Source organism: Rhizobium sp. TRM96647 (genome assembly GCF_025780115.1).
Classification (GTDB): Bacteria; Pseudomonadota; Alphaproteobacteria; order Rhizobiales; family Rhizobiaceae; genus Mycoplana.
Map to the genome: position 1 here is coordinate 337,535 of NZ_JAOXHF010000001.1, position 115,343 is coordinate 452,877.

At 67.5% G+C, this 115,343-nt stretch carries 88 protein-coding genes and 1 riboswitch (2 of these 89 running past the window's edge); of the genes, 44 read left to right on the forward strand and 44 right to left on the reverse strand.

The window, feature by feature from the left end:
* Window positions 1–473 carry the start of an NAD(P)/FAD-dependent oxidoreductase gene (locus tag OCK02_RS01560; RefSeq protein WP_263811504.1) on the reverse strand. It extends 811 nt beyond the left edge of the window, so 473 of the gene's 1,284 nt are visible here — the first part of the coding sequence; it begins with the start codon at window positions 471–473; the stop codon falls past the left edge of the window.
* 132 nt (window positions 474–605) lie between these two features.
* Window positions 606–1,499, reverse strand: a complete 894-nt coding sequence (locus OCK02_RS01565; RefSeq protein ID WP_230806204.1) for a LysR family transcriptional regulator — start codon at window positions 1,497–1,499, stop codon at window positions 606–608.
* 171 nt (window positions 1,500–1,670) lie between these two features.
* Here OCK02_RS01565 and OCK02_RS01570 point away from each other — a divergent pair, with 171 nt between their 5' ends.
* From OCK02_RS01570 to OCK02_RS01585, 4 genes are read left to right on the forward strand one after another with little or no spacing between them, the layout of a single operon-like run.
* Entirely contained in the window at window positions 1,671–3,080 is a 1,410-nt protein-coding gene (locus OCK02_RS01570; protein WP_263811505.1) for a VOC family protein, read from the forward strand.
* Window positions 3,081–3,090: 10 nt separating this feature from the next.
* Window positions 3,091–4,509 carry an FAD-binding oxidoreductase gene (locus tag OCK02_RS01575; RefSeq protein ID WP_263811506.1) on the forward strand — a complete coding sequence of 473 codons (1,419 nt, stop codon included), beginning with the start codon at window positions 3,091–3,093 and terminating at the stop codon, window positions 4,507–4,509.
* Between the two features lie 53 nt (window positions 4,510–4,562).
* Window positions 4,563–6,086, forward strand: a complete 1,524-nt coding sequence (locus OCK02_RS01580; protein ID WP_263811507.1) for an aldehyde dehydrogenase family protein — start codon at window positions 4,563–4,565, stop codon at window positions 6,084–6,086.
* 18 nt (window positions 6,087–6,104) lie between these two features.
* Window positions 6,105–7,337, forward strand: coding sequence for a pyridoxal phosphate-dependent aminotransferase (locus OCK02_RS01585; protein WP_263811508.1), 1,233 nt, complete (start codon window positions 6,105–6,107; stop codon window positions 7,335–7,337).
* A 249-nt stretch (window positions 7,338–7,586) separates the two neighbouring features.
* Here the strand turns inward: OCK02_RS01585 and OCK02_RS01590 are convergent, their stop codons facing one another.
* Window positions 7,587–8,690, reverse strand: a complete 1,104-nt coding sequence (locus tag OCK02_RS01590; protein ID WP_263811509.1) for a saccharopine dehydrogenase family protein — start codon at window positions 8,688–8,690, stop codon at window positions 7,587–7,589.
* Between the two features lie 113 nt (window positions 8,691–8,803).
* On the opposite strand from OCK02_RS01590, the gene OCK02_RS01595 reads away from it, so the two are divergent.
* Entirely contained in the window at window positions 8,804–9,244 is a 441-nt protein-coding gene (locus OCK02_RS01595) for an Lrp/AsnC family transcriptional regulator (protein WP_263811510.1), read from the forward strand.
* 18 nt (window positions 9,245–9,262) lie between these two features.
* Here OCK02_RS01595 and OCK02_RS01600 read toward each other — a convergent pair whose 3' ends face one another.
* From OCK02_RS01600 to OCK02_RS01610, 3 genes are all read right to left on the reverse strand, one after another.
* Window positions 9,263–10,516, reverse strand: coding sequence for an NAD(P)/FAD-dependent oxidoreductase (locus OCK02_RS01600; protein WP_263811511.1), 1,254 nt, complete (start codon window positions 10,514–10,516; stop codon window positions 9,263–9,265).
* An 82-nt stretch (window positions 10,517–10,598) separates the two neighbouring features.
* Window positions 10,599–11,366, reverse strand: a complete 768-nt coding sequence (locus OCK02_RS01605; protein WP_263811512.1) for an SDR family oxidoreductase — start codon at window positions 11,364–11,366, stop codon at window positions 10,599–10,601.
* A 43-nt stretch (window positions 11,367–11,409) separates the two neighbouring features.
* Complete coding sequence (locus tag OCK02_RS01610; protein ID WP_263811734.1) at window positions 11,410–12,063, reverse strand: GntR family transcriptional regulator; 654 nt, start codon at window positions 12,061–12,063, stop codon at window positions 11,410–11,412.
* Window positions 12,064–12,270: 207 nt separating this feature from the next.
* Between OCK02_RS01610 and OCK02_RS01615 the strand changes: the two genes are divergently transcribed.
* Window positions 12,271–13,620 carry a glutamine synthetase family protein gene (locus OCK02_RS01615; protein ID WP_263811513.1) on the forward strand — a complete coding sequence of 450 codons (1,350 nt, stop codon included), beginning with the start codon at window positions 12,271–12,273 and terminating at the stop codon, window positions 13,618–13,620.
* On the forward strand, window positions 13,620–14,942 hold the full coding sequence (locus OCK02_RS01620) for an NAD(P)/FAD-dependent oxidoreductase (RefSeq protein WP_263811514.1): 1,323 nt from the start codon (window positions 13,620–13,622) through the stop codon (window positions 14,940–14,942). The genes OCK02_RS01615 and OCK02_RS01620 overlap by 1 nt, the downstream gene beginning before the upstream one ends.
* Before the next feature lie 139 nt (window positions 14,943–15,081).
* Here the strand turns inward: OCK02_RS01620 and purU are convergent, their stop codons facing one another.
* Window positions 15,082–15,966: a formyltetrahydrofolate deformylase gene (purU, locus tag OCK02_RS01625; RefSeq protein WP_263811515.1), complete on the reverse strand. Its 885-nt coding sequence runs from the start codon at window positions 15,964–15,966 to the stop codon at window positions 15,082–15,084.
* A gap of 271 nt (window positions 15,967–16,237) precedes the next feature.
* Between purU and OCK02_RS01630 the strand changes: the two genes are divergently transcribed.
* Window positions 16,238–16,825, forward strand: coding sequence for an IMPACT family protein (locus OCK02_RS01630; protein WP_263811516.1), 588 nt, complete (start codon window positions 16,238–16,240; stop codon window positions 16,823–16,825).
* Window positions 16,826–16,848: 23 nt separating this feature from the next.
* On the opposite strand, the gene OCK02_RS01635 is transcribed toward OCK02_RS01630, so the two are convergent.
* Entirely contained in the window at window positions 16,849–17,856 is a 1,008-nt protein-coding gene (locus tag OCK02_RS01635) for an AraC family transcriptional regulator (RefSeq protein WP_263811735.1), read from the reverse strand.
* A gap of 190 nt (window positions 17,857–18,046) precedes the next feature.
* Here OCK02_RS01635 and OCK02_RS01640 point away from each other — a divergent pair, with 190 nt between their 5' ends.
* From OCK02_RS01640 to OCK02_RS01685, 10 genes are all read left to right on the forward strand, one after another.
* The gene (locus tag OCK02_RS01640; RefSeq protein WP_263811517.1) at window positions 18,047–18,814 is read left to right on the forward strand and encodes a 3-hydroxyacyl-CoA dehydrogenase; all 768 of its coding nucleotides are present in this window, start codon (window positions 18,047–18,049) and stop codon (window positions 18,812–18,814) included.
* Between the two features lie 36 nt (window positions 18,815–18,850).
* The gene (locus OCK02_RS01645) at window positions 18,851–20,038 is read left to right on the forward strand and encodes an acetyl-CoA C-acyltransferase (RefSeq protein WP_263811518.1); all 1,188 of its coding nucleotides are present in this window, start codon (window positions 18,851–18,853) and stop codon (window positions 20,036–20,038) included.
* 34 nt (window positions 20,039–20,072) lie between these two features.
* Window positions 20,073–21,200 (forward strand): acyl-CoA dehydrogenase family protein, encoded by a 1,128-nt coding sequence (locus OCK02_RS01650; RefSeq protein WP_263811519.1) that lies wholly within the window; start codon window positions 20,073–20,075, stop codon window positions 21,198–21,200.
* Window positions 21,201–21,446: 246 nt separating this feature from the next.
* Window positions 21,447–22,679, forward strand: a complete 1,233-nt coding sequence (locus tag OCK02_RS01655) for a 3-methyl-2-oxobutanoate dehydrogenase (2-methylpropanoyl-transferring) subunit alpha (protein ID WP_263811520.1) — start codon at window positions 21,447–21,449, stop codon at window positions 22,677–22,679.
* Window position 22,680: 1 nt separating this feature from the next.
* Window positions 22,681–23,694, forward strand: a complete 1,014-nt coding sequence (locus tag OCK02_RS01660) for an alpha-ketoacid dehydrogenase subunit beta (protein ID WP_263811521.1) — start codon at window positions 22,681–22,683, stop codon at window positions 23,692–23,694.
* A gap of 3 nt (window positions 23,695–23,697) precedes the next feature.
* Entirely contained in the window at window positions 23,698–25,008 is a 1,311-nt protein-coding gene (locus OCK02_RS01665; RefSeq protein ID WP_263811522.1) for a dihydrolipoamide acetyltransferase family protein, read from the forward strand.
* A 4-nt stretch (window positions 25,009–25,012) separates the two neighbouring features.
* On the forward strand, window positions 25,013–26,410 hold the full coding sequence (gene lpdA, locus OCK02_RS01670) for a dihydrolipoyl dehydrogenase (protein WP_263811523.1): 1,398 nt from the start codon (window positions 25,013–25,015) through the stop codon (window positions 26,408–26,410).
* Entirely contained in the window at window positions 26,394–27,512 is a 1,119-nt protein-coding gene (locus OCK02_RS01675) for an enoyl-CoA hydratase/isomerase family protein (protein ID WP_263811524.1), read from the forward strand. The genes lpdA and OCK02_RS01675 overlap by 17 nt, the downstream gene beginning before the upstream one ends.
* On the forward strand, window positions 27,509–28,402 hold the full coding sequence (gene mmsB / locus OCK02_RS01680) for a 3-hydroxyisobutyrate dehydrogenase (RefSeq protein WP_263811525.1): 894 nt from the start codon (window positions 27,509–27,511) through the stop codon (window positions 28,400–28,402). Before OCK02_RS01675 ends, mmsB begins: the two co-directional genes overlap by 4 nt.
* A gap of 30 nt (window positions 28,403–28,432) precedes the next feature.
* The gene (locus tag OCK02_RS01685; RefSeq protein WP_263811526.1) at window positions 28,433–29,203 is read left to right on the forward strand and encodes an enoyl-CoA hydratase; all 771 of its coding nucleotides are present in this window, start codon (window positions 28,433–28,435) and stop codon (window positions 29,201–29,203) included.
* A 54-nt stretch (window positions 29,204–29,257) separates the two neighbouring features.
* On the opposite strand, the gene OCK02_RS01690 is transcribed toward OCK02_RS01685, so the two are convergent.
* The 5 genes from OCK02_RS01690 to OCK02_RS01710 all read right to left on the reverse strand — a co-directional run bounded on the left by OCK02_RS01690 (window position 29,258) and on the right by OCK02_RS01710 (window position 34,757).
* Window positions 29,258–29,422: a hypothetical protein gene (locus OCK02_RS01690; protein WP_263811527.1), complete on the reverse strand. Its 165-nt coding sequence runs from the start codon at window positions 29,420–29,422 to the stop codon at window positions 29,258–29,260.
* A 252-nt stretch (window positions 29,423–29,674) separates the two neighbouring features.
* The gene (locus tag OCK02_RS01695; RefSeq protein WP_263811528.1) at window positions 29,675–31,888 is read right to left on the reverse strand and encodes a xanthine dehydrogenase family protein molybdopterin-binding subunit; all 2,214 of its coding nucleotides are present in this window, start codon (window positions 31,886–31,888) and stop codon (window positions 29,675–29,677) included.
* Window positions 31,889–31,891: 3 nt separating this feature from the next.
* Complete coding sequence (locus tag OCK02_RS01700) at window positions 31,892–32,350, reverse strand: (2Fe-2S)-binding protein (protein WP_230806253.1); 459 nt, start codon at window positions 32,348–32,350, stop codon at window positions 31,892–31,894.
* A gap of 222 nt (window positions 32,351–32,572) precedes the next feature.
* On the reverse strand, window positions 32,573–33,523 hold the full coding sequence (locus OCK02_RS01705; protein ID WP_230806255.1) for an AraC family transcriptional regulator: 951 nt from the start codon (window positions 33,521–33,523) through the stop codon (window positions 32,573–32,575).
* A 193-nt stretch (window positions 33,524–33,716) separates the two neighbouring features.
* A complete protein-coding gene (locus tag OCK02_RS01710) occupies window positions 33,717–34,757 on the reverse strand; it encodes a calcium-binding protein (RefSeq protein ID WP_318530106.1) in 1,041 nt (346 codons plus the stop codon).
* Window positions 34,758–34,904: 147 nt separating this feature from the next.
* Between OCK02_RS01710 and OCK02_RS01720 the strand changes: the two genes are divergently transcribed.
* The 4 genes from OCK02_RS01720 (at window position 34,905) to OCK02_RS01735 (ending at window position 38,296) form a co-directional block, all read left to right on the forward strand.
* Window positions 34,905–35,264 carry a PepSY domain-containing protein gene (locus OCK02_RS01720; protein ID WP_230806258.1) on the forward strand — a complete coding sequence of 120 codons (360 nt, stop codon included), beginning with the start codon at window positions 34,905–34,907 and terminating at the stop codon, window positions 35,262–35,264.
* On the forward strand, window positions 35,261–35,923 hold the full coding sequence (locus OCK02_RS01725) for a response regulator transcription factor (protein ID WP_230806261.1): 663 nt from the start codon (window positions 35,261–35,263) through the stop codon (window positions 35,921–35,923). The genes OCK02_RS01720 and OCK02_RS01725 overlap by 4 nt, the downstream gene beginning before the upstream one ends.
* Entirely contained in the window at window positions 35,920–37,266 is a 1,347-nt protein-coding gene (locus OCK02_RS01730) for a sensor histidine kinase (protein WP_263811529.1), read from the forward strand. Before OCK02_RS01725 ends, OCK02_RS01730 begins: the two co-directional genes overlap by 4 nt.
* A gap of 202 nt (window positions 37,267–37,468) precedes the next feature.
* On the forward strand, window positions 37,469–38,296 hold the full coding sequence (locus OCK02_RS01735; RefSeq protein WP_263811530.1) for an alpha/beta hydrolase: 828 nt from the start codon (window positions 37,469–37,471) through the stop codon (window positions 38,294–38,296).
* Between the two features lie 43 nt (window positions 38,297–38,339).
* Here OCK02_RS01735 and OCK02_RS01740 read toward each other — a convergent pair whose 3' ends face one another.
* From OCK02_RS01740 to OCK02_RS01790, 11 genes are all read right to left on the reverse strand, one after another.
* Window positions 38,340–47,570 (reverse strand): non-ribosomal peptide synthetase/type I polyketide synthase, encoded by a 9,231-nt coding sequence (locus OCK02_RS01740; protein ID WP_263811531.1) that lies wholly within the window; start codon window positions 47,568–47,570, stop codon window positions 38,340–38,342.
* 61 nt (window positions 47,571–47,631) lie between these two features.
* A complete protein-coding gene (locus tag OCK02_RS01745) occupies window positions 47,632–52,107 on the reverse strand; it encodes a MupA/Atu3671 family FMN-dependent luciferase-like monooxygenase (protein ID WP_263811532.1) in 4,476 nt (1,491 codons plus the stop codon).
* 584 nt (window positions 52,108–52,691) lie between these two features.
* Window positions 52,692–53,687, reverse strand: coding sequence for a TRAP transporter substrate-binding protein (locus OCK02_RS01750; RefSeq protein WP_263811533.1), 996 nt, complete (start codon window positions 53,685–53,687; stop codon window positions 52,692–52,694).
* An 11-nt stretch (window positions 53,688–53,698) separates the two neighbouring features.
* Complete coding sequence (locus OCK02_RS01755; RefSeq protein ID WP_318530108.1) at window positions 53,699–55,444, reverse strand: TRAP transporter large permease subunit; 1,746 nt, start codon at window positions 55,442–55,444, stop codon at window positions 53,699–53,701.
* A gap of 20 nt (window positions 55,445–55,464) precedes the next feature.
* Window positions 55,465–56,265 carry a bifunctional hydroxymethylpyrimidine kinase/phosphomethylpyrimidine kinase gene (gene thiD / locus OCK02_RS01760; RefSeq protein ID WP_263811534.1) on the reverse strand — a complete coding sequence of 267 codons (801 nt, stop codon included), beginning with the start codon at window positions 56,263–56,265 and terminating at the stop codon, window positions 55,465–55,467.
* On the reverse strand, window positions 56,262–56,924 hold the full coding sequence (thiE, locus tag OCK02_RS01765) for a thiamine phosphate synthase (RefSeq protein WP_263811535.1): 663 nt from the start codon (window positions 56,922–56,924) through the stop codon (window positions 56,262–56,264). The genes thiD and thiE overlap by 4 nt, the downstream gene beginning before the upstream one ends.
* On the reverse strand, window positions 56,911–57,648 hold the full coding sequence (locus OCK02_RS01770) for a hydroxyethylthiazole kinase (RefSeq protein ID WP_263811536.1): 738 nt from the start codon (window positions 57,646–57,648) through the stop codon (window positions 56,911–56,913). The genes thiE and OCK02_RS01770 overlap by 14 nt, the downstream gene beginning before the upstream one ends.
* Window positions 57,649–57,653: 5 nt before the next feature.
* A complete protein-coding gene (locus OCK02_RS01775; RefSeq protein WP_263811537.1) occupies window positions 57,654–58,598 on the reverse strand; it encodes an ABC transporter substrate-binding protein in 945 nt (314 codons plus the stop codon).
* Window positions 58,595–59,380, reverse strand: a complete 786-nt coding sequence (locus tag OCK02_RS01780; RefSeq protein WP_263811538.1) for an ABC transporter permease — start codon at window positions 59,378–59,380, stop codon at window positions 58,595–58,597. The genes OCK02_RS01775 and OCK02_RS01780 overlap by 4 nt, the downstream gene beginning before the upstream one ends.
* A 142-nt stretch (window positions 59,381–59,522) precedes the next feature.
* Window positions 59,523–59,626, reverse strand: a riboswitch (TPP riboswitch).
* Window positions 59,627–59,654: 28 nt separating this feature from the next.
* Window positions 59,655–61,073 (reverse strand): MFS transporter, encoded by a 1,419-nt coding sequence (locus tag OCK02_RS01785; protein ID WP_263811539.1) that lies wholly within the window; start codon window positions 61,071–61,073, stop codon window positions 59,655–59,657.
* 192 nt (window positions 61,074–61,265) lie between these two features.
* Window positions 61,266–66,056: an NAD-glutamate dehydrogenase gene (locus tag OCK02_RS01790; protein ID WP_263811540.1), complete on the reverse strand. Its 4,791-nt coding sequence runs from the start codon at window positions 66,054–66,056 to the stop codon at window positions 61,266–61,268.
* A 324-nt stretch (window positions 66,057–66,380) separates the two neighbouring features.
* Between OCK02_RS01790 and pdxY the strand changes: the two genes are divergently transcribed.
* Window positions 66,381–67,259: a pyridoxal kinase PdxY gene (gene pdxY / locus OCK02_RS01795; RefSeq protein ID WP_263811541.1), complete on the forward strand. Its 879-nt coding sequence runs from the start codon at window positions 66,381–66,383 to the stop codon at window positions 67,257–67,259.
* Between the two features lie 144 nt (window positions 67,260–67,403).
* The gene (locus OCK02_RS01800; protein WP_230806287.1) at window positions 67,404–68,045 is read left to right on the forward strand and encodes a carbonic anhydrase; all 642 of its coding nucleotides are present in this window, start codon (window positions 67,404–67,406) and stop codon (window positions 68,043–68,045) included.
* A 66-nt stretch (window positions 68,046–68,111) separates the two neighbouring features.
* Here OCK02_RS01800 and OCK02_RS01805 read toward each other — a convergent pair whose 3' ends face one another.
* On the reverse strand, window positions 68,112–68,924 hold the full coding sequence (locus OCK02_RS01805; protein ID WP_230806538.1) for a lytic transglycosylase domain-containing protein: 813 nt from the start codon (window positions 68,922–68,924) through the stop codon (window positions 68,112–68,114).
* A gap of 196 nt (window positions 68,925–69,120) precedes the next feature.
* A complete protein-coding gene (locus OCK02_RS01810) occupies window positions 69,121–70,155 on the reverse strand; it encodes an aspartate-semialdehyde dehydrogenase (RefSeq protein WP_230806289.1) in 1,035 nt (344 codons plus the stop codon).
* 537 nt (window positions 70,156–70,692) lie between these two features.
* Here OCK02_RS01810 and OCK02_RS01815 point away from each other — a divergent pair.
* The gene (locus tag OCK02_RS01815) at window positions 70,693–72,582 is read left to right on the forward strand and encodes an MFS transporter (protein ID WP_263811542.1); all 1,890 of its coding nucleotides are present in this window, start codon (window positions 70,693–70,695) and stop codon (window positions 72,580–72,582) included.
* A 60-nt stretch (window positions 72,583–72,642) separates the two neighbouring features.
* On the opposite strand, the gene OCK02_RS01820 is transcribed toward OCK02_RS01815, so the two are convergent.
* Both OCK02_RS01820 and leuB read right to left on the reverse strand, forming a co-directional pair.
* The gene (locus OCK02_RS01820) at window positions 72,643–73,398 is read right to left on the reverse strand and encodes a phosphatase PAP2 family protein (RefSeq protein WP_263811543.1); all 756 of its coding nucleotides are present in this window, start codon (window positions 73,396–73,398) and stop codon (window positions 72,643–72,645) included.
* Window positions 73,399–73,591: 193 nt separating this feature from the next.
* Window positions 73,592–74,704, reverse strand: coding sequence for a 3-isopropylmalate dehydrogenase (leuB, locus tag OCK02_RS01825; RefSeq protein WP_263811544.1), 1,113 nt, complete (start codon window positions 74,702–74,704; stop codon window positions 73,592–73,594).
* 424 nt (window positions 74,705–75,128) lie between these two features.
* Between leuB and OCK02_RS01830 the strand changes: the two genes are divergently transcribed.
* Complete coding sequence (locus tag OCK02_RS01830; RefSeq protein WP_263811545.1) at window positions 75,129–75,527, forward strand: cupin domain-containing protein; 399 nt, start codon at window positions 75,129–75,131, stop codon at window positions 75,525–75,527.
* Window positions 75,528–75,568: 41 nt separating this feature from the next.
* On the opposite strand, the gene OCK02_RS01835 is transcribed toward OCK02_RS01830, so the two are convergent.
* From OCK02_RS01835 to OCK02_RS01860, 6 genes are read right to left on the reverse strand one after another with little or no spacing between them, the layout of a single operon-like run.
* A complete protein-coding gene (locus OCK02_RS01835; RefSeq protein WP_263811546.1) occupies window positions 75,569–76,867 on the reverse strand; it encodes an amidohydrolase family protein in 1,299 nt (432 codons plus the stop codon).
* Window positions 76,868–76,899: 32 nt separating this feature from the next.
* A complete protein-coding gene (locus tag OCK02_RS01840) occupies window positions 76,900–77,841 on the reverse strand; it encodes an ABC transporter permease (protein WP_263811547.1) in 942 nt (313 codons plus the stop codon).
* The gene (locus tag OCK02_RS01845; RefSeq protein ID WP_263811548.1) at window positions 77,838–78,887 is read right to left on the reverse strand and encodes an ABC transporter permease; all 1,050 of its coding nucleotides are present in this window, start codon (window positions 78,885–78,887) and stop codon (window positions 77,838–77,840) included. Before OCK02_RS01845 ends, OCK02_RS01840 begins: the two co-directional genes overlap by 4 nt.
* Window positions 78,887–80,470: an ABC transporter ATP-binding protein gene (locus tag OCK02_RS01850; protein WP_263811549.1), complete on the reverse strand. Its 1,584-nt coding sequence runs from the start codon at window positions 80,468–80,470 to the stop codon at window positions 78,887–78,889. Before OCK02_RS01850 ends, OCK02_RS01845 begins: the two co-directional genes overlap by 1 nt.
* Window positions 80,467–81,861 (reverse strand): amidase, encoded by a 1,395-nt coding sequence (locus tag OCK02_RS01855; protein ID WP_263811550.1) that lies wholly within the window; start codon window positions 81,859–81,861, stop codon window positions 80,467–80,469. Before OCK02_RS01855 ends, OCK02_RS01850 begins: the two co-directional genes overlap by 4 nt.
* A gap of 59 nt (window positions 81,862–81,920) precedes the next feature.
* Window positions 81,921–82,907: a BMP family protein gene (locus OCK02_RS01860; RefSeq protein ID WP_263811551.1), complete on the reverse strand. Its 987-nt coding sequence runs from the start codon at window positions 82,905–82,907 to the stop codon at window positions 81,921–81,923.
* Window positions 82,908–83,245: 338 nt separating this feature from the next.
* Between OCK02_RS01860 and OCK02_RS01865 the strand changes: the two genes are divergently transcribed.
* From OCK02_RS01865 to OCK02_RS01875, 3 genes are all read left to right on the forward strand, one after another.
* Window positions 83,246–84,889 (forward strand): phosphoethanolamine transferase, encoded by a 1,644-nt coding sequence (locus OCK02_RS01865; protein WP_263811552.1) that lies wholly within the window; start codon window positions 83,246–83,248, stop codon window positions 84,887–84,889.
* 101 nt (window positions 84,890–84,990) lie between these two features.
* Window positions 84,991–85,683 carry a response regulator transcription factor gene (locus OCK02_RS01870; protein WP_230806310.1) on the forward strand — a complete coding sequence of 231 codons (693 nt, stop codon included), beginning with the start codon at window positions 84,991–84,993 and terminating at the stop codon, window positions 85,681–85,683.
* Window positions 85,680–87,023 (forward strand): sensor histidine kinase, encoded by a 1,344-nt coding sequence (locus OCK02_RS01875; protein ID WP_263811553.1) that lies wholly within the window; start codon window positions 85,680–85,682, stop codon window positions 87,021–87,023. The genes OCK02_RS01870 and OCK02_RS01875 overlap by 4 nt, the downstream gene beginning before the upstream one ends.
* Before the next feature lie 26 nt (window positions 87,024–87,049).
* On the opposite strand, the gene OCK02_RS01880 is transcribed toward OCK02_RS01875, so the two are convergent.
* Together OCK02_RS01880 and OCK02_RS01885 are read right to left on the reverse strand one after the other, a co-directional pair.
* Window positions 87,050–87,256 carry a DUF1737 domain-containing protein gene (locus OCK02_RS01880; protein ID WP_263811554.1) on the reverse strand — a complete coding sequence of 69 codons (207 nt, stop codon included), beginning with the start codon at window positions 87,254–87,256 and terminating at the stop codon, window positions 87,050–87,052.
* Window positions 87,253–88,164, reverse strand: a complete 912-nt coding sequence (locus OCK02_RS01885) for an HpcH/HpaI aldolase/citrate lyase family protein (protein WP_263811555.1) — start codon at window positions 88,162–88,164, stop codon at window positions 87,253–87,255. The genes OCK02_RS01880 and OCK02_RS01885 overlap by 4 nt, the downstream gene beginning before the upstream one ends.
* A gap of 170 nt (window positions 88,165–88,334) precedes the next feature.
* Between OCK02_RS01885 and OCK02_RS01890 the strand changes: the two genes are divergently transcribed.
* The 4 genes from OCK02_RS01890 (at window position 88,335) to OCK02_RS01905 (ending at window position 90,840) form a co-directional block, all read left to right on the forward strand.
* Entirely contained in the window at window positions 88,335–88,583 is a 249-nt protein-coding gene (locus tag OCK02_RS01890; protein WP_230806317.1) for a hypothetical protein, read from the forward strand.
* Between the two features lie 147 nt (window positions 88,584–88,730).
* Window positions 88,731–89,336, forward strand: a complete 606-nt coding sequence (leuD, locus tag OCK02_RS01895) for a 3-isopropylmalate dehydratase small subunit (protein WP_263811556.1) — start codon at window positions 88,731–88,733, stop codon at window positions 89,334–89,336.
* A 14-nt stretch (window positions 89,337–89,350) separates the two neighbouring features.
* On the forward strand, window positions 89,351–89,731 hold the full coding sequence (locus OCK02_RS01900) for a RidA family protein (protein ID WP_263811557.1): 381 nt from the start codon (window positions 89,351–89,353) through the stop codon (window positions 89,729–89,731).
* Window positions 89,732–90,405: 674 nt separating this feature from the next.
* Window positions 90,406–90,840 carry a metallopeptidase family protein gene (locus tag OCK02_RS01905; RefSeq protein ID WP_112599404.1) on the forward strand — a complete coding sequence of 145 codons (435 nt, stop codon included), beginning with the start codon at window positions 90,406–90,408 and terminating at the stop codon, window positions 90,838–90,840.
* A 94-nt stretch (window positions 90,841–90,934) separates the two neighbouring features.
* On the opposite strand, the gene putA is transcribed toward OCK02_RS01905, so the two are convergent.
* Window positions 90,935–94,636 (reverse strand): trifunctional transcriptional regulator/proline dehydrogenase/L-glutamate gamma-semialdehyde dehydrogenase, encoded by a 3,702-nt coding sequence (putA, locus tag OCK02_RS01910; protein WP_263811558.1) that lies wholly within the window; start codon window positions 94,634–94,636, stop codon window positions 90,935–90,937.
* Window positions 94,637–94,828: 192 nt separating this feature from the next.
* Here putA and OCK02_RS01915 point away from each other — a divergent pair, with 192 nt between their 5' ends.
* From OCK02_RS01915 to OCK02_RS01965, 11 genes are all read left to right on the forward strand, one after another.
* Window positions 94,829–95,329 (forward strand): Lrp/AsnC family transcriptional regulator, encoded by a 501-nt coding sequence (locus OCK02_RS01915; RefSeq protein WP_263811559.1) that lies wholly within the window; start codon window positions 94,829–94,831, stop codon window positions 95,327–95,329.
* 80 nt (window positions 95,330–95,409) lie between these two features.
* A complete protein-coding gene (locus OCK02_RS01920; RefSeq protein WP_263811560.1) occupies window positions 95,410–95,703 on the forward strand; it encodes a DUF6074 family protein in 294 nt (97 codons plus the stop codon).
* Window positions 95,704–95,951: 248 nt separating this feature from the next.
* On the forward strand, window positions 95,952–96,452 hold the full coding sequence (locus OCK02_RS01925; RefSeq protein WP_263811561.1) for an RrF2 family transcriptional regulator: 501 nt from the start codon (window positions 95,952–95,954) through the stop codon (window positions 96,450–96,452).
* Window positions 96,453–96,570: 118 nt separating this feature from the next.
* A complete protein-coding gene (locus tag OCK02_RS01930) occupies window positions 96,571–96,771 on the forward strand; it encodes a hypothetical protein (RefSeq protein WP_230806331.1) in 201 nt (66 codons plus the stop codon).
* Window positions 96,772–97,164: 393 nt separating this feature from the next.
* Window positions 97,165–98,535, forward strand: coding sequence for an FAD/NAD(P)-binding protein (locus tag OCK02_RS01935; RefSeq protein ID WP_263811562.1), 1,371 nt, complete (start codon window positions 97,165–97,167; stop codon window positions 98,533–98,535).
* Between the two features lie 266 nt (window positions 98,536–98,801).
* Window positions 98,802–99,770, forward strand: a complete 969-nt coding sequence (locus OCK02_RS01940) for an ImuA family protein (protein WP_263811563.1) — start codon at window positions 98,802–98,804, stop codon at window positions 99,768–99,770.
* Window positions 99,721–101,262 carry a Y-family DNA polymerase gene (locus tag OCK02_RS01945; RefSeq protein WP_263811738.1) on the forward strand — a complete coding sequence of 514 codons (1,542 nt, stop codon included), beginning with the start codon at window positions 99,721–99,723 and terminating at the stop codon, window positions 101,260–101,262. Before OCK02_RS01940 ends, OCK02_RS01945 begins: the two co-directional genes overlap by 50 nt.
* Complete coding sequence (locus OCK02_RS01950) at window positions 101,259–104,612, forward strand: error-prone DNA polymerase (RefSeq protein ID WP_263811564.1); 3,354 nt, start codon at window positions 101,259–101,261, stop codon at window positions 104,610–104,612. Before OCK02_RS01945 ends, OCK02_RS01950 begins: the two co-directional genes overlap by 4 nt.
* Before the next feature lie 304 nt (window positions 104,613–104,916).
* Entirely contained in the window at window positions 104,917–105,228 is a 312-nt protein-coding gene (locus tag OCK02_RS01955) for a bacterioferritin-associated ferredoxin (protein WP_230806339.1), read from the forward strand.
* Window positions 105,194–105,679: a bacterioferritin gene (bfr, locus tag OCK02_RS01960; protein ID WP_183803848.1), complete on the forward strand. Its 486-nt coding sequence runs from the start codon at window positions 105,194–105,196 to the stop codon at window positions 105,677–105,679. The genes OCK02_RS01955 and bfr overlap by 35 nt, the downstream gene beginning before the upstream one ends.
* Before the next feature lie 770 nt (window positions 105,680–106,449).
* The gene (locus OCK02_RS01965; protein WP_263811565.1) at window positions 106,450–109,476 is read left to right on the forward strand and encodes a calcium-binding protein; all 3,027 of its coding nucleotides are present in this window, start codon (window positions 106,450–106,452) and stop codon (window positions 109,474–109,476) included.
* A gap of 80 nt (window positions 109,477–109,556) precedes the next feature.
* On the opposite strand, the gene OCK02_RS01970 is transcribed toward OCK02_RS01965, so the two are convergent.
* The 7 genes from OCK02_RS01970 to OCK02_RS02000 all read right to left on the reverse strand — a co-directional run.
* Complete coding sequence (locus OCK02_RS01970) at window positions 109,557–110,084, reverse strand: RNA pyrophosphohydrolase (protein ID WP_263811566.1); 528 nt, start codon at window positions 110,082–110,084, stop codon at window positions 109,557–109,559.
* Window positions 110,085–110,093: 9 nt separating this feature from the next.
* Window positions 110,094–111,308 carry a divergent polysaccharide deacetylase family protein gene (locus OCK02_RS01975; RefSeq protein WP_263811567.1) on the reverse strand — a complete coding sequence of 405 codons (1,215 nt, stop codon included), beginning with the start codon at window positions 111,306–111,308 and terminating at the stop codon, window positions 110,094–110,096.
* Between the two features lie 67 nt (window positions 111,309–111,375).
* Entirely contained in the window at window positions 111,376–112,698 is a 1,323-nt protein-coding gene (locus tag OCK02_RS01980; protein ID WP_263811568.1) for a S41 family peptidase, read from the reverse strand.
* Window positions 112,688–114,109, reverse strand: a complete 1,422-nt coding sequence (locus OCK02_RS01985; protein WP_263811739.1) for a murein hydrolase activator EnvC family protein — start codon at window positions 114,107–114,109, stop codon at window positions 112,688–112,690. Before OCK02_RS01985 ends, OCK02_RS01980 begins: the two co-directional genes overlap by 11 nt.
* 127 nt (window positions 114,110–114,236) lie before the next feature.
* Window positions 114,237–114,719 carry a 23S rRNA (pseudouridine(1915)-N(3))-methyltransferase RlmH gene (gene rlmH, locus OCK02_RS01990; protein ID WP_263811569.1) on the reverse strand — a complete coding sequence of 161 codons (483 nt, stop codon included), beginning with the start codon at window positions 114,717–114,719 and terminating at the stop codon, window positions 114,237–114,239.
* A 98-nt stretch (window positions 114,720–114,817) separates the two neighbouring features.
* Window positions 114,818–115,288, reverse strand: coding sequence for a ribosome silencing factor (rsfS, locus tag OCK02_RS01995; RefSeq protein ID WP_263811570.1), 471 nt, complete (start codon window positions 115,286–115,288; stop codon window positions 114,818–114,820).
* Window positions 115,289–115,334: 46 nt separating this feature from the next.
* Window positions 115,335–115,343: the end of a nicotinate-nucleotide adenylyltransferase gene (locus OCK02_RS02000; RefSeq protein WP_263811740.1), read on the reverse strand. The gene runs 621 nt beyond the window's last position; only the last 9 of its 630 coding nucleotides appear in the window; its start codon lies off the right edge, out of view; the stop codon is at window positions 115,335–115,337.

The following is a 115,343-nucleotide window of genomic DNA, read 5'->3' on the forward strand; positions in this document are numbered from 1 at the left end:
TCGAGCAGCGTCACCGGCGCGCCACGGCGCCCCCATTGCTCGGCACGCGTTTCGAGCTCCTCCAGCCCGGACCGACCGACCGCGCAATGCAGCGTGCCGGCCGGATTGATCTCGCAGTCGATCGCATGCTTTTCGACCAGCTCGAAGACGAGCTTCGGCGCATTGCCGAGCAGGTCGAGCAGGCGGTCGCCATAGAGCTGTCCCAGCACGCCCGGCAACTCGTCCGGCATGGTCCACATGCCGGCATTGACAAGGCCGACATTGCGACCCGACCCGCCGAAGCCGATCTCCTTGCCTTCCAGCAGCACCACGCGGCTTCCGCGCTCGGCCAGATGCAGCGCTGCGGAAAAGCCGGTGAAGCCGCCGCCGACGACCACCACGTCAGCCTCGGCCGGGCCGGCAAGGGCTTGGGTCTCGGGCGCGGGCGGGGCGGTCAGTTCCCAGAGGCCGTGGGAGCGGGGATCGTTCTGCATCGGGTTTCTTCTTCAGTCTGCGTGAAAGCCATGTCCGGATGGCGCCACATTCCGCCATCGCCTGCAAGGAGGAAAGTGCTGTTTCGGCACCGGGTCATTCTCGACGCGAATGAGCCGGCCACGGCCGACGCCTCAATTGACCTGCGTCCCGATCCAGGCCCGGAAGGCCTGGCTCAGCGAGTTTTCCAGCTTCCCTTCCGGCACGACGAGATAATAGCTGTTGTCGGTCTGCATCGGCCGGTCGAAGACGACGGCAAGCCGTCCGCTGGCCAGTTCCTGCTCGATCAGGTAGCGCGGCAGCAGCGCGAAGCCGAGACCTGCGACCGCCGCCTCGATCACCATCGAGAACTGGTCGAAGCGGTGGCCGCGATAGGCCGTCTCGGTTGCCCCGCCATTGATCTCGAACCATTGCGCCCAGAGCTTCGGCCGGGTCGCCAGGTGCATCAGCGGCGCGCGCTCCAGGTCCTTGGGCTCATCGAGTTGCCACTGCCGCAGAAGCTCGGGGCTCGCCGCCGGCAGGATCACCTCGCTGCAGAGATAGGAGCAGCTGGCGCGCGCCCACACCGGCTGGCCGTAGTGGATGGCGAGATCGAAGCTCTCCTCGTCGAAATCGAAGGGTGCGGAGCGCGAGGCGACGTTGATGACCGTGCCCGGATATCGGTCCAGGAAGGCCGGCAGGCGCGGCGTCAGCCAGCGGCTGCCGAAGGTCGGCAGCGTGGCGATCGTCAGGCTGTGGTCGGAGCGCGCCGCCGACATGGCGCGCAGCATGGTCTCTTCCGTCTGGTGCAGGAGCTTGCGCACCTCCGGCAGGAACCGGCGACCGTCCTCCGAAAGCACGACGCGCTGGCGCACGCGCTCGAACAGAAGCACGCCGAGTTGCTCCTCCAGATCCTTGATCTGGCGGCTGACGGCGCTCTGGGTGAGGTTCAGCTCGTTGGCGGCCTGGGTGAAGCTGCCATGGCGCGCAGCGCATTCGAACGCCTGCAGCGTGGTCACGTCGGGGATCAGCCTGCGGCTCAACTTCATTCGGCTCTCGCATCAACCTGTTCAGAACACGCGCAATCAATCGGCATTCCGATCCGTTATGATCCGTTTTGAGAATGATCGGGGCCCTTGCCCCTTGTAGAGCAATTCCGGGAAAAGTGTGAAGCGGTTTTCCGCCGGGGATTGCGCGATATCGAGACGGGACAGGCCGACATGAAAGATCGATCCCACGTATCCGCCGACGCGATCCGCTCGGACTTCTCCGCCGCCATGTCGGCCATGTATCGCGACGAGGTGCCGGCCTACGGCACGCTGATGGCGCTCGTGGCCCGCGTCAACGGCGAGACGCTCGCAGCCGACCCGCAGCTTCGAGGCCGTCTGGAAGCCACCGATTCGCTGGAGCGCATCTCGCAGGAACGCCACGGCGCGATCCGCCTCGGCACGGCGGAAGAGCTCTCGATGATGCGCCGCGTCTTTTCGGTCATGGGCATGTATCCGGTCGGCTACTACGATCTGTCGACCGCAGGCGTGCCGGTCCATTCCACCGCCTTCCGGCCGGTCGGCGACGCGGCCCTGAAGCGCAACCCCTTCCGTGTCTTCACCTCGCTGCTCCGCCTCGACCTGATCGCCGACGCGGCGTTGCGCAACGAAGCCGCAAAGGTGCTGGCTGCCCGGAAGATCTTCACCGATCGCGCCATCGAACTGGTCGGCAAGGCGGAGCGCGACGGCGGCCTCGACGCCGCCGATGCGAAGGCCTTCGTCGGCGAGGTGCTGGAGACCTTCCGCTGGCACGACCGGGCGATCGTCAGCGCCGGCATGTACCAGCGCCTGCACGACGCCCACCGCCTGATTGCCGACGTCGTCTCTTTCAGGGGCCCGCACATCAACCACCTGACGCCGCGCACGCTCGACATCGACCGGGTGCAGGCGCTGATGCCGGAAGAAGGCATCGCGCCCAAGGCCGTCGTCGAGGGACCGCCGACCCGCAAGTGCGCGATCCTCCTGCGCCAGACCTCGTTCAAGGCGCTGGAGGAACCGGTGTCCTTCATCGGCGAGGACGGCGCGTGGAAGACCGGATCGCACACCGCCCGCTTCGGCGAGATCGAGCAGCGCGGCATCGCGCTGACGCCAAAGGGCCGCGCCCTCTACGACAGGCTCCTGGGCGACACCCGCGCCATCGCCCGCCCCGCCGCCGACGGCTCCAACGCCGCCGAATACGAGGCTGCACTCGCAGAAACCTTCGCGGCCTTCCCCGACGGCTGGAACGAGATCCGCAAGGCCGGCCTCGGCTACTTCGCCTATTCGCTGACGGAGAAGGGGCGCACCGCCAAGGCCTCCGGCCGGCACCCCGGCGGGGACATCGAGGCGCTGATCGCTTCCGGCCATGTCCAGTTCGACCCGATCGTCTACGAGGACTTCCTGCCCGTCTCCGCCGCCGGCATCTTCCAGTCCAACCTCGGCGACGACGCCGCGCAGGAATTCGCCGCCAGCCCCAACCAGGTGATGTTCGAGCGCGATCTCGGTGTGGCCGTGCTCGACGAATTCGCCCACTATGCGGGCATCGAAAAGGCCTCTATGGAAGAGTGCCTCGGCATGGCCAGCATGGCGGACGCCGCGGAGTGACGGTCGGCCGATGATCGAAAGCAAGCACATCGAGGCGCTGGGGCGGATGCTCGGCGGGAAGGGCCTTCTCACCGGGCCCGCCGACATGGCCGGTTACGAGACCGGCGCGCGCTACGACAAGGGCAGCGCCGCCTTCGTCGCCCGTCCCGCCTCGACCGCGGAGACCTCCCCCGTCGTTGCCTATTGCGTGAAGAACGGCATCGCGCTGGTGCCGCAGTCCGGCAACACCGGCCTCGTCTCCGGCTCGACCCCCGACGCCACCGGCAACCAGGGCATCCTCAGCCTCGATCGCCTGACCGTTCCCTTCGATCTCGACCGGGTCAACCGGACGGTTTCGGCCGGAGCAGGCCTTCACCTTTCCGAGGTCAACCGGCGCCTGGAAGAGACCGGCCTGTTCTTCCCGATCGACCTCGGCGCCGATCCCCGCCTCGGCGGCATGATCGCAACCAATACCGGCGGCTCGCGCTTCCTGCGCTACGGCGACGTTCGCCGCAACGTGCTGGGGCTGACCGTGGTCCTCGCCGACGCGACCGGCACAGTGCTCGAACTCGGCTCCGGCCTGCGCAAGAACAATACCGGCATCGACTGGAAGCAGCTCTTCATCGGCACCTCCGGCGCTTTCGGCATCGTCACCGAATGCGTGCTGAACCTCGAGCCCCTGCCGCGCCAGACCGCCACCGCCTTCCTCGTGCCATCCGCGCCGGATCGGGTGCCGGATCTGCTGGTGGCCATGGAAGACGCGCTCGGCAGCTACCTCTCCGCCTTCGAGGGCATGTCGAAAAACGCCGTCTCGGCCGCACTCGCCCATGTGCCGGCGCTGCGTAATCCCTTCCAGGGCGGCCTCGTCCCGGACTTCGTCATCCTCGCGGAGATCTCCCGCACCTCGCCGCCGCGCGAGGGCGAGCAGCCGCTCGACGCCGTGCTGGAGGAGGTGCTGGCCGGCATCTGGGAGCGCGAGGACGCGCCGCTCGCCGATGCCTTCGTCGGCCCTCCGCACGAAATGTGGGCGCTGCGCCATGCGCTGTCGGAAGGCGTGAAGCATAGCGGGCGATTGATCGCCTTCGATCTTTCCTTCCGCCGGGGTGATATCATGCGCTTCCTCGCCCATATGAAGGCGGAGATGCCGGCGCGGTTCGGCGGCGTCACGATCTGCGACTTCGGCCATATCGGCGACGGCGGCGTGCACTTCAACCTCGTGGTGCCCGCCGACGACCCGCGCCTTGCCGATCCCGGCTTCGAGGCGGCGTTGCGCGAATGGGTGTTCAAGGTCGCCGTCGAGGATTTTGGCGGAAGCTACAGTGCCGAACATGCGATCGGCCGCAAGAACCAGGTCTTCTACGACCGATATACGCCGGGCGAGATCCGCCGGCTGGCTGCGGGGCTGAAGACGCTCACCTCGCCCGGCCCGCTCGGCAGCGTCACCTTCTGAGAGAAACGGCGGCCCGCCGCCTGCAAGACACAGTTACAACGGAGAACAGGACGATGACCAAGGTCGATGTGAAACAGGAAACCGCGAAGCTTCTCGACAAGCTCGGCGTGCCGGCGTCCGCCTGGCAGAACGGCGACATGGCCTCCTTCAGCCCGGTTTCGGGCGAAGAGATCGCCAGGCTCAAGACCCATTCCGCAGCCGACGCCGCCAAGGCGATCGACGCCGCTCACGAAGCCTTCAAGGCCTGGCGCCTCGTGCCGGCGCCCAAGCGCGGCGAACTCGTCCGCCTGCTCGGCGAGGAACTGCGCGCCGCCAAGGCCGACCTCGGTCGCCTCGTCTCCATCGAGGCCGGCAAAATCACCTCCGAAGGCCTCGGCGAAGTGCAGGAGATGATCGACATCTGCGATTTCGCCGTCGGCCTGTCCCGCCAGCTCTACGGCCTGACGATCGCCACCGAGCGCCCCGGCCACCGCATGATGGAAACCTGGCATCCGCTCGGCGTCGTCGGCATCATCTCGGCCTTCAACTTCCCCGTCGCCGTCTGGTCGTGGAACGCAGCACTTGCGCTCGTCTGCGGCAACCCGGTCGTCTGGAAGCCCTCCGAGAAGACCCCGCTCACCGCCCTTGCCAGCCAGGCGATTCTCGAGCGCGCCATCGCCCGCTTCGGCGATGCGCCGAAGAACCTCTCCCAGGTCCTGATCGGCGACCGCGCCACCGGCGAGGCCCTCGTCGACAATCCGAAAGTCGCGCTCGTCTCGGCCACCGGTTCCACCCGCATGGGCAAGGAAGTCGGCCCGCGCCTTGCAAAGCGCTTCGCTCGCTCGATCCTCGAGCTCGGCGGCAACAATGCCGGCATCGTCTGCCCCACCGCCGACCTCGACATGGCGCTCAGGGCGATCGCCTTCGGCGCCATGGGCACCGCCGGCCAGCGCTGCACCACGCTCCGCCGCCTGTTCGTCCACGACAGCGTCTACGACCAGCTCGTCCCGCGCCTGAGGAAGGCCTATGAGAGCGTCTCCGTCGGCAACCCGCTGGAAACCTCCGCCCTCGTCGGCCCGCTGGTCGACAGGCAGGCCTTCGACAACATGCAGAAGGCGCTGGAGGCCGCAAAAGCCGAAGGCGGCAAGGTTACCGGCGGCCATCGCGTCACCGACGCCGGCAAGGACACCGCCTACTACGTCAAGCCGGCGATCGTCGAAATGCCGAAGCAGGCCGGCCCCGTGCTCGAAGAGACGTTCGCGCCGATCCTCTACGTCATGAAGTACTCCGACTTCGACAAGGCGCTGGACGACCACAACGCCGTCGCAGCCGGCCTCTCCTCGTCGATCTTCACGCTGGACATGCAGGAATCCGAGCGCTTCCTGTCCGCCGACGGCTCCGATTGCGGCATCGCCAATGTCAACATCGGCACCTCGGGTGCGGAGATCGGCGGCGCGTTCGGCGGCGAGAAGGAGACCGGCGGCGGCCGCGAATCCGGCTCGGACGCCTGGAAGGCCTACATGCGCCGCGCCACCAACACGGTGAACTACTCCAAGGCCCTGCCGCTGGCCCAGGGCGTCTCCTTCGACATCGAATAGGCAGCGAAGGAAAGCGTCATGAGCATGGCAACCAAGGTGGAGGAGGCGGGCTTCAGGCCCGCCTCGCGGATCGCCGCGATCGGCGTCTCGAAGATCCTGCAGATCGGCGCCCGCGCCGCTGCGATGAAGCGCGACGGCCATCCGGTCATCATCCTCGGCGCCGGCGAGCCGGATTTCGACACGCCGGACAACGTCAAGCAAGCGGCCAAGGCCGCGATCGACCGCGGCGAGACGAAATACACCGCGCTTGACGGCACGCCGGAACTGAAGAAGGCGATCGCGGAGAAATTCCGCCGCGAGAACGGCGTCGACTATGCGCTGGACGAGATCACCGTCGCCACCGGCGCCAAGCAGATCCTGTTCAACGCCTTCATGGCGAGCATCGATCCGGGCGACGAGGTGATTATCCCGACGCCCTACTGGACCTCCTATTCCGACATCGTCGAGATCTGCGGCGGCGTGCCGGTGCTGATCCCCTGCGACGCGTCCGCCGGCTTCCGGCTGAAGGCGGAGCAGCTGGAAGGCGCAATCACGCCGCGGACGCGCTGGGTGCTGTTGAACTCGCCCTCCAACCCGTCCGGCGCAGCCTATGGCGAGGCCGACTACCGCCCGCTACTGGAGGTGCTGCTGCGCCACCCGAATGTCTGGCTGATGGTCGACGACATGTACGAGCACATCGTCTATGACGGCTTCCGCTTCGTCACCCCCGCCGCGATCGAGCCGCGGCTGAAGGATCGCACGCTGACGATCAACGGCGTGTCGAAGGCCTATGCCATGACCGGCTGGCGGATCGGCTATGCGGGCGGCCCCAGGGCGCTGATCAAGGCGATGGCGGTGATCCAGAGCCAGGCGACCTCCTGCCCCTCCTCCGTCAGCCAGGCCGCCTCCGTCGAGGCGCTGAACGGGCCGCAGGGCTTTCTCAAGGAGCGGCAGGAGAGCTTCCGGCAGCGTCGCGACCTTGTCGTCAAAGCCCTCAACGCCATCCCCGGCATCGACTGCCGCACGCCCGAAGGCGCCTTCTACACCTTCGCCGGCTGCGCCGGCCTGATCGGCCGGAAGACGCCGGCGGGCAAGGCGATCGAGACCGACGCCGATTTTACCGACTACCTTCTGGACGTCGCCCACGTCGCCGTCGTCCCCGGCTCCGCCTTCGGCCTCTCGCCGTTCTTCCGCATTTCCTACGCGACGTCGGAGACTGAGCTGAAGGAAGCGCTGAGGCGGATCGCAGAAGCCTGCGCAAGGCTTGGCTGACGAGCCTGCGCGGCTGCACCCATTGCAGCCGCAGTGTTTCACCCCTCATCCGGCTGCCGCCACCTTCTCCCCGTGAACGGGGAGAAGGACGAACGCCGCGCCGTCTCTATTCCCTCTCCCCGCCTGCGGGGAGAGGGTCAGGGTGAGGGGCAGTCTTTGTTGGCACGTGTCACGACGGTGGGCACGCAAAGAAAAAGCGCCCCAGGGTGTCCCCGGGGCGCCGTGCATCATCCAGACATTGAGGCGACGTTATCCCGCCGCGCGCGTACCGTGATGTTCCTGCGCATAATAGTGGCCGAAGCGGTTGGCCAGGAACGTGTCGAGCGAGATCTCCTCCTGCTTGACGAAACCCTTTGCCCGCAGCGAGCCGTCGGCCAGCATGTCGAGCACGGCGCAGATCGAGCCGGCCGTGGTGATCTGGATCGCCGAATGCATGCGGCCGGCAATGACGGCGCTGTAGATCTTGTTGGCGTAGGTTTCCTGGATCAGGCGCCCGTCCTTGCGGCCGGAGACGGTGACGAAGACGATGACGACGTCCTGGGTCGTCGCCGGCAGGGCGTTTTCGAAGATGTCCTTCAGCACCTCGCGACGGTGGCGCAGGCCGAGGTCGTTGAGCAGCGCCTTCATGATCGCCGCATGCCCGGGATAGCGGATCGTCCGGTAGTTGAGCGTACGCACCTTGCCCTTCAGCGTCTCGCACAGCGTCCCAAGGCCGCCCGAGGTATTGAAAGCCTCGTAGGTGACGCCGTCGAGCGAGAATTCCTCGCGCTCCTCCAGCGCCGGCACCTCGACGAGCGCGCCCTCGACGATCGCCTCGCACGGCTCGATGTACTCGTTGATGACGCCGTCCGTGCTCCAGGTGAGATTGTAGTTCAGCGCGTTGGAGGGATATTGCGGCAAGGCGCCGACGCGCATGCGCACGCTCTCCAGCGTGTCGAAGTGGCTGGCAAGATCGTTGGCGACGATCGAGATGAAGCCGGGCGCCAGTCCGCATTGCGGGATGAAGGCGGTCTTTGCCGTCTCGGCGATGCGCTTGACCTGCCGGGTCGATTCGACGTCTTCGGTCAGGTCGAGATAGTGGACGCCGGCCGCAGCCGCAGCCTCGGCGATCGCGACCGTCAGGTGGTAGGGCGCAGCACTGAGCACCGCGAAGCGGCCTTCCAGCAATGCGACCAGCGCCTTTGCATCGGCGATGTCGACCACGGCGGTGGTGACGGCCTTGTGCTCTTCGATCGACAGGAGCTGCTCGGCGGAACGGTCGGCCACAGTGACCCGGTAGTCACCGCTGTGTGCCAGCAGGCGCGCAATGGTGGAGCCGATCTTTCCCGCGCCGATGACGACGATTTCTTTCATTTTGTTTTCCCCGCAGGCTGTAATTTCTCCTTGATTCTGCTCTCGTTCCCTGTCGATTCACAGCTGCGGATAGCGCATAATGCATCATCGATATCGGCAGAATGATGAGTAAGATGGTCACAACGACGCTCAGCTCCAAGGATCGCGAACTGCTGGCCATCCTCAGCGAGAACGCCCGGGAACAGACCTCGGCGATAGCCCGCCGCCTTGGCCTGTCGCGCACGACGGTGCAGGCCAGGATCGAGCGGCTGGAACGCGACGGCGTGATCACCGGCTACGGCGTGCGGGTGTCGGACGAATACGAGGGCGGCATGGTGAAGGCGCACGTCCTCATCACCATCGCGCCGAAGACGCTCTCGCGCATCACCGGCGAGCTTCACGCGATCGCCGAGGTGCGCGCCCTGCATTCGGTCTCGGGAACGTTCGACCTGATCGCGATCGTTGCCGCAGCCTCGATCGCCGAGCTCGACCACCTGATCGACCGGATCGGGGAAATCGACGGCGTCGAGCGCACCCTCTCGTCCATCATCCTGTCCACGCGCATCAGCCGCTAGCGGAGCAGGAAACGGGCGTTACGCCAGGAACCGGTCCGCGCGGTAAGGAGCGAGGTCGACGATCGTCTTCTCGCCGAGCATGCTTTCCGCCAAGGCCCGCCCCGTCACCGGTCCGAGCGTCATGCCGTGGTGGGCATGGCCGAAGGCGAACCACAATCCGGCATGGCGCGGCGCCTTGCCGATGACTGGCATCATGTCCGGCGTGCAGGGTCGCGCCCCCATCCACGGCTCTTCGTCGCGCCGCTCGGCGAGCGGAAAGAACTCGCGCGCCACCCGCTCCGCCCGGCGAAGCTGCACCGGCGTCTTGCGCGTGTCGCGCTTGGCGAATTCCGCACCCGTCGTCAGGCGGATACCGCGGTTCATCGGCGCCAGGAAGTAGCCGCGTTCGGCGTCGAGCACCCAGTTGTTGAGCCGCGCGCCCTCCGCCGCGCCATAGTGCATGTGGTAGCCGCGCTTGACCGCAAGCGGGAAGTGATAGCCGAACTTGCGCGTCACCGTATCGGCCCAGGGCCCGAGCGCGACGACGACGTCGGTCGCCGCCAGCGGCCCCTCGGGCGTCGCGATCCGCCAGCCCTCGCCTTCCAGCACGTGCTCGATCGTCGCCGCGTCGCCGGCCATCAGCGTCCCGCCCAGCGACTGGAAATACTGCACATAGGCCTTCAGCAGTCCGCCGGGATCGAGGATCGACCAGGGATCTGTCCAGCGCAGGCCGCCCGTCAGCTCGGCGCGGATATGCGGCTCCAGCCGCTTCATCTCTTCGGTGGTGAACTTCTGGTGGTTGACGCCGAACTTCGCCGAAAGCTGCTCGGCCTCGGCATAGGCCGCGTCCCGGGCCTTCTCCGTGCGGAACACCTTCATCCAGCCGTCCTTGCGGATCAGCGCCTCCGCGCCCGAGGCCTTGATCAGGTCGGCGTGCTCGGTGACCGAGTTCTCGATCAGGGGCGCATAGAGATGGGCGATCCGCTGGTGCTGCGTGAACCCCGAATGCCACCAGTAGCGCAGAAGGAACGGAACCAGCCCCGGAAGCGCCGACAGGTGGTAGTGCGCATCGATCGTATTGTTCAGCGCATAGCGGAACAGCGCCCCGAAATCGTGCGGGAAGCCGTAGGGAAAGACGCCTTCGCGCTGGATCAGCCCGGCATTGCCGTAGGACGTCTCCTCGGCCGGACCGCGGCGATCGACGAGAACGACCGACTTCCCCCGCCGCGCCAGATGGATCGCCGTCGAGATGCCGACGACGCCCGCGCCCAGAACGATGACATCCGTTTTCATGGAAAAGGCCCCGAATTCACGATTGCATTGCCGCGATCAATGCATGCCGTGCGCCCCGAGGCAAGGCGCAGCCTTCGCATCGTCAGACGGACGTGCTCATGCCGCCGTCGACATAGAGCGTGTGACCGTTGACGAAGGAGGAGGCATCGCTGGCGAGGAAGACGGCGGCCCCGACGAGTTCGCCGACCTCGCCCCAGCGGCCGGCCGGCGTTCGCTTTTCCAGCCAGGCGGTGAAGTCCGGGTCCTCCACCAGCGCCTTGTTCAGCGGCGTCTTGAAATAGCCGGGCGCGATCGCGTTGATCTGCAGCCCGTATTTCGCCCAGTCGGCGCTCATACCGCGCGTGAGGTTGCGCACCGCCCCCTTCGTCGCCGTGTAGGGCGCGATCCCGGTGCGGGCGAGCTCGCTCTGCACCGAGCCGATGTTGATGATCTTGCCGCGCCCGCGCGCGATCATCGGGCGGGCGACGGCGCGGGAGACATGGAAGACGCTGGAAACGTTGGTCCTCAGGAGTTCGTCCCACTTCTCGGCCGGAAAGTCCTCGAGCGGCGCGCGGAACTGCATGCCGGCATTGTTGACCAGGATGTCGATCGGCCCCGTCTCCGCCTCGATGACGGCGACCATCTGTGCGGCAGCGGCACCGTCGGTGACGTCGAAGGGAGCGGCCTGCGCGCTGTAGCCCTTGTCCCGCAGCACCCGCACGGCACCCGCGAGCTTCTCTGCCGAACGGCCGTTGACGAGCACGCTCGCGCCATGGGCCGCAAGGCCCTCGGCGATCGCAAAGCCGATGCCCTGTCCCGAGCCCGTCACCAGCGCCCGCCGACCCGAAAGATCAAACAATGGAAATGCCATGCCGTTCAGTCCTCCCGATGCGTTCCGGCCGACCCCGTCGGCCCTACTGTCCGGCCAGCCGGAGCAGGTTTTCGATCGCCGCCCGTTCGAAGCCGCCGATCCCTTCACAAATGTCGGCGTTGATCGCCGACGCCACCGCCTCCTCGTCGCGCTTGCGGAGTGCTGCGATCGCCTCCTGGTGCCGGTCGACGAAATAGAGCTGCGCCACATGCGCCATGGCGATGCCGAGGAAGGGGCCGAGCTGCAGCCACACGCTTTCCACCATCGGCATGACGATCTGGTCGGGATTGGCGGTGTAGAGCGTGCGGTGGAATTCCTGGTTCAAAAGCAGCGCGGTCGCGTTGTCGTTCTGCGCGATCGCTTCGTCCTGCGCCTTGTCGATCGCCACCAGCCGGTCGATCTGCTTCTCGGTGATGTGCCCGACGGCCCGGCGCGCGGCATGCTGCTCCAGCGTGGCGCGGAGCGCGATCAGTTCGCCGAACCGCTCGGCGGTCATCTTCGGCACCATGATGCGCCGGTTGTCCAGCACCTTCAGCGCGCCCTCGGAAGAGAGCCGGCGCAACGCCTCGCGCACCGGCGTCGGGCTGCTCTCCATCGCCTCGGCGATGCCGCGGATGGTCAGCGACTCCCCAGGGCGAATGGAGCCCACCATGATCGCCTGCCGCAGCCGGCGGTGCGCGTATTCATGGGTCGTCATGCCTTCGGGCCGGTCGAGCGGCTCCAGTTTCAAAACTGCCAAAGTCCCCTCCTGGCCGGCCAGGACACGCCCGGTGCCGATTCGAGTCCCCGCTCCGTTCCGCTCTTACCAGCTTGACCGGAAACAAGAAAGTGTGCATATTTTCAAAATGTGATCACAAAAATCAATATGTGATATTGTAAAAAGATAGAAGAATGCGAGGGGTTCATGTCTGATTTCGAATCGCAGGACTGGCTTGCAAACGCCGATTCCGTCGAGAGCATCCAGGCCGTCGTCTGCGATCTGAACGGCATCCTTCGTGGCAAGCGCGTGCCGATCGGGCAGGCCAAGAAGGTGCTCGAGGGCGGCATCCGCATGCCGCTGTCCATCGTCGGCGTCGACGTCTGGGGCGAGGACATCGTCGGCTCGTCGCAGGTCTTCGCCAGTGGCGACATGGACGGCATCTGCAGCCCGACCGGGCGCGGCGCCCTGCCGGTCAACTGGACGCTCAAACCCAGCGCAGTCGTGCCGCTGTGGCTGTTCAAGGAGACGGGCGAGCCCTTCCTGGCCGATCCGCGCCAGGCGCTCGCCCACATCGTCCGCCAGTATCACGAACTCGGGCTCAGGCCGGTCGTCGCCTCCGAGATGGAATTCTACCTGATCGATTCCGAGCCGGACCACGCCGAGCCGCCGATCTCGCCCTATACCGGCAAGCGGCTCGATTCCGACGCGATCCTGTCGATCGACGAACTCGACGACTTCGGCCAGTTCTTCTCCGACGTCTATGCGGAGTGCGAGCGCCAGAACGTGCCGGCGGATTCGGCCGTCGCCGAAAACGGCATCGGCCAGTTCGAGATCAACCTGATGCACACCGACGATCCGCTCAAGGCGGCCGACGACGCGCTGTTCTTCAAGCGCATCATCAAGGGCGTGGCGCGCAAGCACGGCTTTGCCGCCACCTTCATGGCCAAGCCCTACGGCCTGCGCTCCGGCAGCGGCATGCACGTCCATTTCAGCCTCGTCGACGAGGACGGGCGCAACGTCTTCGACGACGGCACCGAACTCGGCTCCGACGTCATGCGCCATGCGGTCGCCGGGCTCACCCGCGGCATGGCCGAGACGACGCTGCTCTTCGCCCCCCACTACAATTCCTACCGCCGCCTGCGGCCGGACACACATGCCCCCACCTCCATCACCTGGGGCTACGAGAACCGCACGGCGGCCATCCGCATTCCCGGCGGCAACACCGCCGCGCGCCGCATCGAGCATCGCGTTGCCGGCGCCGACGCCAACCCCTACCTCGTCATGGCGGGCATCCTGGGCGCGGCGCTGACCGGCATCCGCAACAAGTGGGATCCGCCGGCGCCCGTCACCGGCCGCGCCTATCAGGCCAAGGCCACGCGCATCCCCAGCGAATGGGGCTCGGCGGTGACCGCCTTCGAGAACGGCCCGATCGTCTCGGAGATCTTCGATCCCGATTTCCGCTCCATGCTGATCGCCTGCAAGCGACAGGAGATCGCCGGCTTCGCCGAACAGGTGACCGACTTCGAATTCAGCGCCTATCTGGAAATCGTCTGATGCTCGACACTGTCTCCAAGTCCGCACGATCCTACGCCGGCGACGGCAGCTATCCCGGCAGCTACTATGCCGCCTCCCGCAACATCATCCGCACGCCGAAGGTGCTCGAGGGCGATGTGGAGGCGGACGTCGCCGTGCTCGGCGCCGGCTATTCCGGCCTGTCGACGGCCATCCACCTCGCCGAAAAGGGCTACAAGGTCGTCGTCGTCGAGGGGGCCGGGGTCGGCTGGGGGGCTTCCGGGCGCAACGGCGGCCAGGTCGTCAACGGCCTGAACGCCAGCCTCGACACGATCCGGCGCCGCTACGGCGAGGAGGCCGGCGCCTTCGTCGGCTCGCTCGTGCAGGAGGGAGGCCGCATCATCCGCCGCATCGTCAGCCAGTACGGTATCGAGTGCGACCTGAAGGACGGCAATATCTACGCGGCCTATACCAGCGCCCATATGAAGGAACTGGAGCACAAGAAGGCGCTGTGGCAGCGCTACGGCATGGACGACCACGAGCTTCTCGACCGGCAGGCCATCCGCAAGCTCGTGAACACCGACGCCTATGTCGGCGGCATGCTCGACCGCACCGGCGGCCACATGCATCCGCTCAACCTCGTCCTCGGCGAGGCCGCCGCGCTGGAGACGCTCGGCGGCACTGTCTACGAGCAGTCCCCGGTGACGAGGGTCGAGCACGAGGCCGAGCGGCCGGTGATCCACACCGCCAGGGGCCGGGTGACGGCGAATGTCGCCGTCCTCTGCGGCAACGCCTATCTCGGCAATGTGGTGCCGAAGCTCGTCTCCCGCGTCATGCCGGTCTCCACCCAGATGATCGCCACCGAGCCCCTCGGGGCCGAACGCGCCGACGCGCTGATCCCGAGCGACATGTGCGTCGAGGACGTGCGCTACATCCTCGACTATTTCCGCCTGTCGGCGGACAAGCGCATGATCTTCGGCGGCGGCACCGTCTACGGCGGCACCGACCCGGCCGACGTCCGCGCCAAGCTGAAACCCAATCTGGAAAAGGTGTTTCCGTCGCTGAAGGGCGTGAAGATCGACTATGCCTGGAGCGGCAACTTCGCGCTGTCCTTCTCGCGCGTGCCGCAGATGGGCAAGATCGGCAAAAATACCTATTTCGCCCACGGCTACAGCGGCCACGGCGTCACCGGATCGCACCTCTTCGGCAAGATCCTGAGCGAGGCGATCCACGGCGATGTCAGCCGATACAGCCAGTTCGAGAGGCTGCCCTGGATTCCCTTCCCCGGCGGCCGCACCTTCCGCGCCCAATACTCGACCATCGGCTCCTGGTGGTACCAGTTCAAGGATGCCTTCGGCCTCTGAGGGCGGCAGCATTGCCACCCTCGCCTCCTTGATCGTCAGGGATCCGTCCTCTCCGTCATGCCGGCCTCCAGCGCGCGCAAGTCCTTGCGCGCAAAGGGAATGTCGCGCCGCAGCCGCGGCGTTCCTTCCCCTGCCGTCCTCAGCCCATGCGCTCGGACTTGTAGGAGCCCGGGCTCGCCGGAAAGACGATCGTCTTGTTGCCGTTCATGAACGCGCGGTGATGGATATGGGCGTGCACGGCGCGGGCGAGAACCTGGCTCTCCACGTCGCGGCCGATCGAGACGTAGTCGTCGGCCGACTGCGCATGGGTGATGCGCGCGACGTCCTGCTCGATGATCGGACCCTCGTCGAGATCCTCGGTGACGTAATGCGCGGTGGCGCCGATCAGCTTCACGCCACGCTCGAACGCCTGCTTGTAGGGGTTGGCGCCCTTGAACGACGGCAGGAACGAATGGTGGATGTTGATGATCCGGCCGGACATCTTCTTGCACACCGCATCGGAGAGAACCTGCATGTAGCGGGCCAGCACGATCAGGTCGGCATCCGACTGCTCGACGATCTCCATCAGCCGCGCCTCGGCCTGCGGCTTGTTCTCCTTCGTCACCTTGATGTGGTGGAAGGGGATGTCGTGGTTGACGATGACCTTCTGGTAGTCGAAGTGATTGGAGACGACGCCGACGATGTCGATCGGCAGCGCGCCGATCTTCCAGCGGTAGAGCAGGTCGTTCAGGCAGTGGCCGAAGCGCGAGACCATCAAAAGCACCTTCATCCGCGCTTCGCTGTCGTGCATCTGCCATGTCATGCCGAATGTCTTGGCAACCGGCTCGAAGCCCTCCCTGATGTCGGCCTCGGCGGCGCCTTCCTGGCTGATGAAGGTCAGCCGCATGAAGAACATGTCGGTCTCGAGGTCGTCGAACTGCGACGAATCGACGATGTTGCAACCCTTGTCGGCGAGGTAGCCGGTCACGGCGGCCACGATGCCGCGGGTTGAGACGCAAGATACGGTCAGTACATAGCTCTTCATCGGTTCCACTCTCGCTGTCGACACGCTCGCTCCGGCCGGGCCTCCGCCGTTCGGCGGTTGACGATATCTCAATCGCCGGCGGATTTGGCAAGGCCCGTATGGGAGCGCAAGCTAAGTCGGCCCGGCGATGCGGGCGCATCGGTTCGCGACATCCAGTGGCAGGAAAGAGGCAAGGGCTGGCAAGAACGTCCAGCTTCTGCGACAAGTCCGCATGCCGCAGCCTCGCGCACGTCCGGGGACGCAACATTCCGCCCGAGAACGGTCAGGACCCGTGTTCACCCTGCAAGCCACCGCCACCTTTGAACAGGACATCAAGAAGAGCCGGTTCCGCGCCGTGGCCGGCCCGATTGCCGGCGAGCAGGCGGCAAGGGACTTTGTCGCAGCCCATTCCGACCCCGCGGCGAACCACAACTGCTTTGCCTGGCGCATCGGCCACGTCTATCGCTTCAGCGACGACGGCGAGCCCTCCGGCACCGGTGGCAAGCCAATCCTCCAGGCGATCGACGGCCAGGCGCTCGACGGCGTCGCCGTGGTCGTGACGCGCTGGTTCGGCGGCATCCTGCTCGGCAGCGGCGGCCTGGTGCGCGCCTATGGCGGCACCGCGGCAGCATGCCTGCGCACCATGGACAAGATCGAACTCGTCGTCCGCGTCGAGGCACGCGTCACCTGCGTCTTCTCCGATCTCGCGCTCGTCAAGGCCCGCCTCGCCGCCGCACCCGGCGTGCGCATCGACAATGAGAGGTTCATCGACACCGGCGCGGAACTCGCCGTGGCGCTTCCGGAAAAGTCGGCGGACGCGATCGCCCGCATGCTGGTCGATATCACGGCTGGCAGGGCGACCGTCGCGTTCGACGCCTGAACCGGCGGTCACCTTGAAGAGATCTAGGGGCGGCCGGGTGTCGTTTCGCGGCGATAGGCGGCCGGGCTTTTCGAGGTCCACTTGCGGAAGGCGCGGTGGAAGGCGCTGGGCTCGGAAAAGCCGAGTTGCACCGCGATCTCCCCGATCCCGAGCGCGCTCGTCTGCAGCATCTCGATCGCCATCTCCCGGCGGATCTCGTCCTTGATGCCGCCATAGCTCTGCCCCTCCGCCTGCAGCCTGTGCCGCAACGTCGAGGGCGCGATGCGCATCTGCGCGGCAAGCGCGTCGAAACCCGTCCACGATACCGGCGGCACCTGCCGCAGGCGCCGGCGCACGCCCGCGGCAAGCCCGGCGTCGTAGCGATAGCGAACGAGGATGTTGGCCGGCGCGCCGCGCAGGAACTGCTTCAGCGCCTGCTCGCTGCGGGCGACCGGCAGCTTCAGCACGCTGGCGTCGAACGAAAGCCGACTCGCAGGCTGGGAGAAGCGCACCGGTGCGCCGAAGAACAGTCTGTAATCGGCCGCCTGCCGTGGCTCGGGGCAGCGGAAATCGACGGAGCGGATCGGAATGCGGCGCCCCACCAGCCAGCAGGCGATCCCGTGCAGCAGGATCCAGTAGGTCCGGTAGGCGAACGCCGAACGCGGCCCGTCGCGATCCGAAAGCGTGACCTGCGCCAGCCCGTCGGCAACGTCCAGCCGCCCGGCCGGGTCCTCCAGCACCACATCGAGGAAGCGCAGCGCCCGCCGCAGGGCCTGCTCCAGCGTGCCGGCATGCAGCACGCAATGGCAGAGCAGGGTGAAGCTGCCGCGCCGCATCGCCCGCCCGCCCATGCCGAAGAACTCGTCGTCCACCTCGGCTGCGATCGCAAGCCAAAGCGCGCCGTAGCTTTCGGCCGAAACGGGCGCGTCGATCACGGCCGGCAGGCCGATCGCCGCCAGCAACGGCTCCACCGGACGCCCGGCCCGGCGCAGGCAATCGAGCGCCTCCTCCACGAAGGAGGGCGATATCATCCGCCGCCCGGTTTCCGTCATCGTCATGAGCACAAGCATATGGTAAAATCGGCCGAAAAATCGAGATGCTTCGGTCATCGCTTGCAATATTCCGCCGGAATAGAATCCGGAGAACGTCGGGCATGCGCCCGGCGGCAATGCAGCGCTGGGAGGACTGCATGGCATATCGCGATCGCCTCGCGGATCTCGTTGGCCTCGTGGGAGCGAAGCCATGCTGATCGGCGGCAAGTCATTCATCGTCACCGGCGGCGGCTCCGGCCTCGGCGCTGCGGTCGCCGGCATGCTGGCCGGCGAGGGCGCCAACGTCGTCATCGCCGACGTCAACGCAGAGGCCGGCGCACGGACCGCGGCCGAGCTCGGCGATGCCGCAGCCTTTCTCCGCACCGACGTGACGCAGGAACAGGACGCGCAAGCGGCCGTCGACATGGCGATCGCCCGCTTCGGCCACCTGCACGGCCTGGTCAACTGCGCCGGCGTCGCCCCGGGCGAGAAGGTGATCGGCCGCGACGGCCCACATAGGCTGGACAGCTTCGCCCGCACCGTCGCCATCAACCTCATCGGCACCTTCAACATGATCCGGGTCGCCGCCGCGGCGATCGCAAACGAGGCGCCAGACCAGGACGGCGAGCGCGGCGTCATCGTCAGCACGGCCTCCGTCGCAGCCTTCGACGGCCAGATCGGCCAGGCGGCCTATGCGGCATCCAAGGGCGGCGTGGCGGCCATGACCCTGCCGATCGCCCGCGAACTCGCCCGCCATGGCATCCGCGTCGTCACCATCGCACCCGGCATCTTCGAGACGCCGATGATGGCGGGGATGCCGAAGGAGGTGCAGGATGCGCTGGGAAAGAGCGTGCCCTTCCCCCCGCGTCTCGGCCGGCCGCCGGAGTTTGCCGCACTCGTTCGCCACATCTGCGAGAATGTGATGCTCAACGGCGAGGTCATCCGCCTCGACGGTGCGCTGCGCATGCCGCCGCGCTGAACCATGTCGACCGAACCAGGCCCGGGAGGAAATGAAATGACGATGGAAGATCCGGTTGTCGTCGTCGGCATGGCGCGGACCCCCATGGGCGGCTTTCAGGGCGACCTGAAGGGCGCCACGGCGCCGCAACTCGGAGCAACCGCGATCCGCGCAGCGCTCGACCGCAGCGGCGTGAACCCCGAAACGGTCGACGAGGTGCTGTTCGGCTGCGTGCTGCCGGCCGGCCAGGGCCAGGCCCCCGCCCGCCAGGCAGCCCTTGGCGCCGGCCTGCCCTTCGGCACGGGTGCAACGACCGTCAACAAGATGTGCGGCTCCGGCATGAAGGCGGTGATGCTCGCCCATGACCTGATCGCCGCGGGCAGCGCCGCAATCACCGTCGCCGGCGGCATGGAAAGCATGACGAATGCGCCCTATCTGCTGGATCGTGCCCGCAGCGGCTACCGTCTCGGGCACGGCCGGGTCGTCGACCATATGTTCCTCGACGGGCTGGAGGACGCCTATGACAGGGGCCGCCTGATGGGAACGTTTGCCGAAGACTGCGCCGAGGCCTACCAGTTCACCCGCCCCGCGCAGGACGACTACGCCGTCACCTCGCTGACCCGCGCGCAGGCTGCGATCGAAAAGGGCGCCTTCGACGCCGAGATCGCGCCGGTCACAGTGCGGGACGGCAAGAGCGAGCAGGTGGTCGGCCGCGACGAGCAGCCGGGCAAGGCGAGACTGGAGAAGATCCCGACGCTGAAGCCGGCCTTCCGCGAAAACGGAACGGTGACGGCCGCCAATTCCTCGTCCATCTCGGACGGTGCTGCGGCGCTCGTGCTGATGCGGCGCTCGCAGGCCGAGCGGGAAGGCATCGATCCGCTGGCGACCATCATCGGCCACGCCACCCATTCGCAGGCGCCGAACCTTTTCGCCACGGCCCCGATCGGCGCGCTACGCAAGCTTTCGGAGCGGACCGGCTGGAACCTGAAGGATGTCGACCTGTTCGAGGTCAACGAGGCCTTCGCCGTCGTCGCCATGGCGGCGATGCGCGACCTCGATCTGCCGCATGACAAGGTCAACATCCACGGCGGCGCCTGCGCGCTCGGCCACCCGATCGGCGCATCCGGCGCCCGCGTCATCGTCACCCTGCTCTCCGCACTCGAGCGCTACGGCATGAAGCGCGGCATGGCGACGCTGTGCATCGGCGGCGGCGAGGCAACGGCGCTCGCGGTCGAAATGCACTGACCGGTTTCAACGGTTTCGGGGAGGAGACCGGCGCATGATCCTGAACGAAGAACAGATCCAGATCCGCGACATGGCGCGCGACTTCGCCCGCGAGCGGCTCGTGCCGGGGGCGGCCGAACGCGATGCCGAGAGCCGCTTTCCCCGCGAGGAACTGCGCGAGATGGGCGAACTCGGCTTCCTCGGCATGCTGGTGCCGGAGACCTATGGCGGGTCGGAGACCGGAACGGTCGCCTATGCCGTGGCGCTGGAGGAGATCGCCGCCGGCGACGGACCCTGCTCGACCATCATGAGCGTGCACAGTTCGGTCGGCTGCGTGCCGATCCTCAGATACGGCACGGAAGAGCAGAAGCAGCGCTTCCTGCCGAAGCTGGCATCCGGCGAATGGATCGGCGGCTTCGCGCTGACCGAGCCGCAGGCCGGCTCCGACGCCTCGAACCTGAAGACCCGCGCCCGCCGCGATGGCGAGCACTACGTCATCGACGGCGCCAAGCAGTTCATCACCTCGGGCAAGAACGGCAACGTCGTCATCGTCTTCGCCGTCACCGACCCAGACGCCGGCAAGAAGGGCATCACCGCCTTCATCGTCCCCACCGACACGCCCGGCTACGAGGTCGTGCGGGTGGAACAGAAGCTCGGGCTTCATTCCTCCGACACCTGCCAGATCGCCTTCAACGCGATGCGCATCCCCGCCGGTCTGCGCCTCGGCGGCGAGGGCGAAGGATACCGGATCGCACTGTCGAACCTGGAGGGCGGGCGCATCGGCATTGCCGCGCAGGCCGTCGGCATGGCGCGCTCGGCCTTCGAGGCGGCACGCGACTATGCCCGCGAGCGCACGGCCTTCGGCACGCCGATCGTCGAGCACCAGGCCGTCGCCTTCCGCCTCGCCGACATGGCGACCCGGATCGAGGTCGCCCGCCAGATGGTCCTGCATGCGGCGCAACTGAAGGAGGAGGGGCAACCCTGCCTCACCGAGGCCTCGATGGCAAAGCTCTTCGCCTCCGAAATGGCCGAGAAGGTCTGCTCGGACGCGATCCAGATCCACGGCGGCTACGGCTACATGGCCGACTATCCGGTCGAACGCATCTACCGCGACGTCCGGATCTGCCAGATCTACGAGGGAACCAGCGACGTCCAGCGCATCGTCATCGCCCGGAACCTGTGAGGAACATCGCTTGTTGACTGTGTTGAAGCGCCTCGACGCCCCCCTCATCCGCCCTTCGAGCACCTTCTCCCCAATGGGGAGAAGAGGACATTTTCGGCACCTTTCGATCTATCCGGACAAAGAGCCGAAGCTCTGTGACAGTGGCTTGGAAACGCAGTGCCAGCCGCACGCTCCCTCTTCTCCCCCGCGGGGAGAAGGTGCCCGAAGGGCGGATGAGGGGGCTTTCGCCAACCTACGGGAGCACGCATGACTGACCTCCATCCCCTGAGCCTGCATGTGCCCGAACCCGCCGTCCGGCCAGGCGGCCAGCCGGACTTTTCCACCGTCAAGATAGCGAAGGCGGGCTCCGTGCCGCGGCCTCCCGTCGACGTGGCGCCGGAAGAGATCCGCGACCTCGCCTATTCCATCATCCGGGTGCTGAACCGTGACGGCGAGGCGGTCGGGCCCTGGGCCGGGCTGCTCTCCGACGAGGACCTGCTGGCGGGCCTGCGCAACATGATGAAGCTGCGCGCCTTCGACGCCCGCATGCTGATGGCGCAGCGGCAGGGCAAGACCTCGTTCTACATGCAGCATCTGGGCGAGGAGGCCGTCAGTTGCGCCTTCCGCAAGGCGCTCGCCAAGGGCGACATGAACTTTCCGACCTACCGGCAGGCGGGGCTCCTGATCGCCGACGACTATCCGATGGTCGAGATGATGAACCAGATCTACTCGAACGAGGCCGATCCGCTGCGCGGCCGGCAGCTGCCGATCATGTATTCCTCCAAGGAGCACGGCTTCTTCACCATCTCCGGCAACCTCGCCACGCAATATGTGCAGGCCGTCGGATGGGCGATGGCGTCGGCCATCAGGAACGATACGAAGATCGCAGCCGCCTGGATCGGCGACGGCTCGACCGCCGAATCCGATTTCCATTCGGCGCTGGTCTTCGCCTCCACCTACAAGGCGCCTGTCATCCTCAACATCGTCAACAATCAGTGGGCCATCTCCACCTTCCAGGGCATCGCCCGCGGCGGCTCGGGCACGTTCGCCGCCCGCGGCCTCGGCTTCGGCATCCCCGCCTTGAGGGTAGACGGCAACGACTACCTCGCCGTCTACGCGGTGGCCAGATGGGCAGCCGAACGCGCGCGGCAGAACCTCGGCCCGACGCTGATCGAATACGTCACCTATCGCGTCGGCGCGCATTCCACCTCGGACGATCCGAGCGCCTACCGCCCCAAGACCGAATCGGAAGCCTGGCCGCTGGGCGACCCGGTCCTGCGGCTGAAGAAGCACCTGATCGTCCGCGGCGTCTGGTCGGAGGAGCGCCACGCCCAGAGCGAGGCCGAGATCCTCGACGAGGTGATCCAGGCGCAGAAGGAGGCCGAGAGCCACGGCACGCTGCATGCGGGCGGCAAGCCGTCCGTGCGCGACATCTTCGAGGGCGTCTATGCGGAAATGCCCGCCCATATCCGCCGCCAGCGGCAGAAGGCAGGGTACTGACATGGCAAGAATGACGATGATCGAGGCCGTCCGCAGCGCGATGGACGTATCGATGGGGCGCGACGACAACGTCGTCGTCTTCGGCGAGGACGTCGGCTATTTCGGCGGCGTCTTCCGCTGCACCCAGGGCCTGCAGGCGAAATACGGCAAGACCCGCTGCTTCGATGCGCCGATCAATGAATCCGGTATCCTCGGAACGGCGATCGGCATGGCGGCTTACGGCCTGAAGCCCTGCATCGAGATCCAGTTCGCCGACTACATGTACCCGGCCTACGACCAGATCACCCAGGAGGCGGCCCGCATCCGCTATCGCTCCAACGGCGATTTCACCTGCCCGATCGTCGTGCGCATGCCGACCGGCGGCGGCATCTTCGGCGGCCAGACGCACAGCCAGAGCCCCGAGGCACTGTTCACCCATGTCTGCGGCCTGAAGGTGATCGTCCCCTCTAATCCCTACGACGCCAAGGGCCTGCTCATCGCCGCGATCGAGGATCCGGACCCGGTGATGTTCCTGGAACCGAAGCGGCTCTATAACGGCCCCTTCGACGGCCATCACGAAAGGCCCGTCACCCCGTGGTCGAAGCACGACCTCGGCGAGGTTCCCGAGGGCCATTACACCATTCCGATCGGCAAGGCCGAGGTGCGCAGGCCGGGCGAGGCCGTCACCGTGATCGCCTACGGCACCATGGTCCACGTCGCGCTCGCCGCAGCCGAGGAGACCGGGATCGACGCCGAGGTGATCGACCTGCGCAGCCTCCTGCCGCTCGACCTCGATACGATCGTCCAGTCGGTCAAGAAGACCGGCCGCTGCGTCGTCGTCCACGAGGCGACGCTGACCTCCGGCTTCGGCGGCGAGGTGGTGTCGCTGGTCCAGGAGCACTGCTTCTACAATCTCGAGGCACCCGTCGTGCGCGTCACCGGCTGGGACACGCCCTATCCGCATGCGCAGGAATGGGACTATTTCCCCGGCCCCGCCCGCGTCGGTCGCGCGCTGAAAGAAGTGATGGAGGGCTGAGGGATGGGTGAATTCATCATCAAGATGCCGGACGTGGGCGAAGGCGTCGCCGAGGCCGAGCTGGTGGAATGGCACGTCAAGCCGGGCGACCCGGTGCGCGAGGACATGGTGCTCGCCGCCGTCATGACCGACAAGGCCACCGTCGAGATCCCCTCGCCGGTCGAAGGCACCGTGCTCTGGCTCGGCGCCGAAGTCGGCGACACCGTCGCCGTCAAGGCGCCATTGCTGCGGATCGAGATCGCCGGCGAGGGCGAACCGGTGGCAGAGGAAATCCCGGCGGCGGCCGAACCTGCCCCGAAGGCCGAGGCCAAGGAGCCGGCGAGCGGCGAGCCCATCAAGCCACAGCCGGCAGCAGTTACACCGGCCAGTGCGGCCCCCACGGAGACCATGGCGCCGGAAGCGCGCAAGCCCACCGAGCGTCCCGTCCCGCGCGAGCCCGCGGAACGGCCGCTGGCCTCGCCCGCCGTCCGGCTCCGCGCCCAGGAGGCCGGCATCGACCTGCGCCAGGTGACGGGCACCGGGCCCGCAGGCCGCATCGGCCACGACGACCTCGACCAGTTCCTCGCCCGCGGCGCCCAGCCCGCCATAGCCCCGGCCGGCCTTGCCCGGAAGACGGCGACCGAGGAAATCAAGGTCACCGGCATGCGCCGCCGGATCGCCGAGAAGATGCGGCTCTCCGCCTCGCGCATCCCCCACATCACCTATGTCGAGGAGGTGGACGTCACCGACCTGGAAGACCTGCGGGCGACGATGAACGAGGCCCGCAAGCCCGACCAGCCCAAGCTGACGATCCTGCCCTTCCTGATGCGGGCGATGGTCCGGACGCTCGCCGAGCAGCCGGACGTCAACGCCACCTTCGACGACGACGCCGGCATCGTCACCCGCTACGGTGCCGTCCACATCGGCATCGCCACCCAGACGCCGGCAGGCCTCATCGTCCCGGTCGTGCGCCATGCCGAGGCGCGTTCGATCTGGGACAGCGCCACGGAGCTGACGCGGCTCGCCGAGGCGGCCCGCAACGGCACGGCCGCGCGTGAGGAACTGTCCGGCTCGACCATCACCATAACCTCGCTCGGCGCGCTCGGCGGCATCGTCACCACGCCGATCATCAACCATCCGGAAGTGGCGATCGTCGGCGTCAACAAGATCGCCGTCCGACCCGTCTGGGACGGAACGCAATTCGTTCCGCGCAAGATCATGAACCTCTCGTCCAGCTTCGACCACCGGATCGTCGACGGATGGAACGCGGCGATCTTCGTCCAGCGGATCAAGACGCTGCTCGAAACCCCCGCCCTGATCTTCATCGAAAGCTGATCGAATGAAAGAGATCGTCTGCAAGCTTCTTGTCATCGGCGCCGGTCCCGGCGGCTATATCTGCGCCATCCGCGCCGGCCAGCTCGGGGTCGATACCGTCATCGTCGAGGCCGTCAAGGCCGGCGGCACCTGCCTCAATATCGGCTGCATCCCCTCCAAGGCGCTGATCCACGCCGCCGAGGAATTCGACAGGGTTCGCCACATGAGCTCGGCCTCGGACGCACTCGGCATTTCCGTCGAGCAGCCGAGGCTCGACCTGGCGCAGACAGTGCGCTGGAAGGACGGCATCGTCGGCCGGCTCAATGCCGGCGTGCTCGGGCTGCTGCGCAAGGCCAGGGTCAAGATCGTGCACGGCCCCGCGCGCTTCCGCGACGGCAAGACGGTCGAGGTCGAGACGGAAACCGGCACTCAGGTCATCCGCGCCGAGACCGTCGTGATCGCCACCGGCTCCGAACCGGTCGAACTGCCGTTCCTGCCCTTCGGCGGGCCGGTGATCTCGTCCACCGAAGCCCTGTCGCTGACCTCCGTGCCGAAGCGGCTCGTGGTCGTCGGCGGCGGCTATATCGGCCTCGAGCTCGGCACCGCCTTCGCCAAGATGGGCAGCGAAGTGACCGTGGTCGAGGCGACGCCGCAGATCCTGCCGCAATACGACGCCGAACTGGTCAAGCCGGTGGCAAGGCGCCTTGCAGAGCTCGGCGTGCAGGTCCTGACCGACACGAAAGCGAAAGGGCTCTCCGGCCAGGGCGACGGCCTTCTGATCGAGACCGCCGACGGCAAGGAACAGGCGCTGCCCGCCGACCGGATCCTCGTCACCGTCGGCCGCAAGCCGCGCACCGAGGGCTGGGGGCTCGAGGAACTCGACCTTGAACGCTCCGGACGCTTCATCCACGTCGACGACCGCTGCCGCACCTCCATGCGCGGCATCCATGCGATCGGCGACGTCACCGGCGAACCGATGCTCGCCCACCGGGCGATGGCGCAGGGCGAGATGGTCGCCGAGATCGTCGCCGGCCGCAAGCGCTCGTGGGACAAGCGCTCGATCCCCGCCGTCTGCTTCACCGATCCGGAAATCGTCACGGCCGGCCTGTCGCCGGACGAGGCCCGCGCCCAGGGCTACGAGGTCCGCATCGGCCAGTTCCCCTTCAGCGCCAACGGCCGCGCCATGACCACCCAGTCGGAGGACGGTTTCGTGCGCGTCGTCGCCCGCGCCGACACCAACCTGGTGCTCGGCCTGCAGGCGGTCGGCGCCGGCATCTCCGAGCTCTCCAGCGCGTTTTCGCTGGCGCTCGAGATGGGCGCCCGGCTTGAGGATATCGCCGGGACCATCCATGCCCACCCGACCCGCAGCGAAGGCTTGCAGGAAGCCGCATTGAAGGCGCTTGGCCATGCCCTCCACATCTGACCCCGCAACCACGGCCGCGGCGGCGGCGGAGATCCAGACGCTGGTCGAGCGAACCGGCGCGCTCGGCCGAATCCGGCTCAACAGGCCGAAGGCGCTGAACAGCCTGACGCTGGCGATGGTGCGCGACATCGAGCGCGCGCTGGACGACTTCGAGGACGACCCGCAGATCGCAGCCGTGCTCGTCACCGGCGAGGGCGAGCGCGGGCTCTGCGCCGGCGGCGACATCCGCATGATCTACGAAGGCGGCAAGGCCGGCTCGGAAGCACCAGTGACCTTCTGGCGCGAGGAATACCGCATGAACGCCCGGCTCGCGCGTCTGCGCAAGCCCTATGTGGCGTTCATGGACGGGATCGTCATGGGCGGCGGCGCCGGCATCTCGGTCCACGGCAGCCACCGCATCGTCACCGAGCGGACCCGGCTCGCCATGCCCGAGACCGGCATCGGCTTCTTTCCCGACGTCGGCGCCTCGTGGTTCCTGACGCGGAAGAAAGGCGAACTCGGCACCTGTGCGGCCCTGACCGGGACGCAGCTCTCGGCCGGCGACGCGATCGCCTTCGGCCTTGCCGACCATTGCCTTCCCGCCGCCGGGCTTCCGGCGCTGGTGGACGCGCTGGCGCGCCTTCCGGCGCGGGCCTCGCGGGCAAACGCGTCGGCGGCTATTGCCGCCCTCGCCGTGCCTCCGCCGGACGCCGTCGTCGCACGACAGAAACCGGCCATCGACCGGCTCTTCGCCTTCGACACGATGGAGGACATCATCCGGGCGTTGCAGCAAGACGGGACACCTTTTGCCACGGAGACGCTCGCCGCCCTGCAGGCAAGGTCGCCGCTGAGCCTGAAGGTCACGCTGCAGCTGTTGCGTCTCGGTCGCGCGGCACCGTCGCTGGAGACCTGCCTCGAAAACGAGTTCGCCGCCACCGCCGCCGTCCTCAAGAGCCATGACTTCTACGAGGGCGTGCGCGCCGCCGTGATCGACAAGGATCGCAATCCGCAGTGGCATCCGGCACAGCTCGCCGACGTCACCGCCACGGACGTCGCCGCGTTCTTCAAGCCCCCGGTCGACCCGCTGTTTCCCGAAGCATCCGGGAAAGGAGAGCGCGCATGACCTCCATCGCATTCATCGGCCTCGGCCACATGGGCGGGCCCATGGCCGCGAACCTGGCGAAGGCGGGCCACGACGTCCGCGGCTTCGACCTTTCGGCTCCTTCGCTGGAGCTCGCCCGGCAGAACGGCATCGCCACCTTCCCCTCCCTTGCCGAGACGGTCTCCGGGGCCGGCACGGTCATCACCATGCTCCCGGCCGGCAAGCATGTCCTCTCGGTCTGGCAGGAACTGGTGGAAACGGTGCCGGCCGGCACGCGCCTCATCGACTGCTCGACGATCGACATCGACAGCGCCGGAAAGGCCCATGCGCTTGCGGCCGCGAAAGGCTGCCCGGCGCTCGATGCCCCGGTCTCGGGCGGCACCGGCGGGGCTGCGGCGGGCACGCTCACCTTCATGGTCGGCGGCGCCGCCGAAGTCTTTGCCGACGCGGAACCCGTCTTCAAGGCGATGGGCAGCAGGATCATCCACTGCGGCGCCGCCACGGCCGGCCAGGCGGCGAAGATCTGCAACAACATGATCCTCGGCATCAGCATGATCGCCGTCGGCGAGGCATTCGTACTCGGCGAAAAGCTGGGCCTCACCCATCAGGCGCTCTACGACGTCGCCTCCGTCTCCTCCGGGCAGTGCTGGTCGCTGACGACCTATTGCCCGGTGCCCGGCCCGGTTCCGGCATCGCCCGCAAACCGCGACTACGAGCCCGGCTTCGCCGCGGCGCTGATGCTGAAGGACCTGAAGCTGTCGCAGGCGGCAGCCGAGGACACCGGCGCCATGACCCCGCTCGGCGCCAAGGCCGCGCGCCTCTACCAGCTCTTCGCCGACGAGGGTTTCGCGGAGAAGGATTTCTCTGGCATCATCAACATGTTGCGCGATAAGTCCGCGTCGGGCGCCTGACTGGCGCGACTGGAAAACAGGAGAACGTCGTTGGAAAAGCCGATCATCGTCGAACGTCAGGGCCGCGTCGTCGTCGTCACGCTGAACCGGCCGGCCGCGCGCAACGCGCTCAATTCGGAGATCATGCTGGCGCTCGGTGGAGAGCTCGCGCCGCTCGACCGCGATCCCGGCGTCGGCTGTTTCGTCATTACCGGCTCGGACAAGGCGTTCGCCGCCGGCGCCGATATCAAGGAGATGGCCGAGAAGTCGTTCTCGGAAATGTACAACGACGATTTCTTCGCCGGCTGGGAGCGTTTTGCCGCGCTGCGCACGCCGAAGATCGCCGCCGTCTCCGGCTATGCGCTCGGCGGCGGCTGCGAGCTTGCGATGATGTGCGACATGATCTTCGCCGCCGAGACGGCCATGTTCGGCCAGCCCGAGATCAAGCTCGGCGTTATCCCCGGCATGGGCGGCTCGCAGCGCCTGACCAGGCTCGTCGGCAAGGCGAAGGCGATGGACCTGATCCTCACCGGCCGGATGATGGATGCGACCGAGGCCGAGCGCTGCGGTCTGGTCGCCCGCGTCGTTCCCGCCGAACGGCTGATGGCGGAGGCGCTTCAGGCAGCCGAAACCATAGCCGGCTATGGAAAGGCCGCGACGACGGCGGCCCGCGAAGCGGTCGACCGGGCGCTGGAGCTGGGCCTGCGGGAGGGCATCCTGTTCGAGCGCCGGCTGTTTCACTCGCTGTTCGCCACCGCCGACCAGAAGGAAGGCATGGCGGCCTTCGTCGAGAAGCGGAGCCCGAATTTCGAGGGCAAATGACGGATCCGGCCTGGTGGGACGAGCCCCATCGGGCACGGGCCGCGCGCCCTCCGATCAGTGCCGGGTTTCGGCCGGCATCTGCTCGCCGAGGAAGCGATGGGCTTCGCGCAGCGCGCTGACCAGCATGTCGGTCAGGACTTCACCGTTGCCGCCTTCGAGAAACCGCGCGATCGTCTCCTCGCTGATGTCTCCGTTGCCGTGTCCGTCGTCCGACGTCATGTCGTTCTCCCCTCTTCCCGCGGCACCTAGGACGGTCGCGGATCATTTCAATGCATGGCCTGCGTCGGGAGCGTCATCGACGACGCAACCGCGGCAGGACCGTATCGAGGGGAGATAGGAAGCGAGGCTTGCGCTGGGCTGTCCATCGGGACAGGCGGGCGAAGCGGATCCGGCTTGCCCGGCGAGTCGGGCGGGGCCGTCAAACATTATGAATGCCCGGCCGGCAGCGGCGGCCGGCCGGGCATTCGTCGATCAGACGTTCAGCGCCTTGGCGAAGGGCATGACGCGGATCCTTTTGCCGAGCGCGCGGTAGGCGGCGTTCGCCACCGCCGGGCCGGTCGGCGGAACCCCGGGCTCGCCGATGCCGGACGGGGGATTGGCGGAGGCCAGGATATGGACCTCCACCGTCGGCATCGCATCGATCCTGAGCGGCGTGTAGGTGTCGAAGTTGCCCTGGTCGACCTCGCCCCCGGTCAGGGTGATCTCCTCGCCGAGGATCGAGCCAAGGCCGAAGCCGATGCCGCCCTCGACCTGGGAACGGACCTGGTCGGGATTGACCGCCAGGCCGCAGTCCACCGCGGCGACGATGCGCTCGACCTTGATCCCGCCGCTGCCGTCCGCCGTGACCTCGGCCACCTGCGCCACCACCGAGCCGAAGCTCTCGGCCACGGAGACCCCGCGGAAGCGGCCCTCCGGCAGCGGCTGGTCCCAGCCGGCCTTCTCGGCCACGAGCTTGAGCACCACCGCATGGCGTGAATCCGGCTCCAGCATCGACAGCCGGAACTCGACCGGATCGCGCCCCGCCGCCTCGGCCACCTCGTCGAGGAACACCTCGGCCGCGAATGCGGTGTGGGTCGAGCCGACCGAACGCCACCACAGAACCGGAACGCCGACCTCGGTCGTCGTCAGGCCCACCTTCTGGTTGGGAATGGCATAGGGCAGGTTGCTCGCCCCCTCCACCGAGGTCGGGTCGACGCCGTTCTGGATCGAGCCCTCGAAGGCGGTCTTCGACATGATCGACTGGCCGACCACATGGTTCTCCCAGGCGACGAGCTTGCCGTCCGCATCGAGACCGGCCTTGACGCGGTGGACATAGGCCGGCCGGTAGCGCCCGGCGCGCATGTCGTCCTCGCGGGTCCACTGCACCTTCACCGGCGCCCGGAAGCCGATCGCCTTGGCCACATGCACGGCCTCGGCCACGATGTCGCCGTCGAACGTCGCCCGGCGGCCGAAGCTGCCGCCCGCCTTCATGACGTGGAGGTGCACCTTGTCCACGGCGACGCCGGCGATCTGGCTGGCGATCTGCTGCTGGACATCCGGGAACTGCAGTCCGCCCCAGACCTCCAGCGTGCCGTCCTCGTTCATCCGCGCCACTGCGTTGAGCGGTTCCATCGGCGCATGCGCCAGATAGGGAAACTCGAAGCTTGCCTCGAGGACCTTGGCGGCCGAGGCAAAGCCCGTCTCGACGTTGCCGTCGTTGCGGGCCGTGGCGACCGGCGGCTTGCCGGCGAGATCGCGATAGGTCGCCATCAGGTCGGTCGTGCTGCGTTTTTCGGCAGCGGCGTCATCCCATTCGACGGTCACCGCTTCGCGGCCCTTGATCGCGGCCCACATGGTGTCGCCGACCACGGCGACGCCGCGGGGCGTCTCGACGACGTCGACCACGCCCTTGACCTTCTTCGCCTCCGCGGAGTCGAACGACTTCACCGTGGCGCCGAAGAGCGGCGGATGGATCATCACCGCCGTCAGCAGGCCCGGCAGCTTCACGTCGATGGTGTACTGCTGCGTTCCGTTGGCCTTTCTGGCGCTGTCGAAGCGCTTCAGCTTCTCGTTGCCGATCAGCGTCCACTCGGCCGGCTGCTTCAGCGTCACCTCGGCCGGGGCCGGCAGGGCCGCGGCCTTGGCGGCGAAGATCCCGAAGTGCCCGCTCTTTCCGGACGGATGCGACAGCACGCCGTTCTCGACGGTGATCTCCGCCGCATTCACGCTCCACTCGGCGGCAGCCGCCGCGACCAGCATGGCGCGGGCGGCGGCACCCGCCTTGCGGTAACGCTCCCACGAGGTCGCCATCGAGGTGGAGCCGCCGGTCCCCTGGATCGCCCCGCCGAAGGCGAGGTTGCCGTAGACCTTGACGTTTCCGGCCGCGCCGACCACGTCGATCGTCGCCCAGTCGGCGCCGAGTTCCTCGGCCACCAGCGTCGCGAGGCCGTTATAGGAGCCCTGCCCCATCTCGAACTGCGACGACAGGACCGTCACCTTGCCCTCGCCGTCGACGACGACATAGGGCGAGAAGCTGTGCTGCCCGTCACCGGCCGTCTCGCTTGCGAGCGCCGGTGCCGCGGTGACGACGTTGAAGCCGACCGCAAGGCCGCCGCCGACGGCGAGCGCGCCCAGCAGGAACTGGCGACGGGACGCCTGGGGCTGCGCCATCGGCAGGGGGATCAATTGCATCATTTTAGGCAACATCGCTCAGGCCTCCAGACGTTTTGCTGCTTCGTGGATACCGGCCCGGATGCGGTGATAGGTGGCGCACCGACAGAGGTTTCCGGACATGGCGGCGTCGATGTCGTCGTCGGTGGGCTTCGGGTTGTTGGTCAGAAGGTCGGTTGCCGACATGATCTGACCGGACTGACAGTATCCGCATTGCGGCACGTCGAGATCGGCCCAGACCGCCTGCACCGTTTCGGCGACCTTGCCGTTGATGCCCTCGATCGTCGTCACCTGCGCGCCCTCGATGTCGCCGACAAAGGTCTGGCAGGACCGGACCGGGACGCCGTCGACATGAACCGTGCAGGCGCCGCACTGGGCCATGCCGCATCCGAACTTCGTCCCCGTGAGACCGACGAGATCGCGGATGACCCAGAGAAGGGGCATGTCCGGCTCGGCGTCCACGCTGTGTTCGGTGCCGTTGATGGTTACAGTCACCATGATTGTCTCCTTGCGTTGAGGCATGAAGCTGGGGCGGACGACATGTGAATGCCGGGGGGAGCCGCCACGGCAGCGAGCCATGCGAGCGGGTGCACGATAGGAGAAGGTGGCCGCAGGGGATAGAAACGATCCTGCCGGATTATTGCCCGATCCTGTCGGAAGGGCCAGTCGCTGCCGATCGCCCGGTAACATTTCCGCGACCCGGCAGGGTGAGAAGGCGTCCTAGCCCACCGATCCCCGGCGCGTGGAATCGTCCGAATTGAGGATGACCTTGATGTCCCGGACCGGCGGATGGCCGAACATCCTGCGATATTCGCGGCTGAACTGGGTCGGGCTCTCGTAGCCGACCCTGAGCGCCACGGTGGCCGCATCCAACGGCTCGGCAAGCATGAGATCGCGCGCGTGATGGAGCCGGAGCTGCTTCTGGAACTGCAGCGGGCTCATGGCCGTCATGGCGCGAAAATGATGGTGCAGGGTGGAAACGCCCATGTTGGCGACCTCGGCGAGTTCCTCGACCCGCAGCGGCCGCGTATAGTTCTCCTTCAGCCAGGCGACCGCCTTTGCCACGCGATTGCTGCTGGTGCCGCTGAGCGCGATCCGCCTCAGCCGCGCCCCCTGCTCGCCCGTCAGCAGCCGGTAGAGGATCTCGCCATGGACGTGGCCAGCCATGAACGGGATGTCCTGCGGCGAATTCGCAAGAGAAATCAATCGGTAGAAGGCATCGAACAGCTCCGGCGTCGCCACCCCGACCGCAACGTCGAGATCGCGGCCGTTCGTCTCCGCGCCGTTGAGATCGAAGTCGGCGATCAGGCGCCGCAGCTTCTCCAGGTCGAGCCGCAGCGACGCCGCGACATAAGGCTCCCCTTCGCTCGCCTCGCAGATCTGCCCCTTCATCGGCAGGCCGATCGCCGTCAGGAAGAAGCACCGCTCGTCGTAGACGAACGTCTCGCCGCCCACATGCACGCGCTTGCTTCCCTTGACGATCACCGACAGGGACGGCTCGTAGACGGTGGAGAAGGGCCCGGCGGGCTCGACGACGCGGAAGAGGGAAAGGCCGGGCACGCCGTGTTCGAACGAGCGTCCGTCCCACGGCAGCCGCGACAGGACCTCCAGGATCCGCCCGCGAATGCCGGCGGTTTCGTTGCGAAGGTCGAGGTCCGTCACCGTGTTCAACCGCTGCCATCTCCGTGCTATCGTGCATCCGTTCCTACACGATCGGCGGGCGATTGTCGCGCAAAATTGCCGATCGCTTCCGCACGCGAGAGGATCGGGCAATGTCGCGAACCGGCGGTGCCATGGTAGCGAATACCGGCGCGCGGCGGCCCCGCCCCTTGTCGCGGGGCGAGGCCATTGGCAGGAAGCGGGATCAGACGAAGAGGAAGTCGCCTTCGCGCAGCTCGGAGAGCGTGGTGTCCTCCAGCGTCAGCCGCGCGTTGTCGAAGTCGAAGCGCAGGTCGTCGCCGCCGTCCACCGGACGCGCCAGCGCCACCAGTTCGTCGAAGTCCGAGACGCCGAGGGACTTGCCGATCCGGACCGTGTCGGTGCCGGCACGGTAGTCCTCGATCTCGGTATAGCCGCGGGTGAAGACGAAGGTATCGGCACCGCTGCCGCCATGCAGTTCGTTGCGGCCGCTGCCGCCGTCGAGCCAGTCGTTACCGGAGCCGCCCTCGAGATCGTCGTTGCCGGCCTCGCCATAGAGCCGGTCGTTGCCCTTGCCGCCCTCCAGCTCGTCATGGCCGGTGCCGCCATAGAGCCTGTCCCGGCCGGAGCCGCCTTCCAGCTCGTCGTGGCCGGAGCCGCCGCGCAGCGTGTCGTTGCCGCCATAGCCCCAGACCACGTCGTTACCGGCGCCGGCATCGACCGTGTCGGCCTTGCTCGTACCCTTGTGCCGGCCGTCCTGGGAGGGCGCCGGATCGGCCGGCGAGGACGCGTCGAAGCCGAAATGCGAAGCCTTCAGGCTCGAAAGCTTCACGTCCTCAAGGCGCAGCGTGTTGCCGCCACCGAAATTGAACAGCACGTCCTCGCCGTCATCGACCTGGCGCGCCTTGCCCATCAGCTCGGCGAAGGAATCGATGCCCAGCGACTTGGCCAGGCTGATCTTGTCGTCACGGACGCTGAAATCGTCGATCTCGTCGCGGCCGGAGTGATAGACGAACAGGTCCTTGCCGGCGCCGCCTTCGAGGTCGTCATTGCCGGCCCCGCCGATCAGCGTGTCGTTGCCGCTGCCGCCCTCGAGTTCGTCATGCCCGGAGCCGCCGTCGAGCCGGTCGTTGCCCGCGCCGCCTTCAAGATCGTCATTGCCGGCATAGCCATAGAGCTTGTCGTTGCCGTCGCGTCCGGAAATGTCGTCGTCCCTGCCCGTCCCCTTCAGCAGATCGGCTTTCGTCGTCCCATTCAATCTGGCCATGTCCAGCATCCTTTCCATTCCGGGTGGAGGCACCGCCGAAAACCGGCCGGCACCGTGGTGAATGGCCGGACAGTGGACGACACCGCCTTTTGCCGTCCTGACAGCGGCTGTCAGTGAGTTGTCAGCTTCGCCCGGATATGCAAGAGCATGTTCACAAATCGAAGAACCATACGCGCCGGCCTTCGGGTGCTGGCGGCCTGTCTCGTCCTCTATCCGGTGGTCGCATTGAGCGAAACCGCGCAGGATGATGACGATGACGACGCAAACGACGCCCGCGAGCACTACGAGGCCCGCGAGGCGCTGAGGCTCGGGCAGGCCCTGCCGCTGGAGAAGATCATCGAGGCGGTGCGCAAGGAGGTCGCCGGCGATATCATCGAGATCGAGTTCGAGCACGACGACGGGCGATACGTGTACGAACTCGAGATCATCAATCCGTCGGGCCGGGTCGTCGAGGTCAAGGTCGACGCCAGGACGGCCGAGATACTGGAGCGCGAGGAGGACGAGTGAGGCTGCTCGTTGCGGAAGACGACAAGCGTATCGCCGAGGACATCCGAACGGTGCTGGCCTCGGCGGGCTATGCCGTCGATCTCGTGCAAAACGGCGAGGAGGCCTGGTTCAAGGGCGACACCGAAGACTACGGCCTGATCGTCCTCGATCTCGGACTGCCGGGAATGGACGGCATAAGTATCCTCAAGCAGTGGCGCATGAACGGCCGGCACATGCCGGTTCTCGTCCTGACGGCGCGCGGAAGCTGGGCCGAGCGGGTGGAGGGCATCGATGCCGGCGCCGACGACTACCTGCCCAAGCCCTTCCAGTTCGAGGAACTGCTCGCTCGCGTCCGCGCGCTGATCCGCCGCTCGGTCGGCCACGGCGCAGCCACGATCGAGATCGGGCGCCTGGTCGTCGATACCCGCACCATGCGTGTCGCCGTCGATGGCATGCCGCTCAGCCTCACCCCCTTCGAATTCCGGCTGGTCAGCTATCTCGCCCATCACCGCGGCCGCGTCGTGCCCGCATCCGAACTGCAGGACCACGTCTATGGCGATGACTATTCGCGGGACGCGAACGCGCTGGAGGCGATGATCGCCCGCCTGCGCAAGAAGCTCGGCAGCGACATGATCGCCACGCGGCGCGGCTTTGGCTATCTCATGGGCGAGGACGGGTGATCTCGCGGCGCTCCCTGCGGCTCAGGCTCGCCTTGGCCGGTGCAGCCTCGATCGGCGTCGCGCTGATTGTCGCCTTCTTCGGCCTGTCCTTCCTGTTCGAGCGGCATGTCGAGCGCCGCGTGGTCGAGGAACTGCGGCTGCATCTCGACCAGACGATCGCCGGCCTTGGCCGGAACGGTTCGGGAGAGATCGACGTCGTCCGCCCCCCGGTCGACCCGCGCTTCCAGACACCGCTTTCCGGCCTCTACTGGCAGATCGAGGGTGAGGGCCTGGAACGCCGCTCGCGTTCGCTGTGGGACGAGGCGCTCGATCTCCCGCAACTGTCGTCCTCGGCACCCCGCGAATTTTCCCTGAAAGGACCGTCGGGCGCCGACCTGCTGGTGCTTGCGAGAGAAGTCATCACCCGGCATCAGCTCGGCGATCGGCCGGTGCTGGCCGCGGTCGGCATCGACCGCTCGGACATTTCCAGGGCGACGGCGGCCTTCCGCCGCGATCTCGCGCCCTTCCTCGCCCTTCTGGCGGCCGTGCTGATGGCCGCGAGCTTCGCCCAGATCGTCATCGGCCTGCGTCCCCTGGCCGATCTCCGCGCCCGGATCGCGAAGATCCGCAGCGGCGGCGCGCAGCGCCTGGGCGTCGCCTTTCCCGACGAGGTCCAGCCGCTGACGATGGAGGTCGATGCGCTGCTGGCCTCGCGCGAGGAGCAGTTGCGCAAGGCGCGCGAGCGCGCCTCCGAGCTGGCGCATGCGTTCAAGACCCCCCTCCAGGCGCTTTCCGGTGACGTCCTGCGGCTCAGGCAGCGCGGCGAAGCCGAAGCGGCCGACGAGATCGAGACCCTGATCGCCGTCATGCGCCGGCTGGTGGATCACGAGATGGCGCGCGCCCGCATCGCCGGCCAGGGGCATTCGGCCCGCTCGGAGGTCGCGCGGGTCGTATCGAGCGTCGTGGCCGTCGTCTGCCGCACACCGGCCGCCGCGTCCATCGAGTGGAACATCGACATTCCCGACGGCCTGTTTGCCCGCATCGACCCGGACGACCTCTCCGAACTGCTCGGCAACCTGACGGAAAACGCAGTCCGCTACGGGCGCTCGCAGGTCTCGATAACGGCTGCGAGCGACGGCAGTTCCATCCTGCTGGAAATCCGCGATGACGGCCCCGGCATACCGGAGGAGAAACTGGCGCACGTGCTCCGAAGGGGCGAGCGGCTCGACACCAGCAGCGGCGGTGCCGGGCTCGGCCTTGCCATAGCCGAAAGCATCATCCAGACCGTGGGCGGCGATATCCAGCTCGAAAACGGCGGGCCGGGCCTACGCGTCTCGATACGCCTGCCGATGGCGGAGGCGTAGGCGACAGGCATCGCAAATGCTGTCGCCCATGCGCGGACAGCGTCCCGATCTCCCCCCTTTGGCCAGATTGCAGCCTATTGAGGCAGCCGCTACGCTACCCGTCATGCGAGTGGCGGCAGCTCGCGGCGCGGGCAACCTGCGCCGGCTTGCTCTCGTCGTGGTCGCATCCGGGCGGCAGCGGGCAGCGGGAGATGGCATGGGCGTGGTGCAGATTGTCCTTGGCGTGATCGCCGTCGCCGCGGCCACCGTCGCCGGCGGCATCTGGGCCTTCCAGAACTACGGCATGTATCGCTTCGACCCCGAGCCCAACAGCCCGGCCGAGTTCGGCCTGCCCTCCACGGTGAAGGTCGTCGGATACACGTCGGAGGATGGGGCCCGCATCCATGCCTGGATCGCCGCCCCGGCCGACGGGCGGCCCGTGATCCTCAGCTTCTACGGCAACCAGTCGAGCATCGGCGGCTCGATGGGACGGCTCCGCAGCCTGATCGAGGCAGGCTACGGCATCGTGATGATGGAATATCGCGGATCGGGCGGAACCGCGGGCAAACCTTCCGCCGCGAATTTCGCGCGGGACGCGCGCGCGCTCTACGACCAGATGGAGACACTTCTCGGACAGGCCCTGCAACCCGATCGCCGGGTGCTCTACGGCTTCAGCCTGGGCGCAGGCGTCGCCAGCCGGCTTGCGGAAGAGCGCGATTTCGGCGCCGTGATCTTCGAGGCTGCCCCCTACAGGACCTGCCTCTTCTACGAGGACCGCTACTTCGGCATCCCGCTTTGCCGGCTGATGTGGTCCGAGCGCTACGACATCGTCGATCACCTGCGCAACATCAAGGTGCCGAAGCTGCTGGTTCACGGCGGGCTCGACCGGGCTCTGCCGGTGGAACGCGCACGCCGCCTGTTCCAGGAGGCGCCGGAACCGAAGAAATATGTCGAACTGCCGGGCGGCGGCCACGCCGATCTGCATGAATACGGCCTGATTGCGGAGATCGAAACCTTCCTCCAGGAACAGTTGCGCCTCGCCGTCCAGTGACGGGGCGACATCCTTCGGTCGCCCGCGCCTCCGGCACCCCGCCTTACGACGACAGCCTCTCCTCGATCATGGCGGCGAGACTGCGCGCGTTCTCCGTGCGCAGCATCGTCAGGTGGTCGCCCGCGACCCAGGGCGTTTCCAGCCGCTCCGGCGCGACGAACGCCTTCCAGCCGAGCGTCGGATCCGCCTCGAGCGTCAGCTTCTGGACAAGGTGGAGCGGGTGCGTCCGGAACAGGGTGACCGGTGCGGCGATGGGGCCGCCCTCATACTGCCGGGCCGCCGCCATCCACAGCCGCTCGACCTGGCGCTGGCGATAGAGCGGCAGGTTCGTCCGCCTGATCATCTCCAGCACGGGGCCACGCTGGACGAACTTGCGCACCTTCACCGACAGCCGCCTCCAGAAATAGGGCATCCCCTCGTCGCGCATGAGCGCGATCTCGTTCTCCAGCCTCTGGCGCGGCGTCAGCTGAACGAGCGGCTGGAAGTCCCTCGCGAAGGAAGGCGCATAGGTATCGAGCACGAACAGCCGCTCCACCCTGGCGCCCATGGCCTCCAGTTGCCGCGTCATCTCCAGCGCCGTATAGGCGCCGCCGGAATAGCCGGCGAGGATATAAGGCCCTTCCGGCTGGTGCCGGCGCAGGTAGCGGATGTTCTCCGCCGCCATCTCCTCGATGCTCGAATGCGGCGCGTGCCCCTGGACCCCGCGGGTCTGGAAGCCGATCGCCGGGCGCTTGCGCCCGAGCAGGGTGCCAAGCTCGAAGAGGTTGTTGACGTTGCCGCCGACGCCGCCGACGACGAAGAAGGGCATGCCGCCGGCATCCGGGCCGGGATCGATGACGGTGCTCGTGTCCCAAGGCGCGTCCGGCCCCTCCATCGACGCGGCATCGCGCTCCAGAAGTGTCGCGAGCTCCCGCACCGTCTGGTTGGCGAACAGCGTCGAGATCGGCAGGTCGTGGCCGAATTCGCGCCGGATGCGGTCGAACAGCCTGACCGCCAGCAGCGAGTGGCCGCCGAGCGCGAAGAAGTTCGCATTGGCCCCGATCCGGTCGACGCCCAGCACCTCGCACCAGATCGCCGCCACCCGCGTCTCGGCCTCGCCGCGCGGCATTTCCGCCGCCGGATCCGCCAGCGCCTCGATCCGCACCTCCGGCAGGCGGCCGCGGTCGACCTTGCCGTTCTGGTTGAGGGGAATCTCGTCCACCGCGACGAAGAAGGCCGGACGGGCGAATTCCGGAAGGATCCCCGCCACGTGCTCGGAAAGCGCATCGGAAGTGGGTGCCGTTCCGTCGGCGATGAAGTAGGCCACCAGGATCTTGTCGGCCTGTCCCTCCGGCACCTTCGCCACCACGACCGCCTGGCGGATCGCGGGATGGCTCTCGAGCGCGCCCTCGATTTCCGTCAGCTCGACGCGGAACCCGCGCACCTTGACCTGGGTATCGGCGCGCCCGAAGAAGCGCAGAACGCCGTCGCCCGGATCCATCGCGAGATCCCCGGAGCGGTAGAGCCGGAGCTTGTCATTCCAGGGTGCGGCCACGAACTTCTGGTCGGTCAGTTCCGGCCTGTTCCAATAGCCGAGCGCCAGGCCGCGGCCGGCGATGCACAATTCGCCGATCATCCCGGTCGGCACCGGCTGCAGCGCATCGTCGACGATGTAGATCTGCGTTCCGGGAATGGCCTTGCCGATCGGCAGCGGCAGCCCACGGTCGAGATCGGCCGCCGTCACGGCATGGGCGTTGGTGACGTTGCTTTCCGTCGGTCCGTAGCCGTTGATCACCGTCAGCCCCGGGCAGGCCGCCATCACCTGCGCCACATGCGTCGGCGACACCACGTCGCCGCCGACCACGGCCTGGTCGACACGCGCAAACGTCGAGGGCCGCAGGTCGGCCACGGCATGGAACAGGCCGGATGTCAGCCACAGCGTGTTGACGCCCTGGCTCGAAATCGCGTCGGAAAGCTCGGAGATCGAAAGCGTCCCGTCCGGCGGAACCACCATCGTTCCACCGTGCAGCAGCGCCCCGAAGATGTCGATGATGGAGGTGTCGAAGGCAAAGGCGGAGGAATGCAGTGTCACCGTTTCCGGGCCGAGCCGCAGCCAGTCGGTATCCCTGAGCAGCCGGATGACGGAACGGTGCGGCAGCACCACGCCCTTCGGCACTCCGGTCGTCCCCGAGGTGAACATCACATAGGCGATCGTCTCGCCGGTGATGCCGGGCTCCGGCGGCCGGGCCGGGCCGGTCGGCAGGTCCGTCATCGCGATCGTGCGGACCCCGGTCGCCGAGACCGCCTCGCACGCGCCGAGCAGCACCTTGATGCCGGTATCCCGCGCCATGAACTGCAGCCGGTCGGCCGGCAGCGTCACGTCGAAGGGGACATAGCCGGCACCCGCCTTCAGCGCTCCGAGGACTGCGACCGGCAGGAGCAGCGATCGGCTCGACGAAATGCCGACGAGATCGCCGTGGCAAACCCCTTCCGACGCCAGAAGCGCCGCCAGCGCGTCCGAACGTGCATTGAGCGTCGCGTAGTCCATCGTCTGGTCGAGATAGCGCACGGCGACCTGGGCTGGCGCCCGGGCCACGACGCTTCGGAACACCTCCACGATCGTCTGCGGGCCGGCAGCCGCCGGATCGACATGGCTGCCGCTCGCCGGCCGGCCGGTGTCGCCGCGCAGGAGCTCCAGGACCGGCGTCTCGAGCCCCGCCGGGGCCGATGCGATCGCTGCGAGGAACTGCCCGAAGTTCGTCGCCAGGTGCGCAATGGTCTCGCGGTCGAACAGCGCGGTCGCATAGTTCCACGAGAACTCGACCCGGCCCGGCGCGTCGAACAGGTTGAAGAAGAGCTCGAAATATTCGTGGCCGGTCGGATTGACCTCGATTCGCGCCGGCGTGTCGCCGAGGCGGAGATCGCCGATGTCGGCAAGGCCGTCCAGGTTGACCACGACCGGAACCAGCGCCAGCCGCGACGGATCGCGGGGCACCTGGAGATCGCGCATCAGCGCGCCGTAGGAATAGCTCTGGTGGTCGATCGCTTCCAGAAGCTCCTGCCGGGTCTGCGCCAGCAGTTCGCCCAGCTTCACATCCGGGCGGATGGTCCCGCGCACCGGCAGCAGGCTGACGCCGTGCCCGACCGCGCCTTCCAGCCGATGGGCGAGCTGTCCCGAGGCGGGCACCCCGATCACCACGTCGGTCGACCGCGAGAGCCGCGACAGGTAGTAGCGGAAGGCGGCGAGGACGACGTTGCGAAGCGACGTGCCGGCCTCCTGGGCTCGGGCGCGCAGTGATGCCTCCAGGCCGGTGTCGAGCCTGGTCTCCACCCGGTCCGCCTGCGTGCCGCGCACGACCGGGTAGGGCCGGTCGGTCGGCAGGTCGATCGCCGGCAGCGGCCCGGCATATTTCTTCAGCCAGTAGTCGCGATGGCGCGCGGCATCCGCGCCCTCCGCCCATTGCGCCTCGGCCGCGACCAGCGCGGCAATGCCGGTCGGCGCGGGAAGCCCCGCCGGCCGTCCCGTCAGCGCCGCCGCATAGAGCGCGGAGAGATCGGCCAGAAGCACGCCCATCGACCAGCCGTCGCAGGCGATGTGGTGGACGAACAGCACGAGCTCCGCCCTTGAAGGCGAAAGCCGCATCAGCAGGGCGCGCAGCACCGGCCCGTCGACCAGGTCGAAGGGCATGCGCGCGTTTTGCGCATGCAGCGCGTCGCGCCGCGCTCTCTGCTCCAGCTCACAGAGGGCGGAGAGATCCGCCTCCTCGAAGCTCGCCTCCCGGTGCGGATGGATGGTCATCGTCTGGGCGTACACGTCGAAGGACGCCCGCAGGCTGTCGTGGCGCGCGACGATCCCGTCCAGCGCGATGCGCAACGCCGCGCTGTCGATGGCGCCGTCGAGGTGCAGGCTGAAGGACAGGTTGTAGGACAGCGACGCGGCCGGATTGATGCTGATCGCGGTTGCGAGTTCGCGCTGCCCCTCCGTCATTCCGACACGGCGCACCGCGGCCGTGTCCGGCGCAGGCTCGCCCGGTGCTTCGGCCACCGCGACGGCCATCTCCGCATGCGGGACCTCGGCACGGACCAGGGCTGCGAGTTCGCCGAGCTTCGACGCCTGGAACAGGGTCGCAAGCGGCATCGCGACGCCGAATTCCTTGCGCAGGCGCGCGAACATCCGCACCGCATTGAGCGAATGGCCGCCGAGCGCGAAGAAGTCGTCGTCCGGCCCGATACTGGAAACGCCGAGAATCTCGGTCCAGATCGCCGAAAGCTGCGCGGTCACCGGATCGCTGATCCGGCCGCCGCCACCCTGCCGGGCGGTATGTGCGGGCGCAGGTGTCGCGACCTCGGCGAGCGCAAGGCGGACGTGATCCAGCGACACCGGCGAGACGACCAGTTGTCGGCCCGGATGCGCGAAGACGCGCGCAAACAGGTCCTGCGCCTCGCAGGCGCGGATTCCGGTCGCCATCAATTGCGCGGTCAGGCCCGGTTGCGTGGCCGAACCACCGAAGCTGTCGCGCTCGACCTCGCGCATCGAGAGTTTTTCGAGCAGCGCGACAAGGCAGCCCTCCCGGTCGAACACGGCGACGTCGAACGACACGAACCGTCCCGGCTCGCCGTCGACTTGGACCGAGCGGCTGGAGATCGCCGCGGGCAGCGGCCTGAAGACGCGGATCCGCCCGATCGACATCGGCACCCAGAGCCGGCCCTCGCGCCGGTCCAGCGCGGCGAGCCCGACCGTCATCGCCATGTCCATCAGCGCCGGATGCAGGGCATGGGTCCGCAGGTCCTCCCCGAACGGTCGGGCCAACCTGAAATCGCCCTCCGCGACGCCGTCGCCGGCGCGCAGCGCCTCGATGCAGTCCCAGCGGGGGCCGAAGGCGATAACGTCCTGTTGCGGCGCCCGCCCGCCGCCGGGCGCACCGGCCCCCTGCAGCGGAATATCGAGCGAATTCGGCAGGCTCGTCCCGGCCGGCCCGACCGCGACAACCTGGAGCCGGACGTGCTCCACCGGCGCCCGTTCCGCACCGATCGTGCTCTCGATCGACAGGTCGTAACCCCTGCCCTGCGGCTGCAGGCGGATGATGACGCGGCGCGGCATACCGTCGAAGGTCATCGGCAGGGCGAAGGAAAGCGCCGAAAGCTCGAACAGGCCGGCGCCCATCACCGCCTCCGCCGCCGCCTGGGCGAGCTCGACATAGGCCGTCCCGCACAGCACCGGCTGTCCCGCGACCACATGCTCCGAGACCCGCCAGTCGCCTTCCGGATCGATCACCGTCTCGAAGCGGATCCTGCCGCCTGGCTCGTCGTGACGCTGCCCCAGCAGCGGATCGCCTACGACGGCCTCGCCCGCGCCATAGGCGCGCGCCGCCATGCCGATGTCGCGCCAGGCCCCCCACGCGATCGACAGCCCGTCCCCGCGCGCGGCGGCCAGCGCCTCGAGCGCGGCGTTCGCCGCGGCATAACCGGTCTGTCCGGCCCCACCGATCACGACGGAGGACGAGGAGATCACGGCAAAGAAATCGATGCTGCCCTCCGGCAGGAGCCGGTTCAGCACCATGGCGCCGGCAAGCTTCGGCCGCATCACGGCCTTGGCCGCCTCGAGCGGCCGGGTTGCCAGCGGCGCATCGTCGAGGATGCCGGCGGCGTGGATGACGCCGTGCAGCGCCCCGAACCGGGACCGCACCGTCCCGATCGCCTCCGCCATCGCAGCCTCGTCGGCGACATCGGCCTGCAGGAACAGGACCGCCCCGCCCTCGGCCTCGATCTCGCCGCGCAGCGCCGCGTCGTCGATTGCCGAACGCGAGAGTAGCGCCAGCCGGGCCCCCGCCGAGCGGGCGAGCCACACTGCAAGCGCGCGACCGATGCCGCCCGTGCCGCCGGTGATGAGATGCACCCCGCCCTTGCGCAGCCGGCCGGGGAGGTCCGCGGGGGCCGGCGCGGGTGCGCGCGTGCGGGTGCGGACGAAGCGGCGCCGGCCGCGCAGGGCCACGTGATCGGCCTCGTCGCTGCCGGCAGCTTCCGCCAGAAGTGCCGTCACATCGGACGGGTCAGGATCCGGCCCGATATCGGCGAGGACAGCGCCAAGGCCGGCGATTTCACGCGGGGCGACCCTGACGACGCCGAGCAGGGCGGCGCGTTCCGCCCGCTCCGCCCCAATACCGGGCGCAGCGCCGGGCAAGGATGCCGCCCCCGAGGAGACGAGCACCAGCCGCGTCCCCGGCTCGGGGCCTGCCTGCTGCAGGAACCGGGCGAGCAGATAGGAGACGTCGAAGGCGCGCTCCGAAAGAACGGGATCGACGCCCCAGAGGCAGAGCACCCGGCGGGGCACGGCCGGCAGCGCCGCGGCCAGCGCGTCGAAATCGTCCGGCGCATCCGGACGAAGCACGAACCCGCCCGGCGCGACGGCAAAACCGTCGCCGGCCCGCAGCACCGTCATCTGCGCACCTGCCGCTCCGAGCCGGGCGACCACGGCCTCGGAAAAAGCATCGCTGCCGGCAAGCACCAGCCAGTCGCCGCCAAGATCGGCCGCACCGCCCGAACGCGGCCGCTCCGTCCATTCGAGGACTTCCACCCAGTCCGCCGGATCGGCGATGCGCGTGAGCGGTGGTGCTGTGTCGCTCTCCGCCGCAGCCGCCTTGCCGCGACCGGGCTCGATCCAGTGCCGTTCCTTCTCGAACGGATAGGTTGGCAGCGACACGCGCCGGCCGGCCCCGCCCGGAAGCCGGTCGGCGTCCAGCTCGACGCCGTTCGCCCAGAGCCCGCCGAGCGCGGCCACGGCCACACCCATCTCGTCCTCGCCGTCGCGCGGGCGCGGCGCCGAGGGCAGGATCGCCAGTGGCGCGTTCTTCGTCGTTGCGGCCGCCACCAGCGGCCCGACCGTCTGCCCCGGGCCGACCTCGATGACGACGCTGTCGGGCGCTTCGAGCACGGCTGCGACCGCATCGGCGAAGCGGACCGTATGCCGCAGATGGCGCACCCAGTAGTCGGCCGAGACGAAATCCTGCCCGTCGGCCCAGCTGCCACGCAGCGACGAGACCATCGGCACCGTCGGCTGCCGGAAGGATATGCCCTCGAGCCCGTCCCGGAAGCAGTCGAGCTGGTCGTCCAGTTGCCGCGAATGGGCGGCGACGTCGATATGGACGCGCCGGGCCTCGTGCTCGCTGCCGGCAAGCTGCGCCTCCAGCGCCTCGATCCCGGCGACGGGGCCGGACACGATGGTGGACTGGGCCGTGTTGATGGCGGCGATGTCGAGCCCTTCGCCGATCAGCTCGCGCACGCGCATCTCGCCGAGCGGCACGGAGGTCATCGCGCCAGCCGGCGCCTGCTCCATCACCCGCCCGCGCAGCGTCACGATCTTCAGCGCATCGGCAAGCCCCAGGACGCCGGCGGCCAGCGCGCCGGCATATTCGCCGGCACTGTGGGCGACGATGGCGTCCGGACGGATGCCCCAGCTCTCCCAGAGCCGGCAATAGGCATATTCGAGGATGAACAGCGCCGGGATGGCGTAGCTCGAGCGCGAGAGCTTGACCCGGGCGCCCTCGTCGTTCAGGCGTGCACCGAACATGACCTGGCGCAGGTCCGAAGGCGCGGTGTCGGGCAAAATCGCAAAGCACTGGTCCACCGCAGCGGCGAAGACGGGCGACGACGCCATCATCCCCGCACCCGCGCCCGGATACTGGGCGCCGCCTCCCGGGAACATGAAGATGATCCGCGGCGGCTTGGAACGCGCCTTTCCGTGCCGGCGGAGCGGCGTCGCCTTCGCAGCCAGGGCCCCCTTCAGGTCGTCGTCCGTGCGGGCCGCGATCGCGAAGCGCTCGGCGAAATGCCGGCGCCCCTGCCTGAGCGTGAATGCGATGTCCGCCATCTCCGGAACCTCCCCGTCTGAGTGGGACTTCCACCGTTCGCGCAGCCGCTCGAGCGCGGCTTCGTTGCGGGCGGAAAAGGGGAAGAAGCGCCATTCGGCGGCAGCGGTCGCCTGCGGGCGGGGCGGCGCCTCCTCGACGATCATGTGGGCGTTGGTCCCGCCGACACCGAGCGAATTGACGGCGGCGCGGCGCGGACCGTTCGACGACAGCCATTCGCGGCCCTCGCCGACGACCCGAAAGGGGCTTGCGGCGAAATCGAAGCGGCTGTTGGGCTTGCGGAAATTGAGGCTCGCCGGCAGGTGGCCGTGGCGCAACGCCTCCACCACCTTGATGAGGCTCGCCGCCCCCGCGGCCGTATCCAGGTGGCCGATATTGGTCTTGACGGAGCCGATGCCGATGCTGCCCGCGGGCGCGGCACCGTAGACCTGCTTCAGAGCTGCAAGCTCGATCGGGTCGCCGATCGGCGTTCCGGTTCCGTGCATCTCGATGTAGGAAAGGCTGCCGGCCTCGACGCCAGCGAGCGCGAGGGCCTCCGCCGCGGCTTCCGCCTGTCCGTCGACGGACGGTGCGAGATAGCTCGCCTTGCCGGCACCGTCGTTGTTGACCGCACTCGAAAGGATCACCGCCTTGATGTCGTCACCGTCGGCGAGCGCGTCCTCGTAGCGCCGAAGCGCCACCAATGCTGCGCCAGAGCCGAATACCGTGCCCCGGCTGTCGTCGTCGAAGGCACGGCAGAGCCCGTCCGACGACAGGATCTCGCCTTCCGCATAGCGATAGCCGGTGCGGTGCGGCAATTCGATCGTCACCCCGCCGGCGATCGCCATGTCGCATTCCATGTTCAGGAGCGAACCGATCGCCGTGTGGACGGCCACGAGCGAGGTCGAGCAGGCGGTCTGCACCGCGATCGAGGGGCCGGTGAGGTTGAGGAGATAGGACAGCCGCGTCGGCAGGAAATCCTTGTCGTTGCCGTTGTGGCGCAGGAGGAACAGGCCGATCTCCTCGACGAGCTCGGGATTGGACAGGAGATTGAAGGGAAGATAGGCCTGCATGCCCGAGCCGGCGAAAACGCCGATCCGCCCGTCGAAGCGTTCCGGAACATAGCCCGCATCCTCCAGCGCCTCCCAGCCGCATTCCAGGAAGTGCCGGTGCTGCGGATCGAGGATGGCCGCCTCGCGTGGCGAAAAGCCGAAGAAGCCGGCGTCGAAGCATTCCATGTCGGGAAGCACGTGCGCGACACGCACATAGGCGGGATCGGCAAGCGCCTTGCGGCTGACGCCGGCGGCGATCAGGTCCGCCTCGGTGAGCCGCTGCGCGGCCGATCGTCCCGCAGACAGCATCGACCAGAACTCGCCGACATTGCGCGCGGCGGGAAAGCGCCCGGCGCGCCCGATGATAGCGATGCGTTGGTCGGGTAGGGTCCTGTCCATCGGCTGTCCATCTTCCCTTCGAGATTTGTCCGGTTTGCCCGGCGAGCGGTCCCTGCCGCCGTCAACGTCGCCCGAAGCGGGCAAGGCGTGCGGCGGCCCGCGCGGCGCCACGATCGGCCGCGCTGGCCGTCGCGGTGGCCCCGCCTGCCAGGTGCGCGGCAATCGCGCGGATGGTGGGGAAGCGGAAGAGATCGGTGATGGCCACCTCGCGCCCGAGCTTCTCCCTCATCCGGCGCTGGACCTGGACGACCAACAGCGAATGTCCTCCGAGGTCGAAGAAGTTCTCCGTGACCGAGACCTCGTCGAGCCCAAGCGCCTCGCGCCAGATTTCGACGATGCCGGCCTCGACGTCGCCTTCCGCCGCCGTCATCTCGCCTCGTTCCGCACGAGCCTGCGGCACGGGCAGCGCCTTGCGGTCGATCTTGCCATTCGGCGTCAGCGGCATGCGCTCCAGGACGACGATCTGCGACGGCACCATGAAGTCGGGCAGTTTGGCCGCGAGGAGCGCACGCAGCCCGCTTATGGCAGGATGCGTCTTGCCGGCCGTCACATAGGCGACGAGGCGCACGTCGCCCTGGCCGAATTCCACCGCCCTGACAGCCGCCTGCCGGACACCGTCTTGGGAGGCGAGCAGCGCCTCGATCTCCCCGAGTTCGATCCGGTGACCGCGGATTTTCACCTGTCCGTCGATCCGGCCGAGGAACTCCAGCGTTCCGTCCGGATGACGGCGGACGAGGTCCCCGGTGCGGTAGTAGCGGCCTTCGGGCGTATCCACGAAGCGCTCGGCCGTCAGTTCCGGCCGGCCCCAGTAGCCGCGGGCGAGCCCTGCGCCGCCGATCCAGAGCTCGCCCTCGATCAGGTTCGGAAGCGGCAGCCCCGTGGGCGAGCGCACGCTCAGATCCGTGTTGGCGATGGGCGCGCCGAGCGGCACGCGGTCGCCGACGGCATCCAGCCGCGCGACCGAGGACCAGATCGTCGTTTCCGTCGGCCCGTACATGTTGAGAAGCGTCCCCGGCAACGCCGCCCGCAGGCTGCGGGCGAGATCGGGCGGGAAGGCCTCGCCCCCCACCATCATGCAGTCAAGCCGTCCGAGCGCCTGCCGCCCGGCCGGATCGCCGGCGAGATAGGTCGCCATCGACGGCGTGCATTGCAGGTGGGTGATGCCGCCGGCGACGATGTCCTCGGCGACGGAAGCCTTGCGGGAAATCCCGCCCTCGGCCGCGAGCCTGTCCATCAGCCGCCGGATGTTCGGCAGGTTGGCGAGCGCCGTCTCGGCCTCGACGCCGAAGTCGATCAGGCAGGCGATCTCGTCCACGCCGATGGCGGCCACGTTGCGCACGATCTCCCCGGCCGTCTCCGGCGTTCCGAACAGGCCCGCCGTCCGGTAGTAGCGCTCGAAGGCATGGTCGAGCAGCGCGTCGAGTTCGGAAGCGGAAAGCTCCTCTTTCTCGAACACCTCCTGCGGGGTCATCCCCGCCTTCCCGGCCCGCTCGACGATCGTCGGGAAGGTCCAGGCGGCGCGACGCACGAGATCGACGGCGCTCTTCAGGTAGCTCTTCATCGGCTGGCGCGCGGCCGCGAGCACCGCCTCCTCGTCCTCGCCGATGAAGGTGTGCAGCATCAGCACCACGTGGCCCGGGCCGGCATGGCCGGCTTTCGCGCGCGCCACGCGGTAGGCGCGGATCTTGTCTTCGACCTCCGCCAGCGTCTGGCCGAGCAGATGGGTGAGCACGCCGCAGCCCAGCCGACCGGCGGCCTCGAACGTCTCGGGATTGCCGGCTGCGGTCAGCCACAGCGGCATGTCCCGCTGCACCGGACGGGGATGGATCCGGATCTCGACCGGCTCGCCGTCGTGTCCCGGAAACGTCATCGCCTCGCCCCGCCAGAGCGTCCGCAGCGTCTCGATCGATCGAAGCATGATTTCCTTCCGGTCAGAGAAGGCCTCGGGCCGGAGCAGGAAGTCGTTGGGCTGCCAGCCCGAGGCCAGCGCCAGGCCGGCACGGCCGTTGGAGAGGTTGTCGACCAGCGCCCAGTCCTCGGCCGCGCGCACCGGATGATGCAGCGGCATCACGGTCGATCCGGCGCGCAGCTTGACGTTCTTCGTCAGCCCGGCAAGGGCTGCAGAACTGATGGCCGGGTTCGGATAGAGCCCGCCGAAGGCATGGAAATGCCGCTCCGGCGTCCAGATCGCCTCGAAGCCGTTCTCATCGGCAAAGCGCGCCCCTTCCAGGAGCAGCCGATAGGCCTGGTGGCCGCTGCCGGCCGCCTCGGAGGCGAAGTAGAAGAGGGAAAAGGCCGGAAGCGCGCCCTCGCCCGCCCCGTCGGCCTGCAGCACCAGCGTCGCGCCGCGGGCGAGCGTCCAGAGGATTTCCAGCACCGAGATGTCGAAGGACACAGACGTGACCGCCAGCAGGCGCGCTCCTTGGGAAAGGGGCACGGTGGCGTCCATGCCGGCGAAGAAGTTGGCAACGTTCCTGTGGGCGATCATCACGCCCTTCGGCCGGCCGGTCGAGCCGGACGTATAGATGAGATAGGCGAGGTCGCCGGGCGTGCCGCGCGCATCCTCGACAGCGGGCCCGACCGCGTCGGGCAGGATGACGATGCCGGGATCGAGCGCCAGCCGGCTGGCCGCAGAACGGCTCGCCACGACGATCGGCGCGCCGGAATCCTCGAGCATGAAGCCGATGCGCTCGGCCGGATAGGAGGGATCGAGCGGCAGGTAGGCCGCCCCCGTCTTGAGGATGGCGAGCATCGCCACCACCAGTTCGACGGAGCGCTCGAGGCAGAGCCCGACGACGACGCCCGGCGCCGCGCCGCGTTCGGCGAGCGCGCCCGCCAGCCGCGCCGCCCGGGCGTCGAGCTCGCGAAAGCTCAGCCGGGTCGCACCCGCTTCCAGCGCCGGTGCGTCCGGCGTCGAGGCGCATATATCAGCGACCATCGCATGGATCGTGCGCGGTTCGGCGCCCGAAACATCGTTTCGCTCCGCCGCCATCTCGCGTCCGAGCGGCAGGGTCGCAAGCGGCGCGCCCGCCCGCGCCACGAACGCGCCGAGAAAGACGGAAAAGTCCGCGGCAAGCGCTGCGAGCACCGCCGGCGCGAAACGGCCGCTTGCGATGCGGATCGACGGCGGATCGGCGCAGAGTTGCACGGCGGCACCCTCTGGCCCCTGTTCCGCCCGCGTTGCCAACACGACGCCGAGCGCCTGCTGCGCCCTCTGTCTCGCTTCCGCGTCGGCGAGGCGCAGCGGCAGATCCGCCGCCATCGGCGCCCGCGCGAACGCGGCCTGCCGCGCAAGCCGCAACGCCTCCGTCGCATCGTGCGGCGTCATGCCGGCTGCGATGTCGAGCGTGACCGGGCGCCGGTCCGAAAGCCAGGGGACCCGGGACGGCCGGGGAGCCTGGGCGTCCGGTTCGAGGCAGGTGATCGTCGCCCGCGCCTGCCCGGTCAGGCCCGCGATCCAGGCGAGCCAGGCCGCCGCAAGCGTGTCGGCGTCCGCCTGCTCCGCCTCGAGCAATGCCGTGCCGCTGCCGGCCGTGTGCGACAGCGGATAGGGCGGCAGCGCCGGCACGGCCCGCCGCAATTCGGCTTCCCATTCCGGCTCGGCCTTGCCCGTCTCCGCCGGCTCCGGCGCGGGGCAGTCGCGAACCGATGGCAGCACGACGCCTGGCATGAGCCCGGCTGCGACGGGATCGACCGGCCTGCCGAAGAGATCGGCGAGCCCGCCCAGCCGCACGCCGGCATCGGCCGCCATGACGGTGACCGTATCGCCGTCGCTGGCGACGACGGCTCCGGCCGTTCCCGCAACGTCCGTGACGATCTCGAGCCGGCCGACCGTCAGGAGCGCCGTCCCCGTCCACAGCTTGGCGAGCGCGAGCGGGTTCGCATAGCCGCCGAAGTTCAGGCCGCGCACCATGCGGCAGAGCGCGCCCGCCGACGCGGCGAAATCGAGCGTGCCGAGCGCCTCCGGCCGCTTCGCCTTCGCATACCAGCCCCGTTCGCCCGTGGCAGGCGATGGCGCGCACCGCCCTTCCATCAGTTCGGGCAGCAGTTCGCAGAAACTCTCGAATCCGGCCTCGTAGCATCGCGCGTTGAGGCTGAAGGCCGTGTCGTTGGGCCCGATCGGGAAGCGCCGCTGCTTCAGCACGCTGCCGGCGTCCACGTGCCCGGTCATCTCGTGCCACGTCACCGCATGCTCGGCGGCACCCTCGATGACGCTCCAGGCCGGAACGTTCGATCCCGCCCGCGCCGGCAGCGGCCCGTCGTGGAAATTGACCGCCGCAAGCCTCGCCCTGCGCAGCGTCGCCGGCGACAGGACGGTCAGGTTGGCGACACTGAAGATATAGTCCGCCTCCTGCCCGATCTCGGCCTCGTCTAACGCCCCGTGGGAGAGGTCTTCGGCCTCCGCCCAGGCGGCGATCTGCGGATCGGTGGTGACGATGCCGGCGAGCCTTCCGCCCGCTGCGCGGAAGGCTTCCGCGCAGCGAAGGAGCAATGTGCCGTTACCGAAGAAAATGGCGGTCGGATGAATTTCAACCACGCGATACCCTCGAGCCTTGACCGTCGAAAGTGTCGAAGTATCAGCCGGGCCCCAGGCGGAATCCAGAAGTTAAGTGCTTCTAACAATGATGATATTGGCTGCCTTCACAGTCGTAAGGTGGGTGCACGGTGGCCATTGCCGTCACGGAACGCACAACCTTTGGTCTTAGATAAGGTGTGCATCCGGACCACAAGAAGATTGATCCCTACGCCATGTCGCTAAGCGCGCGGTAGCGCGCATATCTCTCCCGGATGATGCGGGTGAAGGCAGCCGACCGCGCCTTTTTCGCTGCCGTGTCATCAGGTTGCATGGAATCACATCGGGCTCGCACACGCATTTGGCGACCGCCGGGAATGGATGAGAGCTAAATCCTTGGATCTAAATTGAATTATTGAGCACGCTCCGGCAGGCGCGGCGGCAGGATCCCTCGCCACACGCAGTGCGGGCAATGCCGTCAGCAACCCTGACCTTTACACCCCTTATTCCTGTACGCGGGCCGCGTAATCGGGCCCTGCCCGCGGCGGGTCTTTTGGGGATAGCCCTATTGGCTGCGCAGGAGGCATCGTCGCCACGCCAAAAATCGCCTACGCCCCCTGTACCGTCGCAATCCTGTCCCAGCCGCCGACGACGTCCGCAAGGTCCCGCCACACGATCTCGGCCCCGCGCTCCCACGCCTCCCGCGCATCGACCTTGACGACCTCGCCGCCGCCCGCGATCGCCTGCCGGACGGACGCCGCCTCGTCCTCGACGATCAGCCGGTTGAAAGCATCGGCCCCCAGCGCCGAAGCCTCCCGCAGGACCTCCCTCTCCGCTTCCGGAAGCCCGTTCCAGAAGCCGGCGGCGAAATAGACCACGCCGGAGGCGCGGATATGGGCGGTCTCGGACAGGTACGGCACGACCTCGTAGAGCCTGAAGCCGGCATAGGCGGACTTCGTCAGGTCCATCGCATCGGCCACGCCGGTCGAGAGCGCGTTGTAGGTCTCGGTGATGGGGACGCCGACGGGAATGGCGCCGTAGGCGTTCCACAGCCTCGTGTGAAGCGGGCTCTGGATCACGCGCATCTTCATCCCCTGCATCTGCGCCGGCTCGGTGACCGGTTCCTTGGTCAGGAGGTGCCGGGCGCCATAGTCGATGAACCCACCGACGACGAAGTTCTGCGCCTGCAGCCTGAGCTTCAGGTCCTCGCCGACGGGCCCCTCGATAACCCGGCGCACGTGGTCCGCATCCCGATAGAGGAACGGCAGGTCGAGGATCTGCCCTTCCGGCACCCAGCCCGCCAGCGACGACAGGGTGGCGAGGCTCGCATGGACCGAGCCCAGCCTGGCCCCCTCCGCCACCTCCTTCTCGCCGCCGAGCGCCCCGTTCGCGACGACGTTGAAGCGGAACCGGCCGGGCAGTCGCGCCTCGACCGTCCCGGCGATCTGCCGCCAGATCTTCGTTTCCGGCTTGTCCTCGCCGAGCAGGGAGGCGACGGTGATCGTCGTCGCGCGCGCGTGAGCCGGGCGCACGAGCGCCGGCGCGGCCAGCATCGCGGCCGTTGCGGAAGAGCGGAGGAACAGGCGGCGGGTCAGGCGGGTCATGAAGGCTCCGATCACGACAGAAGCGCATAGGCGCTGAGAAGGAAGAGGGAGAAGAGCAGGGCTGCGAGGTAGGGCAGGACGGCGCGGAACAGCGCCGGCGCCGGCACCCCGGTGACACCGCCGACGACATAGACGAGCATGCCGAGCGGCGGCGTCAGACCGTGGATCATCAGGTTGACGACCACGATCACGCCGAACTGGACGGGATCGATGCCCGCCGAGACGGCGGCAGGCAGTAGGATCGGGCCGAGCAGCAGGATCGCCGCGCCGATGTCGAGCACCAGCCCCAGGAGCAGCAGCACCACGTTCGACAGCAGCAGCACCGCAAGCGCCCCCCCGCCGAAACCCGAGACCACCTGCGCCACCGCGCCGGCGATGTCGTCCATGGCCAGAAGTGCGGCAAACGGGCCGGCCGAGCCGATCAGCAGGCCGATCGCGGCCGCCTCCGCCGCGGCCCGCCGGAAGGAAGACCAGAGCGTTCCGGCCGTCGTTCCTGCGGCCATCCCGAGGGCGAGCGTATAGAAGGCGGCGACCGCCGCAGCCTCCGTCGCGGTGACGATGCCGAGTCGGATGCCGGCAACGACGATCACGCCGAGGCCGAGTGCCGGCAGCGCGGCTGCCGCGGCCGTCCTCCGGTCGTCTCTGGATGCCGGCCGGCCCGAACTGCCTTCGTCCGCGCAGGCGTGGATGGCGACGGCGAGGCAGGCCGCCATCAGCCCCCCGGCGAAGACGCCGCCGACAAGCAGCGGACCGACCGGCAGGCTGGTCGCCGCCGCCAGCAGCAGGAAGGCGATCGACGGCGGAATGACGTTGTCCAGCACCGAGGTCGCAGCGATGATCGCGCCGGCCTTCGGCGGCGGATAGCCGTTGCGGACGAGTTCGGGATAGAAGGTCGACGCGCCGAAGGCGGCGTTGGCGACCGACGAGCCGGAGGCCCCGGAGAAGAAAACGCCGGAAAGCAGCGTCGTCTGCGCCAGGCCGGCGCGCCGGTGGCCGACCAGCGCCTTGGCCAGCCGGACCAGGCGCCCGGCGGCTCCCGAAACGGTCAGAAGTCCGCCGGCGAGAAGGAAGAAGGGGATCGACAGCAGCAGGAACCGCGACATGCCGGAGACGGCGGAGGAGACGATCGCCGGTTCCGGCAGGCTCGCGCCGAAGGCGATCGCCACATAGGCGGCGGCGAGAAAGGCATGCGGCAGCGGCGCGGCGGCCATGAGGCCGAGCCCGGCGACGAGCGCGAGGAACAGGCTCGGCGGCAGGGTCGTCCCGACCGCCAGATGCGGCACCGCCAGGTAGACGGCCGCCCCGACGCCAAGGGACGATAGCACCGGCACCAGCCGGCCCTCCGCCATCCGCTTCAGCAGAAGTGCTGCGAGCAGCAGCAGGCCGCCGCCGCCGAGAAAGCCGAACCGCACCCATTCCGGCAGCCCCAGCATCGGCGAGACGCCGCCGAGCAGCCCCATGATCTCGTGGCTGCCGGACACCATCACCAGCGCCGCCACGACACTGAAGACGTCGCCGCCAAACTGCCGCCAACGTGCCGGCAGGCTGCGCGAGAACAGGTCCATCCGCATCGCCAGCGCGCCGTTCAGGGCCAGCGGCATGCCGAGCGCGATCAGCGCCACATGCAGCCATATGCACAGCTCCTCCACGCCGACGACGCCGGTATGAAAGACGTAGCGCAGGACGACGGAGGCCAGCACGATAGCAAGGAGTGCGGCAAGGATAAGCGCGCACAGAAGGCCGAGCACGGCCTCCATCGATACAAGCAGCCGCCGGCTCAAGCCGGCCACCAGCGGTGAAAATGGTGCACCGGCCCCCGGCCGCCCCCGACGGCGAGGTCGCGCCCGGCCAGGAGCGCCTGCTGCAGGTAGGCCCTGGCCATGGCGGCCGCCGCGAAGAGGTCGTACCCCCTGGCGAGGTTGGCGGTAATCGCCGCCGCCAGCGTGCAGCCCGTGCCGTGGTCGTGCCGTGTCTCGATCCGGGGGGCCGACAGGCGGCGCACCTCATTGCCGTCGAAGTAGAGGTCGGCGCTCTCGGCGCCGTCGCCATGGCCGCCCTTGACGAGCACCGCGCCCGCGCCGGCCTTCATGATCGCCTCGGCCTGGCGGGTCATGGCGGCCCAGTCGGCGGCGACCGGCGTCCCCGTCAGCAGCGCCGCTTCCGGCAGGTTCGGCGTCACGATCAGCGACAGCGGCACGAGTTCCCCGACCAGCGCGGCGATCGCCTCCTCCCGCAGCAGCCGGTCGCCGGAGGTCGCCACCATCACCGGGTCGAGCACCGGGCGCAGGCCGAACCGCCGCAGACCGTCCGCGATCGTCGCGATCGTTTCGCTCCGCGAGACCATGCCGATCTTCACGGCGCCCACGGAGAGGTCGGTCAGCACCGCCTCCATCTGCGCCGCCACCATCGGCGGCGAGATATCCTCCACCGCCGCAACCCCCTTCGTGTTCTGCGCGGTGACCGCGGTCAGCACGCTCGCGCCATAGACGCCGAGCGCCGAGAACGTCTTGATGTCCGCCTGGATGCCGGCGCCGCCGCCGCTGTCGGACCCGGCGATGGTGAGTGCGATCGCGGTCATGCCGCTCTCCCTTCGAGCGCCACGTCGACGGCTGCCCGGAACGCCGCCGTCGCCCGTGCCGTGTCGCGGCTGCGGAAGATCGCGGAGATCGCGGCCACGCCATCGGCGCCGGCAGCGATGACGGAGGGGATGCGGGCAAGATCGATGCCGGCGATGGCGCCGACCGGCAGCGCCGGATTGAGGGCGCGCACCTGCTCGCGCAACAGCCTCAGCCCGTCGATCCCGACCGGCGGGTCCGGGTTCGTCTTCGACAGCGTCTCGAACACGCCGCCGATGCAGGCATAGTCGACCGGCGCCCGGCCGGCGCGGTCCGCATCGGTCGCGTTCTTTACCGTCAGCCCGATGATCGCCTGCGGCCCCAGCAGCCGGCGCGCCGTCTGCGCATCCATGTCGTCGGCTCCGAGATGTACGCCGTCGGCGCCGGCCGCCAGCGCCACGTCGACACGGTCGTTGACGACGAACGGCACGCCGATGCCCTTGAGCGCCTCGCCGATCGCCTTCGCCTGCTCGATCATTGCCGCCGTCGAGGCGGTCTTGTCGCGATACTGGATCAGCGTCGCGCCGTTTCGGGCCGCCGCCTGAGCGAGCGCGGCAAGCGGGCCGAGGTCGGCAAGCCCGGCATCCACCAGCGCATTCAGCCGATAGTCAATCCTGGTCATGTTGGATCCTTGCATGGGTGAGAAGCTCCCGTTCGCCGACCACGGACAGCGCATCGAGAAAGGCGGCGCCGAAACTGCCGGGGCCGCGCGCGATGGTGGCGGCGCGTTCGGCTGCGACGCCGGTGACCGCAAGGGCGCTCGCCGCGGCGAGGACGGCATCCGGCTCCACCGCCAGGAAGGCGGCGATGACGCTGCCGGTCAGGCATCCCGTCCCCGTCACCTCGGCCATCCAGCGGTGGCCGTTTTCGACGCGGATCGCTTCGCCGCCGCTGCCGATCCGGTCGACCGCACCGGTCTGGATGCGCAGGCCCGGCCCGTCGTCGCCGATCAGCGCCATCTCGGCCGCATTGCCGCGCACGATGGTCGGCCCGAGCGCGATGAGCTCCTGCGCGAAGGCCAGGCGGGAGGGCGAATAGTCGCAATGGACGGGATCGAGGATCCACGGCTTACCGGCCGCCTTGGCGACTTCGACGGCGCGCAAGATCACCCGCCGGCGCTCCGCATCGAGCGTACCGAGATTGACCGTCAGCGCATCCGCCCTTGCGGCGAAGTCGGCGATCTCCTCCATCGACGAGGTCATCGACGGGATGCCGCCGACGACGGTGATACCGTCGGCGGTGAATTTCTGCACCACCGTGTTCATCAGGCAGTGGACCCGCGGCCTTCGCTCCCGCACGCGGGCAAGGACAAGGGCCGCCGCCTGCGGCGTCGGATAGGTACCCATCGCGCTCACCGGAGCTCGACCGCGACAGCGTCGACGGCCGGCGCCACCGCAATCAGGCCGCTCTCCTGCATGAAGGCGCCGAACCGCGCGTAGCGCCCGCGGTCGAGTGCCGCCGGTCGCTTGGCGAAGCGCGGCAGCGTGTCGGTGAAGGCCTGCCGGTTCAGCGCGTCGTCGAGATCCGGATAGGCCTTGACGAAGATCTGCCAGGCTTCGTCCGGATGGTTGGTGATGAACACGGCAGCCGTCTCCACGGCGGCAAGAAAGCGCGGCAGGCGATCGTCGGCGACGAGATCCTTCTGGGTCACGAAGACCAGCTCGTCATAGACCGGCACGCCGTGCTCCTCGGGGAAGAAGGAGCGGCCCTCGTGGCCCTCCAGCCGCATCTGCGTCAGCTCGAAGTTGCGAAACCCGCCAAGCGTGGCATCCACCTTGCCGCCGATCAGCGAGGGCGACAGCGAGAAGTTGACGTTGACGAGCTCGACGTCGCTCTTGGAAAGGCCCTCCGAAGCGAGCATGCGCCCGAGCATCGCATCCTCGAAGCCGGAGACGGAAAAGCCGATCTTCTTGCCCTTGAGGTCCTTCAGGCTGCGGATCGGGCCGTCTGCCAGCACGGTGATCGTGTTCAGCGGCGTCTCCACCAGCGTGCCGAACCGGACGAGCGGCAGGCCGGCGGCATGGTCGAGATAGAGATTGGGCTGGTAGTGCACGCCGATATCGGCCTGCTTGGCCGAGACCAGCCGCGGCACAGCGGAGGGATCGGCCGGCGGCACGAGTTCGACCTCCAGGCCGGCCTCGGCGAAGAGGCCGCGTTCTCGGGCGATCACCATCGGCGCATGGTCGGGATTGACGAACCATTCGAGCAGGACCGTCAGCTTGTCGGCGGCGGATGCGGGACCGGCAGCAATGCCGGCAAGCGCGAATGTCAGGAGGAAGGAAAGGATTCGGATCATGGTTTGCGACGTCTCCTGCGCAAGGGATGGAAGGACGGGGTTTCGGTTTCGTCGGCCCAGGGCGTGAGGCCGGCGGTGAGGCGGTCGACGGCAAGCCGCAAGAGCACGGTCAGTGCGGCGAGAACCGCCATGGCGACGAAGACGGTCGCAGTCTGCATGCGGGCGTTCGCCTGCACCATGACGAAGCCGAGGCCGGCCGAGGCCCCCACCCATTCGCCGACGACGGCGCCGAGCGGCGCCAGCGGGGCGGCCACCCTGAGGCCGGAGATGAGCCCCGGCAGCGCCAGCGGCACCCGCACGGCAACAAGCGCCTGCCAGTGCGTCGCAGGCGTCAGCGACACGGCGTCGAGGACGGTGCGATCGGTCCGTCGCAGCCCGTCGGCAAAGGCGGAGGCAACCGGGAAGAAGATGATGATCGTCGTCATCGCCACCTTCGAGGCCATGCCGAAGCCGAGCCAGAGAACGAGGATCGGCGCCAGCACGAAGACGGGAAACGCCTGCAGGATCAGCACCATCGGCCAGACGAACTGGCCGAGGCGCGGCAGCGCCGCGATACCGAAGGCCGTGGCAGTGCCGAAGACGGTACCCGTCAGGAGGCCGGCCAGGATCTCCGTCATCGTCACTAGGCTGTGGCCGGCAAAGAAGCCGGGACGCTCCGCGAAGGCCGAAGCGACGGCCGCAGGCGAGGGCAGGAGATAGGGTGGGGGAGCGAAAAGCCACACGGACGCCTGCCAGAGAGCGGCAAGGGTGACCGTGGCCAGCCCCGCGTGAAGGGCGCGCATGGTCCTGTCAGGCGGCCGCGGCGCGTCCGCCTCGTGTCAGGTGCCGTGGCCTGTCGGCGGCCGGATGGTCAGCAAGCGTCATGGTCGATCTCCCGAACGATTTCACGGAGATCCAGGTGAAGCGGAGAAGAGAAAGAGGCACCTTGCGGGCGTTTTCCGTTCCTACGCCGGTATGACCCGGATCAGGTTCAAGGGTCCGGCTCACCGCCATCTCAGCACCGTTACGATGCCCCCCTCGGAATGGGTGGGAAACTGACGAAAATATCGGCCGCTGTCAATGTCCGAATGGAACGGGTGCGACCGCGGCTGGTGTCCTCGGCCTGTCGGCCGGATAGGGCGTCGGCAGCAGCAGGACGAGGCCGACGACGAGGAACACCACCAGCGCCCCCATGCCGAGCGCGGCCGAGCCGGTGACGCTGGTCACGATCCCGACGGAGAGGGGGGCTGCGAACGAGGTCGCCCGGCCGGTCAGCGCGTAGAGGCCGAAATAGCGGCCGGCCTCTTCCGGCGCGACGCTTCTGGCGAGGTAGGAGCGGGCGGACGCCTGCACCGGGCCGAAGGCGATGCCGACGAGTAGGCCGTAGACGATATAGGCCTTCTCCGCCGCCGTGCCGAACAGCCCGCCGGAATCCTCGCCCGGCAGCGGCAGCAGGCCGAACAGCGTGTGCCCGGGCGCCGTCGAGACGATCCCGAGCGTGGCGACGATCAGGCAGGCGAGGCTCGCAACCACGACACTCTTCGAGCCGAGGCGGCTGTCGAGCCGGCTCGCCCAGAAGCAGCCGCCGATCGCGACCACGTTGAGGATGATGCCGTAGATGCCGAGTTCCATCGTCTGCCAGGCGAACATGCCGGCGGCGAAGGTGCCGCCGAGCGCCAGAAGACCGTTGACCCCGTCCTGATAGACCATCCGCGCCACCAGGAACCGCAGGATGCCGCGGCGCGCCTTGAGTTCGCCGAGCGTATCGCCGATCAACGAAAGGCCGGAGCGAACGGCCTTCATGATGGGAAGACCCCGGCCGCGATCGGGCGTGAACAGAAACATCGGCAGGATGAAGACGAGATACCACACGGCCGAGATCGGCCCCGTCACGCGCGCGTCCTCGCCGGTGGCCGCATCCAGCCCGAACAGCGGCGCGATGCCGAGCGCCGTCAGCCCGGTGTCGGGGCTTGCGGCGAAGAACAGCACCACGGCGATCAGCACCATCATGCCGCCGAGATAGCCGAGCCCCCAGGCGAGGTTGGACACCCGCCCCGCCTCCTCGGGCGGCACCAGCGAGGGCATCATCGAATCATTGAAGACGATGGAGAATTCGGCCGCGACCGTGGCCAGCACCATCAGCATCAGCGGCAGCAGCAGGCTCGTGCCCGGCACCGCGTACCAGAGCATCCAGACCGACACGATCTGGACGACTGCCAGCGCGCCGATCCAGGGCTTGCGCCGGCCCGAGGCGTCGGCGATGGAGCCGAGCACCGGCGACAGCAGCGCGATGATGATCCCGGAGATCGTCAGCGTATAGCTCCAGGCCGCCTGGCCGCTCACCGGATCGGCGGCCATGCGCGAGACGAGATAGGGGCCGAAGATGAAGGTGGTGATGACGGTGAAGAACGGCTGCGCCGCCCAGTCGAAGAGCATCCATCCCAGGATTCCGGGCCGTCCCGCCGGATGCGCCGCCTCGGTATTGCCTGTCGTCATCGTCCCTCCGCCGGAAGCGCCGCCTGCCTTCGGACTCCCGACCGTCGAGGCCGGATCGATCCCTGCGAACCATGCAAGGGGACGCACGGGAGAGGTTATCCATCCGCCCGATGGTTAGCCGGATGCCGAACGGGCCCCGGCGGCTCGGAGCTGAAGCCGGGCGCGACAGAGGCCGCGCCCGGCCGGACTGTGTCACCTCGCCCGTCCGTGCGCAAGGTCGCTGACGACGCCGGCGGCGACGGAGATCTTGGCAAGCGTCGCTTCACCTGCCTCCGACAGCGCGCTCAGCCGGCCGGTGACCATTCCGAGCCTCTCGGCATCGGTCGCCTGCCAGGAGACGAGCGGGTTCTTGTCACCCTTGTGCCGGTTGAGGATGGCGACCGTGAGCGCCCGTCTCGCATTGGAAATGTCGGAGAGGTTACGCGATAGCGCCAGCGATTCGTAGAGATCCGTCGTCGGCACCCGCCCGGCCGCCCCGAGCAGGGCGCCGATGTTGAGCATGTCGCTGACGCCGGCATAGGTCTGCGCGGTGCGGATCAGGTTTTCGCCGGTCTCGGTCGAGATCAGCATGATCTCGGGGACGAAGCTCATGGCGCGCAGGTCGGTGATTTCCCGGGCCAGGTGCTCGGGCACGCCCTTGTCCTCGAAATAGAGCGCCTTGCGGCGCAGTTCCTCGCGCGCCGCGTCCGGCAGCAGCGTCGACAAGTGCGGGCGCAGCTGCTTCAGCGCCTGCTTCAGCTTGTGCACCGCCGCGTCCATCGGCGCATCGATTGCCCCGGTCGTCAGGATGAGCGACGTCGCGTTCGAGAACACCCGGCCGAGGCTCTCGTAGACCTCGTTCTGGGCCGAGCCGCTCATCTGGTTGTCGAGCGCATCCGTCGCGGCATAGAGCGGGAACAGCTCGTAGCCCTCGAAGGCCAGCATCGCCGCCTTCACCGCCTCTGCGCTGGTATAGCCGGTGCCGTCGGTGAGCTGGCTGACGAAGGCCGGCCCGCCGCGATTGATCACGCCGTTTGCAAGGATGGTCGCGATGATCTCGCGGCGCAGCCGGTGCGTCCTGATGTCGTCGGCATGGGTCCGCTGCATCTTCGCCGGGAAATAGCCGATCAGCGTCGGCTCGAAGTAGGGGTCGTCCGGCAGCTCGCTGTGCAGGATCTCCTCGAACAGCACGATCTTAGAATAGGAGAGCAGGACGCCGATCTCGGCCCGCGTCAGCGGCATGCCGCCGCGGTAGCGCTCGTCCATCGCCTGCTCGCCCGGCAGCACCTCGACCTGGCGGTTGAGCTGGCCCTCCGCCTCCAGCCGGCTCATCAGCCGGGAAAGGCCGGTCCGGTTCGCCTGGCCCTGGCGCTCGCAGAGCGAGATCGCCAGCGGCTGCAGGTAGTTGTTGCGCAGCACCAGCTGGGCGACCTCGTCGGTCATCGACGACAGCAGCTTGTTGCGCTTCTCCCGCGTCAGCCGGCCGTCGCGCATGGCCGTGGCAAGCGCGACCTTGATGTTCACCTCCACGTCGGAGGAATTGACGCCGGCGGAATTGTCGATCGCATCCGAATTGCAGCGCCCGCCCTTCAGCCCATAGGAAATGCGGCCGCGCTGGGTGACGCCCAGATTGGCGCCCTCTCCGATCACCTTGGCCCGCACCTCGTCGGCGGTGACGCGGATCGCGTCGTTGGCGCGGTCGCCGACCTCCGCATCCGTCTCGCCGGCCGAGCGCACATAGGTGCCGATGCCGCCGAACCAGAGCAGGTCCACCGGCGCCTTCAGGATCGCCGTCATGATCTCGAACGGCGTCGCCTTCTGCTTGTCGATGCCGATCGCCGCCATGGCTTCGGCGGTCAACGTCACCGACTTCTCGTTGCGCGAGATGATCATCGCGCCCTTGGAGAGAGCCGCGCGGTCATAGTCCTGCCAGCTCGAGCGCGGCAGGGCGAACATGCGCTTGCGCTCGGCGAAGGAAAGCTCGGTATCCGGGTTCGGGTCGATGAAGATGTCGCGGTGGTCGAAGGCGGCGATCAGCCGGGTCTTGCGCGACAAGAGCATGCCGTTTCCGAAGACGTCGCCGGACATGTCGCCGACGCCGACCACGGAGAACGGCGTCTTCTGGATATCGACGTCCATCTCGCGGAAATGCCGCTTCACCGCCTCCCAGGCGCCGCGGGCGGTGATGCCCATCTTCTTGTGGTCGTATCCCGCCGAACCGCCCGAGGCGAACGCGTCGTCCAGCCAGAATCCGGCTTCCTGCGCCAGCGCGTTGGCGGTGTCGGAGAAGGTCGCCGTGCCCTTGTCGGCAGCGACGACGAAGTAGGGGTCGTCGCCGTCGAGCCGCACGGTGTCGGCCGGCGGCACCACCGCCTGGCCCTCGATGTTGTCCGTCACCGAAAGCAGCGTGCGGATGAAGGTCTTGTAGGCTTCCTTGCCGGCATTGAAGACGGCGTCGCGGCTGCCGCCTGCCGGAAGCTGCTTCGGATAGAAGCCGCCCTTGGCGCCGACCGGCACGATCACCGCGTTCTTCACCTGCTGCGCCTTGACGAGGCCAAGCACCTCGGTGCGGTAGTCCTGGGCGCGGTCCGACCAGCGCAGGCCGCCGCGGGCGACGCGGCCGAAGCGCAGGTGCACGCCCTCGACCTCGGCGCCGTAGACGAAGATCTCGCGGAACGGACGCGGTTCCGGCAGCCCTTCCAGGGCTTGCGGGTCGAACTTGAAGGCGAGCGTGGCAAGCGGCTCGCCGTAAGCGTCGCGCTGGAAGTAGTTGGTCCTCAGCGTCGACTGGATCGCATTGACGTAGCGGCGCAGGATCCGGTCCTCGTCGAGGCTCGGCACGGCTGCGAGTTCCTCTTCGATCTGCACCGCGAATTCCTCGGCGCGCTTGGCGCGCTTGCGTTCGGCAAGCCCGGGGTCGAGCCTTGCGGCGAACAGGCGGAACAGGTCCGCCGCGATCGCCGGATACTTGTTCAGCGTATCGGCGATGTAGCCCTGCGAATAGGCGATTCCCGTCTGGCGCAGGTAGCGCGCATAGGCGCGCAGCACCATGATTTCGCGCACGTCCACCCCGGCGGTCATGATCAGCCGGTTGAAGGTGTCGTCGTCCGTCAGCCCGCGCCAGGTCGACAGGAAGGCCTCGGTCAGGACGCCGGACAGCTTCGAGAGGTCGATGTCCAGCCCGTCGCGGTGGCGGAGCTCCATGTCGTGCAGCACGACCAGGCGGCTCGCGCCGTCGAGACCCGTGACGGTGATGTCGTGGGTCTGCTCGCTGACGACATTGAAGCCGAGGTTCTCCAGGAGCGGCACGCGCCGGGAGAGCGAGACGGCGTCGCCCGCGTGGAAGATCTTCAGCTCCAGCATCTTCGTATCGGTGTTGCCAGGCTTGCGGTAGAACGCGATCTGGATCGGATCCGCTTCCGTCGCCGTCTCGAAGAAGCGCAGGTCCGCATGGGCCTCGGCCGGCGAGAACGCCTCCTGGTAGGCCTGCGGCGTGACCAGCCTGACGGAATCGGGCCCCGAAAGCGCCTCGAAACGGTCGGTCCAGCGGGTGGCGATGTCGCGGATCGACAGCTCGAGTTTCTTCTGCGGGACGCGTGGCGTCTTGCCGCCGGACCGGCCGATGATGAAGTGCACGCGCGCCAGCCCGCCTTCGGGGAAGGCCGGGTAGTAGGCCGAGACGCGTCCCTCGTAGACGGTCTTCAGGTAGGTGCCGATCTTCTCGCGCACGTCGGAATCATATTGCTCGCGCGGCACGTAGACGATCACCGAGACGAAGCGGTCGAAGTGGTCGATGCGCGCCAGGGCGCGGATCCGCGGCCGGTCCGCAAGCTCGTTGATCTGCTCGCAGAAAGTCGCAAGCACCCCCGTGTCGATCTGGAAGAGGTCGTCGCGCGGATAGGATTCCAGCGTGTTGATCAGCATCTTGCCGGAATGGCTGTGCGGATCGTAGCCGAAGTGATCGACGATCGCCTGAACCTTCGAGCGAAGCAGCGGTATCTCGGAGGCCGCATGCGTATAGGCGGTCGAGGTGAACAGCCCGACGATCCTGAGTTCGCCCACGACCTTGCCGTTCTCGTCGAAGCGCTTGACCCCGACATAGTCCATATAGGCGCGGCGGTGGACGACCGAGCGGACGTTCGCCTTCGTCACGATCAGGAAATCCGGCCCTTCGAGGAAGGCCAGGATCTCCGGCGTCGTCGTCACCGCGTCCTTGCCGAGCCGCAGCACGCGCACGTCGGGATCGGCGAGGATGCCGAGCCCCGGACCGACGCTGCGCTCCACCGAGGCGCTATCGCCGTCGCGGCTGTAGGTATATTCGCGCATGCCGAGGAAGGTGAAGTTGTTGTCGCGCAGCCATTCCAGGAAGGCGACCGCCTCGTCCTTCTCCGCCTGGCGCCGGGCCGGGCCGAACTCCGCCATCTCGGAGACGGCCACCGCCAGGGTCTCCATCATCGGCTTCCAGTCGCCGACCGCCATGTGCACCTGCGCCAACACCCGCCGGATGCGCTCGATCAGGTTCTCGACCTCGGAGGCCGCGAGTTCGGACAGGTGGATCTCGATATGGCTGACGCGGTGGCGCGGGTCGCTTGCCTCCTCCGGCGAAAACAGCTTCGGCTGGCTGTCCGGCTCGATCACCAGGATCGGATGGATCGCCAGGTGGATGTCGCGATGCGTGCTCGTCACCTCGCCCATCACCGAATCGTAGAGGAACGGCTGGTTGCGGTCGGTGACGGAGAGGATCGAGACCTGCTTGCCCTGGGGCGCGACCGTCTCGACTGTCGCGACGGTGACCCGCGGCTCGCCGCCGTCCCAGGCGCCGACCTCGCGATAGGCATGGGCCGCCGTCGCCGCCAGCATGTCGGCGCTATAGCCTTCCAGGTCGTCGTTGCTCGCGCGTCCGAACAGGATCGAAGGATCGATCGCCTTCTCTCCCAGCTTCGATACGGCGGCTGCGACCGCCTCGATCTGCTTCTCGCGCCTGGTGTTGATGCGTGACGCCATGAATCACTCTCCCCGGGAAATTTTGCCTGGACCCTAGCAGAAGAAAGCCGGTTCGCGACCGTTTTGTAGACAGTTGTCGGATTTCAATCGATTTTGGCAGAAAATCTCCGAAATCCGGGTCGAACGGCCCCGTCACGCGCGATTTTTCCGGAATTCCGGAGCAAAATCGGTCGAAAGCGCGGGCGCCGATCGCGCCACGGCATCCCGCGCGGGCAGGATCGCGCGCAGCAAGGCCTGCCGGCAAGCCGGTGCAACAATGTCTTGCAGAGCACCCCTCCATGGTTCATTGGATCTGAGCGGCAGACGAATGCGAGGAACGGTCGGATGAACGAGAGCGAAAAGGGCGCGATCCTGGTCATATCGAGCCATGTCGTGCGCGGCACGGTCGGAAACCGCGCCGCGGTCTTCGCGCTCGAGACCCTCGGCCACCCGGTCTGGGCGCTGCCGACCGTCATCCTCTCCTGGCATCCCGGCCATGGCCGCTCGACGCGGGTGGCGATGGCCCCGCCGGAGTTCGACGCGATCGTCGACGATCTACTGGCGTCACCCTGGCGCGGCGAGATCAGGGGCGTCCTGACCGGCTATGTCGGCGATCCCGCCCAGGCGGCATCGATTGCCCGGCTGGTGCGGAGCCTGAAGGCGGAAAACCCCGACCTCCTCTACCTGTGCGACCCGATCTGCGGCGACGAGGGCGGCCTCTACGTGCCGGTCGCCACCGCCGAGGCGATCCGCGACGAGCTGCTGCCGATCGCATCGATCGCCACGCCGAACCGCTTCGAGCTTGCATGGCTCGCGGGAGCGCCGCTCGAAACCAATGCCGCGATCATGGATGCGGCCCTCTCCCTCGGGCCGTCGCGCATGCTGGTGACGTCGGCCTACCCGATGATGTCGGGCAGCATCGGCAATCTCTATTTGTCCGGCCGGACGGCCCTTCTCGCCGAGCACCGGCAGGTGCCCGAACCGCCGCACGGCACCGGCGACCTGATGGCGGCGCTGTTCCTGTCGCGCCTCCTCGAAGGCCATTCCGAGGAGCGGGCGCTGCATCTCGCCACCGCGAGCGTCTTCGAGATCGTGGCGCGCAGCGCCAAGCGCGGCGCCGACGAACTGACGCTGGAGCAGGACGCCTCCAGCCTGTCGACGCCGATGGCCATGGTGCAGATGCGACGGCTCGTTCATCCCGGCGGCGCGCGGCGCGGTCCGTGACGCGCACCGGTTGCGCAGGCCGTACCGGCCGCCCCGCAGCCGTCGGAACGACCACGGATTCGGCGCTTGCGCTCGGGCATCCCGCTCGTTACAGCAGTCGCGGCGCCTACTACTCATTCGTCACCGCACGGGGGTATCGACCACATGCATCGCTTTCCTGACCATCTCCTGACCGGCTACCAGAACTTTATGGAGGGGCGCTTCAGCGAGCAGCAGCAGCGCTACCGCACGCTGGCCGACAGCGGCCAGAAGCCCAGGACGATGGTAATCGCCTGTTGCGACTCCCGCGCCGCGCCGGAAACGATCTTCGACAGCGGTCCGGGCGAACTCTTCGTCGTGCGCAACGTGGCGAACCTGATGCCGCCCTACGAGCCCGACGGGCATTATCATTCGACCTCCGCCGCCCTCGAATTCGCGGTGCAGGCGCTGCGGGTGTCCGACATAGTCGTCATGGGCCACGGCCGCTGCGGCGGCATCAAGGCGGCACTCGACCAGGAGGCCGAACCGCTCTCCCCCGGCGACTTCATCGGCCGCTGGATGCACCTTCTGAAGCCTGCCGCCGCGCAGATCCAGAACAACGACGTCATGACGGCGGGCGAGCGCCAGCGGGCGCTCGAGCGCATCTCGATCCGCAACTCCCTCACCAACCTGCGCACTTTCCCCTGCGTCCAGGTCCTGGAGCAGCGCGGCAAGCTCAACCTTCACGGCGCCTGGTTCGACATCTCCACCGGCGAGCTGTGGATCATGGATGTCAAGACCGGCGATTTCCACCGTCCGGGAATGTGAAGCCGGGAACGTGAAAAGGCCCGGCGCAGGGCCGGGCCTCTCATCTTTGCCTTCCGTGGCCGACGATCAGTCGCCGTCGATATCGGCGGCGATGATGGCGATCGCGCGCTGGTAGACGTTCGCGGCATTCCAGCCCTGGATCGCGGCGAAGTTCGCCTGGCCCGGCTGGTAGCCGGCGCCGGGGGTCCAGCCGTGACCGCGCAGGAAGTTCGCCGTCGAGGCAAGCGCGTCCGCCTTGGAACGGACCAGGTCGATCCGGCCATCGCCGTCGCCGTCGACGCCGTATTTCAGGACGTTGACCGGCAGGAACTGGGTCTGGCCGATCTCGCCATGGGCAGCGCCGCGCGCCTGGGTGCTGAGCGTGCCGTTCTGGACGAGGTTCAGCGCCGCATAGAGCTGGTTGGTGAAATAGTCCGACCGGCGGCAGTCATAGGCGAGCGTGGCGACGGCCGAAAGCGTGTGCTCCTTGCCGAGGAAGCCGCCGAAACCGGTCTCCATGCCCCAGATGGCGATCAGCGGGCCGGCCGGCACGCCGTACTGGCTTTCGATCCGGGCGAACAGCGCGGCGTTCTGGCGCTTCAGCCCCTTGCCGCGCTTCATGATCGCCTGGCCGCCACGCTTCTGCATGAACTGGTCGAGCGACAGCTTGAAGCTCTTCTGGCCGCGATCGGCGCGGATCGTCGCCCGGCTGTAGGAAACCTCGGCGAAAGCCCGGTCGAGCGTGCGCGGGCTGACGCCGTTGGCCGCCGCCTCCCCCTTGAACTGGTCGACCCAGGTCGCGAAGCCCGAGGCATTGTTGCCGCATTGCGCGGCCGCGGCCACGGCCGGTATCGCAGCCGTCAGCACCACCGCCGCCAGCCCCTGGAACATCCGCTTCATCAAGCCCATTGATCTAAACCCCGTGATCTCTCGAATTGCTTCGTGTGCAAACACGCCATGCCTGTCAGACAGTTCCTGGCCGTTCGATGCAGTCCCGGGGCGCTTTGGCGCCGCAGTGCGTCGTTTCAGGCAAAAGTCCCGCACCGTCTGACGTTGGATGCGGGACCTTCAATTTCCCAGGCCGCGGAAAGTTCCCTCAGGCGGCCTGCTTCTTGGACTTGATCAGCCCGCGATTGACGAGAAGCTCGGCGATCTGGATCGTATTCAGCGCCGCTCCCTTGCGCAGGTTGTCGGAAACGACCCAGATGTTCAGGCCGTTCTCGACGGTCGCATCCTCGCGGATGCGCGAGATGTAGGTCGCGTCCTCGCCGGCCGATTCGTAAGGGGTGATGTAGCCGCCGTTTTCCTGCTTGTCGATCACCTGGCAGCCCGGCGCCTCGCGCAGGATGTCGCGCGCCTCATCGGCGGTGATCTCGTTTTCGAACTCGATGTTGACCGATTCCGAATGGCCGATGAAGACCGGGACGCGCACGGCCGTGCAGGTCACCTTGATCTTCGGGTCGAGCATCTTCTTGGTCTCGGCCAGAACCTTCCACTCTTCCTTCGTGTAGCCGTCTTCCATGAACACGTCGATGTGCGGAATGACGTTGAAGGCGATGCGCTTGGTGAACTTCTTGCTCTCGATCGGATCGGCGACGAAGACGGCGCGGGTCTGGTTGAACAATTCGTCCATGCCGTCCTTGCCGGCGCCGGAAACCGACTGGTAGGTCGAGATGACGACGCGCTTGATGGTGGCGCGGTCGTGCAGCGGCTTCAGCGCGACGACGAGCTGCGCCGTCGAGCAATTCGGGTTGGCGATGATGTTCTTCTTGGTGAAGCCCTCGATCGCGTCCGGGTTGACCTCCGGAACGATCAGCGGCACTTCGGCGTCGTAGCGCCAGGCAGACGAGTTGTCGATGACGACGCAGCCCTGCGCGCCGATCTTCGGCGAATACTTCAGCGAAACGGCGCCGCCGGCGGACATCAGGCAGATGTCGGTGTCGGAGAAATCATAGGTTTCGAGATTGTGGACCTTCAGCGTCTTGTCGCCGAAGGAAACTTCCGTGCCGACCGAACGGCTCGAGGCCAGCGCCACGACCTCGTCGGCCGGGAAGCCGCGCTCGGACAGGATGTTCAGCATTTCGCGCCCGACATTGCCGGTAGCGCCGGCGACTGCAATCTTGAAGCCCATGGGTCTTGCTCTCTTTCTCTGCCTCTCCTCGGTTCGTTGAGGGGAAGCCCGGCAGCCGGAGCACGCGGGCCTCTTGTCCCCGGCCGTGCCGGGGAGAGAGCGGCGGCCAAGGACGTCAGACGGTTTTCGTCGTCGTTTTGGCCATGAATTTGGAAGAAGCGGGCACGCGCCGTGCCGCTCCGGCAATCTCTGCCGGCCGACTGCTGTCTGCGATTTCAAGCTCGCGGCGAAGCATGGCGCTGTCCTTTTCCGGAGGCTGCTAATAAGCGTTTTTGCCCACGAGTCAAGGGATGCTCGGCGGCGCGGCGATCAAGTTCGCCTCACGATTGCGTCGCCCCGCCGCGCCCGCCGCGGCTGCCTGCCGCCGCAGAACCGGCGCGCCACGTTAGACTAAAGTCATAATCCGAAAGCCGCGCAGCGCGGATTCCCCTTTTCTGCCATCCTCTTGCCAGGAGCACCGCGCGCGCATGACCGAGGAGGGTCGGCGTGCAAAAGGGGAATGGCGCTCTACCGCTGTTTGAACTGGAGGATTTCACAATGGCAAATGCCGCGACGGTGGACGACACCAAGACGCGTCCAATGACTGCCGAGGAGAGGAAGGTCATCTTCGCCTCGTCGCTGGGTACCGTATTCGAATGGTACGATTTCTATCTCTACGGCTCGCTCGCCGTCTTCATCGGCGCCGCCTTCTTCAGCGAATATCCGGAAACGACGCGCAACATCTTCGCCCTTCTCGCCTTTGCCGCGGGCTTCCTGGTCCGCCCCTTCGGCGCGCTGGTCTTCGGCCGGCTCGGCGACCTCGTCGGCCGCAAGTACACCTTCCTCATCACCATCCTGATCATGGGTCTGTCGACCTTCCTCGTCGGCATCCTGCCGGGTGCCGCCTCGATCGGCATCGCCGCTCCGATCCTGCTGCTCATCCTGCGCATGCTGCAGGGCCTGGCGCTCGGCGGTGAATACGGCGGTGCTGCGACCTACGTCGCCGAGCACGCACCCAACGGCCGGCGCGGCTACTACACGTCGTGGATCCAGACCACGGCGACGCTCGGTCTGTTCCTGTCGCTCGTCGTCATCCTCGCGGTGCAGTTCATGCTCGGCAAGGAAGCCTTCGCTGCCTGGGGCTGGCGTATCCCGTTCCTCGTCTCGGTCGTCCTGCTCGGCATCTCCGTCTGGATCCGCCTGAAGATGAACGAATCGCCCGCCTTCAAGAAGATGAAGGAAGAGGGCAAGGGCTCCAAGGCTCCGCTGACCGAAGCCTTCGGCCAGTGGAAGAACGCCAAGATCGCGCTGCTCGCCCTGTTCGGCGCCGTCGTCGGCCAGGCCGTCGTCTGGTATTCCGGCCAGTTCTACGCCCTGTTCTTCCTGACCGGCGTGCTCAAGGTCGATGGCCAGTCGGCCAACATCATGGTGGCCATTTCGCTTCTGATCGGCACCGGCTTCTTCGTCCTGTTCGGCTGGCTGTCGGACAAGGTCGGCCGCAAGCCGATCATCATGGCCGGCCTGCTGCTCGCCATCCTGACCTACTTCCCGCTGTTCAAGGCCCTGACCTGGGCCGGCAACCCGGCACTGGCCCAGGCCCAGGCAACCGTCCGCGCGACCGTCACCGCCGCACCGGGCGATTGCAAGTTCCAGTTCAACCCGACGGGCACGGCGAAGTTCACCACCTCGTGCGACATCGCAACCGCGTTCCTGACCAAGAACTCGGTGCCCTATGACGTCGTGACCACGGCAGCGGCCGGCACCCCGGCAACGGTCCAGGTCGGTGACACGACGATCAACAGCTTCGACGCCGTCGCCGCCGGCGATCAGGCAAAGGCGATGACGTCGGCCTTCGAGAAGCAGGTCAACATCGCCCTGCACGACGCCGGCTACCCGCTGGTGCGCGCTGCAGCCAAGGTTCCGGACGCCAGGCTCGACGCCTTCGTCGCCGCCAATCCGGAACTCGCCCTCGACGCGGCCGCCATCCGCGCCGGCGACAGTGCGAGCATGACCGGCGCCGACCTCGTCAACGCCAAGCTGCTCACGGCCGAGGAAGCCACCGGTGTCGACAGCATGCCGGTCTTCACGATCGCCAACGGCGGCGCCTTCTCGATGGTCGCCGATCCGGCCGCCGTCAACTGGACCATGATCATCGCCGTGCTGACCGTCCTCGTCATCTATGTGACGATGGTCTACGGCCCAATTGCAGCGCTGCTCGTCGAACTGTTCCCGACCCGCATCCGCTACACCGGCATGTCGCTGCCCTACCACATCGGCAACGGTTGGTTCGGCGGCCTGCTGCCGGCAACCGCCTTCGCCATGAGCGCAGCCAGGGGCGACATCTACTACGGCCTCTGGTACCCGATCGTCTTCGCGGCGATCACGCTGGTGATCGGCCTTCTGTTCCTGCCGGAAACGAAGGACCGCGACATCCACGCGATGAACTGACGGCAAGACCCCTGAACGTTGCGAAGGGCCCGGCGCAAACCGCCGGGCCCTTTGTCTTTCTCAGATCAGCCGGCTGAGCCGCGGCGTCGGCCAGCCCTGGCTGTCAATCGTGAAGACGAGGCCGAAGCGGGCAAAGACGATCGAGGTCGCGAACGCGAACCAGCAGCCGAGCGCAAGCCCCGCCGCCACGTCGCTCGGATAGTGGACGCCGATGATCACCCGTGTCGCCGCAAGCCACAGTCCGAGGCCGATGAAGAACAGCCGGAAGCGGGGAAAGAGCAGCACCAGCGCCATGAACAGCGCACCGATATGGGCCGAGTGACCGGAAGGGAAGCTCTCGTGCATCCAGCCGCCGAAGGGCTTGAAGGAGAAGATGCCCTCCTCGTTGTAGAGCGGCGGGCGGGCACGGCCGATCGAGAATTTCAGCGCATGCACGACGATGCTGGCGGAGACGACCGACAGCGCCGTATAGGCCGCCATCTGCGTCAGGTAAGTCAGCCGGAACCTGCGCCGGACCCTGAACAACTGTCCCCCGACGAGAGAGACGACCGCGACCAGCATCGCGATCGCGCCGAGAATGAAGGCCAGCTTGCCGATGTCGGTGAGGTCGCCGGCGATCGCCACCAGCGGTGGCGACAGTGCCTCGGCGGCCTGCCCGAGCGGCCGGTCGAAGACGAAGAACGCGATCGCCACCACGTTGAGCGCGGACAGCGCAAAGCCCTTCCAGGGAACCCGCCGGTGCAGCTTGCGGCGCACGGCGTAGCGCCGCTTGAGCGCGGTCCGGAAAGACTGCTTCTGCCGTGTCCTGTCGATCATCGCGCCCCGGCTGCCTTTGATGCCCCGTGTGATGCCCCGTATCCTGCTTCGCAGGCGACATAGGCCCTGGCACCGGTTCCTTCAATGAAAGCGCTGCAAATTTGTCCGTCCCGGCCGCGGGCGCTGCAACGGCAAACGGCACCGCCACGTTGCCGTGACGGTGCCGCCGATCGTCGGAAACGGTGCTTTCGGATCAGGCCGAGAGCGTCTTGAACTCGGCCAGGATCGCCTCGCCCATCTCGCTCGTGCCCACCTTCGTGCAGCCCTCTGCCATGATGTCGCCGGTGCGGATGCCGCGGTCGAGCACGTTGGCGATCGCCTTTTCGAGGTTGTCGGCTTCGTCAACGAGGTTGAAGGAGTAGCGCAGGCACATCGCGAAGGAGGCGATCATGGCGATCGGGTTGGCGACGCCGGTGCCTGCGATGTCAGGCGCCGAACCGTGCACCGGCTCGTAGAGCGCCTTGCGCTTGCCGGTCTTCGCATCCGGCGCGCCAAGCGAGGCCGACGGCAGCATGCCGAGCGAACCGGTCAGCATGGCGGCGACGTCGGAAAGCATGTCGCCGAACAGGTTGTCGGTGACGATCACGTCGAACTGCTTGGGCGCGCGCACGAGCTGCATCCCGCCGGCATCGGCCAGCATGTGCTCGAGCTGGACGTCGGAATATTTGGCCTTGTGCGTCTCGGTCACCACCTGGTTCCACAGCACGCCGGACTTCATGACGTTGCGCTTTTCCATCGAGCAGACGCGGTTGTTGCGGGTGCGCGCCAGCTCGAAGGCGACGCCGGCGATACGCTCGATCTCGTAGGTGTCGTAGACCTGCGTGTCGATACCGCGCTTCTGGCCGTTGCCGAGGTCGACGATCTCCTTCGGTTCGCCGAAATAGACGCCGCCGGTCAATTCGCGCACGATCAGGATGTCGAGGCCCTCGACCAGTTCGGGCTTCAGCGAGGATGCGGCGGCGAGCGCCGGGTAGCAGATCGCCGGGCGCAGGTTTGCGAAGAGCTCCAGGTCCTTGCGCAGGCGCAGCAGGCCGGCCTCGGGACGGACTTCATAGGGGACTGCGTCCCACTTCGGTCCGCCGACCGCGCCGAACAGCACCGCATCGGCGTTCAGCGCCTTCTGCATGTCCCCTTCCGAGATCGCCGCGCCATGGGCGTCGTAGGCCGAGCCGCCGACGAGGCCCTCGTCGACGACGAAACCGGCGCCCTTCTCGGCGTTCATGTAGGCGATGATCTTGCGGACTTCCGCCATGGCTTCCGGGCCGATGCCGTCGCCGGGCAGGAGGAAAAGGTTGCGCACTGTCATGGGATTGTCCTTGTCGAATGCTCGGTGGAGTTCAGGTCGCGCGGTTCTTAGCGCAACTTCCGTTCAAGGAAAATCGTCGAAACGAAAGAATTTTGCGCCCGGGCCGGCGGCTGTCACCCCGGGGACAGAGCAGGCCCTCCCTCCGTGCGATCAAGCGGCCGGCGCCGCCGAACCGGGCCCGGCGCACCAGACGGAGGAGCTGAAAATGTATCATCATGTGCAGGCCGTCCTCGCCGCGATCCGCTCGGCGATCGATGCGCTTCTCTTCCGGCACCGCCCGCCGCCGGGCTTCCGCTGACGGATCAGGGGGACGGCCGACGGTCCGGACCGGACCGGACCGAATGGCGCATCGCGTCTTCCCGTCCGCTCCGTTCCGTTGCAGGATGCCTCCTCGCCCGCCGTCAACGAGGACAGGAGACGCACCATGAAGATCGAGCCCTGCGGGAGCCGCCCGTCCGCCACGCCGCCCTCCGACTATTTCACCGGTCGCGTCCGCCAGGATCCGATCATCGAGGCACCGGAGCCCGCACGCTTGCGCGCCGTGACCGTCACCTTCGAGCCCGGCGCACGCACGGCCTGGCATACCCATCCGCTCGGACAGACGCTGGTCGTCACCGCGGGCAAGGGGCTCGCGCAGAGCTGGGGCGGCCCGATCCGCGAATTCAGGGCCGGGGACACCGTCTGGTTCGAGCCGGGCGAGAAGCACTGGCACGGCGCCGCCCCGGATACGGCCATGACCCACATAGCGTTGCAGGAAGCCCTCGACGGCAAGGCCGTCGACTGGCTGGAGCATGTCTCCGACGAGCAATATGCCGGCGCCTGACGGCCGGCCGCGATAGGACGGGGACGGAGTGCCGGTTGGTATTAAGCCTTGCCCGGCCGCAAGGGAGCGTATTCCGCAGCATCCACCGCGGCCGGCCGCCCCTCGAGACGCAGTTCGCTGATGCGGGGCGCCGCGCGGGCGACGACCTTGCCGCGCCGCATCACCAAAAGCCGGTTGGCCTTCAGCCGCAGCGCCTCGATCGGGTCGCGCGCCTGCAGGATCACCAGGTCGGCATTGCAGCCCTTTGCAAGCCCGTAGTCCTTGAGCCCCATAGTCTTTGCCGAATTGACGGTCAGCGCATCGAAGATCTTCTTCTTGTCCTCGATGCCCGCCATCTGGGCCACATGGATCGCCATATGCCCGACCTCCAGCATGTCGCCGGAGCCCATCGAATACCAGGGATCCATCACGCAGTCGTGGCCGAAGGAGACGTTCAGGCCCGCCTCCATCAGTTCGCGCACCCGCGTCATGCCGCGCCGCTTCGGATAGCTGTCGTGCCGTCCCTGCAGCATGATGTTGATCAGCGGGTTGGGAATGACGTTGATCTCCGCCTCCGCCATCAGCGGAATGAGCTTGGAGACGTAGTAGTTGTCCATCGAGTGCATCGAGGTCAGGTGCGAGCCGGCGACGCGTCCCTTCAGCCCGAAGCGCACCGTCTCGGCGGCGAGCGTCTCGATATGCCGCGATATCGGGTCGTCCGTCTCGTCGCAATGCATGTCGACCGGCAGGCCGCGGTCGGCCGCGATCTTGCACAACGCCGCGACGGAAGCGGCCCCCTCGGCCATGGTCCGCTCGAAATGCGGAATGCCGCCGACGATGTCGAGGCCCATGTCGAGCGCCCGGTTCAGCGCCTCCACGCCGCCCTCGGCCCGGTAGTAGCCGTCCTGCGGGAAGGCGACGAGCTGCAGGTCGATATAGGGCGCGACCCGCTCGCGCACCTCTATCAGCGCCTCGGCCGTCACCAGCTTCGGATCGCTGGTGTCGACATGGCTGCGGATTGCGAGCAGGCCCTGGCTGACGGCGAGATCGCAGTAACGCAGCGCCCGTTCGACCAGCGCCTCCCGCGTCAGCGTCGGCCGCAGTTCGCCCCAGAGCGCGATGCCCTCGAGCAGCGTGCCGGAGACGTTCATCCGCGGCAGCCCGAGCGACAGCGTCGCGTCCATGTGGAAGTGCGGATCGACGAAGGGCGGGCTCACCAGCCGCCCCGTCGCATCGATCGTCTCGCCGGCTTCCGCCACGATCCCCGGTCCCACCTCGGCGATCCTGCCGCCCCTGATCGCGACGTCGATGCCCTCACGGCCATCGGGGAGATTGGCGTTCTTGATCACGACGTCGAACATGGGGCACCTGTGCAAATGGACGGAGAAAGAGACTAGCGCTCGCCGCGCCGGTAGGGCTGCATCAGCGCCTGCGGCACGCGGGCGCGACGCGCCATCACGGCAAGCGCGGCGATCGAGAGGATATAGGGCATCATCAGGAAGATCTGGTAGGGCACGTTGCCGAGCACCGTCTGGAGACGCAGCTGGAAGGCGTCGAAGAAGGCGAACAGCAGCGCCCCGAACAGCGCCCGGCCCGGCCGCCAGGAGGCGAAGACGACGAGCGCGATGCAGATCCAGCCGCGCCCCTGCACCATGGTCGGAAAGAAGCTGTTGAAGGCCGAGAGCGTCAGGAACGCCCCGCCCATCGCCATCAGCGCGCTGCCGGTCATGATCGCGCCGTAGCGCACCTTGATCGGGTCGACGCCCTGCGCTTCGGCCGCATGCGGATTTTCCCCGCTCATGCGCAGCGCCAGCCCGAGCGGCGTGCGATAGACGACATAGGCGAGCAGCAAGGCGATGACGATCGAGAGGTAGGTCGGCAGCGTCTGGGTGAACAGCGCCGGGCCGATGAAGGGCAGGTCGGAAAGGCCGGGGATGGAGATCGGCTGGAACGGCGTCACCGTCGGCGGCGTCGAGGCCAGCGGCACGGTGAGGCGGAAGATGTAGTAGCTGAGCGAGGAGGCGAACAGGGTGATGCCGAGCCCGGTCACGTGCTGCGACAGGCCCAGCGAGACGGTCATCGCCGCATGCACCAGCCCGAACAGCGCCCCCGAAAGCGCCGCCACCAGCATGCCCGTCCACAGGTCCGCACCGTTGAAGACGGCGAGCCAGCCGATCATCGCCCCGAAGGTCATGATCCCCTCGATGCCGAGGTTGAGCACGCCGGAACGCTCGGACAAAAGCGCCCCGAGGGTGCCGAAGACCAGCGGCGTGGCGATGCGCAGCACCGCGGCCCACAGGCCCGCCGAGGCGACGATGTCGAGGAACGTGCTCATCGGCGGATCCTGTACTGGGTGAAGAAGATCGCCACCAGCATGGTGAGCAGCGACAGCGCCACGGTGACGTCGGCGATATAGGTCGGGATCGACAGCGCCCGGCTCATGCCGTCGGCGCCGACGAACATCGTTGCTGTGAAGAGGGCGGCGGCGATCACGCCGAGCGGATTGAGGTTGGCAAGCATGGCGACGATGATGCCGGCATAGCCGAAGCCCGGCGAAAGGTCGGTGGTCACGTAGCCCTTGACCCCCATCACCTCGATTGCGCCCGCAAGGCCCGCAAGCCCGCCCGAGAGGCAGGCGACCTTGACGAGCGTGCGCGCCAGCGGCACGCCGGCGAAGACGGCCCCCTCCGGATTGAGGCCGGCGGCGCGCGACTGCAGGCCGAAGACGGTGCGCGATTGCAGCAGGTAGACGAGCAGCGCGGCGACGATCGCCACCGCGAGGCCGATATGCAGGCGCGAGCGCTCGATCAGCTTCGGCAGCAGCGCGTGGTCCGCGACCGGCATCGACTGCGGCCAGCCGAAGGCGAGCGGATCCTTCAGCGGCCCGTCGATCATCATCGAGACGAACAGCACCGCGACGAAATTCAACAGCAGGCTCGTCACCACCTCGTCGACGGAGAAGCGCAGCCTCAGCCACAGCGGCACCAGCATCAGCGCCATGCCGGCAATCGCGCCGGCTGCGAACAGAAGCGGGATCAGCACCGGCCCCGGCAGGCCGGAGAGCACGCTCGAGCCGAGTGCGGCCACCATGATCGCGCCGAGATAGAACTGTCCCTCGGCACCGATGTTCCAGAGCCGGGCGCGGAAGGCGATCGCCGCGGCAAGCCCCGTCAGCATCAGCGGCGTCGCCCGCGTCAGCGTCTCGGTCGCGGCCAGCCGCGTGCCGAAGGCTCCGGTCAGGATGCGGCCATAGGCCTCCAGCACCGGCGCGCCGGCCGCCGCGATCAGGAGGCCGGCAAGGGCGAGTGCGGCGGTCACCGCGAGAATGGGAGACAGGACAACCAGCAGCAGCGGGCGGTGTTCGCGGCGTTCAAGACGCATCAGGCTGTCCCTTCGCCGGGGTTGCGGTCACTGGAGGTCCCGTCACGGGGCATGCCGTCACCGGGGCTCCAGTCCCCCGACATCATCAGGCCGAGCCTGCGCGGATCGGCCTCTTCGGCGGCGACCGGTGCGGAAAGGCGGCCCTTGACGATCGCCTGGATGCGGTCGGCAAGGCCGATCACCTCGTCGAGGTCCTCCGAAATCAGGAGCACCGCAGTGCCCTGCCGGCGCGCGTCCAGGATGCGGGCGTGGACGGCCGCCACCGCCCCCTCGTCGAGCCCGCGCGTCGGCTGGGCGGCGATCAGGATCTTCGGCCGCCGGTAGAGGTTCCGCCCGAGGATCAGCTTCTGCATGTTGCCCCCGGACAAAAGCCGGGTGCGGCTCGTGGGCGTTCCGCCGCGCACGTCGAACTCCTCGATGATCGTCGCCGCAAAGGCCTGGCCGGCCGAGCGGTTGACGATGCCGCGGCGCGAGAACAGCGGCTGGCGGATGCGCTCCAGCACGGCATTCTCCCAGATCGCCATCTCGCCGATCGCGCCCTGTCTGTGCCGGTCCTCCGGGATACGGCCGATGCCGGCCTCCACGAGGCCGTGCACGTCGAGGGCCGCGACGGCCTCGCCGAACAATTGCATTTCGCCGCCGGTCGGGGCGACAAGGCCGCCCATCAGCTGCGACAGCATCGCCTGGCCGTTGCCGGAGACACCGATGATGCCGAGCGTCTCGCCTTCGCGCAGGAAGAAATCGATCCCCTTCAGCCGCTCCACGCCGCCGACCGAAACCGTCAGGCGCGATGCCTGGAAGACGGTCGCGCCGGCGCTGGCCGGCTCGCGCGTCGGCCGCGTCACGCGATGGCCCACCATCAGTTCGGCGAGCTCCGCCTTGTTCGTCTCGCCGGCCTTGCGCTCGGCCGCCACCCTGCCGCCACGCAGCACCACGATGCGGTCGGCGGCGGCCATCACCTCGTCCAGCTTGTGGGAGATGAAGATCAGCGACAGGCCCTGCCTGGCCATTTCCCGCAGCGTCGCAAACAGCCGCCCGGCCTCGATATTGGTCAGGACGGCCGTCGGCTCGTCGAGGATCAGGATGCGGGCGTCGTTGTAGAGCGCCTTGAGGATCTCCACGCGCTGCTGCTCGCCGACCGACAGGTCGCCGAGCCGCGCATCCGGATCGACGCCGAGGCCGAAGCGCTCGGCGATGGACAGCAGCTTGCGCCGCGCCGCACCGGTGCGCGAGCGCAACGACCAGAGCGGCTCCGTCCCGGTCATGACGTTTTCGAGCACAGTCAGGTTCGGCGCCAGCGAGAAGTGCTGGTGCACCATGCCGACGCCCGCCTTGATGGCCGCGCGGGGACGTCCGTGCGGCAGTTCCACGCCGTCGACGCGCACGGTGCCCTCGTCGGGCGTATAGTGGCCGAAGAGAATACTCATCAGCGTCGTCTTGCCGGCGCCGTTCTCGCCGAGCAGCGCCAGAAGCTCGCCCCGGCCGAGCGCGATCGAGATGTCGTCATTGGCGACGATCGGGCCGAATCGCTTGCTGATATGCGCAAGCTCGAGGACGGGCGCGGTGGTCGTATCGGCGATCATGCGGCAAGCCCCGCAACGGGAAAGCGGTGCTGCCAGCGTCCCTCGGCTTCGAGAGCGGCCGCCAGCGACAGCAGAAGCCGCTCCCCGCCCATCGGCGCCATCAGCTGCACCGGCAGCGGCAGGCCGTCCGCATCCGCGCCGTAGGGCAGCGTCAGGGCGGGGAAGCCGGAAATATTGGCGAGCCCGGCGAGCGGCGCAAAAGCCGTCATCCGCCGCAGATGCAGGTCGGTGTCGTCATGGTCGGACGGGAAGGATCCGACCGCAGGGGGAATTGTGGCAAGCATCGGCATCAGAAGGCAATCCAGGCTGTCGAACAGCGCCCAGGTCTTGTGGCTCACATGCACCGCCGCATCGAGCGATGTCCAGAGGGCACCGGCCGATATCCTCCGTCCCCTGTCCACGAAGGCGCGCGTCAGCGGCTCGGCAAGGCCGGGGTCGAGCGACAGCGCATCGACGAGGTTGGCGAGATTGATCGAGACAATATCGGCAAAGACGGTGGAGGACACCGCCACCAGGCCGGCGAAAGCCGCCCAGTCGAGGTCCACGATCCGGTGTCCCTGCCCCTCCAGCGTCTGCGCGGCCGCCTCCACGGCGCCGCTGCGCGCAGGCTCCGTCGGAAAGTCGGCGCCGGTCTGCGTCAGCACGCCGATGCGCAGGCCCTGCCCTCCGGTCGGGAATGGCGCCGGATCGGCGAAAGGTCCCCTCGCCCTGCCCTGCACGGCCTCGAAGATCCGGCGGGTGTCGCGGACCGACCGGCAGACGGCGAGTTCGCCGACGATGCCGCCCAGATGGTTGCCGAAGCGGGGACCGCCGGGGATGGCGCCGCGGGTCGGCTTCAGCCCGACGAGCCCGCAGCAGGCCGCCGGTACCCGGATCGAACCGCCGGCGTCGGTGGCATGCGCAATCGCCACGATGCCCGCTGCCACGGCAGCCGCCGCACCGCCCGAGGAGCCGCCCGCAGTGCGGGCCGGATCGAGCGGATTGCGGCAGAGCGGACCGGCAGCCGGCTCGCTTGCAAGGGACAGCCCGAATTCGGGCGCGGTGGTGAGGCCGAACAAGGCGAGGCCGGCCTCGCGGAAGCGGTGGGCGAGATCGGAATCCGGCTTGGGATCGAGCCTGCCGTCGAGCATACGGGAGCCGGCGCGCACGGCAAATCCGGCAAATGGCCCGCCGAGATCCTTGGCGAGCGTCGGCACGCCGGCAAAGGGACGCGCGGCGAACCGCGCAGGTTCGGTTCGCCGCTCCCCGTCGAGCCTTGCGGCCACCGCACGACCGCGGTCTTCGTCGATGTGACAGATCGCACCGAGGCGGGCGTGGCGCGAAGCGGCGGCGATGGCCGCCTCCATGGCCTCCCCGGCCGAAAGCGCGCCGGTCGCGATCGCCCCGGCCATCGCCGTGGCATCCCCGATCGTTTCGCTTTCGACGCTGGTCGGCACGGTCCGGCGGCGGCTTACTTCGGCTCTTCCATCACGATCGGCACTTCGAAGGTGCCGGCCTTGATCTCGGCGCGCCGGGCTTCCATCGCCGCTTCCGCGTCCACCGGCGCCACGCCCTTGACGTAGACGATGTCGCTGCCGCCTTCCTTCATCAGGCCGAAGGCAGTGTAGCTCTTGCCCACCGGCTTGCCGGCATTGACGTCTGCGACGGCCGCGTCGAGGATCGGGCGGAAGTACCACATCGCATTGGCAAAGACGGTGTCGGGATAGCGCGGCGTGTAGTCGATCAGCGAGCCGACCGACTTGATGCCGCGCTCCTTGGCGGCGTCGGCCGTGCCGATGCGCTCTCCGAACAGGATGTCGGCGCCGCCGTCGATCTGCGCCAGGCCCGCCTCGCGTGCCTTCGGCGGGTCGAAGAAGGTGCCGATGAAGGAGACAAGGTGCTTGGCGTCGGGGTTGACTTCCTTCACGCCGGCGGCGAACGCGTTGATGAGCATGTTGACTTCGGGGATCGGGATCGCACCGACCGAACCGACGACGTTGGACTTCGTCATCTTGCCTGCCAGCATGCCCGCGAGGTAGGCGCCGTCATGGTTCCAGGTGCCGAACACGCCGAAATTGTCGCCGGCGGCATCGCCGCTCGAGCCCATCAGGAAGGCGGTGTCCGGATAGTCGGCCGCGACCTGACGCGCCTCGCGCTCGACCGCATAGGATTCGCCGACGATCAGCCTGTTGCCCTGTTCGGCATATTCCCGCATTGCACGCGGATAGTCGGTGCCGGAGACGCCTTCCGAGAAGGTGTATTCGATCACGCCGTCCTTCGCAGCAGCCTGCAGCGCCTCGTGCAGGCGCGAGTTCCAGGCGTTTTCGACCGGGGAAGCGTGGATGCCCGCGACCTTCAGCGGCGCTTGCGCGCGGGCCTGCGGCAGGAAAGCGCCGGCGCCGAGAACGAGACCGCCGGCAAGCACCGTCCGGCGTTTAATCTGAAGGCTTCCAGTCATGTTTTCGTTCCCCTTGTTTTGACCATTTGGTTTAAAAATCCATAGGATTCGCACAAAAACGAGTCAAGCGCGCCGACCGCCCATAAATTCGTCAACGAGAGCTTTTCCCCGTAGCGGCGATCATCGTTCGACAGCGGGCAAGCCTGCGCCCGTCGTGACGGATCGCATTCAGGTTGCTGTCAGCATCCTCCGCCAGTTTCCCGGAATTCGGAACGGACGCCCGGCGGGGCTTTCCTGTCCATGTCCCCGGCCGGGATACGCATCGCGCGCATCGACGCGGGCGGCTCCCTGCGGCGGGTTCCCCGACCTGCAGCGAAACGGAGCGAGAAGGCCGACCCATGGCGACAATCACGGACAGCCCGGTATCGAGCCGGCGCACCTTTCGCCCCTCGATTGGCGCCATCCCCTTGAGCTTCCTCGTCGTCCTGTTCCTCGTCGCCACGGCAAACCGGACCTTCTGGGCGAAGACGGCACTCTATTTCGGCGACGCGCCCCAGACCGTGGCAATCTTTGCGCTCGGTCTCGTCGCGCTGCTTTCAGCCGTCTGCATCGCCCTTTCGATGCGGTTCGTCGCCAAGCCGCTGTTCATCGTCCTCATCCTCATCAGCGCCTGTGCCGCCTGGTTCATGGACCGCTTCGGCGTCGTCATCGGCGTCGACATGATCCGCAACGCCGCCGAGACGACCCATGCGGAAGCGGGAAACCTGGTCACGCCCGCCTTTGTCACGCACATCGCGCTCTTCGGCCTTCTGCCGGCGCTGCTGGTCGCCTGGGTCCGCATCAGCCACCGGCCCTTCCTGGCCAAGGCCAGAACCAATTCCTTCTTCGTCCTGCCGCTGCTGCTGGTCGCCCTCCTGGCGGCCTCGACGCAGATGCGCGTCCTGATCACCACGAGCCGCGCCCATCACGACTGGCTTGCGAGCCTCAACCCGGTCGGGCCGATCGTCAGCGCCGTGCGCTATGCCGCAAGCACCGGAGGCGAAGCGAACATCGTCGTCGAGCCGCTCGGCCGGGATGCCCATGTGGCAGCATCGGCCGGCCACAGGCCGAAGGTGCTCGTCGTCGTGGCCGGCGAGACGGCGCGGGCGCAGAATTTCTCGCTCGGCGGCTACGGGCGCCCGACCAACCCCGAGCTTGCGGCCCGCGACATCACCTATTTCCCCGACACGACGAGTTGCGGCACGGCGACGGCCGTCTCGCTGCCCTGCATGTTCTCGATCCATACCCGCGCAACCTATTCCCATCGCAAGGGGCTTTCGACCGAGAACCTGCTCGACGTCCTGTCGCATGCCGGCGTTGCGGCGGAGTGGTGGGACAACAACACCGGCGCCAAGGGCATGGCCGATCGTATCGCCTATCGCTTCCTGCCCGACAGCGCCGATCCCCGCTTCTGTCACGACGGCGAATGCAACGACGGCATCCTGCTGGACCGGCTCGGCCCCTGGCTCGACGGCGTGACGAAGGACAGCGTGCTCGTCATCCACCAGCTCGGCAGCCATGGTCCCTCCTACTACGAGCGCTATCCGGAAGCCTATCGCCGCTTCACGCCCGACTGCCGGACCGCCGAATTCGCCGACTGCACGCGCGAGGAGATCGTCAACGCCTATGACAATTCCATCGCCTACACCGACCACGTGCTGGCGACGGTCATCGACGCCCTCAAGAGCCACGAGGACCGCTTCGACGCCTCGATGGTCTACATGTCGGACCACGGCGAATCGCTCGGCGAGAACGGGCTCTATCTTCATGGCGCGCCCTATGTGATCGCGCCGAAGGAGCAGACGCAGGTCCCCTTCGTCCTCTGGCTCGGCAACCGCGACCGTGCCTCGGTGAACCGCGCCTGCCTCAAGCAGCGCGCCGACGAGCCTGCCTCGCATGACAACCTCTTCCACACCGTGCTGGGGCTGATGTCGGTGGAGACCAGCGTCTACGACCCGTCCCTGGACGTGCTGTCCGCGTGCCGGCACACGATCTCGAGCTGATGCCGGCGGCCCGGAACGAAGACGGCTTGATCGCATCCGCAAAAATCTGGACGATGAGCGCGGATGCGTCCGGTTCGGGCGCGCTTCCGGAAGGACGCGGCATGCGGGTGCTTTTGATCGAGGACGACGCCATCCTGGGCGAGGCGGTACGTGACCATGTCGCCGCCGGCGGCCATGCCGTCGACTGGGTGCAGGAGCTCGACGACGCCCGCGCAGCGACGAAAGCGGTCAACTACGCCCTGATTCTGCTCGACCTGCGCCTGCCCGACGGCAGCGGCATCGCCTTCCTGCGCGCCCTGCGCGACGCCGGCGACAGGACGCCTGTGATCATCCTGACGGCGCACGACCAGATCTCCGACCGGATCGAAGGGCTGAACAGCGGCGCCGACGACTATCTGGTCAAGCCGTTCAATCTGGGCGAACTGTCCGCCCGCATGCTGGCCGTGGTCCGCCGCTACGGCGGCAACCCCTCCCCGGTCATCCGCCTCGGCGCGCTGGAGATCGGCCCGGCCGACCGCCGGATCGTCTCCGACGGCCAGGAAATCGTCCTCTCCGGCCGGGAATGGGCCGTTCTCGACGTGCTGCTCGCCCGTCCCGGCGCCACCGTCTCCAAGGGGCAGATCGAGGAAGCGCTCTACGCCTTCGGCTCCGAGATCGAAAGCAACACCGTCGAGGTCTATGTCAGCCGCGTGCGCAAGAAGCTCGGCCACGACCACATCCTCACCGTGCGCGGCGTCGGCTACCGGCTCGGGGCGCCGGCATCGGGGAATTCCGCAGCAGGGAACCCGACATGAGGGAACCCAGCATCACCCGCAGATTGACGCTGGCCCTGGTCGGTGCGCTGGCCGGTTTCTGGCTGCTCGCCGCCGGCCTCGGCGTCCTGGTCATGCAGGACGAGTTCGCCGAGATCTTCGACAGCGCCCTGCAGGAGACGGCCGAGCGCCTGCTCATCCTGGTCGCCGACGACGTGGAGCGCGGCGACGCGGTCGGGTCGAACGCCCGGCTCGAGAACGTGGTGCCGGCATCCGGCGAGGAATACCTGACCTATCAGTTGCGCAACGACCGGGGCGACGTCCTGCTGCGATCGCACGACGCCGCCGCGACACCCTTCGATGCACCGCTGAAGCGGGGTTTCTGGCGCAGCGACACCCACGAGTTCTATACCGCCACGACGCATGGCGGCGACGGGCTCTACCTGCAGGTGGCCGATGCACTTGCCAATCGCCGGGAAGCCCTGGTCGAGGGCGCCATGGCCCTGTTCCTGCCCGTGCTGCTGCTGGTGCCGGCCAGCATCGCGCTGGTCTGGTTCATCGTGCGCCGGACGCTGGCCCCCATCGACGAACTGCGCCAGGCGATCTCCAGCAAGGACGGCGGCAATCTCGCCGTGATCGCCCGCGAAGGAATGCCGCGCGAGCTCCTGCCGATCGTCCGCTCCGTCAACCTGCTGCTCACCCGGCTGAAATCGGCGCTCGAGGCCGAGCGGGAATTCACCGCCAACAGCGCCCATGAACTGCGCACGCCGATCGCTGGCGCGCTGGCGCAGACCCAGGTGCTGATCGACGAACTCCCGGCAGGGGCGAAGAGGACGCGCGCCCGCCAGGTCGAGGCCTCGCTGGTCAAGCTCAGCCATCTGGCGGAAAAGCTGCTGCAGCTCGCCCGCGCGGAGGCCGGACTGGGCGCCGCCGAGGCGCCGGTCGACCTCGCCCGCGTGCTGGAACTCGTGGTGCTCGACTTCCAGCGCGACCCGCAGGACACAGGGCGGCTGCGGCTTCACCGGGCGGACGGCGCGACGCTCCGGCATCCGGCGAGCGAGGACGGGTTTGCGATCGCGCTGCGCAACCTGATCGAGAACGCGCTGGTGCACGGCGCCGACAAAGCGCCCGTGGACGTCTTTCTCGACCGCGACGGCACGGTGCGGATCGTCAACGAGGGGCCGCTTCTGGCCGGCTGGGAACTGGAAATGATCCGCAAGCGGTTCGGGCGCGGGCGGACCACCGCCAAGGGCTCCGGGCTCGGGATCTCCATCGCCGAACGGCTGCTGGCGCAGATGAACGCCCGCCTCGAGCTCGCCTCGCCGCCTGCGGGGCGCACGGGCGGGCTGGAGGCCCGGATCGTCTTCGCCCGGACGGGCTGAGCGCAGGCCGGCTGAGCGCGGGCGGACTACTGTTCCGAAAGCTTCATGTCCGGGTCGTAGTCCTTGCCCTCGACCTCCTTCACCACCGCCTGGCCGCATTGCATCAGCTTCGTCTCGGGGTTGAAGGCATAGGTGGGCGAGCCGTGCAGCGACCAGCCCTTGTTCAGGGCGAGCGTCACCTTGTGGCAGAAGGAGGAATCGTCCGGGGCGGTGAGGAGACGGTAGACTTTCATGGGCTGCTCTCTTTGTCTGCGATGAGTTTGGCCTTGGCGACGAGGCGGGTCGCCTGGTCGAGGTGCAGGCGCTCGACCATGCGGCCGTCGAGGTTGATCGCGCCCTTGCCGGCGTTCTCCGGCAGGGCGAAGGCTTCGACGATGGCCCGCGCCCCGGCGACCGCGGCCTCCGGCACGCCAAACAGCCGGTTGGCACCGGCGATCTGGGCCGGATGGATCAGCATCTTGCCGTCGAAGCCCATCTGCCGGCCCTGTTCGCATTCGGCATCGAAGGCGTCGAGGTCGGAAAAGCCGTTGTGCACGCTGTCTATCACGTCGAGCCCCGAGGCCCGCGCGGCGACCACGGCCTGCATGAGGAGCGGCATCAGGTAGGGCCGGCCGGGAACGTCGGCAATGCCGGTCGCAAGCCGCAGATCGTTCAGCCCGATCACGAGGCAATCGAGCCGGCCGCCGCTGGTGCGCCCGACCTCGGCGATTTCAGCGAGGTTGAGGATCGCCGCCGGCGTCTCGATCATCGCCCACAGGCGCGGACTGTCATCGGCGCCCTGCTCGCCCAGCCAGTCCGCGGCCGCCAGCACGTCCTGCGGTCCCGAAACCTTGGGCAGCAGCACCGCGTCAGGCGCGATGTCGAGCACAGCCTCGAGATCCGCGGCGCCGTCCTCCTCGGCAAGGGGATTGATGCGGACGATGCATTCCCGCCCGTCGGAGCGATCCAGCGTCGCGAAATGCTGCCTCAGCGCCGCGCGCGCCTCGGCCTTCTTCTCCGGCGCCACGGAATCCTCGAGGTCGAAGATGATGCCGTCGCAGGCGAGCGACGACGACTTTTCGAGCGCCCGGGCGTTGCTGGCCGGGACGCTGAGCAGCGACCGGCGCAGGCGGAGCGGATGATTTTGGAACGGTGCGTTCATGACGTCTTCTTGCCCGGCTTCCTGCAAATGAGCAAGTCTCCTTGCCGACATCGGCCGGGGTCGAACTGACGAACCGCAAACTGCGACATTCTGGCGTCCCGGCGACGCTGTCACAGCCTTGTAATGAACACATTCACTGCCCACATTCAGGTCCAGAGAAAGGGCCAGTCATGCAAAGCATCCGCTCCATTTTCCTCGCAACCGCAGCCATCGTCATCGCCGGCGCGACGCTCGTCTTCGCCGCCTCGATCGGCCTTGCCCTCGCCGGCATCGCCTCCGTGGTGATGCTGGGGAGCTGGATCTCTGCCAGGCTCCAGCCGACGCCTGTCCGCGCCAAGGTCTATGCCCGCGCCGGCAAGCCCGGCCAGCGCGAGCCGCGCGTCTGGAACGACGGCCGCGGCACGATCATCGACCTCTGATTTGCCGACCCGGTCCCGATCCGGGCAGGCCGCCGGTCGCCGGCGGCCCTGATCTTGCGCCCTGCCGCAAGATTCTTCTTCAATTCCCGGCAAAACTGCTCTAAACGCTAGCCCGGAACGATCCGCATCGCAATCAAGGTTCACGTCATGGACAAGTTCGTCAAGCTGACCGGCGTCGCCGCGCCGCTGCCCGTCGTCAATATCGACACGGACATGATCATTCCGAAGGACTACCTGAAGACCATCAAGCGCACCGGTCTGGGGACGGGTCTCTTCGCGGAAGCGCGCTACAACGAGGACGGCTCGCTCAATCCGGATTTCGTCCTGAACAAGCCCGCCTACCAGAACGCCAGCATTCTCGTCGCCGGCGACAATTTCGGCTGCGGCTCCTCGCGCGAGCATGCGCCCTGGGCACTCCTCGATTTCGGCATCCGCTGCGTCATCTCGACCTCCTTCGCCGACATCTTCTACAACAACTGTTTCAAGAACGGCATCCTGCCGATCGTCGTCAGCCCCGAGAACCTCGAGAAGCTGATGGACGACGCCAGCCGCGGCTCCAACGCGGTGCTGACCGTCGACCTCGAGGCCCAGGAAATCTCCGGTCCCGACGGCGGCAGGATCGCCTTCGAGATCGACGCCTTCCGCCGCCACTGCCTGCTGAACGGCCTCGACGACATCGGCCTGACGCTGGAGAAGTCGACCGCGATCGACAGCTTCGAGAAGAGTACCGCCGCAGCCCGCCCCTGGGCCTGAGCACCCTTCGGCACATGCGCCGCCTGATCTCCTCCGGATCGCCCTTCGAGCGCACCGCCGGCTATTCGCGGGCGGTGGTGCAGGGCGACTGGTGCTTCGTCTCCGGAACGACCGGCTACGACTACGCCACGATGACGATGCCCGCGGGCGTCGAGGCGCAGACCCGCAACTGCCTCTCGACCATCCAGGGCGCCCTGGATGAAGCGGGCTTCGCCCTCGCCGACGTGGTGCGCTGCCACTACTATGTCACCGACGCCTCGTTCGCCGACATCGTCTTCCCGATCCTCGGCGAAGCCTTCGGCGAGATCCGCCCGGCCGCGACCATGATCGTCTGCGACCTGATCAGGCCCGAAATGCTGATCGAGATCGAGGTCACCGCATTGCGGCAGCGCTGAACGGCTGTCGCAGGCATTTCAGAAATGGACATGCGATCGCATTCACGCGCGGGAGCCGCCGTGGCATGGGTTCAGTTTCGGACGGGGCACTGAAAGCTGCCTCATCTGAAAATCGAAAATGTAGCACCTCTCAGTGCCCCGTTCGGCGGTTTTTGCCCGCAACTCTGCCCTGCTGCTTCCGCGGACTTCCGTCCGCGGCCCTGTGCGTCACCCGGACGCGTCCGGAGCGAAACTCGGGACATCCCGCCGTCTCCAGAGGAAGGCCTTTCTGCGAACCCCCGATGCCGGGACGTGCGTCCTTTCCCGGCACCAGGCACCGACCCCGCCTCGCCGCGACGTCTCGCGGTGCATCCGATGGCGGAACGGAAAGATCCTGACATGCCGCCTCGGGGGCGAGGACATGCGGACGCGATTATTTTTCGCAAGCCGAACCGCCGCCAACCGGGCGATGAAGAAACGTCAAGGCTTATCAGCTATTTGACAGGAACGGACAGATCGCCATGTCGCGCACTTCCGGCAACAGCCGCGATACGCGTCCCCGCAGGCGAGGCGCCTATCCCCGCCACGAGGGCTTGTGACGGGGCTTGGCACAGGGATCGGCGACTGGCGACAGGCAGGGAATCATCCCTCGAAAAGCCTGCGCGAAATGCTATATGACGTGTAAAGGAGTGCTTATGGCCCGCATCGACCAGACAGAAGATTGGCGCAACCGCCACGCCCCGACGATCAGCACCTTCGAGTCGCTGGCGCTGGAGGCCTATGGTCACCTGCCGGAGGAGTTCCGCGCGCTCACGGGCAACCTGATCATCGAGATTTCCGACTTTCCGACCGACGACGTGTTCGAGGACATGGCGCTGGAGACGCCCTTCGACCTGCTCGGGCTGTTCGAGGGGCGCGGCATCTCGGAGCGCTTCACCGTCGAGACCGGCGAGATGCCGAACCGCATCACCCTCTACCGCCGCCCGATCCTCGACTACTGGGCCGAGAACGAGGAAACGCTGGGCGACATCGTCACCCATGTGCTGATCCACGAGATCGGCCATCATTTCGGCCTGTCCGACGACGACATGGAACGGATCGAGGCCAGCGCCGAGATCGCTGCAGGCTGAACCGCCTCCCGCCGCGGATCGGGCGGGAGCGCGGTGAAAAGGCGGCCGCTACGGCGACAGGCGGCACCGGCCTCCTCCCGCCGTCATCAATGCCTCAGCCGATCGCCATCAGGCTGGCATTGCCGCCGGCGGCGGTGGTATTGATCGAGGTCGAAACCTCCTCCAGAAGCCAGCTCAGGCAATAGGCATCCGCACCGGTGGCCGCGAGCGCCTCGCTCGAGGCGGCCTGGACCAGCACCAGCGGACCGGGCAGGGCGGCGATCCTTTCATTGGCTATGCGGATCTGATCGCTGTCGCCCTCGACGAGCGCGCCGGCGAAGGGACCGCTTTTGGCCCAGTCGTTCGACCAGGCGATCCGGGCCGCGACGCTTGCCGGCAGGTCCCTGAGCGCGGACTGCAGGCCGCAGGCCGCATCGATCACGGCGCGGTTGCCGGTGGCAAGGACGGCCACGATCTGGCTGTAGAGCCCGTTTTCGGTGCCCGGCACCAGCAGCACCTGTCCGCGCGGATGAAGCGCATAGAGATTGCGCTCGCCGACCGGGCCGGGCAGCTCGACGGCAAGGCCGAGGGCCGAGGCGCCGCCGGTATCGCGGGCGGCCTGCGCCTGCATATTCATGCCGCGCTGGCCGAGCCATCTGGCGAAATCCGTCAGCGCCGGATCGGTATGCACCGAACTGTGCTGCGGCGGGATCGGCGCGACCTTGACGAGACGGCCGAGATAGAGCGGGCCGCCGGCCTTCGGACCCGTGCCCGAAAGGCCGCGTCCGCCGAAGGGCTGGACGCCGACCACGGCGCCGATGATGTTGCGGTTGACGTAGAGGTTGCCCGCCTTCACCCGGCTCGTCACATGCGCGATCGTCTCGTCGAGGCGCGTGTGCAGGCCGAAGGTGAGGCCGTAGCCGGTGGCGTTGATATCGTCGATCAGCCGGTCGAGATCGTCGCGCCGGAAGCGGATGACGTGCAGGACCGGGCCGAAGACCTCGCGCTTGAGCTCCGAGAGGCTGTCGAGCTCGACGATCGTCGGCGGCACGAAGGTGCCCGCGTCTGTTGCAGCCTCGAGCGCGATCTGCTCCACCTTGCGGCCCTTCTTGCGCATGCCCTCGACATGCCCCTCGATGATGCCCTTGGCCTCGGCGGTGATGACCGGCCCGATATCGACGGAGAGCCTGTCGGTGCGGCCGATCTGCAATTCGTGCAGCGCGCCCTTGAGCATGCCGAGCGTGCGCTCGGCCACGTCCTCCTGCAGGCAGAGCACGCGCAACGCCGAGCAGCGCTGGCCGGCGCTGTCGAAGGCGGACGCGATCACGTCGAAGACCACCTGCTCGGCCAGCGCCGACGAATCGACGATCATCGCGTTCTGGCCGCCGGTCTCGGCGATCAGCGGGATCGGCCTGCCATCGGCAGAAAGCCGGCCGGCGAGCTGCGCCTGGATCAGGCGGGCGACCTCGGTCGAGCCAGTGAACATGACGCCGGCGGTCTCCGGCGCTGCGACGAGCGCGGCACCGACGCGGCCGTCGCCCGGCAGGAGCTGCAACACCTCGGCCGGGATGCCGGCCTCGTGCAGCAGGCGCACGCCTTCGGCGGCGATCAGCGGCGTTTCCTCCGCCGGCTTGGCCAACACCGGATTGCCGGTGACGAGGGCGGCGGCGATCTGGCCGGTGAAGATCGCCAGCGGGAAATTCCACGGGCTGATGCAGACGACCGGGCCGAGCGGCGCATGCGCCGGACCGAGCGTGCGGCGGGCCTGCTCGGCATAGTAGCGCAGGAAATCGATCGCCTCGCGCACCTCGGCAATGGCGTTCGGCAGCGACTTGCCGGCCTCGCGCACGATCAGGCCGAGAAGGGTCGGCATGCGCGCCTGCATGGCATCGGCGGCCCGCACGAGGCAGGCGGCGCGCTCGGAAGGCGGCACGGCGGCCCAGCGCGGAGCGGCGGCGGCCGCGAGCGTCACGGCGGCCCGCGCGGTCTCCTCGGATGCCTCGGTGACCGTGCCGGCCAGGTCGCGATGGTCGCCCGGGTTGAGGACGTCGCGGGTCGCCCCGCCGCCCGCACCGGTCGCAAGTTGCGGTTCGGCCTTCCAGGCGATGGCGGCGCTGGCTTCCAGCGCGTCGCAGAGATCGGCCAGCGTCGCCTCGTTGGAAAGGTCGAGGCCCGCCGAATTCGGCCGCGCGCCGTAGAGATCGGCCGGCAGCGCGATCTGGTCGTGGCGGGCGCCGACGACCGCCATCGAACGGACCACCTCGACGGGATCGGCGACCAGCTCGTCGATGGAGACGGCCGGATCGGCGATGCGGTTGACGAAGGAGGAGTTGGCGCCGTTCTCCAGCAGGCGGCGGACGAGATAGGCGAGCAGCGTCTCGTGCGTGCCGACAGGAGCATAGATGCGGCAGGGCCGGTCGAGATGGGCGCGGCCGACCACCTCGTCATAGAGCGGCTCGCCCATGCCGTGCAGGCACTGGAACTCGTACTTGCCGACGGTGAAGTCGGGGCCGGCGAGATGGTGGATCGCCGCCAGCGTCTGGGCGTTGTGGGTGGCGAACTGCGGGAACACCGCGTCCGTCGCCGCGAGCAGCTTGCGGGCGCAGGCGATGTAGGAGACGTCGGTGTGGATCTTGCGGGTGTAGACGGGGAAATCGGCAAGGCCGTCCACCTGGGCGCGCTTGATCTCGGCATCCCAGTAGGCGCCCTTGACGAGGCGCACCATGATGCGCCGGCCCGAGCGACGGGCGAGGTCGATGATGAAATCGAGCACGAACGGGCAGCGCTTGCCATAGGCCTGGACGACGAAGCCCATGCCGTTCCAGCCGGCAAGATCGGGATCGGTGCAGAGGCTTTCCAGGAGGTCCAGCGACAGCTCCAGCCGGTCGGCCTCCTCCGCATCGATGTTGAGGCCGATGTCGTAGCGCTTCGACATCAGCGCCAGCGCCTTCACCTTTGGCAGGAGTTCGCCCATGACGCGCCCGGCCTGCGCGCGCGAATAGCGCGGATGCAGGGCGGAGAGCTTGATGGAGATGCCGGGACCCTCATAGATGCCGCGGCCGGCAGAGGCCTTGCCGATGGCGTGGATGGCGGCCTCGTAGTCGCGGTAGTAGCGTTCGGCATCGGCCGCCGTCGTCGCCGCCTCGCCCAGCATGTCGTAGGAATAACGGAAGCCCTTCTGCTCCAGCGCCCGCGACCGGTTGAGCGCCTCGTCGATCGTCTCGCCGGTGACGAATTGCTCGCCCATCATCCGCATCGCCATGTCGACGCCGCGACGGATCACCGGCTCGCCGCAGCGGGCGATCAGCCGGGTCAGCGCGGCCGAGAGGCTGCGGTCGTTGACGGTGCCGGTGAGCTTGCCGGTGACGACGAGGCCCCAGGTCGCGGCGTTGACGAACAGCGAGCGACCGCCGCCGATATGCGACTTCCAGTCACCGTCAGCGATCTTGTCGCGGATCAGCGCATCGCGGGTCGCCGTGTCGGGAATGCGCAGCAGCGCTTCCGCCAGACACATCAGCGCCACGCCTTCCTGGCTCGACAGCGAATATTCATGCACCAGCCCCTCGACGCCGGTGCCCTTGTGCTTGGCGCGCAGCGCCGTGATCAGCTTGCGGGCGGTGGCGGCGATGGCGGCACGTTGCTCGGGCGGAACCGTCGCCGCCTCCAGGAGCGGCTGCAGGCATTCGGCCTCGGGACGGCGGTAGGCGGCGGTGATCGCCTGGCGGAGCGGGCCTTGCGGGCGCAGCGGCGGAGCAAAATCGGCAAAGGGGCGACCGGCAGGGATCGCGGCTTCCGGGGAAGAGGAGGTCTTGGTCATGGTGGCGCGCTCTCGGAAAGATGGGGCAATTCGACCGGCCGGCCGGCCGGGCCGCGCCGCTTCGCCGGTCATCCCCGGCGCGCCCTCTCGCAGCGGAGCGATGGTAGCATCGATGCGAATTCCATGTTGACTTGATTTTGCGGCAGATTAGGCCGATCAATCCGATTAGAACTCATTTTTAAGGCAAACTGAATGGCAAAGGCGCAAACCATCGACGATTTGGACCAGTTCGACATTCGCATCCTCGACGTGCTCAGCCAGGACGGACGGATCTCCGTGACAGAGTTGTCCAGGCGGGTGGGATTGTCAAAGACGCCGTGCCAGGCGCGGCTGAAGCGGCTGATCGACGAGGGCTTCATCCTCGGCTTCCACGCCGAGATCAACCTGCGCAAACTCGGCCTCGACCATATCGCCTTTGCCGAGGTCAAGCTGTCGGACACGCGCGAGAAGGCGCTCGAGGCGTTCAACAGCGCCGTGCGCCGCATTCAGGAGGTGGAGGAGTGCCACATGATCGCGGGCTCCTTCGACTATCTTCTGAAGGTGCGCACCTCCGACATCCGAAGGTATCGCGAGGTGCTGGGGGAAAAGATCTCCAGCCTGCCGAACGTCGCCAACACCTCGACCTTCGTCGTCATGCAGGCGGTCAAGGACAGTGGCGCAGCAGGCCCGGCGATCATGGATGTCGCGCAGTGAAACGGAATAACGAAGCGGAAACCTGACGTTAACCATGCGCCCCGTATGCAGGACCGATCGCATACGAGGGGACAGCATTCATGAGCGCCGCAACCGCCCGCCCGACGACGAGCACGGCTCCGATTCCGTTTCCGATCGCAAGGCGGACGAAGGTGGTGCGCCGCTGCGCCGCCGAACTGGAGGCCCTGCATGGCGAGCCGGCGCTGGTCTACTGGCGTTCCGAATGCCGCAAGCTTGCCGAAGAACTGCTCTCGCTCGGCTGCGAGGAGGCCGAGATGCGCCTGCAGGTGCTCGACTTCCAGGACGAGGTCCAGGCCGAACTGCGCCGCCGGCAGGAGGCCCGCAGCCTTCACGAAAACGCCGGCACGGCCTGATTCGCCCACCCCGCCCACGCCCGCTTATGATCTTGCGCACGGACATGTGACGCAGTTCACGGATTGTGCCGGCGAAATATATATTTTTTATATGTTTTTAGGATCTGCGTGCCTAAAATGCGGCGGAATCATCCCTATGGATGACAGCTATTCGATTTCCCCGGGATAGACGGTCGGTTTCCGGCAGGCGGGCACGCTTCGTGCGCGTCCCGCCCGGAAACATTTTGCATCTGGAAAGCAGTAAAGACATGCTGACGAAGAAGGGTAAGTACGGGTTGAAGGCCTTGGTCGATCTGGCGCGGCTGGCGCCCGGCGAGACGGCTTTCGTCAGCGAGATCGCGCTCCGCAACAACATCCCGAAGAAATTCCTCGACACGATCCTGCTCGAACTGCGCAATGCCGGCATCCTGCGCTCCAAGAAGGGACCCGGCGGCGGCTATGCGCTGTCGCATCCTGCATCCGCGATCAGGATCGGCCATGCCATCCGCGTGCTGGACGGGCCGCTGGCGCCGATCCGCTGCGCCAGCCGCACCGCCTACGAGGCCTGCGACGATTGCGCCGATCCGCAGGCCTGCCAGGTTCGCCGCGCCATGACCGACGTCCGCGACGCGATCGCCGCCATTCTCGACACGATGACGCTGGAGCAGTTTGTCGCCGCCCCCGGTGCCGCAAGCCTCGTCGACGACGAGATCGAAGCGCAGGCGGCCGCAGGCCTGGCGCCTCTCGAAAGGGCGCGTGCCGGACAATGACGGCCGCTGCGCCGGTCGTTCTATAGAGCACCAAATCTATAGACTATTGACATTCGCCTTGTTTCCGCCATGATCCCTTCACGGTCGTTAACGACCGGGGAAGATCAGGAGTGGGCGCATGTTCTATATGGGCGGAATGACGCTTGGCTATTTCTCTCCGCATCCGGCCGAAGCAGGCGCGGGCGATCCGGGAGAGGCGCCATCCGTCACCGACCGGAAGACGGAGCGCAAGGGGCTCCTGGACTTCCTCAAGCCCGTTTCCCAGGCACCGAAGTCACCGCGCCGGCCGCCAGCTTGGCCGATCCACGTCTTCTATTGACGGAGACGGCATCTGCCCGGCGAGCGATGATCGCCTTCCCCACCGCGTCGCTGACGCGCCCGGCTTGAGGAGCGATGCGGCCGCAGGGTCCGACGAATTTCCCCACAGGTTGAATGATGGATGGCGGCGGCGGGCCACGCGGGCGCACAGGAGCTGTATCGCGCAGGCACTGTGTCGCTCAGGTTCGGGCATTGACTGGCAGGAAACCACGTTCCGGAGCCCCCGGCACTGCCCTCTGCTGAAGGCTTCCCGCAGTGCAAAATTATATTCTATAGATTTTATAGAAAACTGCGCTATCATCTCGTCCCTGCGCCCCTGAGGCCGTACCCGATACCGGGCCGGCCGTTTCCGGCCGATGCCGGAGGGATGCGCAAACAAGGGAGAGAACGCGCCATGTCTTCTCGCAACGCGGTCAGGGCAAACCCTTCGATGCAGCCGGCCGACGGCCATCCGCACATCGCGATCGTCGGGCGCGGCCCGGCCGGCATGACGACGGCGATCGCCCTGCTGCGCCGCCTGCGCCGGCCGTTCCACCTGTGGATGATCGACGCGGCCGACTTTCCCCAGAGCTTCGGCAACGGCCCCGCCGGGCAGGCGCTGATGAGCGAGCGGGCGGGCCAGTTGTCCGCGCTCGCCGACCGGCCGCTGGATTTCGTCGACTGGCTGAAGGCCGGTCTGGACAGCGGGCGCGGCACCGTTCTGGCACTTCGCGGCTTCGAAAACGTCTATGTGCCGCGCTCAGTCTTCCGCGACTATCTGACGGCCCGTTTCGGCGAGGCGTTCGCCGCCCGTCGCGACACGACGGTCCAGACCGTCTCCGCCGCCGTCACCGCCCTTCGGCCGGCTTCGGGGGGCCGCCTCTGCCTGGCGCTCGACGACGGAAGCGAAATGGCCTTCGACCAGGTTTTCCTGTCGACCGGACATGGCCGGCAAGGGGGCGAAGCCGCCTCCTGGCGCACCGCCGAACAGCTTCTCTGGAGCCGGCAGCGCAAGGCCGACACGCCTCTTCTCGTGGCGGGAGACGGCCCCCGCATGGCGGCCATCCTGCTGCATCTGCGCACAAGCGGCCATTCGGGCCAGATCCGCATCCTCTCGGAAGGCGGCCGCCTCCCCGAACCGCATACGGCCACGCTCGTCGATCCGCTGACGCCGGCGGTCTCGGCTGCGACAAACCTCGCTGAAACGCTGCACCACCTGCGCGCCGACAGCGCCCGCAACATCGCGGCCGGCGGCAGCTGGCAGGCGGTTACCGATGGCCTGAACTGCCAGTGGCCCGCCTTCTGGCGCGCGCTTCCGCTGGAGGCACGCAAGCGCTACTGGCGCCATCTGCGCGCCCTGCATCGCATCCGTTCCGAGAGGATCGCACCGGAACTGCACGGCAGGCTCCTGCGCGACCTGCGCACGCCTGCGACCGAACTGGTTGACGCCCGCGTCATCGGCACGGTGGCGGACGGCGTCCTCGTCAGGCGAAAGGGCAGCCAGAGGGCGGACGTCATGCCCGGGCGGCTGATCGACTGCAGGGAGGACATAGCCCGGCCGGCAGACGGCCTGCTGCCCGAACAGGGGCCGATCATGCACGTGGAAGACGACGGAAGGCTGATACGATGGGGCGCGGCCACTCCCGGCCTGCATGTCCTCGGCCGCGCCGCCGGTTGCCTCAGGCCCGATATCCGGCTGTTCGCCGACACGGTCCGGCAGATCTATCGGGCGGCGACCCGGCTCGACGCCTTGCGCGCCGACGTTTCATCCCGCTCCCGGGCCTGAAGAGAACGCCACCCGGCATGGCTCGCCGCCACCGCAGCGACGCCGGGAGGGAGATACGGGATGCGGACAGGCGAAGGCAGCCGGCGACGGACGTTTACGCCCCGTCCGGTTTGCCCTTTTATTTCAACAGCCTGCATATCCGGCTTTCCCCCGCCCGCGAAGATTGCGGCCAGATGTGATCGCGCCGGCGCAAATTGGCGTTGACTCTTTTTCTCCGTTCTGGAATCCATAAGAACATAACAGGAACAAACAAAGGAATGAACGTCATGGCAACGCCTGCCCTGGCGCGCGAGCAGCTTTTTGCGCTGCGCGAAACGATCGCGCGCATCGAGAACGCCGACGGGCCGGGCCTGGTCCCGCGCAAGCAGCGCTGGCAGTGGGATGCGCCCCAATCGCCGTCCCATTCGTCGTCCCAGCCGCCGGGCGACGCCCCGGTCGCTCATAGCCCCGATGAAACGGACGCCCTGGAGGCCGTGTTCGAGGGCGGCCTTCCGGATCGGGGCCTGGTCGAGATCCGCAATTCCCAGACGAGGGACATGGGGGCTGCGAGCGGATTTTCGCTCGCCCTGGCCGCGATGCGGCAGGAGCAGGCGGGCACCGGGGCGACCCTCTGGATCAGCCAGGCCCTGGCGCTCTCGGAGGCCGGAACGCCCTATGCGCCAGGACTGAGAAAACACGGCCTCGATCCGGCACGGTTTCTTCTCGCCCGGCCGCGGACGGTTCAGGATGCGCTGTGGATGGCCGAGGCCGCGCTCGGCGTTTCCGCCTTTTCGGCCGTGATCCTGGAGATCCGCGGCAATCCCGACTGCTTCGGCCTGACCGAAAGCCGCCGCCTGCAACTGCGCGCCAGGGCGGCCGGCACGCTTCTGCTCTTGCTGCGCCAGGCGGGCGAGGAGGAGGCGAGCAGCGCGCGCTGTCGCCTGCGCGTCGAGCCGGCGCCTGCCGGCGAACGGCCGCTGCCGGACGGGTCGACGCTTCCCGGCAGTCTCGGCAACCCGGCCTTTCTCGTCACGCCGGAGAAAAGCAAGATCGCCGACCCGCTCGGCATGCTCCTGGAGTGGAACCCCGATGACCGCCGCTTTCACCGCCTCCAACCCCGCCCCGAATTCCACCCCGTCGCTCCTCGCCCGGAACGGCGAACACAGGAGCCTCTGCCTCTGGTTTCCCTATCTTCCCGCCGACCGGGTGGCGCGGGCGCGCTGGGGGCGGTCGTGGCTTTCGAGGGGACGCCCTGACCATCCGCCCGTGGCATTCGCCGGCCGCAGTGGCACGGCCGTCCAGATCGCCTTCCTCGACCGGGAGGCCGAGCGGACCGGCCTGCGCAAGGGGCAGGGGGTTACGGAAGCGCGCGCCATCTGCCCGTCGCTGGATGTCCTTCCCGCAGACCCGGCGGCCGACCGGGCCCTCCTCGAGGCGCTTGCCGACTGGTGCGACCGCTACACCCCGCTCGTGGCGCTGGACGGGAACGACGGACTCCACCTCGACATCACCGGCTGCACCCATCTGCATGGCGGCGAACGGGCACTGCTCGACGGCGTTCTGTCCTCGCTCTTCGCGCTCGGCATCGAGGCCCGCGGGGCGATTTCGTCTTCGGTCGGCCTGTCCTGGGCGGCCGCCCATTTCGGCGATGGCGGCGTGATCGATCCCGATGCGGCGCGGGAAACGCTCGCGCCGCTGCCGGTCGCGGCATTGCGCCTGCCCGAAGAGGTGGTCGGCCCGCTCGGCCGCGTCGGGCTGAAGACGGTCGGCGACCTTTTCCCCTTGCCCCGCGCGCCCCTTGCCCGCCGCTTCGGCCCGCTGCCGCTGCTGCGTCTGGACCAGGCGTTGGGGCTGGAGGACGAGCCGGTCTCGCCGCGCCTGCCGGTGCCGATGCTGTCGGCCGAGCGCCGGCTTTTCGACACGGTTCGCTCCGAGGACGACATCCTGGCGCTCGCCGCCCATCTCGCCGGCACCCTCAGGGAAGGGCTCGAGCGGCGCGGCGAGGGCGGCCGCCTGTTTGCGCTGCTGCTCTTTCGGGTCGATGGCCGGGTCTTCCGCATCCATGCGGCAACCTCCACCCCCTTGCGCGATCCCCACCGCATCGCCCTTGTCTTCCGCGAGCGGCTCGCGGCCGTGCATGACGACCTGGACGCCGGCTACGGCTTCGAGATCGTCCGCCTGTGCGTGCTGCAGAGCGAGGTCTTCGAAACGGTGCAGGTGGGCTTTTCCGCAAGAACGGATGCGGACCGCTCGCTTTCGGCCTTCGCCGAGCGGGTCGTGGCCCGCTTCGGCCCGGAAAGCCTGCTCGCCGTCACCCTTCCCGAGAGCCATGTGCCGGAGCGCGCGGCCCGCCTTGTCTCCGTCCGCGAGCTTTGGGAGGACGGGGGCGCCGCGGCGGAAACGCTGGCCGCGTCCACATCTCCCGAAGGCCGCCCCCCAAGTAGCCTTTCCTTGGGCGACCGGCCCCTTCGCCTGTTCACCCCGCCCGAACCGGTCGAGACCGTGGCCGGCGTGCCCGAGGATGCGCCGAAGACCTTCCGCTGGCGGCGCAGCTTCCACCGGATCACCCGGACGGAAGGGCCGGAGCGGATCACCGCCGAATGGTGGATCGACGGCGAGAACCATGCGTCCCGCGACTACTTCCGCGTCGAGGACGATGCCGGCCGCCGCTACTGGCTTTTCCGCGAGGGAATCTACGGGGACGATGCGGCCCTTCCCCGCTGGTTCATCCACGGTGTCTTCGCATGAGCACCGCCCCGGCCTTCTACGAATTCGGCGCGCGCACCAATTTCTCCTTCCTGGAAGGGGCCGCCTCCGCCGAAGCCATGGTCGAAACCGCCCGGCGGATCGGCCTTGCCGGCCTCGGCATCGCCGACCGCAACACGGTGGCAGGCGTCGTGCGGGCGCACAGCAAGGCCCGTTTCGAGAAATACGCCGCGTTCCGGCCCGGCGCCCGCCTCGTCTTTGCCGACGGGACGCCCGACATCCTCGCCTACCCGCAGAACCGCCGGGGCTGGGCGCATCTCTGCCGCCTGCTGAGCACCGGCAACCTGCGGGCGCGAAAGGGAGAATGCACCCTTTTCCTGGCCGACCTCCTGGAATGGCAGGCCGAGCTCCAGCTCATCATCATGCCGGCCGCCGGCCGGCCCGAGGCGGATCGGCTGAAGGGCTTGCTGGCCCGTCTGCGCGAGCCTGCCGGCGACAGGCTCTATCTGGCGCTGGTGCCGCGCCGCGACGGCTTCGACCGGCACGACCTTGCCGTGCTTGCACAGCTGGCGGAGCAGGCCCGCATCCGCACGATCGCCAGCAACGACCCGCTTTACGACGTGGCCGAGAGCCGGCCGCTCGCCGACGTGGTGACGGCCATCCGCCGCAAGAAGACGATTGCCGCGCTCGGTTTCCAGCGCCAGGCCAATGCCGAGCGCGGCCTCAAGGGCCATGCCGAGATGGCGCGGCTTATGCGCGATCACCCCGAGGCGATCGCCAATACGCAGCGCTTCTTTTCCGGCCTGGCGTTCGACCTGGAGGAACTCAGCCACCAGTATCCCGACGAATCCGACGAGGGTTCGACGCCGGCGGAGACGCTGCTGCGGCTCGTACGGGAAGGGGGCGCACGGCGCTATCCCTGCGGCATCCCCGGCGCGGTGGAGGAACGGCTTTCCTATGAACTCGCGCTCATCGGCCGGAAGAGATACGAGCCCTATTTCCTCACGGTCCACAAGCTGGTCTCGTTCGCCCGCAGCCGGGGCATTCTCTGCCAGGGGCGCGGCTCGGCCGCCAACTCCTCGGTCTGCTACTGCCTGGGGATTACCGAGGTCGACCCGGACCAGTTCACGCTGCTGTTCGACCGCTTCCTCTCCGAGGACCGCGACGAACCGCCCGATATCGACGTCGATTTCGAGCACGAGCGCCGGCAGGAGGTCATCGACTATATCTACAGAACCTACGGAAAGGAGCATGCAGGCCTGGCCGCAGCCGTCATCAGCTATCGCGGCCGCTCGGCCGGCCGCGAGGTCGCCAAGGCCTTCGGACTTTCGGACGACGTGCAGTCCGCCCTGTCCGGCTCGATCTGGGGCTGGGGACGGTCTACGTTCTCGGTCGAACAGGTCAAGGCTGCGGGCCTCGACACCGGGGACCCGACCACCGACAAGGTGCTGACCTGTGCCCGCCGGCTGCTGGAATTTCCGCGGCACCTCTCCCAGCATGTCGGCGGGTTCCTCATCACCAGGGACCGGCTCGACGAGGTCGTTCCGATCATGCCGACGGCCATGCCCGACCGCTACATGGTTGAATGGGACAAGGACGACCTCGACACGCTGAAGCTCCTGAAGGTCGACGTGCTGGCGCTCGGCATGCTGACCTGCATCGCCAAGGCGTTCAAGTTCCTGGAGAGCCACTATGACGAGCCGAAGACGCTGGCGGAGATCTATGTCGACGACAGGCCCGAGGTCTACGACATGATCTGCCGCGCCGACACGCTGGGCGTCTTCCAGATCGAGAGCCGCGCGCAGATGAGCATGCTGCCGCGCCTGAAGCCCAGACGATTCTACGATCTCGTCATCGAGGTGGCGATCGTCCGCCCCGGGCCGATCCAGGGCAACATGGTCCACCCCTACCTGAAGCGGCGGGAGGGCAAGGAAAAGGTGGTCTATCCGAAGGAGGAGATCCGTGCCGTGCTGGAGCGGACGCTCGGCGTTCCGCTTTTCCAGGAACAGGCCATGCAGATCGCCATGACCGCCGCCGGCTTTTCGGCTCCCCAGGCCGACAAGCTCCGCCGCGCCATGGCGACGTTTCGCCGGACCGGCCAGGTCAGCAATTTCCGCCAGCAGATGGTCGACGGCATGCTCGCCAAGGGCTATACGCGCGAATTCGCCGAGCGTTGCTTCAGCCAGATCGAGGGCTTCGGCGAATACGGCTTTCCCGAAAGCCACGCCGCCTCCTTCGCGCTCCTCGTCTATGCCTCGTCCTGGCTGAAGGCCTATTATCCGGATGTCTTCTGCGCCGCGATCCTCAATGCGCAGCCGATGGGATTCTATGCCCCCGCCCAGCTCGTGCGCGATGCCCGCGAGCACGGGGTCTGCGTCCGCGCCGTCGACGTCAACCATTCCGATTGGGACTGTACGCTGGAAGGAGACGCCGCCTTCGACCGGACCGCGATCGCCCCGCGCCACCGCCAGCTGCACGACGTGATAAAGTCGCAAAAGGCGGTCCGGCTCGGCTTCCGGCTCGTCAAGGGCTTGAGCAAAGAGGACATGGCCGCCCTCGTGGCGAAAAGGGGCGAAGGCTATCGCTCCGTGCATGATCTCTGGCTTCGCTCCGGCCTCCCGCGCAGCACTCTCGAGCGGCTTGCCGACGCCGATGCCTTCCGTTCCATGAACCTCGACCGCCGCACCGCGCTCTGGGCCGTCAAGGCGCTCGACGAGACCGGCGGGTCGGACGCGCTGCCGCTGTTCGAGCGGGCCGGGGCGGACGAACTGCGGCCGGAACCGCAGGTGTCCCTGCCGGCGATGCCGGCGGGCGAGCACGTCCTGAACGACTATCGCTACCTGACGCTGTCGCTTAAGGCGCATCCGGTCTCGTTCATGCGCGCGGATTTCACCCGCCAGGGCATCATGCGCAACGACGCTCTGGAGACGGCGCCAAGGGGCGACCGCGTCACCGTGGCCGGGCTCGTTCTCGTCCGCCAGCAACCGGGTTCCGCCAAGGGCGTGATCTTCATGACGATCGAGGACGAGACCGGGATCGCCAACATCATCATCTGGAAGAAGACAATGGAGAAATATCGCCGCGTGGTGATGGGTGCGCGCCTTGTCCGGGTGCGGGGCCGGCTGCAGCGCGAAAGCGACGTCATTCACGTGGTGGCCGAGCACATGGAAGACTGGACGCATGCGCTCGGCCTGCTGAAGAGCGAGTTGCGCAGCTTCGCAACCATGAGCCGGGCCGACGAGATCCTGCATCCGGTCAACGAGGAAGCCCGCGAGAAACGGGCGCTGCGGCAATTGCGGCTGGCCGGACGCAAGGCGAGCTGGACGCGGGACATGCAGACCGAACTGCGGCGGGACGCCGACGTCATACCGAAGGGGCGCAATTTCCAGTGACGGCCGGTCGGATCGAGGTCGGGACCGGTCTTCCGCGAGACCCCACTGCAGATCCAGGCTCTGTCCCGGCGGCCGGGGAGAGGCGTCGATGCAACAAAAAGTGATCGCGCGCGAGGAAGGGCAGGCCATGCCGGAATCGGAGCTGGGCGGCCTCGCAACTTTTTGAAAAGGCGAAGGAAACTGTCAAGTTTAGAACCAGTGTAAAGAGAGCGGCAGCAATGCTGACCCGTTTTATCTTGACAGCAAATATCGCCTTTTGCTTAATCGCAGGAAATCAGGCTATTGCGCATGGCAGGCAGGACAAATGCTGGTTTGCAGCTGTAACTTCATCAGTGAAAAAGAGATCGAGGACGTCATCAACGACCTCCTCGACCAGGATCGTTGGCAGCTGATCGTACCGGCGAAAGTCTACCATGCGATGGAGAAACGCGGGCGCTGCTGCGGCTGTTTCCCCAATGTCGTCGACATCATCATCCGCACCACCGAACGCTATCACGCCGAGCGCCACTCGACGGATGCCGAGATATTTGATTTCATGATCCGCCTCAAACAGTTCCATGAAGACAACAGGAGAGCGGACATTGAAAGGCGACAAAAAAGTAATCGAGCAGCTTAACGAAGCGCTCTTCCTCGAACTCGGCGCCGTCAATCAATACTGGGTTCACTATCGCCTGCTGGAAGACTGGGGCTACACCCTCCTCGCGAAGAAGGAACGCGCCGAGTCCATCGAGGAGATGCACCATGCCGACAAGCTGGTTGCGCGCATCATCTTCCTCGAAGGCCATCCCAACCTGCAGACGCTGGCGCCGCTGCGGATCGGCCAGAACGTCAAGGAAGTCCTCGAGGCCGACCTTGCCGGCGAGTACGACGCCCGGAAGGCCTACAAGAAATCCCGCGACATCTGTCATGACGCCGGGGACTATGTCTCCATGAAGCTCTTCGAAGAGCTCCTCGCCGACGAGGAGGGCCATATCGACTTCCTCGAGACCCAGCTCGACCTCCTGGACAAGCTCGGCGCCGAGAAATACGGCCAACTCAATGCCGCCCCGGCAAACGAGGCGGAATAACGCACGGCTCTTGTCGTCGCGCATTCATGAGATCCCCGGCACGGCCTGCCGGGGATTTTTGCGTTACGGGTGCGCCAAGACCGAGGCGCCTTCTCACGCAGGCGGCGGCACAGAATGGCACAAAACGGCAAACGCCGCCCACCCGGCGCAAGGTCAGACACCAGGAGACACCACCGCAATCGTGCCGCGTCCAGCACGAGAGTGCCCTGCATGATCGGCAATCATTGCGCAGCCACCGGTTAGACCGGCCAGCCATTTCCAGCAATGTGGATCGAAATCCACGAAAGCGCAGGCCGCCGCAGCCATCTCCTGAGGTGCCGCCCCGTGGACCATGCCGCCTGAAGGCGATGTCTCTTTTCCGACCGCCGGGTCCTGCGATCGATCGCGACATCCCTGACCGGTTCCCAGCTGGAGCAACCTCCAAGCCTTCCTGAACCGGCCTGCAGGTCCCTGCCGACCGCTGCATTCTTCTACCAGACGACTCGACCACCGCGTGTATCGGCATGCAACTGTCAGTTACCGCAGGAACAGGGGACACCGTTTTTTTCCACAATATGGCGACGCGATCGGTTGCATCCTGCGCCGAACGCGATGCCGGACACCCTGTCCGGCTCGGTGGAGGAACGATCAGGTGCAGTGAAGTGAAAGCAAGATGGCGCGTATTGCGGCGACGTTCGCCCGCGCGCTGCACCTCCACCTCGACCCGGGCCGGCCTCTGCTGCCCTGCCCGGAAATTTCAATTTCCGTAAATCGAACATCAGGAGAGACGGATGGGTACGATCATGGGCTCGATGGGAGCCGACAACCTGAAAGGTACCGACCTCGACGAGGGCGATATGATCATGGCGCTCGCGGGCGCGGATATCGTCGACGGCGGCATGGGCGGCGACACGATCATGGGGGGCGAGGGCGACGACCAGCTCAACGGATCCTTCCAGGGCGACTACATCATGGGTGATGTCGGCGCCGACACGCTGAACGGCGACAGCGGCGACGACGTTCTCATCGGCGGACTTGGCGCCGACCGGCTGAACGGCGGTTCCGGCAAGGACACGCTGATGGCCGGTGCGCTCGACGAAATCGGCGGCGACATCCTCGACGGCGGCTCCGGCATCGACCGGCTGATCGTCGACTACAGCGACCACACCAGCGGCCTGTCCCTCGTCATCAAGGACTGGATCACGCCGCAAACCCTGCTCGGCAACCTCAGGACGAGCCATGTCGAGAGCTACCAGATCACCGGCACCGATTTCGCCGACAACATGACTGGCGGCAACTATTCCGACATGTTCATGGGCGGCGCCGGCAAGGATATCCTCAAGGGCGGACGCGGCAGCGACATTCTGAGCGGCGGCGCGGATGACGATACGCTCTATGGCGGCTACGGCATCGACATCCTCAATGGCGACGCCGGCAACGACACGCTCTACGGCGAAAAGGGCGTCGATATCCTCGCCGGTGACGACGGCGACGACAAGGCCTATGGCGGCGACGACGGCGACATGATCAGCGGCGGCAACGGCAACGATCGGCTCTATGGCGACGCCGGCAACGACAACATCACAGGCGACGCCGGCAACGACACCATCTTCGGCGGGACCGGCGACGATACGCTGACGGGCGGACTGGGCAACGACAGCATCGACGGAGGAAGCGGAAACGACACCTACAACTACGCCTTCGGCGACGGCAAGGACACGATCAGCGACAGTTCCGGCAGCGACCGCCTCGTCGTGACCAAGTTCGCCGGCAATTTCACGGCGAAGCTCCCGACGCAGACAAACACCCTCTCCGGCGGCACGACCTTCAAGGGCATCGAGCACTACAGCATCTATGCGACGGGATCCGGCGCCAACGTCATCACCACCGGCAGCGGCCATGACATCATCGATGCCGGCGCCGGCAACGACACCATCAAGGGCGGCAGCGGCAACGACGAGCTCCGGGCCGGCACCGGCAAGGACAAAGTTGTCGCCGGCGACGGCAACGACCTCGTCTACCTGGGCGGCGGCGGTGCCGACAAGGCGGACGGTGGCGCGAATACGGACCGGGTCTATGTCGACCGGAAGTCGCTGACGTCCAACCAGACCTTCTCCGTCAGCGGTTCGAAGGCGTCGCTGACGGACGGCACCTCCCTGAAGAACTTCGAACACTTCCAGGTCGAGTTCGGCTCCGGAAACGATGTGATCAAGTCGGTCGGATCGGCGAAGAGCGTCAGCTTCTTCGGTAATGCCGGCAACGACACGCTGCTGGGCACGGCCCATAGTGACTTGCTGGACGGCGGAGAAGGCAACGACAGGCTCACCGGTGGCGCCGGCAACGACGACATCCGCGATTCGGGCGGCTCCAATACGATCGATGCAGGTACCGGAGCGGACAAGGTCTGGGTTCGCGACGGCGCGAAGTCGACTGGCCACTACAAGGTCAAGCTCGGCGATGGTAACGACGAGTTCACGCGCGAGGCTTCGAAGGGCAGGCTGACGCTCGACGGCGGCACCGGAACCGATTTCGCCTCGATCGACTTCAGCAAGTACACGCAAGGCATTACCTACAAGGTGGCAGCATCCGTTACGGTGGCGAATGCTCCGGTGACCGTGAAGAATGTCGAACGTGTCTCGCTTGTCGGCGGGAGCGGCAAGGACGTGTTTACCGGCGGCAAACTGACGGACCATCTGCGGGGCGGCGCCGGAAACGACTCGCTCAGCGGCGGTGGAGGAAACGACACGCTCTCCGGCGATTCCGGCAATGACACGCTTTCTGGCGGGGACGGCAACGATATCCTCTATGGCGATGGCCTCGATCGGACCGGCGGCAAGGACCGAATCTATGCCGGCAAGGGCAACGACCATGTCTATGCCGGTGCGGGCGACACGGCCGACGGCGGCGCGGGCACCGACAGCCTGCATCTGCTGATGACCGAACAGACGAAGGATATCGCCTTCAAGTTCACGACCGGGACTGTCAAGGTCAATGCGACTACGACCGTCAAAGGCTTCGAGACGCTGGACTACGACGGCGGCAAAGCCAAGGACACGGTCTCCGGCGGGGCACTGGCAGACTGGCTGAAGGGCAATGCCGGCAACGACACCCTGCGCGGCGGTGACGGCGCGGACAAGCTCGAGGACGGCGCCGGAGACGATCTGCTCTACGGCGATGCCGGCAACGACCATCTGATCCGCACCGACTTTACCGGCAAGGACGTGTTCGACGGCGGAGCCGGTACCGACACGCTGTCCTTCAAGGAGGGCAGCCGCTCGGTCGTCCTCGACCTGCAGAACCAGGCGGCCAACAAGGGCCACGCCCTCGGCCTGACGGTCAGGAACATCGAGGTCGTGCAGGGCAGCGCCAATGACGACTCGATCCGGGGTGATGCCACCAACAATATCTTCTACGGCAACGGTTCGGACGACATCCTCGACGGACGCGCCGGCAACGACAAGCTCATCGGCGGCGCCGGCGACGACTGGCTGACCGGCGGCTCCGGCAAGGACCAGTTCGTCTTCGACAGCGCCGGGCGCGACGGCGAAGGCGACGTCATCACCGACTTCACGCGCGGTCAGGACAAGCTCGTCATCTCCAAGTCGGCCTACGGCATCTCGACGGCCGACAAGACCGTCACGCTCGTCGTCGGCGCCGATCCCGTCTCAAGCAGCAGCAAGGGCACCTTCCTGTTCGAATCGGACAATGGCCGCCTCTGGTTCGATGCCGACGGCAAGGGCGCAGATGCCGATCTCGAGCTCGTGGCCACCCTGCAGGGTGTGAACAGGCTCACCGTCGACGATTTCAGCTTCCTCTGATCTCGCCCGCCCCGGACGCAAGGGAGCCGCCCCGGCATCGGGGCGGCTCCATCTTTAGCCGCACAACGAATTCCTGCTCCTCAGGGCGCAAGATGCGTGAAGGCGGCGACTACCTCCTCGTAGACCTTGCGCTTGAAGGGAACGATCAGCTCCGGCAGCGTGTGCATGGGCTTCCACGCCCAGGCATCGAATTCGGCCTCATGTCCACCCGGCGGCGGATTGATCGCGATCTCGCTTTCGTCTCCCTCGAAGCGAAAGGCATACCAGCGCTGGGTCTGGCCCCGGTACTTGCCTTTCAGGCCGATGCCGATCAGGTGCGCCGGCAGGTCGTAGTTGATCCATCGTCCGGCATCGGCGAGCAGCGACACGGTCTGCATGCCGGTCTCCTCGTAAAGCTCGCGCCGCGCCGCCACCAGCGGATCCTCGTCGCGGTCGATCCCGCCCTGCGGCATCTGCCAGAGCTGCGGCGAGCCGTCATACTCCGAATTGCCGATCGCGATTCGCCGCCCCGCCCAGACCAGCCCGTCGCGGTTCAGCACCATGATGCCGACGCACGGGCGATAGGGGAGGTCCTCCGCCGCAACCGGCTTCTTCTTGTCCTTGCTCATCTTTGGATCCTATTGCTTGGAAGGCGCATCGGCCAGAGCGGCGACGCCGACGATTTCTATCCCGCGCCGGCTCGCTTCCTGGCTCCAGTCGACGATCGCCGCGACGCTCTCGTCGAAGGCCGAGGCCACGCCGATCGCAGCTCCGTTGCGGCGCGCGACGCGCTCCAGTTCGTCGAGCTTGCGCAGGATGGCGTCGCGCGACAGCGTCCCGTCGAGCTGGATGTCGGCAAAGGCATGCGGCATGTCCAGCGCGCCCGCCACCGTGCCGGACAGCGACTGCGCCGACGAACCGTCATCGAGGAAGAGCAGCCCGCGATCGGCGATGTCGCGCATCATCGGCTCGACCGCGTCCGCATCGGAAAGGAACCGGCCACCCATGTAGTTCATGATGCCCGTGTAGTTGGTGATCTGCGCCATGGCGCGATGAAGCTCGTCGAGGTTCTTCTCGATCCCGGCATCGACGCGCAGAGTGCGCGCGCCGGGGTCGCCGTCCGCATCGTCGAACGGCTCCAGCGGCACCTGCAAAAGGATCTCGTGCCCCTCCCGGCGCGCCTCCTGCATCCAGCGGGGCAGGCTGTTTCCGGTGGAGGCGAAGGCCAGCGTGATTTCGCCGGGCAGGTCGCGGATCGCCCGCTGGGTGCCCGTCTGGCTGAGCCCCAGTCCGCCGACGACGATCGCCACGCGTGTGCCGCGCGCGCCGGACCAGGGGCGAGCATATTGCTCGACCGGACGCAGGCCGTCCGGACCGACGATCGGCAACTTGCCGAACGCGGTGTTCTCGATCAGGTCGTCATTGGGGAAGGCGGCGGAGCGGGGATCCTGGCCGATCCGGCTGGCGTCGAGGATAAGCGGCCCGGCGCCGTCGCGTGCCTTCGGCGTGAATTTCCGTACGATGCTGCCGTCCGGATTGCGGGTTTCCTCGATCTCCGCCCCGGACAGGCCCCTCTCGCGGCGGATACCCGGCTTGTCCCCGGGATTGCCACCGGTTGCGCCGCCCGCAGCACTGCCTGTGGCGGGGCCGTCGGCCTGCGCCGCCTGCTGCTGGGGCGGTTGCGGTGTCTTGAACGGGCCTCGGGGGGCAAGCAGGCTCCAGAGCGAGCCACCGAGCACGGCGATGACGGCACAGGCGGCTGCGAGGCGCGCGGCGCTGACGCGGGGCGCGCGCTTGCGGCCGGGCGACACCTTCCGGTTCTGACCGAGGGGTGCGTTGAGATCGGTTCCCAAGAAACGGCCGCCCTGACCTTGAAGGAGCAGGCCCGGACCGACGCGGAGGTCGGTCCGGGCGCATGCACTAGTTCTTCAGCTCTGCCTTTTCCGGATTGGCAGGAAAGGACGGATCGGTCTTCTGGCCGCGCAAGAGTTCCAGCGCATACTGGAGCTGCAGGTCGTCCTTGGCTTCCGGCGGCACATAGGCTGCCGAGCCGGAGCCCTCCTCGCTCTCGCTCTGGCCCTTGATATGGCCGCGCAGGCCCGATTCACCGGCCGTCTCGAGCTTGCCCTGCAGCTCGGGCGGCAGCGGCTGCTCGACGGTGATGTCGGGCGTGATGCCGGTGCCCTGGATCGACTTGCCGGACGGCGTGTAGTAGAGCGCCGTCGTCAGCCGCAGCGCGCCAGCGTCGCCGAGCGGAATGATCGTCTGCACCGAACCCTTGCCGAACGAACGCGTGCCCACGACCGTCGCACGACGCAGGTCCTGCAGCGCCCCGGCCACGATCTCGGAGGCGGAGGCGGAACCGCCGTTGACGAGCACGATCATCGGCTTGCCGTCGGTCAGGTCGCCCGGAGAAGCGTTGAACCGGCGCGTCTCGTCCTCGTTGCGGCCACGGGTGGAAACCACCTCACCGCGCTCCAGGAAGGCGTCGGAAACGTTGATCGCCTGGTCGAGCAGGCCGCCCGGGTTGAGGCGCAGGTCGAGCACGTAGCCCTTCAGCTTGTCGGCCGGAACGTCGGCCTTGATCTTCTCGATGGCCACCTCGAGATCATCGAAGGTTTTCTCGGTGAACGAGATGACGCGCAGATAGCCGACGTCGTTCTCGACGCGGAACTTGACGGCCTTCACCGCGATGATGTCGCGCATGATCGTCAGTTCGATCGGCTTGTCGGCGCCCTTGCGCAGGATCGTCAGCTTGATCGGCGTATTGACCTTGCCGCGCATCTTGTCGACGGCTTCCTCGAGCTTCAGGCCGCGCACGTCGGCGCCGTCGATCTTCGAGATCAGGTCGCCCGCAAGGACGCCCGCGCGTGCCGCCGGCGTGTCGTCGATCGGTGCGATGACCTTGACGAGCTCTTCCTCCATCGTCACTTCGATGCCGAGGCCGCCGAATTCGCCACGCGTCTGCGTGCGCATTTCCTCGGCATCCTTGGAGTTCATGTAGGAGGAATGCGGGTCGAGCGAGGACAGCATGCCGTTGATGGCGTTCTCGATCAGCTGGTCTTCCTTCGGCGGCGTCACATACTGCGCGCGGACACGCTCGAACACGTCGCCGAAGATCGAAAGCTCGCGATAGGTCGATGCGCCGGCCGCTTCGGCCGGCACGGTCAGCGAATAGACTGCGCTCATGGCCGTGGCACCCATCAGTGCCCCGACGAGAACAAGGGAAGCCCTACGAATCATTGCGTACCTTTCCAGACACTGTAGCAGACCACCACGGCCGAGGATCAACCGGTTTGCCATTCTTTCGAAACTCAATGTAAAGCGTCGGCCGATCCGTTTCCAGCGCCAATGCGTTTACACTCGCCACTCTTTTCGCCCCCATCACCGCGACGGGTTCTCCCGCCACGACGAACTGGCCTTCCCTGACATTCACCTGGTCCATGCCCGAAAGCACGAGGTGATAGTCGTCGCCGGCGTTCAGGATCACCATCCGCCCGTAGCTTCGGAACATGCCCGCAAACACCACCCACCCATCGGCAGGCGCCGTCACCAGCGCACCCGGGTTTGTCGCGAGAATCAGCCCCTGGGCGGAATGGCCCGTACCATCCGCATCGCCGAACTGCCGCACCGGCTCACCCGCAACCGGATAGGCCAGACGCTTCTGCAACTCGGAAAACGGGTATGCGGGAGCAATGCGGTTTTTGTCGGGCGATGCCGAGAGCGCAGCCTCCCGCGCCCGCGCCCGTTCCTCCTCGGTCTGGCGCGCCCGTTCGGCCTCCTGCAGCCGCGCCAGCGCCGCCGCCTCGCGCACCGAGGTGATCTCGGCCTCGAGGCTGCCGATCAGGCCCTCGAGGCTTGTGGCCCGCCCCGCAAGTTCCTCCGAGCGCCGGCGCTCGGCTTCGAGCGTGCGCGTGTTTTCCGCAGCGAGCGCCTCGTTCTGCCCGATCAAAAGCTCCGAACGCTTCTCTTCCTCGAGCCGGCTGGCCATCGCGCCGGCGAGATCTGCCTTCTCTTTGCCGATCTCCGTGCGGATCGTGGTCAGCCGCTGCAGGTCGGCGACGAGCTTGTCCGTCTCGGCACGGATGCCCGGAACCACCGCGCCAAGCAGGATCGCACTCCTGACGGAGGCGAGCGCGTCGTCCGGCGTGACAAGGATGGCGGGCGGCGGGTTGCGCCCCATGCGCTGCAATGCGGCCAGCACTTCGGCCAAAAGCCCGCGACGGTCATGCAACGACAGGCGGGCGGCATCCTCGTCGCCGCGCATGGCTTCGAGCCGCTTTTCGCCCGCCAGTATCCTTGCTTCCATGTCCTGGCGGGCGCGCGCCGACTGGACGATCGCCTCGCGCCGGGTGGCGCGATCCTTTTCCAGCTTGCCGATACTGGCTTCCAGGTCGCGCACTTTTTCGTCCGAGAGCGTGATCGTCTTCGACAGTGCGTCCAGTTCCTGGCGCGTGCTGTCCCGGCGCAACGCAATCCCGGCGGCGGGATCGGCCGGCGGTCCCGCCTGCGCGACTACGCGCCCGGTCGGTGCGAGGCTTGGCGTCGGTTCGGCGGAAAAGGCGGCATGCGCAGACGGCAGCCACAGACCGAGGACCAGACCGAATGCCAGGGCACCGGGCGGACGCTGCCATCGCGCCGGCGGGGACGTCATGCCCTTGTCGTTTCTGGACGGTGCGAACGTGGTCATGCTGCGCGCCTTGCCGTTTGTCCTGTGTCTAGCGCATTTGCCGATGCACATCGAAATCAATTTTCCGTAGGGCCGGCACCGCATGGCGTGCTCAGACGCGATGATAGGGATGCCCCGAGAGGATGGTGACGGCGCGATAGAGCTGTTCGGCTATCAGGATGCGGACCAGCTGGTGCGGCCACGTCATCTTGCCGAGGCACAGAACCTGGTCGGCCCGCTCGTGCAGCGCCGGATCGAGCCCGTCGGCGCCGCCAATGGCGATCATCAGGTCGCGCTTGCCGGCATCCCGCCAGCGGCCGAGCAGTTCGGCGAATTCCTCCGACCCGACCGCCTTGCCGCGTTCGTCGAGCAGCACGAGCACGGCATCGGAAGGAACCGCCTTGTCCAGGAGCGCGGCTTCCTCGCGCTTGCGCGTTTCCGGATTGGAAACACGGCTCTCGGCAACCTCGACAAGCTTGCCAAGCTCGAGCCCCACGGCCGGTCCGGATTTCTTGAAACGGTCGAGATAACGCGCGGCAAGGTCCTTCTCAGGCCCGGCCTTCAGCCGTCCGACCGCAAAAAGTCCGATCCGCATCTACCCCGTTCCTCCGACGCACACAGCGACACTCTCCACCCGAAAGGGTGTCGGAAACATGGCCGCAGGCGACGCCCGGAACCGGGCGGTGCGACGATCTAGTGCAACGTGCCCTCTTCCATGTCCGGAGCCGCCCACATCTTCTCGATGTTGTAGAACTCGCGGATTTCAGGACGGAACACGTGGACGATGATGTCGCCCGTGTCGATCAGCACCCAGTCACCGGTCTCCAGCCCTTCGACGCGGGCGGAACCGAAGCCTTCATCCTTGAGGTCGGTGATCAGGTGGTCGCAGATCGCCGCGACGTGACGGCTGGATCGTCCGGACGCGACCACCATGTAGTCGCCCAGCGCCGATTTGCCAGCAATGTCGATCGAGACGATATCTTCTGCCTTCGAGTCCTCGAGGCTGGCGAGGACCGCGTGAAGAGCGCGTTCGGCGGCATCGTCGCCACGTCCTGCGCTTTTGGGAAGAGCGTTGCGGACGCCTCCCTTCGCGTGCACTGTTGTCAGAGTAAATCCTTTCCACTTAACAGATCCGGCACGGTAGCGATTCGCGACGCATGCCACGAACCACCACTAGATTTAGGCATCAATACGTACCGGTTTCAAGACACTACTTGTT

Coding starts and splice junctions, on each gene's coding strand:
- OCK02_RS01695 (WP_263811528.1), bottom strand. CDS start 31,888: ATGTTGCCTAAAATGATGCAATTGATCCCCCTGCCGATGGCGCAGCCC.
- OCK02_RS01920 (WP_263811560.1), top strand. CDS start 95,410: ATGAGCGCCGCAACCGCCCGCCCGACGACGAGCACGGCTCCGATTCCG.
- OCK02_RS01700 (WP_230806253.1), bottom strand. CDS start 32,350: ATGGTGACTGTAACCATCAACGGCACCGAACACAGCGTGGACGCCGAG.
- OCK02_RS01830 (WP_263811545.1), top strand. CDS start 75,129: ATGAAGATCGAGCCCTGCGGGAGCCGCCCGTCCGCCACGCCGCCCTCC.
- OCK02_RS01580 (WP_263811507.1), top strand. CDS start 4,563: ATGACCAAGGTCGATGTGAAACAGGAAACCGCGAAGCTTCTCGACAAG.
- OCK02_RS01640 (WP_263811517.1), top strand. CDS start 18,047: ATGCTGATCGGCGGCAAGTCATTCATCGTCACCGGCGGCGGCTCCGGC.
- OCK02_RS01835 (WP_263811546.1), bottom strand. CDS start 76,867: ATGTTCGACGTCGTGATCAAGAACGCCAATCTCCCCGATGGCCGTGAG.
- OCK02_RS01740 (WP_263811531.1), bottom strand. CDS start 47,570: ATGGACAGGACCCTACCCGACCAACGCATCGCTATCATCGGGCGCGCC.
- OCK02_RS01575 (WP_263811506.1), top strand. CDS start 3,091: ATGATCGAAAGCAAGCACATCGAGGCGCTGGGGCGGATGCTCGGCGGG.
- OCK02_RS01880 (WP_263811554.1), bottom strand. CDS start 87,256: ATGAAAGTCTACCGTCTCCTCACCGCCCCGGACGATTCCTCCTTCTGC.
- OCK02_RS01925 (WP_263811561.1), top strand. CDS start 95,952: ATGCTGACGAAGAAGGGTAAGTACGGGTTGAAGGCCTTGGTCGATCTG.
- OCK02_RS01890 (WP_230806317.1), top strand. CDS start 88,335: ATGCAAAGCATCCGCTCCATTTTCCTCGCAACCGCAGCCATCGTCATC.
- OCK02_RS01935 (WP_263811562.1), top strand. CDS start 97,165: ATGTCTTCTCGCAACGCGGTCAGGGCAAACCCTTCGATGCAGCCGGCC.
- OCK02_RS01600 (WP_263811511.1), bottom strand. CDS start 10,516: ATGAAAACGGATGTCATCGTTCTGGGCGCGGGCGTCGTCGGCATCTCG.
- OCK02_RS01645 (WP_263811518.1), top strand. CDS start 18,851: ATGACGATGGAAGATCCGGTTGTCGTCGTCGGCATGGCGCGGACCCCC.
- OCK02_RS01820 (WP_263811543.1), bottom strand. CDS start 73,398: ATGATCGACAGGACACGGCAGAAGCAGTCTTTCCGGACCGCGCTCAAG.
- OCK02_RS01605 (WP_263811512.1), bottom strand. CDS start 11,366: ATGGCATTTCCATTGTTTGATCTTTCGGGTCGGCGGGCGCTGGTGACG.
- OCK02_RS01900 (WP_263811557.1), top strand. CDS start 89,351: ATGCGCCGCCTGATCTCCTCCGGATCGCCCTTCGAGCGCACCGCCGGC.
- OCK02_RS01565 (WP_230806204.1), bottom strand. CDS start 1,499: ATGAAGTTGAGCCGCAGGCTGATCCCCGACGTGACCACGCTGCAGGCG.
- pdxY (WP_263811541.1), top strand. CDS start 66,381: ATGAACGAGAGCGAAAAGGGCGCGATCCTGGTCATATCGAGCCATGTC.
- OCK02_RS01805 (WP_230806538.1), bottom strand. CDS start 68,924: ATGAAGCGGATGTTCCAGGGGCTGGCGGCGGTGGTGCTGACGGCTGCG.
- OCK02_RS01780 (WP_263811538.1), bottom strand. CDS start 59,380: ATGCGCGCCCTTCACGCGGGGCTGGCCACGGTCACCCTTGCCGCTCTC.
- leuD (WP_263811556.1), top strand. CDS start 88,731: ATGGACAAGTTCGTCAAGCTGACCGGCGTCGCCGCGCCGCTGCCCGTC.
- OCK02_RS01770 (WP_263811536.1), bottom strand. CDS start 57,648: ATGGGTACCTATCCGACGCCGCAGGCGGCGGCCCTTGTCCTTGCCCGC.
- OCK02_RS01585 (WP_263811508.1), top strand. CDS start 6,105: ATGAGCATGGCAACCAAGGTGGAGGAGGCGGGCTTCAGGCCCGCCTCG.
- rlmH (WP_263811569.1), bottom strand. CDS start 114,719: ATGCGGATCGGACTTTTTGCGGTCGGACGGCTGAAGGCCGGGCCTGAG.
- OCK02_RS01720 (WP_230806258.1), top strand. CDS start 34,905: ATGTTCACAAATCGAAGAACCATACGCGCCGGCCTTCGGGTGCTGGCG.
- OCK02_RS01860 (WP_263811551.1), bottom strand. CDS start 82,907: ATGACTGGAAGCCTTCAGATTAAACGCCGGACGGTGCTTGCCGGCGGT.
- OCK02_RS01650 (WP_263811519.1), top strand. CDS start 20,073: ATGATCCTGAACGAAGAACAGATCCAGATCCGCGACATGGCGCGCGAC.
- purU (WP_263811515.1), bottom strand. CDS start 15,966: ATGAAGAGCTATGTACTGACCGTATCTTGCGTCTCAACCCGCGGCATC.
- OCK02_RS01940 (WP_263811563.1), top strand. CDS start 98,802: ATGGCAACGCCTGCCCTGGCGCGCGAGCAGCTTTTTGCGCTGCGCGAA.
- OCK02_RS01595 (WP_263811510.1), top strand. CDS start 8,804: ATGGTCACAACGACGCTCAGCTCCAAGGATCGCGAACTGCTGGCCATC.
- OCK02_RS01570 (WP_263811505.1), top strand. CDS start 1,671: ATGAAAGATCGATCCCACGTATCCGCCGACGCGATCCGCTCGGACTTC.
- mmsB (WP_263811525.1), top strand. CDS start 27,509: ATGACCTCCATCGCATTCATCGGCCTCGGCCACATGGGCGGGCCCATG.
- OCK02_RS01775 (WP_263811537.1), bottom strand. CDS start 58,598: ATGATCCGAATCCTTTCCTTCCTCCTGACATTCGCGCTTGCCGGCATT.
- OCK02_RS01840 (WP_263811547.1), bottom strand. CDS start 77,841: ATGAGCACGTTCCTCGACATCGTCGCCTCGGCGGGCCTGTGGGCCGCG.
- OCK02_RS01955 (WP_230806339.1), top strand. CDS start 104,917: ATGCTGGTTTGCAGCTGTAACTTCATCAGTGAAAAAGAGATCGAGGAC.
- OCK02_RS01615 (WP_263811513.1), top strand. CDS start 12,271: ATGTCTGATTTCGAATCGCAGGACTGGCTTGCAAACGCCGATTCCGTC.
- OCK02_RS01590 (WP_263811509.1), bottom strand. CDS start 8,690: ATGAAAGAAATCGTCGTCATCGGCGCGGGAAAGATCGGCTCCACCATT.
- OCK02_RS01665 (WP_263811522.1), top strand. CDS start 23,698: ATGGGTGAATTCATCATCAAGATGCCGGACGTGGGCGAAGGCGTCGCC.
- leuB (WP_263811544.1), bottom strand. CDS start 74,704: ATGACAGTGCGCAACCTTTTCCTCCTGCCCGGCGACGGCATCGGCCCG.
- OCK02_RS01855 (WP_263811550.1), bottom strand. CDS start 81,861: ATGGCCGGGGCGATCGCGACCGGCGCGCTTTCGGCCGGGGAGGCCATG.
- OCK02_RS01850 (WP_263811549.1), bottom strand. CDS start 80,470: ATGATCGCCGATACGACCACCGCGCCCGTCCTCGAGCTTGCGCATATC.
- OCK02_RS01800 (WP_230806287.1), top strand. CDS start 67,404: ATGCATCGCTTTCCTGACCATCTCCTGACCGGCTACCAGAACTTTATG.
- OCK02_RS01985 (WP_263811739.1), bottom strand. CDS start 114,109: ATGACGTCCCCGCCGGCGCGATGGCAGCGTCCGCCCGGTGCCCTGGCA.
- OCK02_RS01930 (WP_230806331.1), top strand. CDS start 96,571: ATGTTCTATATGGGCGGAATGACGCTTGGCTATTTCTCTCCGCATCCG.
- OCK02_RS01915 (WP_263811559.1), top strand. CDS start 94,829: ATGGCAAAGGCGCAAACCATCGACGATTTGGACCAGTTCGACATTCGC.
- OCK02_RS01620 (WP_263811514.1), top strand. CDS start 13,620: ATGCTCGACACTGTCTCCAAGTCCGCACGATCCTACGCCGGCGACGGC.
- putA (WP_263811558.1), bottom strand. CDS start 94,636: ATGACCAAGACCTCCTCTTCCCCGGAAGCCGCGATCCCTGCCGGTCGC.
- OCK02_RS01870 (WP_230806310.1), top strand. CDS start 84,991: ATGCGGGTGCTTTTGATCGAGGACGACGCCATCCTGGGCGAGGCGGTA.
- OCK02_RS01885 (WP_263811555.1), bottom strand. CDS start 88,164: ATGAACGCACCGTTCCAAAATCATCCGCTCCGCCTGCGCCGGTCGCTG.
- OCK02_RS01815 (WP_263811542.1), top strand. CDS start 70,693: ATGGCAAATGCCGCGACGGTGGACGACACCAAGACGCGTCCAATGACT.
- OCK02_RS01950 (WP_263811564.1), top strand. CDS start 101,259: ATGAGCACCGCCCCGGCCTTCTACGAATTCGGCGCGCGCACCAATTTC.
- OCK02_RS01865 (WP_263811552.1), top strand. CDS start 83,246: ATGGCGACAATCACGGACAGCCCGGTATCGAGCCGGCGCACCTTTCGC.
- OCK02_RS01660 (WP_263811521.1), top strand. CDS start 22,681: ATGGCAAGAATGACGATGATCGAGGCCGTCCGCAGCGCGATGGACGTA.
- OCK02_RS01750 (WP_263811533.1), bottom strand. CDS start 53,687: ATGACCCGCCTGACCCGCCGCCTGTTCCTCCGCTCTTCCGCAACGGCC.
- OCK02_RS01690 (WP_263811527.1), bottom strand. CDS start 29,422: ATGACGTCGGACGACGGACACGGCAACGGAGACATCAGCGAGGAGACG.
- OCK02_RS01965 (WP_263811565.1), top strand. CDS start 106,450: ATGGGTACGATCATGGGCTCGATGGGAGCCGACAACCTGAAAGGTACC.
- OCK02_RS01810 (WP_230806289.1), bottom strand. CDS start 70,155: ATGGGCTTCAAGATTGCAGTCGCCGGCGCTACCGGCAATGTCGGGCGC.
- thiE (WP_263811535.1), bottom strand. CDS start 56,924: ATGACCAGGATTGACTATCGGCTGAATGCGCTGGTGGATGCCGGGCTT.
- OCK02_RS01635 (WP_263811735.1), bottom strand. CDS start 17,856: ATGACGGAAACCGGGCGGCGGATGATATCGCCCTCCTTCGTGGAGGAG.
- OCK02_RS01755 (WP_318530108.1), bottom strand. CDS start 55,444: ATGGAGGCCGTGCTCGGCCTTCTGTGCGCGCTTATCCTTGCCGCACTC.
- thiD (WP_263811534.1), bottom strand. CDS start 56,265: ATGACCGCGATCGCACTCACCATCGCCGGGTCCGACAGCGGCGGCGGC.
- lpdA (WP_263811523.1), top strand. CDS start 25,013: ATGAAAGAGATCGTCTGCAAGCTTCTTGTCATCGGCGCCGGTCCCGGC.
- OCK02_RS01905 (WP_112599404.1), top strand. CDS start 90,406: ATGGCCCGCATCGACCAGACAGAAGATTGGCGCAACCGCCACGCCCCG.
- OCK02_RS01790 (WP_263811540.1), bottom strand. CDS start 66,056: ATGGCGTCACGCATCAACACCAGGCGCGAGAAGCAGATCGAGGCGGTC.
- OCK02_RS01610 (WP_263811734.1), bottom strand. CDS start 12,063: ATGACGACCCATGAATACGCGCACCGCCGGCTGCGGCAGGCGATCATG.
- OCK02_RS01845 (WP_263811548.1), bottom strand. CDS start 78,887: ATGCGTCTTGAACGCCGCGAACACCGCCCGCTGCTGCTGGTTGTCCTG.
- OCK02_RS01675 (WP_263811524.1), top strand. CDS start 26,394: ATGCCCTCCACATCTGACCCCGCAACCACGGCCGCGGCGGCGGCGGAG.
- OCK02_RS01655 (WP_263811520.1), top strand. CDS start 21,447: ATGACTGACCTCCATCCCCTGAGCCTGCATGTGCCCGAACCCGCCGTC.
- OCK02_RS01980 (WP_263811568.1), bottom strand. CDS start 112,698: ATGATTCGTAGGGCTTCCCTTGTTCTCGTCGGGGCACTGATGGGTGCC.
- OCK02_RS01785 (WP_263811539.1), bottom strand. CDS start 61,073: ATGACGACAGGCAATACCGAGGCGGCGCATCCGGCGGGACGGCCCGGA.
- OCK02_RS01710 (WP_318530106.1), bottom strand. CDS start 34,757: ATGGCCAGATTGAATGGGACGACGAAAGCCGATCTGCTGAAGGGGACG.
- OCK02_RS01970 (WP_263811566.1), bottom strand. CDS start 110,084: ATGAGCAAGGACAAGAAGAAGCCGGTTGCGGCGGAGGACCTCCCCTAT.
- OCK02_RS01875 (WP_263811553.1), top strand. CDS start 85,680: ATGAGGGAACCCAGCATCACCCGCAGATTGACGCTGGCCCTGGTCGGT.